We start from the raw sequence: 115,343 nt of genomic DNA, 5'->3' as shown, positions 1-115,343 counted from the left end.
CATTGTTGGTACCATAATGCATTTTTTGATTGTTGTTTACAGTTATGTCAACTGATTTTTGGTTGTCATTTGAGAAAGTTAAGTTTGGCAGAGTTAAATAAACTTGACTATTTGCTGGAACTTCTAAAGTGTAAGTTACACTAGCAAAGGAATCATGATTTTCTTTATCTACTTCTGCAGCAATTCTATTACCGACTTGCTTGATATTATGATGACTTGTGGGGGATAATCTATGATAGTATTTTAAATTTAATCCAGAAAGTTGATTGAGAAAACGAGTTTGATTATCTAATGTTAAATGATTAAACTTTACATCTCTGTAAATTGAATTTGTCAGAAATGCTAGTGAATTAGTATTTCCATTTTCATAAAGTGTTAAATTATCTTTCGTTTTAACGGAGGAAAAACCATATTTCTGAGGATTGTTTGTTGAAATATTATATTTCACTCCCAATAAGCTATCCATAATGATACTATTATTTTGATAACGTAAGTTTAAATTAGTTCCAGATGATTTAAAACCTAGTTTATCAAGAGTAGAACTGGCTGCGGTATTGCGAACAGAAGAAAATTGAGAGATACCATTATAATTGTATTTCATACTGTCATTTCCGGTTTGAATAGCCAGTTTTTCAGTTCTAAAGAAATTTGAATTTTTCTTCTTACTGTATTTGACAAGCGAATCAATAGCTGTTAAATCTTGTTCATAGGCATTTCTACTTGCAAAGACCCATTCTTTTGCAATTCCTTCTATTTGATAAAAACTATTCAAACTTAGTTCAAAACAAACAAATAATAAAGTAGAAAAAGTAAATATTTTAAAAGGAAGATATTTTTTTGTATAAGCCCAAAAAATTAAAAGATAAGCGATTAAAAACTCTAATGTTAAGATAAAATTAACAGAACCTAAAAATTTATAATGTTTTTTAAAAATAAAAGTAGAAATAAAACCCAATCCTAAGATAGAAAAACTAACTAGAGTATTTGTTAGTTTAATTTCCTTTAGACGTTCTAAACTTTCAGCTGCTAAAAAGATAATGATAATAGAAAAAGTCCAAGAATAACGGTGCAAAAACATATTTGGCGCATGCATGCCTTGCCAAAACAAATCCAATGGTTGTAAATAAAAACTAACCACTAAAATCGTAATTAAGATAAAATAAGCAAGTTTCACGTGAAACTTAATAGATTGTAATGTAAAAAATAGCACTGCTAACAATAATGGAATGAGACCAGCATATATCATCGGAATAGATCCATATTTAGTTGTGTCAAAAGCTCCAACAAAGTTTTTGGCAAAAATATCTAAATACCAGCTTTTTTCAGTCAACAAGGTTGTCACTTTTGTTAATTTTTCACCATGAGTTTTTAAATCTAGAAAGGTTGGTAGAATCATGATGAGGCTAGTTATCCCAGCTAAAATTGATACAACTGTAAAGTCTAGAAAAGATTTGATCCTAGTTTTAAAATCCCATGAAATTTGAACAAAATACCATAAAATAAGAAAGAACACCATCATGTATCCAAAATAATAATTTTGAATAAAAAGAATTGACAGAGATGTAAAGTAAAGAACACGACCTTTTTGAAGTATCAAATAGTGTAAACCAAGTAAAATAAGTGGAATAATAATGAAAACATCTAGCCAAGTTTTTATTTCAAGTTGACTAACTGCAAAACTCATTAAAGCATAGGAAGTTGACAGTATCAAAATAAAATAAGGAGAAATTTTTTTAAAAATACCTTTAATACTTATAAAACATGTTAATCCCATTAGACCAAACTTTATCAGAGTAAATAAATATACCTCATCTGGCATATTTTTTAGATTGAAGAAGTAAACTAAAGGTGATAAAAAACTTCCTAGATAATAGCTAGATAAGGCATAAAAATTCAACCCGAGTCCACTTGTAAACGTATAAAAGATGCTGTCTGTACCATGCAAGATATTTCTTAAAGTGACATCAAAAATGACATATTGATGAAAGCCGTCTCCTAATAGCGGAGAAGTATCACTTTTCCAATAGATTCCATTTATAAGGTAAGTTATAAACATAATTAAAAATGGAAGGAGAAAGGCTATCAAATAATAATTTTTGAAGAGTTCTTTGATTTTTTTCATAAGCTATTGTAAAATATTAAAATTTAAGGAACTGAATCTTTCATCAGCTCCTAATTTTTAAAAAGTTTAATCTTTCCAAAGACTATTGACTTTTTCTTGTACTTCTTGATTTTCTAAAAATTCATCATAAGTTTCGTCAATACGATCAATGACACCATTTTTAGAAAGAACAATAATATGATTAGCAAGTGTCTGGATAAATTCATGATCATGGCTGGCAAAAATAATAGATTCTTTAAAGTTTTTCAGACCGTCATTTAGGCTGGAAATAGATTCTAAGTCTAAGTGGTTGGTTGGATCATCTAGTACCAAAACATTTGATTTGAGAAGCATAAGTTTTGAAAGCATAACACGAACCTTTTCACCACCTGACAAGACGTTGACAGACTTGTTAACCTCATCACCAGAGAAAAGCATGCGTCCTAGGAAACCTCGAAGGAAGGTATTGTCATCTTCTTCTTTACTTGCAAATTGACGGAGCCAGTCAAGAATAGATTCACCGCTGGTGAAATCTTTGTTGTTGTCTTTTGGTAGATAAGATTGACTAGTTGTAACACCCCACTTTACAGTTCCTTCATAGCCAATATCTCCCATAATAGCTCGAATCAAAGCAGTTGTTTGAATGTCATTTTGCCCAATCAAGGCTGTCTTGTCACCTGGACGCAAGATAAAGCTAATGTTGTCAAGGATGACTTCGCCGTCAATCTTGACAGAAAGGTTTTCGACTGTCAAGAGGTCATTTCCGATTTCGCGTTCGGCTTTGAAGTTAATAAATGGATATTTACGGCTTGATGGGACAATTTCTTCCAGTTCAATTTTGTCAAGCATTTTTTTACGAGAAGTTGCTTGCTTAGATTTTGAAGCATTAGCAGAGAAGCGAGCAACAAATTCTTGCAGTTGCTTGATTTTTTCTTCAGCTTTAGCATTACGATCTGCTAAGAGTTTAGCAGCTAGTTCGCTAGATTCTTTCCAAAAATCATAGTTACCAACATAGAGTTTGATTTTACCGAAGTCCAAATCAGCCATGTGTGTACACACTTTATTGAGGAAATGACGGTCGTGAGATACAACGATAACGGTGTTTTCAAAATCAATCAAAAAATCTTCTAGCCAAGAGATGGATTGAATATCAAGACCATTTGTTGGTTCGTCTAGTAACAGAACATCTGGTTTACCAAACAGAGCTTTTGCAAGGAGAACTTTCACTTTATCTCCGTTTGACAATTCGCTCATATTTTGGTAGTGGAGGTCTTCAGGGATATGAAGATTTTGTAGCAATTGAGAGGCTTCACTTTCGGCTTCCCAGCCACCTAACTCAGCAAATTCACCCTCTAACTCAGCTGCTCGGACACCGTCTTCATCAGAAAAATCAGGTTTCATATAAATGGTATCTTTTTCTTTCATAATGTTATAAAGATGCTCATTTCCCATGATAACCACATCAATCACGCGATCTTCTTCGTAGTCAAAGTGATTTTGTCGAAGGACTGAGAGACGTTCGTCTGGTCCGAGTGAAATATTTCCAGTAGTTGGTTCGATATCACCAGCTAGGATTTTTAAAAAAGTTGATTTTCCTGCACCATTAGCACCGATTAAACCATAGGTATTTCCTTTTGTAAATTTGATATTCACATCATCAAATAATTTTCGATCACTAAATCGTAGTGAGACATCTGATACTGTAAGCAATGTTTTTCTCCTAATTCTGTAATTAGTTTCATTTTACTAGAAAATTTGACTTTTTTCAAATGATTCAGGGATAAAATATTACATTTTAGAATATAGAGAAGTAAGAAAAAATAAATAGATTTATAATAAATTTATAATTTTTTAGGAGGAGAAAATGAAAATTTTATTGGTAAATGGTTATCAAAAACATGATTTTTGTAAAGGAGAATTAAATTTTAGTTTGTATAATCTTATGTTGGAAAATTTACGACATAAACACGATATCCAATTATCGTCAGTTGAGGACTATAATGTAATAGACGAGAGAAATAAGTTTTTGTGGGCAGATTTGATTATTTTTCAATTTCCTATTTATTGGTTTAATGTACCTGGGAAGTTGAAATTATATATGGATGAAGTCTTTGAATATGGTCAATTTTATTCGTTTGCAGATATTTATGGACAAGGTGGTTTAATGAAAAATAAAGAATACATTTTATCCACAACTTGGAATGCACCAGAAGAAGCGTTTAATAATCCAACTACATTTTTTGATGGGAAAGATGTCGATGATATTTTGATTTCATTTCATAAGACCATGGAATTTTGTGGCTTAAAGAAAAGAAAAATATTATCTTTTCATAATGTTGTAAAAAATCCTCAATTTGAATCTTACAAACAGACAGTAGAAGATTATTTTTCAAAAGAACTGTAAATATAGTGTAAAGGAATGATAAAGTGTTAGTCGTTTTTAATTTTAAAAATCAGATGTCAATCAAGCAACAATTAGAATTGTTAGAGAAGTTCAATCAACCAATAAGCAAGCAGCATCAATTGATTATAGCTCCTATCATACCAAAATATAATGAATATCATTTTGATATTGCAGTTCAAAATTTGTCAATTAAAGGAAGAAATGTAGGTGATTTATCGCCTCAACATTTAAAACATTACAATATAAATTATGCTTTTGTAGGTCACTTAGAAAGACAAAAGTATTTAAATGAAACAACAAGAATGATTCGCTCAAAGATTGACAATGCTTTACAGAAAGATATTATTCCTATTATTTGTGTAGGAAATCATGAAAATCCTATTTTTGAATGCGCAACATATTTAGTTAATTTAGATCTTCAGGATAAACATATCATCATAGCTTATGAAATATTAAGTGCAACATTAAAAGGAAAAAAAGATTATTCATTTACAAAAGTTGAAGAAAGTTTTCAAGATTTAAAAGATTATTTAGATAATTTAAGTGTAAAGTTTGGGTTTACATATCAGTTGATTTTTGGTGGTGGTGTAGACTGTAAAGATATTGAACAGATTTTAACCATTGGATTTGATGGTATTCTTATCGGAGATAGGATTGAAAGTTTGGTTGAAACATATCAATACTTACTAAAAGACACTCTTGTATTGATGTAAAAAGACAAAAAGGAGAAAAAATGAAATCAATTTTAGTAACAGGAGGAGCTGGATATATTGGTTCTCATACTGTAAAGGCACTTTTAGATGCTGGTTATGATGTGCATGTTTTGGATAATCTAGCATCAGGTGTTAGGGATGCAGTGGATGTAAGAGCACACTTTAAAGAACTGGATGTTTATGATGAGGTGGCATTAAAAGCCTATTTACAATCTCATAAAATTGATGCCGTGCTACATTGTGCGGGTGAAATAGTCGTTAGTGAAAGTATCGAGGATCCAAGTAAATATTTTTCAGCAAATGTAGCAGGTATGAATCAGGTATTAAAAGTATTATCAGAAGTAGGAATTGATAAAATTATATTTTCTTCCACAGCCTCAGTTTATGGAAATAATTGTATGGATAAACCTGCAAATGAAGACACGCTATTAGATCCAGTAAATCCTTATGCAGAGACAAAACTGATGGGAGAACGTATGATTTATTGGATGGCCAATCGCTATAATTGGAAATATGTCATTTTTCGTTATTTTAATGTTGCTGGCGCTGCTATGGATGCTTCAAATGGTTTGAGAGTTAAAAATCCGACACATATCATCCCTAATATTAATAAAACGGCTCTTGGACAAAATGATGCTTTAAAAATTTATGGCGATGATTATGAAACGCGAGATGGCTCGTGCATTCGTGATTATATTCATGTTTTAGATTTAGCGCAGGCACATGTAAAGGGATTTGACTATTTATTTACAGATTCGTCAACTTCGCAGATTTTCAATTTAGGGACAGAAAAAGGTTATACTGTTAAGGAAATTTACAATACTGCAGAGCAAATTTTACAGAAAAAAATTCCTCATGAAATTGTCATGCGTCGTGCAGGTGACCCAGCAAGTGTATTGGCAAATGCTGCTAAAGTAAAAGAATTTTTGAATTGGCAAGCAACTTATTCATTGAAAGATATTATATTATCTGATTATAATTGGCGTGTAAAAGCCGGTAATTCAATTGTTGAATAATTTTAAGAAGAGGCTGGGACGAAAGTCTTCAGCTTCAAAGGATATAGAGTAATAAACCAACGCCACAGTAGCTGATTGTTCAAAACATAATCCACCACTTCAAAGTCTCCCAGACTATTGAGAAACCTTGTGGGGTGAGACTACAAACTAAAAATTTTCAAGATGAGTTCTGTCCCACTCCCTTTTTTTCTTGAAAATGGTATAATATTATCAAGAAAATTCAAGGAGAATATGATGTCAAAACCTATTATTTTAACAGGAGATCGTCCAACAGGGAAATTGCATATTGGTCATTATGTAGGAAGTTTGCGAAATCGTGTTTTATTACAAGATGAAGGAAAATATGAATTATTTGTATTTTTAGCTGATCAGCAAGCTTTGACAGATCATGCTAAGGATCCTAAGACAATTGTAGAGTCAATTGGAAATGTAGCATTAGACTATTTAGCCGCTGGATTAGATCCTGAAAAAACAACCATTTTTATTCAAAGTCAAATTCCTGAGTTGTCAGAGTTGTCAATGTATTATATGAACTTGGTGTCACTAGCCCGTTTGGAACGTAACCCAACTGTCAAGTCAGAAATTGCTCAAAAAGGATTTGGTGAAAGTATTCCAACTGGTTTTTTAGTTTATCCAATTGCGCAAGCAGCAGATATTACTGCCTTTAAAGCGAATTATGTTCCAGTAGGAAATGATCAAAAACCAATGATTGAACAAACTCGTGAAATTGTACGTTCTTTTAATCATGCATATAATTGTGATGTCTTGGTAGAGCCCGAAGGCATTTATCCTCAAAACGAAGCTGCAGGGCGTTTACCAGGGCTTGACGGGAATGCAAAAATGTCTAAATCTTTAAATAATGGTATTTATTTATCTGATGATATGGATACTTTACAAAAGAAAGTGATGAGCATGTATACCGATCCTGACCATATCAAGATTGAAGATCCTGGTAAAATTGAAGGCAACATGGTTTTTCATTATTTAGATGTGTTTGGTCGTCCAGAAGATGCGCGAGAAATTACAGCCATGAAGGAACACTATCAACGAGGTGGGCTGGGAGATGTGAAAACAAAACGCTATTTATTAGAAATTTTAGAGCGCGAATTAGGTCCTATTCGTGAACGTCGTGTTGAATTTTCAAAAGATATGGGAGAAGTCTACGCTATGCTACAAAAAGGTAGTGAAAAGGCATGTCAAGTAGCGAGTCAGACCCTTTCTGAGGTAAAATCTGCTATGGGGATTAACTATTTTAAATAAAAATGAGCAAAACTATCACCAAAAGTGATGGTTTTTTAGATAATAGTGATTGACAAATACAGATAGAATGGTATCATATTAACAATAAATACGAGCTGTGCTCAATAAATAAAGAAAAGAGGAATTTGTGGATGTCTAACTGGGACACTAAATTTTTGAAAAAAGGTTTTACTTTTGATGATGTATTACTCATTCCTGCAGAGAGTCATGTTTTGCCAAATGATGCGAATTTACAAACAAAATTGGCTGAAAATTTGACACTCAATATTCCAATTATTACCGCAGCAATGGATACTGTTACAGAAAGTAAAATGGCCATTGCTATTGCTCGTGCTGGAGGTCTTGGTGTTATTCACAAAAATATGTCTATTGAGCAACAAGCAGATGAAGTTCGGAAAGTGAAACGATCAGAAAATGGAGTTATCATCGATCCATTTTTCTTGACTCCGACTCATACGGTATCAGATGCAGAAGAGTTGATGGAACGTTATCGCATCAGTGGTGTTCCTGTTGTTGAAACGCTTGAAAACCGCAAATTAGTTGGGATTATTACGAATCGCGATATGCGATTTATTACGGATTATAATCAACCTATCTCAGCGCATATGACGAGTAAAAATCTTGTGACAGCTCCTGTTGGAACAGATCTTGAAACGGCAGAGCGGATACTTCACGAACATCGCATTGAAAAATTGCCATTGGTTGATGACTACGGTCGTTTGTCTGGTTTGATTACAATTAAAGATATTGAAAAAGTAATTGAATTTCCAAATGCAGCTAAAGATGGATATGGTCGTCTTTTGGTTGCTGGTGCAGTAGGAGTTACTTCTGATACATTTGAGCGTGCAGAAGCTTTATTTGAAGCAGGTGCAGATGCCATTGTCATTGATACAGCACATGGACATTCAGCGGGAGTACTTCGGAAGATTGCTGAGATTCGTGAACATTTTCCAGAACGAACGTTGATTGCAGGAAATATTGCTACTGCAGAAGGTGCGCGTGCGTTATACGATGCTGGAGTTGATGTTGTGAAAGTCGGAATTGGTCCAGGGTCAATTTGTACCACTCGTGTCATTGCTGGAGTTGGTGTACCTCAAGTGACAGCGATTTATGATGCTGCACAAGTTGCGCGTGAATACGGTAAGACGATCATTGCGGATGGCGGGATCAAGTATTCTGGTGATATTGTTAAGGCTTTGGCAGCTGGAGGCAATGCAGTTATGCTGGGTTCAATGTTTGCTGGTACAGATGAAGCGCCAGGTGAAACGGAAATTTTCCAAGGTCGTAAGTTTAAAACATATCGTGGGATGGGTTCCATTGCTGCTATGAAGAAAGGGTCAAGTGATCGTTATTTCCAAGGTTCTGTCAATGAAGCTAACAAGTTGGTTCCAGAAGGAATTGAAGGTCGTGTAGCTTATAAAGGCGCAGCAGCAGATATCGTTTTCCAAATGTTGGGCGGTATCCGCTCAGGTATGGGTTATGTCGGTGCAGCAAATCTGAAGGAACTTCATGACAATGCTCAGTTTATCGAAATGAGTGGAGCTGGCTTGAAAGAAAGTCATCCTCATGATGTTCAAATAACGAATGAAGCTCCAAATTATTCTGTACAATAAAATTATAAAAGCTCTGCACTATATAATGCAGAGCTTTTATAATTAACAAAATTGACATTGTTGTAAATTTTCGTTACACATGCTTTACACGTTTTTTTCGGTTAAAGTTCCTTTATGGATTGAGAAAATTTTAATGTCAGAAGGCATGTTTTGTAAATGTTCTAAAGTTGTTGTTGTTATAAATGTTTGAATATTTTGAGAAATAGTTTCAAGTAAATTAAGTTGACGGTTGTTGTCAAGTTCACTCATAACATCGTCAAGTAGAAGAATTGGTTTTTCTTTGGTAACAGTTTCCATAAGCTCAATTTCTGCCAGTTTGAGAGACAAAACCACGCTTCGATGCTGTCCTTGACTACCAAAATTAGCATTCATATCATTGATATAAAAAGCAATATCATCTCGATGCGGACCTATTCCAGTATTTTTTTTAAATAAATCTCTGCTACGGCTTTGCTTTAAGGCAATTCGAAAAGCTTCTTCTAGTTTATTGGAATTTGAAAGTGGAACAGAAGAACAGTACTTGATGGTTAAGTTTTCTAAATTACTTGAGAGTTCCAAATGTTTTTGTTGACCAAAGTGCTCTAATTTTTTGAGAAATTCTATCCGATGCTGCATAATGCGGCAACCAAACTCTACTAACTGATCATCCAAGACAGTTAAAAAAGTCTCATCTATTGTTTTTGCTGTCTTTAAATAAGTATTTCTCTGTTTTAGAACGTGATGATAATGTGATAAATCAGATAAATAAATTGGTTTAATTTGGCCTAACTCTATGTCAATGAATTTCCGTCTAAGAGCTGGCGCTCCTTTAATCAATTGTAAATCTTCTGGAGCAAACAAAACAATATTCATATTTCCAATGTAATCAGATAGTTTGCTTTGTTTTAGATGGTTAACTTTTGTAATTCTTCCTTTAGGTGTCAAGTCAATCTCTAAAGAAATCTTTCCAGTTTGCTTGACAAGTTGTCCAGATACTTTTAGGGTATCTTTAGAAAAATAAATTAAATCTTTATCTGAACGAGTTCGATGACTCCGTGTCAATGCAAGAAAATAGATAGCTTCTAAAATATTTGTTTTTCCTTGAGCATTTTTACCTAAAAAAATGTTGAGACCAGGATGAAACTCTATTTCGGTTAGTTCGTAATTACGAAAATGTTGAATTTGTAAGTTTTTTAACCACATATTTACATACCTGGAAAGCAGATAGGAGCTTTTTTATTAGATTTATTGGTTTTTTGATTTACTGCTGTTGATTGACTTTTTTTGATACTTTTGTTCATTTCTTTTACAAGGGCAGCAACTCGTCTTTTTTCTAAAAGCTCTTTTTCGTGCTCATCTCTTTCCTTTTCATTTGGTGCAGTCAGCAGTATTTCTAATTTTTGATTTGGAAGAGTAATGGTATCGCCAATGCGAATTTTCTTTCCGCGGCGAGTTTCGATCTCTCCATTAAAATAAACTTGATTTTCTTGAAGAAAACTTTTAATAGCACCACCACTTTGGATGATTCCAACTTCTTTTAATAATGCTTGTAGAGTAATATATTCATCAAATAATTTGTATTTCATAATTCACCTCAATCTTTGTCATTATATCATAATTGGGAGAAAAGGTGATATTAAAATTATCTAAACCAATCATGAAGAAAACGTTTTAAGGCGAAAGAATAATGCTTGAATGAGAAATTAGGCACTGTTTCGTGATATAATAGAGGTCAGTATAAAAAGAAGACGAGGGACAATATGGAGTTAGTTTCTGGAGTAGATCTCCATTTTATAACATCCAAAAAATTTAAAACCAATCGCATAAAAATGAGATTTTCAGCTCCAATGTCTATGGATACGATAGCGGGACGCGTACTGGCTGCAAATATGCTTGAAACAGCTAACGAAGTTTATCCAACTGCGCAGATTTTTCGAGAACGATTAGCAAATCTTTATGGTGCGAACTTTTCAACAAGACTATCACGAAGAGGACTCATTCATTATGTAGATTTAGATATCTCTTTTGTTAGCGACGCATTTTTAAGTCGTAAAAATACATTAACAGGAGAGATACTTGATTTTTTAAAAGATAGCTTGTTAAAACCTTTAGCAAATGGAAGAGCTTTTAATCGGACTGTTTTTGAAGTTGAAAAGAAGAATGTACTTAACGATTTAAAAGCTGAAATTGAGGATCATTTTTATCATGCTCATCAAGAACTGAATAAATTATTTTATGCAAAACAAGAAATGCAGATTTCTCGTATTGCTACATTAGATTTAGTTGAAAAAGAAACACCAGAAAGTAGCTTTGCAATTTTTCAAGAAATGCTTCAAAATGATAAGATTGACATATTTTTTATGGGTGATTTTAATGAGATTGAAGTCTGCGAACATTTAAAAACATTTGGTTTACAACCTCGTCAACTTGATTTACACTTGCATTATCATCAAGAATTTTCGAATGTTTTAAAAGAGGGGTTGAAACAAAATGATGCTCATCAATCCATTATTGAATTAGGGTATCATTTTTCAATTCAATATGGAGATAGGAATCATATCCCTCTTGTTGTATTGAATGGACTTTTAGGTGGTTTTGCTCATTCAAAATTATTTGTTACTGTTCGTGAGAAAGAAAGTTTAGCATATACGATTTCAAGTAGTATTGATATTTTTTCAGGTATGATGCGTATCTACGCTGGAATTGACAGGAAAAATAGAACTAAAACAGTTAGTTTAATTTATCGACAAATTGCAGATCTGAAAAATGGGCGCTTTACAGATGAGGATTTAAATCAGACTAAGAAAATGCTACGAAATACCATGCTTCTCTCCTTAGATCGGCAAAATACATTGATAGAACGAGCTTATATGGCATCTATTTTCCAGAAAAAATTTATGTCAATTGATGTTTGGTTAAGTGCTTTAGAAAGAGTCAGTCGAGAAGACATTATCATCACTGCAAGACAACTAAGGCTACAAGCAGTTTATTTTATGGAAGGAAAATAATGCAAACTTTAAAAATGGAGAGAAAGGATTATCCAGCAGTTGGAGAAGTAATCTATCAAACTACTTTACAAAATGGTTTAAGAGTATTTCTTTTACCCAAACGAGATTTCAATGAAACTTATGGAATTATGACAGCAAATTTTGGGTCAACTGATACTCGTTTTATTCCACGCGGTTCTAATCAAGTTGTTCAATATCCTGCAGGAGTTGCTCATTTTTTAGAACATAAATTATTTGAAGATGAAAATGGTCAGGATATTTTACAACAATTTGTTGAATTAGGTGCTGAGAGCAATGCTTTTACAAGTTTTACTAAGACCAGTTATCTTTTTTCAGCAACGGACAATGTTTTAGAGAATGTGAGATTGTTGCAAAGTTTACTAGAAAATGCTTATTTCACAGAAGAATCGGTCCAACGCGAGCAGGGAATTATCCAGCAAGAAATTGATATGTATAAAGACAATCCAGATTATTGCCTGTTTTTTCACACTTTAGCAAACCTTTATCCAGGCACTCCATTGGCAGAAGATATTGCAGGAAGCATTGAATCAGTTACAGAAATAACAGTTGAGGATTTGGATGAAAATTTTGAAACCTTTTATCATCCGTCCAATATGAGCCTATTGTTGATTGGCAATTTTGACTTAGAAAAGACCATTGCTGTTATTCAGGAACAACAAGAAGATCTGAATCCTTTTACTAAACAAAAGCTCATTCAACTCTTTCCTCTTGCGTTAAATCCTGTTGTTTCTACTGGAAGTGTACGAATGGAAGTGGCAAGTTCTAAGCTGGCAATCGGATTACGTGGGAATCAATCGTTAGCGGGAATTGATTTATTTCGTTATAAGATTGGTTTAAAGCTACTATTTGCAATGATGTTTGGCTGGACATCTAAAAGATTTCAAGCGCTTTATGAAGTTGGAAAAATAGACAACTCACTATCGTTAGAAGTTGAAGTAGAAAAAGATTTTCACTTTGTGGTGTTGACAATGGATACTAGTGAACCAGTTGCTCTATCTCACCAATTTCGTTCGGCAATTCGGGGTTTTGAAAAAGATCCTGATGTGACAGAAGAACATCTTGATACTATAAAAAGTGAAATGTTTGGTGATTTTTTGCATGGGCTTAACTCACTAGAATATATTGCAACTCAATATGAAACCTTTTCAGAAGGTGATAATCTATTTGATTTACCCAAAATATTGCAGACAATTAGTTTAGTTGATGTGATTGAGATAGGACATCATTTTATTGATTCTTGTGACATGATTGATTTTACTATTTTTCCAAAATGATTTCATGTTTTAGTGAAATTTGGTAAAATAGTGTTTAATAGAAAGAAGGCTGGGCGTATGAGAAAAAAAACAATTGGTGAAGTCCTGAGATTGGCTCGTATCAATCAAGGGATGAGCTTAGAAGATTTACAAAAGAAAACCGATATTCAATTAGAGTTACTAGAAGCTCTGGAAGCTGATGATTTTGATCGTCTTCCTAGTCCTTTCTATGCTCGTTCTTTTCTAAGAAAATATGCTTGGGCTGTTGATTTAGATGAGCGGATTATTCTTGATGCTTATGAAGACGGAAGCATGATTACTTATGATGAAGTGGATATTGATGAGGAAGAGAGTTTTAGAAGTCGAAGAACAAAAAGGCAGCGAACTTCTTTTTTACCATTATTTTATCTGACAATTCTTGCATTAGCTATTTTATCTTTTGTTAGTTATTATGTTTGGACATACGTTCGTCATAATTCATTAACCACAAATCCTTCATCAAGTTATAGTGTTGTGAATAAACAAACAACTACTTCATCTAGCTCAAATGATGAAACTACTTCTAGTGAATCTTCTAACAGTTCAAAAACAAATTTGACTGTATCAGGAAATGGCAGCAACTTAACAGCAACGTTGACAGGTGCAACTAGTCCTGTCAATTTAAAATTATCTGTTAGTGATACGACTAGTTGGGTAAGTGTTACAGGTACAGACTTAGAAGGTGGTGCAATATTAAGCCCTGAAAATCAAAGTGTGTCAACCACTATTTCACCAGACACTACATCAACAATTACTCTTGGTGTGGTTCAAGGTGTGACAATTACAATAGATGATCAGCAGATTGATACATCAGGCTTGACAAGTTTGACAGGTACAATTACACTTATAATAAATAATTAAGGAAATAAAAATGAAAAAAGAAAATATTCCCAATGCTTTAACTTTGTTACGGATTGCTTTAATTCCAATTTTTATTCTAGTTCTATCCTTAGGTCATTCTATTGGAATGCATGTCTTTGCAGCGATTATTTTTGCAGTAGCTAGTATTACAGATTATTTGGACGGCTATTTAGCTCGTAAATGGAAAGTTGTAACCAACTTTGGGAAATTTGCCGATCCGATGGCAGATAAGTTATTAGTCATGTCAGCTTTTATTATGTTGATTGAAATGAATATGGCACCTGCTTGGGTTGTTGCAGTTATCATCTGCCGTGAGTTAGCTGTGACAGGTTTGCGGTTATTACTGGTTGAAACTGGAGGGACAGTCTTAGCTGCTGCTATGCCAGGAAAAATAAAAACATTTACGCAGATGTTTTCTATTATTTTTCTACTATTGCACTGGACATTGCTAGGACAAATTTTGCTATATATTGCATTGATTTTTACGATTTATTCGGGTTATGACTACTTCAAAGGAAGTGCCTATCTCTTTAAAGATACATTTAGATAATATGAAAAATATCATTGAAGTTCAGCATTTAAAGTATAAATACGATAATCATGTAGATGATTATATTCTCAAGGATGTAACGTTTCACGTGAAACAAGGAGAGTGGCTGTCTATTGTAGGTCACAATGGCAGTGGCAAGTCTACGACGATTCGTTTAATAGCCGGCTTGTTGGAAGCAGAAAGTGGCGAGATTATCATTGATGGAGATAAATTAACTCTTGAAAATGTATGGGAAAAGCGCCGGCATATTGGGATGGTTTTTCAAAATCCAGATAATCAATTTGTAGGAGCAACTGTTGAGGATGATGTTGCTTTTGGTTTGGAAAATCAAGGGATGGACTACCAAACGATGTTTGACAGAGTTCAAGAAGCATTAGACATTGTTGGAATGCAAGATTTTAAAGAACGTGAACCTGCAAGACTTTCTGGTGGGCAAAAGCAGCGCGTGGCTATTGCTGGTGTGGTTGCTTTGCGTCCTGACATCATTATTTTAGATGAAGCAACTAGTATGTTGGATCCAGAAGGGCGTTTAGAGTTGATTCAGACAGTTAAAAAGATTAAAGATCGACATGGTATGACAGTTATTTCTATCACGCATGATTTGGATGAAGTAGCTCTTAGTGACCGAGTTTTGGTGATGAAAGAAGGACAAGTAGAGTCAACTAGTACACCAAGTGAGCTTTTCTCACGAGTGGATTTAGAAGATTTAGGTTTAGATGAACCTTTTACAAATCAAGTAAAAGCAACTTTGTTGAACTCGGGCTTTCAATTGCCAGAGCGCTATTTAACAGAAAAAGAATTGCAGGATTATTTATGGGAATCACTTTAGAAAATGTAAGTTATACTTATCAAGCAGGCACTCCCTTTGAGGGTCCTGCCCTTTTTGAAGTCAATTTAGAAATAAAAGATGGCTCATATACTGCTTTGGTTGGTCATACAGGTAGTGGAAAATCAACTATTTTACAATTGTTGAATGGACTTTTAGTCCCGACTGAAGGAAGTGTCGTGATTGATGATGTCAAAATTACTTCCACATCTGTAAATAAAGATATTAAACAAGTACGTAAAAAGGTAGGATTGGTTTTTCAATTTGCTGAAAGTCAGATTTTTGATGAGACCGTTTTAAAAGATGTTGCTTTCGGTCCACAAAATTTTGGAGTGTCAAAGGAAGACGCTGAACGTGTAGCACGTGAAAAATTAACTCTTGTTGGAATTTCAGAAGAATTATTTGAACGTAGCCCATTTGAACTGTCTGGGGGACAAATGCGTCGAGTAGCCATAGCTGGTATTCTAGCCATGGAACCAGAGATTCTTGTATTGGATGAGCCAACAGCAGGTTTAGATCCTGCTGGACGAAAAGAGTTGATGAGTTTATTTAAACGATTACATGAAGCAGGAATGACCATTGTTTTGGTAACGCATTTGATGGATGATGTCGCTAATTTTGCAGATACTGTCTATGTGATGGAAAAAGGAAGATTAGTCAAAAGCGGAGAACCTCGGCAAGTATTTCAAGATATATCATTTATGGAAAGTATTCAACTAGGAGTTCCTAAAATTACAAAATTTGCACAAGAATTAAAAAATAGAGGGCTAACTCTTCCATATTTACCTATCACCATAGAAGAATTTAAGGAGTTACTACATGGATAGTATGATCTTGGGGCGCTATGTTTCTGGAAATTCAATCATTCATCGACTAGATCCTCGTAGCAAACTTTTGTCAATGTTTTTCTTTATTTTAATTATCTTTTTGGCAAATAATATTGCAACCAATGGACTATTATTCGTCTTTACAATGTTATTAGTTGGACTTTCCAAAATTCCTTTAGGCTTTTTCCTTAAAGGATTAAGATCTATGGTCTTTTTGATTGCTTTTACTACTTTGTTTCAATTATTTTTTACATCTGGTGGCGCGACTTTATTTCAATTTGGCTTTATTAGAATTACCGAAGTAGGTCTGGCTCAGGCGGGTATCATTTTTAGTCGTTTTCTTTTGATTATTATTTTTTCTACCCTATTAACTTTAACAACCATGCCACTTAGTTTGGCAGACGCAGTTGAATCATTATTGCGACCTTTAGCAGTATTAAAGGTACCCGTTCATGAAATAGGTTTGATGCTATCAATGAGCTTACGTTTCGTTCCTACTTTGATGGATGATACAACACGGATTATGAATGCTCAAAGGGCGCGTGGGGTTGATTTTGGTGAAGGAAGTATTGTGCAAAAGGTAAAATCAATTATTCCTATTTTAATTCCGTTATTTGCTTCTAGCTTTAAGCGTGCAGACGCTTTGGCGACTGCTATGGAAGCGAGAGGTTATCAAGGTGGTGTAGGAAGGAGTCGTTACCGTCAGTTGAGGTGGAAAAAAGAAGACACACTTTCTATTTTTACTATGTTTGTCTTAGGTTTGATATTATTTTTCTTAAAAAGTTAAAAAACTTATATTATTGTTAGCTAAAAAACGTCTTGAAAGGCGTTTTTTGCGTATAAAATCAATATTTCTGTAATCTTTGTAATACAATCATAAGATTAGAGTAATATTTTATGTGTAATATAGTATTATACGAAAAAAGGAGAAATTGATATATACATGAAATCAATGAAATTAACGTTATCAGGACTTTTTACTGCAGTTGCTTTTTTTGCAACAGGAGCTATTGTAAGTGCTGAATCTTATACTGTTAAATCAGGTGATACTTTATCAGAAATTGCTAAAGAAAAAAATACATCAGTTGAAAAACTAGTTAAGCTCAATAAAATTGAAAATCCAGACTTGATTAAAGCTGGACAAATTTTAGAGCTTGATGAAGAGGATCTTTCAGCAGGTTCAACAGAGACTGCGACAGAAGAAGCTGTAACTTACGAAGATGTGACATATAATGCACCTGCTGCTTCTACTACTTATTCGCAACCAGCTACAGCAAACTATTCTTCAAATGTTGTCCTTCCTAACGGAAATACTGCTGGTGCTACAGGCTCTTATGCAGCTGCTCGTATGGCAGAATTGACAGGTGTTCCAGCATCAACTTGGGAACATATTATTGCTCGTGAATCAAACGGACAAGTAAATGCTTATAACCCATCAGGAGCTAGTGGTCTTTTCCAAACAATGCCAGGTTGGGGTTCAACAGCTACAGTAGATGACCAAGTTCAAGCTGCTTATCGTGCGTATAGTGCACAAGGACTATCAGCTTGGAATTATTAAGTCAAATAATAAGAATGAGTTAATTAAAAAAGGCTGGGCAAAAAAGTGTCCCAGCTTTTTATCAGATTTAGTAATAAACGAATAACGCAGCTTCAACAATCTAGTGAATTGTTGAAGGTTGGAAATCAGACTTGCGAAGCAAACCACCGTTATTGGACTCTTCATTCGCTTTTCAAGCTCGGAAGAACTCCTTTGACAAAAACTTCGTTTTCTTCATCTGCAACCTTAAACAGCTTGATAGCTGTTTAAGCACCCTTGCGGGAGTGGGACTACGAACTAAAAATCGAAAATTTTTAATTCGTAGTCCCACTTCCTTTTTTGTATATCGTAAATATAGTTTACAACTTGTGTAAAGTATTGTTTATCAATGCTGTTAAAAGATTTTGCGGCGAATCTGAGATAAAATCTGCTCCATTGTTAGTTAATTCATCTTGATTGCCAAATCCCCACAAAACTCCTAGAGTGTTCATTCCAACGGACTTTCCACCTATCATATCGAACTTGGTATCACCAATAATGACAGATTGTTCCAGATTAGCATGAGAGTCCCTTAAAGCACGAGTTAAAACGTCAGCTTTATGGTAAGAATTTGGAAGCGAGCCAAAAATACCATTGAAATGCTGATCAATTTTTAGATATTGTGCCATTTTTATAGCCATTAGTTCATTTTTACTAGTGGTGATATAGATATGGTAATCTGAATTTGCTAATTCTAATAAAAGTTCCTTTACACCGTAGTAAAGCTGAGTTTCAAAGACACCTTTATTTTTATAGTATTCTCTAAAGAAAGCAATAGCACGATTGATATCAGTTTCTGGGACAGCAGAAGCAAAGCTTACTTCTAAAGGCGGTCCAATAAAGGTATCTAGCTTTTTGTTATCGGGGGTTTTGATATTTAGTGAGGTAAATGCATAATGGAAAGCATTTTTGATTCCTGCTGAACTATCAACAAGTGTTCCATCTAAATCGAAAAAAATATATTTAAAATTTTGCATAGTCTATATTTAAGGGGGTGAGACAGTTTGGGAAACTGTTGAGATAGTGCATAAATAAAATAGGACTCTTCTGAGCTTGGAAAGTGAACAGTGTCGAGACTTGTTTCGCAAGTGCTACCAGTCTCAAAGCGGTGCTGTGAGCAATCAGCTACTTCGTCGTTAGTTTCTTATACAGTATATTTTGAAGTTGGAGGTTATTATCCCAGCTTTTTTGTATAAAAAGAGATTATTCGCCAAAAATTTCTTTGGATAATTTACGACCAGTAGGTGTAGCTGCCAATCCACCTTCAGCAGTCTCACGAAAGGCAGTCGGCATGCTTGCTCCAACTTGATACATAGCGTCAATCACTTCGTCAACAGGAATTTTAGAGTCAATACCTGCTAAAGCCATATCAGCGGCAATGAAAGCGTAGCTAGCTCCCATAGCATTTCGCTTGACACAAGGAACTTCTACCAAACCTGCAACGGGGTCACAGATTAATCCAAGCATATTTTTAATAACAAAGCAAATTGCTTGGCTGGCTTGAAATGGTGTGCCGCCTGCTGCTAAAACAAGCGCTGCAGCACTCATGGCTGATGCTGATCCGACTTCAGCTTGACAGCCTCCTTCTGCTCCTGAAATGGAGGCATTATTAGCAATAACTAGACCAAAAGCCCCAGCAGTTAATAGAAAGTCCAGTTGTTGTTTTTCAGTAAGTTCTAATTTTTCAATAGCTGATGTAAGAACAGCAGGTAAACAACCAGCACTTCCTGCTGTCGGTGTTGCACAGACCAGTCCCATTTTAGCATTGTATTCATTGACAGCAATAGCATTTTTTGCTGCTGTTAAGACAGTATAGTCCGAAAGAGCTTTTCCTGATTGAATATATTTGTGGAGTTTGGCTGCATCGCCACCTGTTAAACCACTCCGAGATTTACTTTCGTCTAATCCCATAACGACAGAAGCTTTCATAACTTCTAGGTTTCTGGTCATCAACCGTAAAACTTCATCTCGTTCACGTCCTGTCAGTTCGTATTCAGTAGCAATCATCAGTTCGGCAACACTGCCTTGAAAGTCTAAATCAGCTTGTTCTACTAATTCTTTGATTGAATAAAACATAAGTTCTCCTATTTGAAGAAATTGACATTGTGGAGGTGAGGAATTTTGCGAATTTCTTCTATTACTTCCTCGCAACTACGGCTATCAACTTCTATAATCATAATTGCTTTTTCACCAGCTTTTTCTCTTGTAACATTCATTTGTGCAATATTGATGTTGTAACGAGAGAGTGCTTCAGTAACATGAGCAATCATTCCAGGCACATCCTGATGAACAATAATAATTGTCGGAGTGTTCATACTGAGCGAAGCAGAGAAACCATTTAATTCAGTCACTTGAATATTTCCACCGCCAATGGAAATACCAGTAACACTAATTGCCTTATGCTCATTTTTAACGGTTATTTTAGCTGTATTTGGATGTGGAGCGTTGCTATCTTTTTGAATCGTCCAGACAATTTTAATCCCTCTTTTATGAGCAATCTCAAGGCTGTTTGGAATTTCAGGATCATCTGTATCCATTCCAAGAATCCCAGCTACCAGAGCCAGGTCTGTACCATGTCCCCGATAAGTTTTTGCAAAAGAATTAAACAGTTGAAATTCAACTTCTGTCGGCTCGTCATCAAAAATTGATGAAACAATTTTTCCAATACGAACAGCACCTGCTGTATGACTACTAGACGGACCAATCATAACAGGCCCAATAATATCAAAAACAGATTGAAATTTTAGTGAGTTCATCGTAACTCCTTATAAGTTCATTATCTTCATTATATCAAAGTTCAGTATATTTTTCTGCCTTTTTAGCTGATAAAATGAATGTGACGTAAGTTCTAGACTTCCTTTAAGGTCACTTTTCTTATAGTAACCTTAAAGCAAATAAATATAGGGTGGATTTTAGTCTCTCTTCAATTTGTTTGTAATATTTTTAATGAAAGGAAAAAACAATAGTAATAATTAAGGTATATGATAGTTCTATCACAGAAAAGGAGAATTTAAATGATATTGAATTTAAATAGCACAAATAAAAAAACAAAAGTAGGTTTAATGAGCTTAGTAGCCACAGCGCTGTTCTTTCTTCCTACACTTGCAAATGCAGATAGCTATACAGTAAAATCTGGAGATACTCTTTCAGCTATCGCTGCATCACATAATACAACAGTTGATAAAATTGCTCAGAAAAATAAGATTAGCAATATTCATCTGATTAGTGTTGGGCAAGTATTAGAGTTGGATGATACAGCTACCACTACTACCACTACGGCATCAAACAATTCTACCACTACCACATCTGGTCTGAGCGCTGAAGATGCGGCTGCAAAAGAATGGATTGCACAAAAAGAGTCAAGTGGTAGTTATACAGCACAAAATGGACAATATTATGGTCGTTACCAATTGAGTTTATCTTACTTAAATGGTGACTTGTCAGCAGAAAATCAAGAAAAAGTAGCTGATGCTTATGTAGCAGGTCGTTATGGTTCTTGGTCAGCTGCTAAGACTTTCTGGCTAGCAAATGGCTGGTATTGATGAATAGGAAAAATAATTGAGGTTGGGATTAATGTTCCAGCCTATTTTTTGTGATAGAAGCTGCAAAGTTACTCACTAGATTCCAAAAAGTTCTTTTGATGGAATATTCATTATCTCAATAGTCATCCACCGTATTTTGGTTTACAGTAGTGTAAAGTCATTGTTCTTTGATTATTGAAATTTGTTCTTAAGGTGATTTCGTGTTATAATAAATCTTGCTCTAAGCGACCTTCAATCGTTGAAAGCAAAACACGACCTTCAATCGTGAAATAACGAAAAGATGGGAGAACACTATGAGTGATCATTCTAAAACACGTGTCGTTGTCGGAATGAGTGGCGGTGTTGATTCGTCTGTAACAGCTTTGCTTCTAAAGGAGCAAGGATATGATGTAATTGGCATTTTCATGAAAAATTGGGACGACACAGACGAAAATGGTGTCTGTACAGCTACAGAGGACTATAAAGACGTAGCAGCTGTGGCTGATCAGATTGGAATTCCTTACTACTCTGTCAACTTTGAAAAAGAGTATTGGGATCGCGTTTTTGAATATTTCTTAGCTGAATATCGAGCTGGTAGGACTCCGAATCCAGATGTCATGTGCAACAAAGAAATTAAGTTCAAAGCTTTTTTAGACTATGCTATGACATTGGGAGCGGACTATGTGGCAACAGGTCATTATGCGCGTGTGAAGCGTGATGAAGACGGAGTTGTTCATATGCTGCGAGGAGTGGATAATGGCAAAGATCAGACTTATTTCCTTAGTCAGTTATCACAAGAGCAACTGCAAAAAACGATGTTTCCGTTGGGACATTTAGAAAAGTCTGAAGTTCGAGCTATTGCAGAGAAAGCAGGATTAGCTACTGCTAAGAAAAAAGATTCAACTGGCATCTGCTTTATTGGTGAGAAAAACTTTAAAGAATTTCTGGGAAACTATTTACCGGCTCAATCTGGTCGCATGATGACAGTTGATGGTCGAGATATGGGTGAGCATGCTGGTTTGATGTATTATACAATTGGTCAGCGTGGTGGTCTTGGCATTGGTGGTCAGCATGGCGGGGATAATGAACCTTGGTTTGTAGTGGGTAAGGATCTCAGTCAGAATATTCTATACGTTGGTCAAGGTTTTTACCATGACAAGTTGATGTCAACTAGTCTTGATGCTAGTCAGGTACATTTTACAAGAGAAATGCCGACTGAGTTTAGTATGGAATGTACAACTAAATTCCGTTATCGCCAACCAGATTCGAAAGTTACAGTATCTGTAAAGGGTGACAAGGCAACTGTCAACTTTGCAGAACCTCAACGCGCTATTACACCTGGACAAGCTGTTGTTTTTTATGATGGAGAAGAATGTTTGGGTGGTGGTTTGATTGACAACGCCTATAAAGATGGTAAGCTTCAACAGTATATTTAGATTGACATTTTTTAGCAATCTGCTAAAATAGATGTAGCAATAACTATGATGGTCAAAGCTCATGGATGTTGCAGGCTTTTTGTCCTGCACTTCTAGAGGTTTGACTTTTTTGGTGAAAAAATAAGGAAAGAAAAGATGACATACAATTTTACTGAAAGTTATGATATTGTCGTAATTGGTGCAGGGCATGCAGGTGTTGAGGCTGCGTTAGCAGCAAGCCGGATGGGCTGTAAAGTTTTGCTTGCGACAATCAATATTGAAATGCTAGCTTTTATGCCTTGTAATCCGTCTATTGGAGGGTCTGCTAAGGGGATCGTTGTACGTGAAGTGGATGCTCTAGGTGGAGAGATGGCTAAGAATATAGATAAAACTTATATTCAAATGAAGATGCTCAATACTGGGAAAGGTCCAGCGGTTCGAGCTCTTCGTGCCCAAGCAGATAAGGAACTTTATTCTAAAGAAATGCGCAAGACGGTTCAACATCAAGAGAATCTCACTTTGCGTCAAACGATTATAGATGAGATTCTAGTTGAGAACGGGAAAGTCATTGGTGTGAAAACAGCCACGCACCAAGAGTTTGCGGCAAAAGCAGTTGTCGTAACAACTGGTACAGCTTTGCGTGGAGAAATTATTATTGGAGATTTGAAGTATTCTTCTGGTCCTAATCATAGTTTAGCTGCAATTAACTTAGCAGACAATTTACGTGATTTAGGGTTTGAAATTGGGCGTTTTAAAACAGGGACTCCACCACGTGTGAAAGCCTCCTCTATCAATTATGAAGAGACGGATATTCAGCCTGGAGACGAAAAGGCAAATCACTTTTCTTATACCTCTCATGATGAGGATTACCTCAAAGATCAGATTCCTTGTTGGCTAACTTACACCAATGAGATGAGTCATGAAATTATTCAAAACAACCTTTACCGTGCACCAATGTTTTCAGGAATGGTGAAAGGTGTAGGACCACGTTACTGCCCGTCAATTGAAGACAAAATTGTTCGTTTTGCAGATAAAGAGCGCCACCAACTTTTCTTGGAGCCAGAAGGTCGAGATACGGAAGAAGTTTATATTCAGGGGTTGTCAACGAGTTTGCCAGAGGATGTTCAAAAAGATTTAGTGCATTCTATTAAGGGACTTGAAAATGCTGAATTGATGCGCACTGGCTATGCGATTGAATACGATATGATTATGCCACATCAGCTTCGTGCTACTCTAGAAACTAAGAAAATCTCCGGTTTGTTTACAGCTGGGCAAACGAATGGGACGTCTGGTTATGAAGAAGCGGCGGGACAAGGCATTATCGCAGGAATCAATGCAGCTCTGAAAGTTCAAGGGAAGCCGGAACTGATTTTGAAACGCAGTGATGGTTATATTGGGGTCATGATTGATGATTTGGTCACCAAGGGAACGGTGGAGCCGTATCGTCTTTTGACTAGTCGAGCTGAATACCGTCTCATTTTGCGTCATGACAATGCGGATATGCGATTGACGGAAATTGGACGCAGGGTAGGATTGGTCGATGATGAGCGATGGCTTCATTTTGAAATTAAGAAAAATCAATATGAAACTGAAATGAAGCGCTTGAGCACCATTAAATTAAAGCCAATTAAAGAAACGAATGAAATGGTTGAAAAATTAGGCTTTAAACCATTGACAGACGCAGTTACAGCGAAAGAATTTTTGCGTCGTCCAGAAGTTTCATATCAAGATGTTGTCAATTTTATCGGTCCAGCTGCTGAAGTTTTAGATGAAAAGATTATTGAATTGATTGAGACCGAAGTCAAATATGAAGGTTATATCTCTAAAGCGCTGGATCAGGTTGAGAAGATGAAGCGCATGGAGGAAAAGCGTATTCCAGCAACTATAGATTGGGATGATATTGATTCCATTGCTACAGAAGCTCGTCAAAAGTTTAAGAAAATCAATCCAGAAACAATTGGTCAAGCTAGTCGGATTTCTGGTGTCAATCCTGCGGATATTTCGATTTTGATGGTTTATTTGGAAGGTAAATCACGAAGTATCTCAAAAAATCAAGAAAAAGCAAAAAAATAAATGATGAAGATGCTTGTTTACACTGCTGAGCAAGTATCTTTTTCGTCAACTATGATTGACAAGGCTGTAAACTATTGAGTTGGTGAAGTTGATAAAGCATTGAAAGAACTGGTTTTGCTTTGTAAAGTAGAGCAAATAGTAATAGAAAGATGTTGTATTTTTTCTGATGTCTAACGATATATTGAGCTTGTTTTATATAAGGAAAGCTCGCTTTTTTAGAGCTTTTATGGTAAAATGGCGGTTAAGAGGTTTATGATGAAAAAATTTCGTTTTACTCCAATCCATTTTGTAATCATGGGCGTTATTTCCTTTGGAATTTTAGCTATTTTATTAAGAGTTCTTGGTAGCAGCATTTTGATGTTATTTGTGCTTTTTTTGGTGCTGGCTATTTTGATTTTTCTATTGATTTTCCAACAAAAGAGTTATGAAATTAACGAAGTGGAACAAATCCAATATGTAAACGATCAAGCAGAAAACAGTTTGGCATCATTGCTTGAAAGGATGCCAGTTGGTGTGGTAAAAGTAGACCAAATATCTGGAAATGTTGAATGGTTTAATCCCTATGCAGAGTTGATTCTCACCAATGAAGACGGTGAATTTGATGTGGATTTGCTGCAAAAGATCACCAAAACACCATTTGAAGGTGCAGGAGCGTATGCTACGATAGGAGATACTAAATATTCAGTCTATTTAGATCATGCTTCAAGTGTGTTTTACTTTTTTGATGCCTCTAGTGAATATGAAGCGACTACAGAACTAGTGACGACAAGACCAGTCATCGGTATTGTTTCAGTTGATAATTATGATGATCTGGAGGATGTCGTCTCAGATTCAGATATAAGTCACATTAACAGTTTTATTGCAAATTTTGTCTCTGAATTTGCTGAAAAATATGCTATGTTTTCTCGTCGTGTAGGAATGGATCGTTTCTATATTTTCACGGATTACACGGTGTTAGATCGGTTAATACAAGATAAGTTTGCAGTTATTGATCAGTTTAGAGAAGAGGCAAAAAAACGAGAAATCCCTCTTACATTGAGCATGGGCTTTTCGTATGGAGATAGCAATCATGAACAGATTGGTAAGGTGGCTCTGTTAAACTTGAACCTTGCTGAGGTTCGCGGTGGCGATCAGGCAGTTGTCAAAGAAAATGATGAATCGAAGAATCCTGTTTATTTTGGTGGTGGCTCAGCTGCATCTGTGAAACGGACACGTACGCGCACGCGCGCTATGATGACTGCTATTTCGGATAAGATTAAAAGTGTGGATCAAGTTTTCGTTGTTGGGCACAAAAACTTGGATATGGATGCACTCGGTTCTGCTGTGGGAATGCAAGTATTTGCCAGCAATATTATTGATCAGACCTATGCTGTCTATGATCCTCATCAAATGGCTGCGGATATTGAGCGAGCAGTTAGCAGATTGCAGGATGAAGGAGAGACCAAACTTCTCTCGGTCGCTGATGCAATGACAATGGTGACCAATCGCTCCTTACTAATCATGGTGGATCATTCAAAAACAGCTTTGACCCTATCAAAGGAATTTTACGATTTATTTAATCAAATTATCGTCATTGACCACCATAGAAGGGATCAGGATTTTCCAGAAAATGCCATTATTACCTACATTGAAAGTGGTGCAAGTAGTGCCTGTGAATTAGTGACAGAACTGATTCAATTCCAAAATTCTAAGCATCGACGCTTGAGTAAAATGCAGGCTAGTGTATTGATGGCTGGAATTATGCTGGATACGAAGAAGTTTTCTTCTCGTGTAACGAGTCGGACGTTTGATGTAGCAAGTTATTTGCGCACGCGCGGAAGTGACAGCGTAGCCATTCAAGATATTTCTGCCACAGACTTTGATGAGTACCGTGAAGTGAATGAGCTAATTTTAAATGGTAAGAAAATCTTGCCAAATGTACTCGTCGCTACTGGAGCAGAAGAAAAATGCTATGATACAGTTGTTATCAGTAAAGCAGCAGATGCTATGTTAGCTATGTCAGGGATTGAAGCTAGTTTTGTTGTGAGCAAAAACAAACAAAATAGTATATCGATATCTGCTCGTAGCCGTAGTAAAATCAATGTACAGCGGATTATGGAAGAGCTTGGTGGGGGCGGTCATTTTAATTTGGCAGCAGCGCAAATTCCTGATCAGACAATCCCACAAGTCGTACAGCAGTTGAACGAAATTATTGTTCATGAAGTATTAAAAGATAAGGAGTTAAAGAAATGAAAGTAATTTTTTTAGCAGATGTTAAAGGCAAAGGAAAAAAAGGCGAGATTAAAGAGGTGCCAACTGGTTATGCACAGAATTTTTTGATTAAGAAAAATCTTGCCAAAGAGGCGACTGCAGCAGCGATTGGCGAGCTTCGTGGTAAACAAAAATCAGAAGAAAAAGCACATGCAGAAATGTTAGCTGAAGCACAAGCCATTAAGGAAAAGCTGGAAGCAGAAAGCACAATTGTTGAATTTACTGAAAAAGTGGGACCAGACGGCCGTACTTTTGGTTCTATTACCAGCAAAAAAATTGCTGAAGAATTGCAAAAACAATTTGGAATTAAGATTGATAAACGATTGATTCAAGTCAAGAGTCCTATTCGTTCTGTTGGTTTGATTGATGTGCCAGTGAAAATTTATCAAGATGTGGCCAGCGTTATCAATCTACGTGTAAAAGAAGGTTAATAAAGAAGATTATTTGTTGAGAGAGGAGGTCTTATGGCAGATATTGATGAATTACGAGCGCAGCCGCAAGATATTTTGGCAGAGCAATCTGTTTTAGGTGCGATTTTTATTGATGAAAGTAAGCTAGTTTTTGTTCGTGAATATATCGAGCCAAGTGACTTCTTTAAATATGCTAATCGATTGATTTTTAAAGCGATGATTGATTTGGCAGATCGAGGCGATGCCATTGATGCGACAACTGTTCGTAATATTTTGGACAGTCAGGGGGATTTGCAAAATATCGGTGGCTTGTCTTACTTGGTTGAAGTGGTAAATTCAGTTCCAACTTCTGCCAATGCTGAATATTATGCTAAAATTGTCGCAGAAAAAGCCGTTCTGCGACGGCTGATTTCTCGTCTGACAGACTCTATCAATCTAGCTTATGATGGCTCTAGTCCTGCGGATGAAATCATTGCTGGTGCGGAAAAAGCACTGATTAATGTTAGTGAGAATGCTAGTCGAAGTGGCTTTAAAAATATTAAAGAGATTTTGAATCTTAATTTTGGTAGTTTGGAAACGCGGTCTCAGCAAACTTCTGATATTACAGGGATTGCGACAGGTTATCAAGATTTAGATCACATGACCACAGGACTGCATGAAGAAGAGTTAATCATCGTGGCAGCTCGTCCAGCGGTTGGTAAGACTGCTTTTGCCCTCAATATTGCTCAAAATATTGGAACAAAACTAGATAAAACAGTCGCTATTTTTTCTCTGGAAATGGGTGCTGAGAGTCTAGTGGATCGGATGCTGGCGGCTGAAGGTTTGATTGAATCGCATTCTATTCGTACGGGACAATTGACAGATGAGGAATGGGGCAAGTATGCAATTGCACAAGGAAATCTAGCAGAAGCTAGTATTTACATTGACGATACGCCAGGAATTCGGATTACAGAGATTCGTTCACGTGCTCGAAAATTAGCGCAAGAAACAGGAAATCTTGGATTGATACTGATTGATTATTTGCAGTTGATTACAGGGACTGGTCGAGAAAATCGTCAGCAGGAAGTTTCTGAAATCTCTCGTCAATTAAAGATTTTAGCAAAAGAGTTGAAAGTACCAGTTATTGCGCTGAGCCAATTGTCACGGAGTGTGGAACAGCGTCAGGACAAACGACCTGTTTTGTCAGATATTCGTGAGTCTGGTTCAATTGAGCAGGATGCAGATATTGTTGCATTTTTATATCGAGATGACTATTATGAACGCGGCGGTGAAGAATCTGAAGGGCTTCCAAACAACAAAGTTGAAGTGATTATCGAAAAGAATCGTAGCGGTGCGCGTGGTACGGTGGAATTGATTTTCCAAAAAGAGTACAATAAGTTTTCAAGTATTTCCAAGAGAGAGGAATAAATAATGAGTGATGCATTTACAGATGTTGCAAAAATGAGAAAAATTAAAGAAGAAATCAAAGCCCATGAAGGGAAAATGGTAGAAATGACTCTTGAAAATGGTCGTAAACGTCAAAAAAATAAGCAAGGTCGTTTAATTGAGGTTTACCCTTCTTTGTTTATCGTTGAGTATACAAACAGCGGCAGCAATCCGGGTAAGATTGAAAATACTTATGTCGAATCTTACACTTATTCAGATATTTTAACGGAGAAAAATCTCATTCATTATTTGGATTAAGAATAAACTTGTTTTAAGTAAAAGATTGCTTTGATATGATGTGGCTGGAGTGAAAAATGATTAAAAATCTAGTTTTTGATTTTGGCAATGTTTTAATTGAATGGAATCCTGCTAAGATTTTAGCTACTTTTGTAGAAGATGAAGAAGACCGAAAGCGCATCAAGGCTGCCATTTTTGATTCGGGGCTTTGGGCTCAGACGGATACTGGAGAATTAACTTTGGAAGAAGCCATTCAGGCGGCTCAAACATTGCTAGATAGTTCTTACTCTGCCACTGTTGAGACTATTTTTACTCATTGGTTTGAAGCAGTAGATGTTTATCATCAGCTACAAGAGAAAATTTTTGAATGGGCTCAGCTGGGGTATGGCATTTATATTTTATCCACGACAAGTGAGATATTTTATGCGGTTGAAAATGCGGGTTTATTACCGATGACGAAAGTTTTGACTGGGAAAATCCTCTCTTACGAGGTAGGGTGTGCAAAGCCAGATAAAAGCATCTATCAAAAGTTACTAGCTCAATATGCATTACAAGCTAATCAATGTGTATTTATAGATGATTTACAGGTAAATTTAGATGCCGCTAAAAGTCTAGGATTTGAAACTATTTTAGCAACATCTGAACAGCAAAATATAATTGCGATAGAGGAATTGTTGAAGAAAAAAGGTTATTTTCATAGAAAGAAATAATTTGATAAAATCCGTCTTTACAGATAGGATTTTTTTTGATATAATGGTTTTTGTGTGAAATAGCAGCAGGAGGGCATGAAGCTCGTCAACAGAACATTAGCTATAAAAGTAGCCTTGGCTGTTTAGGCGAAAATGTTCTGCACGAATCAGGGCTTTCTAAGTGACTATTTCCTCAAATTATTATTTTTACAGGAGGACATTTTTATGTCACGTTATACAGGACCATCTTGGAAACAAGCTCGTCGTTTGGGTCTTTCACTTACAGGTACAGGTAAAGAATTGGCACGTCGTAACTACGTACCAGGTCAACATGGACCAAACAACCGCAGCAAATTGTCAGAATACGGTTTGCAATTGGCTGAAAAGCAAAAACTTCGTTTCACTTACGGTGTAGGTGAAAAACAATTCCGTAACTTGTTCGTACAAGCAACTAAAATCAAAGGTGGAATCCTTGGTTTTAACTTCATGCTTCTTTTGGAACGTCGTTTGGATAACGTTGTTTATCGTCTTGGCCTTGCTACTACTCGTCGTCAAGCTCGTCAATTCGTAAACCACGGTCATATCCTTGTTGACGGAAAACGTGTAGATATTCCTAGCTACCGCGTATCTGTTGGTCAAGTGATTTCAGTTCGTGAAAAATCACTTAAAGTACCTGCAATTCTTGAAGCAGTTGAAGCAACTCTTGGACGTCCAGCATTTGTATCATTTGACGCTGAAAAGCTTGAAGGTTCATTGACTCGCTTACCAGAACGCGATGAAATCAACCCAGAAATCAACGAAGCGCTTGTCGTTGAATACTACAACAAACAACTTTAATCGATGGATTATCAGAAGTTGGGAATCTTCTCAGCTTCTTTTTTTGTTTGATAAATTGCAAAATCAAAAAGAGGCTGAGGCGAAAATCCCCAGCTTCAAAGCCTATTGTGTAATAAACAAATGACGCAGTGGCTGATTGTTCGAAGCACTGTGCAGATAGGACTTGCATCGCAAGTCTCAACGTTATTCACTTGTTAAGTTTAAAAAAGAATTTTGAAAATTTTGTTGCCTTCAGTTGTCACATCAGCAGTTTACTAAACTGGTGAGCAACTTCGCAGGTGAAACAGAACTAAAAATTTTCAAAATACATATCTTCCCAGATTTTATTTCTAATCAAGCATTTTTAAAAGAAAGTCTGCCATTTGTTCGGGGCTTTCTTTTTTTCCTCTAGAAATCCACATTTGACAAACACCGAAAAAGGCGTTTGTAAGGTAAACATAGCTATATTCTTTTTCTACTTGGCTGAGTAATTTGCTACTAAAGCGATCTTGTAGGTCTTCAGCCAGCATAATTTGAAATTTATGACGTAAAAAAGTTTGGATTTCTTTTGTTCCATTTTCTGTTAATAGAGCAGAAAGGAGAGATTCGCGCGTGAGAAAGTCAAAAACTTCTATAATGGCACTGCGCTTGTCTTGGGCATACTTATCAAAAATGTATTCTAACTTATGAAAAAGTTTCTGCTGATAATGCTCAATCATGTCATATTTATCTTTGTAATGTGTGTAAAAACTGCTGCGACTAATACCGGCAGTTCTGGTCAACTTGACAGTGCTAATCTGGTCGAACGATTCGTGTTCAAGCAGCTCAACCATTGCACGTTCAATAATCATTTTTGTTTTTTGGCGCTTGTTACTTTCTACCATATTGTCTTTCCTCTTTTGAACAAAATTATACAATGTGTCTAAAATTCAATTTTTTCTCTTGTGAAAAATTTCAGAAACTGTATAATCTATTATATCAAATATTTAGACACTCTGTATAAAAATATTTCGAAAATTAAAATTTTTATACAGAGTGTCTAAGATAGAGGAGAAAAAATGTTCAAAGAATGGAAAGCAATTTTTAAAAAACCAATCTTCATTATTGTCATGGTTGGAGTTTCCTTGATTCCTGCTCTTTATAATGTTATCTTTTTGAGCTCCATGTGGAATCCTTATGATAAAGTATCGGAATTACCGGTGGCAGTTGTGAATAAAGACCAGCATGCGACATTTAACAGCAACACATTGTCTGTTGGTGATGATATGGTGAAAAGTCTTAAAAAGAATGATGCGTTAGATTTTCATTTTGTATCTGAAGCAAAGGCAAAAAAGGGCTTGGAGAAAGGTGATTATTATATGATTATCACACTCCCAAGTGATTTGTCTCAAAAGGCTGCTAGTATTTTGGATAACAAACCACAAAAGATGCAAATTGACTATCAAACGTCTAGCGGGCACAGCTTTATTGCTAGCAAGATGAGTGATTCGGCTATGACGCGGCTTCAACAAACTGTCGCTAACAATGTGACCAACACATACACGACATCGCTCTTCAAGAGTATGAATAGCTTGAGGAAAGGCATGACAACCGCTGCTTCTGGTAGTGGTCAACTCGCTTCTGGTGGTCAACAATTAAAAAACGGCAGTCAAACCTTGACAGATAATTTACAGACCTTGTCTAGCTCAAGCATGACATTTGCAGACGGTGCTAATACATTGACGACAGGTTTGGGAACATATACACTGGGTGTGCGCCAGTTGTCAGACGGAGTTGGTACATTGTCAACACGCCTTTCAGCTTATACGTCAGGTGTCGGTCAATTAGCTTCTGGGTCAGATACGTTATCGAAAGGGTTGACGGACTATACAGATGCTGTTGGTCAATTGGCAGACGGTTCAGGGCAATTATCAGACGGCTTAAGAACGTATGCCAATGGTGTGGCAGATCTTGCAGGCGGTGCAAATCAATTAAATGACCAATCGCAAAACTTATTGGCTGGGGTCAATCAATTGAGCGCTTCTAATGGGGAAATTCAAAAGTTATCAGACGGTGCGCATCAATTGGCTACAGGGCTGAACACGTTAATGACGACTGTTCAACAATCTGGTATGACTGCTGAACAAATCCAACAATTACAGGATTTGCAAACAGGTTTAACTGCTGTGCAAACCGCTCTTTCAACTGGATCAGACTTGTCAGCTGCCAAAGCAAGCATGACGACTGCTTTAAGCGATATGGAAACGGCTGCGAACACGCTTGCCAATAGTGCGACGACAGACAAGGCTACGATTGCGACTAATGTGGCTACTACAGCTGCTTATCAAAAGTTAAGTGCTAGTGAGCAAGCAGAAATCAATGCTGCGATTTCACAAGCTCCAAGTCAAACTGCTACAACTGTGGCAAACATGTTGACCAATATTCAAGCGCTCAAGGCACAAGTGGCGAACTTGCCAGAGCCATCTTCTAATCAACAAAGCGCCGCTGTCATCGAACAAGCAAAAGGTGCGCTTTCAAATCTCCAAACAAGCGCACAACAGTCCCAAGCAAAAATACTTGCAGCTTTGCAACAATCAACTGCGGGTGCTAGTCAAGTGGCAGCAGGGGTTGACCAATTGCAAACGAGCTTAGCAACGGGTGCTGGTCGATTGGCGAAAGGTGTGACCGACTACACCAATGGGGTTGCTCAAATTACGGCAGGAGTTACTACCTTATCTGGCAATAGCGACCAATTGACATCTGGTATGGCGAAAATCAGTTCAGGTTCTAAGACTTTGGCTGGTAAGAATAGTCAATTGACATCTGGCATGGCAAAAATCAATTCTGGAGCTAATCAATTGGCGGCTAATAATGGTCAAATTGACGCTGGTTTGGCAAAATTGGCAGACGGAGCTGGTCAATTAGTGAACAACTCTGCGGCTCTTGTTTCTGGAGCAGACAAGCTGTCTGACGGTGCTGCTAAAATAGCAGATGGTTCTACGAAGCTGGCAGACGGCAGCTCAACGATCACGTCTAATCTGGGAACACTTGTGTCGGGTGCGGACAGCTTGACAGCCGGTTTGACAGATGCCAAAGATCAATTATCCACGGTGACAACCAATAAAGCCAACGCCAAGGCGCTTGCAAATCCATTGACAACGAAGAAAACGGATAAAGACCACGTTGGTAAAAATGGTATCGGGATGGCACCATACATGATTTCTGTGGCACTCTTTGTAGCCGCAATTTCAACCAATGTCATCTTTAGCACGCTGCCTTCTGGTAAGAAGCCAAAGACACGTATGGAATGGCTGAAAGCACGTATTCAAGTCAACGGCATAATTTCTCTCTTAGCAGGTTTGTTGGTGTACGGTGCGGTACACATGATTGGCTTAACCGCCAACCACGAATGGGCAACGCTTGGTATCATTCTTTTGGCCAGCATGTGCTTCATGGCTGTGGTGACGGCTTTGGTAACGTGGGACACCAAGATTGGTGCTTTCATTTCCTTGATCTTGTTGTTGCTGCAACTCGCCTCTAGTGCTGGTACTTACCCACTGCCATTGACGGATAAGATTTTCCAAGATGTCAATCCTTGGTTGCCAATGAGCTATTCTGTTTCGGCTTTACGTCAAACGATTTCAATGACGGGGCAAGTCGGCGGACAAGTTGCCTTCATGACAATCGTTCTGCTACTCTTTGTCGGTCTTGGTTTCTTGGTTTACAATCCAAATAAAAAAGAATTAGTTTAATCAAAAAGAGGCTGGAACACTAGCATAATCACCCATAGAAAAATGAAATGTGAGAAGATGACGTATAAAAAGTGTTCCAGACTCGTTTATTTCTAGAATAAAATTCAACCTTACAGGGTGGATGACAACATCGATTTCTCACGAAATGCTGATGTTTGTCCCACCCTTTTTTAAATCAAACCGAAATGGGCGAGGGCATGTGGAATGCCCTTGTCATCATTGGAGCGCGTGATGAAAGTGGCTGCTTCCTTGACGGCTGTTTGGCTATTGCCCATTGCAATAGGATAATCTACTGCTTCAAACATGGTCAGGTCATTGAGCCCGTCTCCGAATGCATAAGTCGGTGCTTCGTCTGCTAGCAAGGTTAGCAGGTGCTGAATCCCAGAGCCTTTGTTACAGCCGTGCGGCGTGATGTCTATCGAGTAGGGGCTGTTACGGAAAAAGTGCAGTTCAGGGATTTCTGTCTGATACTGGGTGTCTTTTTCAGGCTCCTCACTAAAAATGAGCAACATCTGACAAGGCTGGTTTTGATAAATGGTTGGCCCGACTTGGGGCAGATCTTGATGAAAATAGCGGAAATTCTGCTGAACGGTCGGGCTGAGCGCCGTCACACGCATTTCTCCTTGCGAATAAAAACCGAGGTCGTGCTCATTTTCCTTTGCCAGTTGCAGGAGTTTGAGAATGCTGTTTTGTGCAATTCGTCCTTCAAACAGGAATTGCTTTTCATGGAGGATTTCCATGCCATTTAGCAAGATAGCGGAACGAATCCCAGCGTCTTCCAGAACCGTCCCCATTTCTCCGCGACCGCGCCCCGTACAGATAATAGGCAGAAAGCCGTTGGATCGTAGTTGAGCAATGGCTGTTTTGTTGTTTGCTGGGACTTGTCCTTGGCTATCAACCAAGGTGCCGTCAATATCAAAAAATACAAATCCGTTGTAAGTCACTTGTGTCTCCGTCTCTTTTAAGGTGCTGAAGTTCCACGTGAAACATGAGAGAAATGGGAAGTACGATGCTGTTTGACCTCTTCTTTCAAGTTTTCGAGCAAGGTCGTTTCTTCTGTCAGCTCAATCAACTGGAGCCCTTTCTGGATAAGGTCGTCATCTCCTTGGCAAATACCCAGGCGAACCTGGGCAAAGCCGAGCTTGTCGTATCGTTTGGTTTGCTTGGCGAGCGGTAAGATCATCTCGGTGATACGCTGGCAATCATCAAGGCGGTTGTTGTAAAGGTAGATTGTCGAAAGGTTGGCTAAAATGGAGAATTGTGTACTGTGAATTTCTTTGTAATGCTTATACTTGTTGAGACTGGCTAAGATTTTTTCCGTTATATTTTGAATGGTTTCTAGTGGGAAGAAGTAAAGAATAACACTTAGTAAATTTAAGTCACTTTCATAAAAAGTATCTCGTTTTTCTAAATCTGTCCATAACTGTTGTGCTAAAACTTGTGCTTGACTACTGATTTTATTTTTTCTAATTTCAATTAGTATATTTGCCATACGCAAAATATTGCTAACGGGAATATCATGATGAGCTTTCAAGTAGTCCTCACACTGTTTGGTTAAATCCAATAATTGTTCTGTTTCAACGACAGACAAATAATTTTTAAATTGTAAAATGATCTTCATTCTGTGATTTGAATGATAATAATCACAAATATATTCAAATTCCCCAAAGCTCATGTCAATCTGGTGGAGCAGAAATTCCATGGTTTCATAGCTGGGAACGGATTGGTTGCTTTCAAACTTGGAAAGATTGGAGCGAGAAATCCAATCTCCGCAAATCTCTTGCTGGGTGATTCCCTTTGCTTTTCGAATCGTCTTGTAAACTGTGCCAATATCCCAATGCATAGGCGACTCCTTGTGTAAAATATGAAATGTGAAAATAGTGGGCATTTTGTGAATGCCTTTTCATCATATTATATCATATAGATGAAAGGAGAAAAAGTGATGAAGAAAAAATACCTTTTCTGCTTCCGCGTTCCGTTAATGGCTGTGTGTTCAATCTGTTTTGAAAGTGACCAACCCTCTTTTTCAGAAAATTTCCTATAATTTCCCATTCATGTTATACTAAATGAGATGATTTTTCATTCGTCCGAGGGTCGGACGACTTGCCTTAAAACAGGTTTGCTTTGTCCGAGGGTCGGACGGCTTGCCTTGAAACAGGTTTGCTTCGTCCGAGGGTCAGACGGCTTGCCTTGAAACAGGTTTGCTTTGTCCGAGGGTCGGACGACTTGCCTTGAAACAAGTTTGCTTCGTCCGAGCCTCGGACAGGATAAAGAAAAGTCATTCATCTTATCTGAGAGTCAGATAAGAAAAAAATATTTTTTAATAAGGAAAGGATTTTATGCCAAAAGGAAAGTTAGTTAATGTTCAGGTGAGCAGTCTCCGCCATGCGGAATTCACGCAGTTTATCACTCGTTTTTTAGATGATGTGGAGAAAGAAGCGCTCGACTTTAAAAATGAGGACGTCATTACCGCTCTCGTCAAGAAGATAAAAGCAGCCTTGCCTGCTTATCAAGCCTCTCTCGGTCAGATTCGGGCGAGTGAAAAGTCAGCTTCGATTAGTGCGGCGGACGAATTGCGCGACGCTGATTTGCAAGCTCTTCGCGATGCGCTGAAACCTTATCGGGCAGCCAAGCGGGAAGAGGAAAAGGCAGCTTATGCCAGTTTGAAACGCTTGTTTGACCAATACAAAGACACTCATCAGAAGCATTACGAGGAAGAAACAGCCCTCATTGTCAACTTGCTGGACAAGCTAAAAACAGCCCCATATAAGGAACAGGTGGGGACTTTAGCGCTTGGGAAATTCGTTGAAAATCTGACCGAAAGCCACTCGGCTTTTGAACAACTCTTTGCCTCTCGCTCCCAAGAGAAGTTGCAAAAAGTGAGCTATGATGTCAAGCGATTGCGCAAAGAAGTGGCGACGCCTTATCAACAGTTGGCGGACTATGTGGTGATTTTGCACCAAGTCAAAGACGATGGCTTTTATGCGACCTTCCTTTCCGTGCTCAATAACAGCCGCAAGCACTATGCGGATGTCCTTGCCCGTCGCAAGGGCAAAGAGCCTAAAGCAGAAGCAGGAAAAGTAGCAGAAATTAACTAACATTTCTCCTTCATCTTACTTGAAATTTGTTTGTCAGAGTGGTAGGATAAAAGCGAAGAGGAACGAGCAGAAAATTAGAAAGTGTGATGGGATGATACGATTTCATTTTAATAACGAATTTTGGTTTCGGTGGCGGTTTTATCTGTTGAGCATGATGATATTCTTTTCCTTGGTTGTTGAACCTTATCCGAAATTGAACGTGTTCAATGTGATTTATTTTGCTGTGTTGGGAACATTTTTGCTTTTGCAGATCTTTGTGCCAGAGTGTTCGCATAAGCGGTCCTATCCAGTAGGCAGCTATCACTTTAACTGGGACTTTTATAATGACATTTCCTTGTATCTGATGATTTATTTTTCGCGTTCCCTCTACTCTGGTCCGAGAAGCAGCCATGATGTGTTGTACTGGATTTTTCTGGTAGCAGCTATTCTGATTATTTTCAGTTTTCTTATCAAAAAAGAAAAAGAAGAGAAGAGTGAAGAATAAGATTGCGGTAGCTTCTGTTTTCTATTTCATTCTACAGACATCTATTAAACACCTCCAGAAAATGGGGGTGTTTTGTTTTCTTTAAGTTTTCTTTAGCTTTCTTTTAAGGATCTGCCCGCAAACTACGTAGATAAAGAACGACAAAGGAGAGCAATCTCATGGCTAAAAAAACATTTAAAGATAAATTTCAACGGATAGAAACCAAGTACGTCATCTCAAAGGAAACGTTGGCAGATTTGCTACAGGAGTTTGAAGCGTATATGGCAGAAGACGAGCATGCTTATTCAACGATTGGCAACCTCTACTATGATACGCCGACCTATCAGATGATTCGGGAGTCTTTGGAGAAGCCTTATTTCAAGGAAAAATTGCGCGTGCGCACCTATGATGCTAGCCCTCAGGCTGATAGCCAAGTCTTTTTGGAAATCAAGAAAAAAGTGCGCAAGGTCGTGTACAAGCGCCGGATTGCGACTGATTTACTGGCGGCAGAGCAGTATCTCGCAGGGGAATGCCAGCTTGAGGATTCGCAGATTAAACAGGAAATCGAATGGCTTTGTGAGCGTTACGGTGGCGTGCAGCCTATGATGTATATCTACTACAACCGCTACTCTCTAAAAGGCTTAGAAGACCCCAATGTGCGGATTACCATTGACTATGATGTGGCTTATCGGACGAAAAATTTGAGCTTACTGGCAGGAAAAGACGGCAAGAATCTTCTTCCTGACAATCATGTCATCATGGAAATCAAGGTGCCGGGGGCGTATCCGCTCTGGCTGGCAGAGATTCTGGATCGTCACCACGTTTTTCCAAAGTCTTTCTCAAAATACGGGGTTGCCTACAAGAAAACAACAGACTACAAAGGAGTAATCAATCATGTTCGATCAGCTATTTAGTGATGTCTTTACAGGAACAACGGTCAATCCAGCCAGTATGTTTGGTGCGATTGGTGTTGCCTTAGTGCTGGGGCTGATATTAGCCAAGGTCTATCAGTACAAAACCATTTACAGCAAGTCATTTATGATGACCTTGGTTATGCTGCCGACTTTGATTGCCATTGTCATTTTCTTAGTCAATGGTAGTCTGGGAGCAGGGGTTGCGGTCATGGGGGCTTTCAGTTTGATTCGCTTCCGTTCGGCACCGGGCGGCGCGAAGGAATTGCTGGCGATTTTCCTTGCGATGACGATTGGGATTGCTGTCGGTATGGGCTATCTTGTCTTTGCCAGCGTCTTTACGATCATCATGTCAGTTGTCATGTTGTTGCTGGAAACGATGAATTTCGGGCAGATGAAACATTCCATGCGCCAAGTGACTGTCGTCATTCCAGAAAGTTTGGACTATGAGACGGTCTTTGATGACATCTTCCAAAAGGCGACCAACTATGTTGAACTAGCAAATGTCAAAACGTCTGATATGGGAAGTTTGTTCAAAATTAAGTATATTGTCCAATTAAATGGTACAATGACAGAGAAAGAGTTAATGGACGCTCTGCGGACGCGAAATGGGAATTTAGAGATTGCCATTAGCCGCTACGTCACCAAAGAAAATGAACTATAAGGAGGATCGCCATGAAAAAAACAGCCTCAAAACGAAAAAAATGGAAACGACTGGTTCCACTCGTCCTATTGACAGTTGCTTTAGGGGCGTGCAGTGCGACAAACACCAGCTCAACCAGCACTGGCTCTTCTAGCACAAGTAAGACAACAACCACCAAGACGTCTGATTACTTTACAAAGCGTGACCAAGATGCTTCTTATGATGAATCAAAAGCAACTAAGATTAGCTTGAGTGGCTCATCTGCCAAGACTTCTGGTTCTGGTGCGGAAGTGTCTGGCTCTACGGTGACGATTACCAAGGCTGGGACTGATGTCTTGTCTGGTTCAAGTGAAAATGTCCAAATTGTCGTGAAAGTTGGCGACCAAGACAAGGTTCAGCTCGTGCTGAATGGGGTCACGATGACTGGAACAGATGCTGCTATTGTCGTAGAAAATGCAGATAAAACTTTTATCACGCTTGCAGAAGGCAGCAAGAACACGATTTCGGATTCTGCTAATCACAAGAATACAGACTATGACGCCGCGATTTACAGCAAGGACGACCTTACTTTCAACGGTTCTGGTAGTCTGACGGTCGAAGGCAATTATGGCAATGCTATTGAGTCCAATGATGATTTGCGCATTACGGGCGGAACCTACACGATTAAAGGCTATAAAAACGCCCTTTCAGCGAATGACGCAATCAATATCAAAGATGCAACTATGAATTTGACCGCAACGGAAGATGCCATTCACGCGGATAATGATGAAGATACATCGCTAGGCAATTTCTATATCTAGTCTGGGAAGATTACCATTAACGCTGGAGATGACGGTATTCACGCTTCTAATACGGCTCTTATTGACGGCGGTACGATTAAGGTTGAAAAGAGCGAAGAAGCGCTAGAAGGCAAGACCGTCACCATTAACGGTGGCGATTTAGACCTGACAGCCAATGACGATGGAATCAATGCATCAGGTAGTGCAAGTGATAAAAAAGCTCCAGGACAGGCGACTGCTGGTGTTAGCCTGACCATCACAGGTGGCAAGGTCAAGATTAATGCTCAAGGGGACGGCTTGGATTCTAACGGGGATTTGACCATTTCAGGTGGTGAAGTCTATGTGGACGGACCGACAGATGGCGGCAATGGCGCTCTTGACTATGACGGCAATGGAACGATTACTGGCGGGACCGTTGTAATGGTTGGCAGCAATGGTATGGCAATGGGCTTTGGCTCAAATTCCAAACAAGCTTCCATCCTTGCGAATGTGTCTGGTAGTGCTGGAGACAAAGTGACGATTACCGATTCGTCAGGCAAAGAAATCCTCAGCTATACCGCTGCTAAAAATTTCCAATCCGTTCTTGTCAGCTCAGCTACTATTAAAGACGGCGAAAGCTACACCATTACAGTCAATGGACAAAGCACGACCGCAACAGCTAGCCTGACCACACAAAATGGAAACGGCATGGGCGGAGGCCCCGGCGGACGGTGATGATAGACAAAAGAGGCTGGAGAACCCAACCTCTTTCGTTTGACCTTCGCTTAGTCGTCAAGGTGTGATAGTGTTCTAATCGCTAACCATTGTGATAGGATTAAAACTAAGAAAAATATGTGAAATAATAAATCACGTATAATTGGCATATTTCTACAAATAAATAAAGAAATGAAAGGGGAACAAACAAACCAAATAGCTTGAAAAATAACAATCTTTTTTTTCATGTTTAATAACCTCACTTTTCCTTTTTCAACCTAAATGTATCACAAAACCAAGAAAAAACAAGTCTATTTTTGAAGGAAAATTTATGATATAATAAAGTTGATAACGTTAAAAAACTAGAGCAAAACAACTCTAGTTTTTTTGCATGCTCAGCCTAAAATCTCTAGAATCTCTGTCAAATTATCAACAGTCCAGTCTGGTGTTTCTGCTGGATTCATTACATGGGTCAAGCGGCTAAATCCCTGGCGGATCCAAATGGTTTGCATTCCAAGCTGTTTAGCCGGAAGAATATCATTGTCCAAGCGGTCGCCAATCATCACAGCGTGCTCAGCTAAGCAGTTCGCTTGTTGGAGAGCCAGCTCAAAAATAGCGAGATTGGGTTTTGCCAAGCCAACATCGGTAGAAGAAATGATAATATCAATCCAAGAATCAATACCAAATCCTCTCAATCTTGCCTGCAAATTCGGTAACTGATTGGCAATAATCCCAATCTTGTAGTGCTGGTGGAGAATTTTCAGCACTTGCTTGCAGTCAGGATACAGCACCTCTAAATCAGACCTCCAAGACGGACGCTTCAGACCATAATAGTTCATAGCTTCCGCATCGCCCTTTTTATTTTCCTTAAAATAGTGAATCATAGTTTGATAAAATGCTGCATAAGAGATGTTAGTATCTGCAATAGCCTGCTCAATCCAATCTTGGTAGGCTTTTTCTTCGTTTACCAAAGTTGAGCCAACATCAAAGAATAACCAATGAATCTGTTTCATGCTAAACCTCTAATAAAGATTGATATCTCCACTGACAGCTTGGATAGCAAGAGAATCTGTAGAAGTCGTTGCTTGGTGGTGGATTGTATTACCAACGATTTGGTGGCTTGGCTGGAGCTGATGAGAGATAGAAATGTCTCCGTGCACCGTTTCAAGATCATAGCTGAAATCATGGTGGAGCAGATGAAGCGAAATATCTCCGCTTGTTGTTTGAATAGAGGTTTTACCAGCAATTTCTAAAGAATGCGTATCGAAATCCCCTGACACGAGAGACAGCTTACAATCTGTCAATTTGACATGTGCTAGATGAATATCACCACTGATGAGAGTAATGTTGGTGTGTTGCAAATGGCAATGCCGCATGGTTAAATCTCCACTTGAAAGCTCAAACGTTCCTTTTTGTGTTTGAAGATGAGAGATATTGACATCACCCGAAGTTGCTTGAAGTGAGAATGACTGAAGAAGAGCTCCACTTGGGATTTGAATGCAAATAGGATGATTATCAAAACCGTTTTTCATGACGTTAATAATCCAGTCCAAACCGCTATAATGTGTGCTGCCTTTTTCTGTAATATACCACTTCTTATCACGAACCGCAGAGTTTAGTTGGTGGCTATTTCTTCCATTGTAGTATTTGATATGAAAGAAATCATCAGGTGAAGGCTCGATTAAAACATCTCGTGTGGTGACATCAATATGCAATTCGGAGATTGTTGCATAGTCTTCAAAGATATAAGCATCATCAGCATACTGAGAAGCCGATTGTTTTGCTGGACTATCAGATCTTGTCTCTTCTGTCGAATGTACTGAAAGTGAGCGAATAATCTCTTCTGCTGCGTCTTTGGGGTCTCCTAATTCCTCAATGACTTGTGCTTCATTTTCCGACCCGGCTTCTTCAAAATATTCCGTAAAATAATCCATTGCTTCTTTATAATCTGCTTCTGGCAATGTTTTTAAGTATTTTTCTAATGCGGCTAAATAGTCAGTTTTTGTCATGGCGAATGCTCCCTTCTATGATACCGTTGACTGTCGCTGTATATAACTCCCACTCCTTTTTAAGAGTGCTTAGTTGCTTTCGTCCCTCTGGAGTAAGGGAGTAATACTTCCGTTTTCGACCTTGATATTCTTGTGAATAAGTCGTTAAATAATGATTCTTTTCTAACTTTTTCAAAATAGGATATAAGGTTGATTCCTTGATATTGGCAATCAATTTAATCGTTTGGCTAATCTCATAGCCATAGGAATCTTCGCTTTCCAAAATCGCTAGAATGAGAAATTCAATCAAGGTAGAAGATGTTGGAAAATACATGAGCCACCTCCTATGTATAATATTTTTATATATAATTTTTCTATACATAGTATAGTTCTTTTTCTTTTCAAAGTCAAGAAAATATATAAAATTTTTATATATTTTAAAAATTTAAGATTGAAACCATTTTCTTTTCTAGTCTCTTGAAACAGTGTATCTGTAATTCGTCTAGGTTTGTTGTAAATAAACCTTAATTCCTCAATTAAAGAATGTTTTGTATTGAAAAATTGCGCTAGAAAATGGTAAAATATACTAAGTCTTATCTGGAAGTAAGACAAAAGTGATGAATATGATGAAAAAACATAAAACAATTTTTAAATTTCTTGGACAAACGCTACTTTATTTTGTTATATTTTTAGCGTTACTTTATTTCTTTAATTATCTTGGCCAAGGTCAAGGTGGTTTTATCTATAATGAATTTTAGGAGCAGATTGTGATCAATTCAGTAATTAACGACATGATTGAAACGATTGAGCGCTTTGCTCAGTCTCAACCAGATTTTCCAGTTTACAATGTTCTCGGAGAAGTTCATACTTATCATGATTTGAAAGTGGACTCGGATTCACTTGCTGCAAAGATTGATAGCCTTGCGCTTCCTGAAAAGTCACCAGTGGTGGTGTTTGGTGGGCAAGAATATGACATGCTGGCAACCTTTGTAGCTTTGACGAAGTCAGGACATGCTTATATTCCGATTGATAGTCATTCAGCTCTGGAGCGCGTGACAGCGATTGTGGAAGTGGCACAGCCTAGTCTCATCATTGCAATCAATGAGTTTCCGCTGAAAGATGTGGCAACTCCAGTCCTTGATTTAGCAACAGTTCAAGCAGCTTTTGCAGCCAAACATCCTTATGAAATTACACACTCTGTTAAAGGCGATGATAATTACTATATCATTTTCACTTCAGGAACGACTGGAAAGCCAAAGGGTGTGCAAATCTCGCACGATAATTTGCTTAGCTTTACTAACTGGATGATTACAGATAAGGAATTTGCGACTCCAGCTCTTCCGCAAATGCTGGCGCAACCACCGTATTCTTTTGATTTATCGGTTATGTATTGGGCGCCAACTTTGGCGCTTGGAGGAACACTTTTTGCGGTTCCGTCTGCCATTACGCAAGATTTCAAGCAGCTGTTTGAGACAATTTTGAATTTGCCGATTGCCATTTGGACATCCACACCGTCTTTTGCAGATATGGCGATGCTGTCTGAGGATTTTAATGCTGAAAAAATGCCAGGCATTACACATTTCTACTTTGACGGAGAAGAATTGACGGTTAAAACAGCTCAAAAATTGTGTGACCGTTTTCCAAATGCACGTATTATCAATGCTTACGGTCCGACAGAAGCAACGGTGGCTCTATCTGCCGTTGCTATAACGGATGACATGTTGGCAAATATGAAACGTTTGCCGATTGGCTATACCAAAGCGGATTCTCCGACTTTTGTTATTGATGAAGATGGAAACAAATTGCCAAACGGTGAGCAAGGAGAAATCATTATCTCTGGACCAGCTGTATCAAAAGGTTATATGAACAATCCAGAGAAAACAGCTGAAGCATTTTTTGAGTTTGAAGGGTTACCAGCCTATCATACAGGCGATGTTGGTACTATGACGGATGAAGGTTTGCTGCTTTATGGCGGTCGCATGGACTTCCAAATCAAGTTCAACGGTTTTCGGATTGAATTAGAAGATGTTTCCCAAAACTTGAACAAGTCTCAATATGTGGACTCAGCTGTGGCTGTGCCGCGTTACAATAAAGATCATAAGGTTCAGAATCTGTTAGCCTATGTTATCTTGAAGGACGGAGTTAAGGAACAATTTGAACGTGAGATTGACATTACCAAAGCTATCAAAGAAGATTTGCAAGATATTATGATGTCTTATATGATGCCTTCAAAATTCCTTTATCGAGATTCCCTGCCATTGACACCAAATGGTAAAATTGATATTAAAGGCTTGATTAGTGAGGTCAACAACCGATGATGGATTTCATAAGACAGCTTCCTCACTTGGAACCGTACGGGGATCCGCAATATTTTGTTTATATCATTTTAGCCGTTTTGCCTATCTTTGTTGGCTTGTTTTTCAAAAAAAGATTTCCCATTTATGAAGCTTTGGTCAGCTTTGCTTTTATCATTTTTATGCTGACTGGACCGAAGTTAACGCAAATTTATGCGCTACTGTTTTATGTTGTTTGGCAGATGATTTGGGTTTGGTCTTACAAAATTTATCGAAAAGCAAGAGACAGCAAGTGGATATTCTACTTGCACATTGCTCTCTCTATCTTGCCACTTTTCCTTGTAAAAGTAACACCAGCGATTTATGGACATCAATCACTCTTAGGCTTTTTGGGAATTTCTTATCTGACTTTTCGTTCAGTAGGAATGATTATTGAGCTGAGGGATGGCGTGCTAAAAGACTTTAGTTTATGGGAATTTCTACGTTTCATGCTCTTTATGCCAACTTTTTCAAGTGGGCCGATTGATCGTTTTAAGCGTTTCAATCAAGACTATGAAAACATCCCTGAGCGTGATGAATTGATGGATATGCTTGAGAAATCAGTGCATTATATTATGCTAGGCTTCCTATATAAGTTTATTTTGGCGCATATTTTTGGCTCTATGCTGTTGCCGCCACTCAAGCATTATGCCTTGCAAGTAGGCGGTGTCTTCAATCTGCCAACTTTAGGAGTGATGTATCTCTTTGGATTGGATTTGTTTTTTGACTTCGCGGGCTATTCAATGTTTGCCCTCGCCATTTCCAATCTAATGGGAATTAAAAGTCCGATTAACTTTAATAAACCTTTTGTTTCGCACGATTTGAAAGAGTTTTGGAATCGTTGGCACATGAGTCTGTCATTCTGGTTCCGTGACTTTGTATTTATGCGGCTGGTCACAGTACTTATCCGAAATAAAGTTTTTAAAAATCGGAATACTACTTCAAGCGTAGCTTACATCATCAACATGTTGGTAATGGGCTTTTGGCACGGTGTGACTTGGTATTATATTGCTTATGGACTTTTTCATGGTTTAGGGCTTGTTATCAATGATGCTTGGGTGCGAAAGAAGAAGACTGTCAATAAAGAGCGGAAAAAGAAGAATCTACCTCCCTTGCCAGACAACAAATGGACGCAAGCGGTGGGAATATTTGTCACCTTTAATGTTGTAATGTTTTCATTCTTAATCTTTTCAGGATTTTTGAATGATTTATGGTTTAAAAAATAAAAGGAGTTCTCTAATGGATATAAAAGCAGAAGTATTGGAAATTATCGATGATTTGTTTATGGAAGATGTATCAGACATGATGGATGAAGATTTGTTTGATGCAGGTGTTCTGGACAGTATGGGAACGGTTGAATTGATTGTTGAGTTGGAAAACCACTTTGACATTCATGTTCCAGTATCAGAATTTGGCCGTGACGATTGGAATACGGCTAATAAAATTATTGAAGGTGTAACGGAGCTTCGCAATGCTTAAACGTTTGTGGCTCATTTTAGGCCCAGTTATCTGCGCCTTTTTGATGGTCGTAGCCTTACTATTTTTCTATCCAACGAAGCAACAGCATGATTATAAGTCAGAAAAACGTTCAGCCGTTACACTGACAGCAGGAAGTTTCAAAGGAAGAACACAAAAAGTACGTGCTTTAACAGATAAAAAGCACCGTTTTGTACCTTATTTTGGTTCTAGTGAATGGTTGCGTTTTGATAGTATGCACCCTGCGGTTTTGTCTGAAAAATACAAGCGAAATTACCGCCCATATTTTTTAGGACAACGTGCCGCAGCATCTCTCACACAATATTTTGGCATGCAACAAATGCTTCCGCAGTTAAAAAACAAACCAGCTGTCTATGTGGTATCTCCTCAATGGTTTACTAAAAAAGGCTATAGTCCTGCCGCTTTTCAGCAATATTTCAATAGCGATCAATTAACTAGTTTCTTGCGTCAGCAAGAGGGAGATATTGCCGCTCAGTATGCGGCGAAGCGCCTCTTGCAACTGTATCCGACAGTGGCTATGAAAGACAATGTAAAAAAAGTCGCAGCTAATCAGAAACTCTCAAATTTCGACAAACAGTACATTCGTCTTATCAGCCGTTTAAATAAACGTGAGGACGCCCTTTTCAGCTCTCTTTTTGCTGAACGCAATGAGAATTATGAAAAATTGGTACAGCCTCAGGTCAAACGACTGCCAGATAAATTTTCTTATCAAGATTTGGAAGAATTTGCGACAAAAGATGCTCAGAGAAATACCACTAACAATAACTTAGGAATTGACAATAAGTTTTATAAACAGCGCTTGCGGAAGCGTATAAAAAAACTTAAAGGAAAGCAGGCAAAGTTTTCCTATACGAAATCTCCTGAGTATAATGACTTACAACTGGTTTTGAACCAGTTTGCAAGATCCAAAACCAATCCAATTTTTGTTATCCCTCCTGTAAATGCGAAGTGGATGGCTTATACAGGCTTGAGCCAAGAAAAATACCAACAAGCTGTTAAAAAAATTCGTTATCAATTGGAAAGTCAAGGTTTTACCAATATCGCGGATTTTTCAAATGATGGTGGGAAGCCGTACTTTATGCAGGATACAATTCACATGGGATGGCTTGGTTGGCTGGCATTTGATAAGGTTGTGAATCCTTTTATTTCAAATCCAAAACCGGCTCCTGCTTATCAGATAAACGACCGATTCTTCAGTAAAGAATGGGCGAATTATGATGGTAATGTGGAAGATTTTAAATAATAAAATTTAGATATGAATAACAAAACACGAACAAAGATAAACTAGTTGATAACTAGCTTGATTGTCCGTGTTTTTTCTATAGAGTCATGTGGCTCTCTGATATGTTGTGATTCAGAGGTTGCTAGTCAAGAATATACTGCCTTATTGCTTGAGCGACACCTCCCTCGTTGTTTGTCTGAGTGACTACGGCAGCCTGCTCTTTGACTGCTTTAGGTGCGTTTCCCATAGCTACTCCCAAGCCGGCTAATTTTAGCATGGGAAGATCATTGAAGTTATCACCAATTGCCATGATTTGCTGGAGCGGAACGTGATAAAAATGAGCGATTTCAAGGAGTGCATTTTCCTTAGAAACGTTCTTAGCTGTAACTTCCAAGTAATTCTCTTTTGAAAGGTAAAAGGCTGTTTGAGGGAAGGCTATGTTTTGCAGATAGTCTTGAAGTTTCTGAATGTCAGCGGGTTCACCAATCAAAAGAAGCTTGTGAACAGAAACCTGCTTTTGTAGGACAAATGCCAGATCTTGAATGGTCGGTATTTCACCTGTAATAGCTGCTTCCTTCTGAACCCATTTGTCAAAATGCTCAGTAAACCAATCCTTTCCAGAATAAAGGTTAATAGATATTGTTGGGAAGTGCTGTGAGACCAGCTCTAGTAGTTGCTGAATTTCTTTTTTGTCCAGAGAATGCTCAATCAAAATATCGTAGTTTGGGGAACTTCCTTTAATTACAAGAGCGCCATTGTAGCAAGCTAAAGGAGTGTTGAGAAGCCCGAACTCTTGCATGATTGGTTCCATGCCAAGTGGTGAGCGAGCAGAAGCTAGAACAAGAGGAATCCCCTTTTCATGTAAATGAGGGATTTGTGCTTGTAATTCTTGATCAACTTGATGTTGGTCGTTTAAAATAGTTCCGTCAATGTCGCTTATGATAAGACGAATAGAGTGTTTGCCCATGACCTTTCTCCACGATAAACATATATTTCTTCGTTGATTTTATTTTACCATAAAAATAATTTTTTAAAGCGTTTTAGTGTTCTTCTTAAGCTCAGTTTAAGTGAAGCTAGGTATATTATAAACAATCCTAAAAAACTTTTTTCATAATATCTCCTAAAGAAAAGAGAGTGAGACAGCTATCAAGCTGTTTAAGGTTGCAGATGAAGAAAACGCAGTTTTCGTCAAAGGTGCTCTTCCGAGCTTGAAAAGCGAATGAAGAGCCCAATAACGGTGGCTTGCTTCGCAAGTCTGATTTCCAAGTTTTAACAATTCACTAGATTATTGAAGCTGCGTTATTCGTTTATTACGAACTCTGATAGAAGCTGGGACACTTTTTTCCAGCCTCTTTTTGTGTGAAATTCATGTTATAATAAGATTATGTTATCAAAAGAATTTCAAAAATTAATGCAGGTAGATACTATTGCAACAGCAAAAGCCTTGCTTGGAATGCAGCTTTGTTTGGATGGGCAGCCCATAGGAAGAATTGTTGAAACGGAAGCTTATCTGGGAGCTAAAGATAGTGCTTGCCATAGTGCGCGTGGGAGACGTTCGCCTAAAAACGAATCTATGTACTTATCCGCGGGGCATTGGTATGTCTATCAGATTTACGGACATCAGATGCTGAATCTAGTGACGAGGACTGAAAATGTAGCGGAAGCTGTTTTGATTCGGGCTTTGGAATTACCAGACGGAACGTTACTGGCTAATGGTCCAGGCAAATTAACCAAATTTGCAGGGATTAGTAAAGCCTTTGATGGACAGAATTTACAAGAATCACGCTTGCAGTTGGCAGACGATGTGCTTCCTTTGCAAATCAACTCGCGTCCGCGAATTGGTGTCACCTGTACAGATCATTGGCGGACAGAAGCCCTTTGTTTTTATGTGGCTGGTAATCGTCATGTGTCTAAAATTGCAAAAACAGGGCTGCTAAAAGATGAAGAAACATGGAGGAGGAAAACATTTGATGACGAAAATTGAAATTTTTGAGCAGGTTGTGGCGATGATGAGGGAAGATTCGTCAACAAAAAAGGATTTAAAAGGAGCAGACCCAGATATTTATCGCAGACAAATCACAAACGAGATGATGGATGAGGATTTTCTTTATCAAATGCGGTGTTATCTGGCAAGCTTTGGGATCATTAGCCATGTTAGTTTTCGTCCCAAACATCGGCAGGAAGTTGGGGTTCGGCTGAGAAAATTTGAGGATCGACTATACGTGCTGAATGCAAATCCTGATACGGACTTACGTGTTGCAGACCAGATATTTTTGATAAACAATCAAACAATTCCAGAATTTTATCAAGTGCATCGTGATTATTTTGTCAGTGAAACAGAAGAGCGCCAATACATGGAGTGGGCCTACTTTGTGGCTAAATCTGATACGGTGACCTTGCTGAGAAATGGGCAGGAGCAGACAATTTCAGTACATGAAACAAAATTGACTACACACACTCCTGCTTTTGAATATAAGCAATTATCAGAAGAAACTTTGTATTTGAAAATGGAAAATTTCTTTGATGAAACCACCATTGCAAACTTATACCAAGATATCAGCTCGGCTATTAGTACAACAAAGAATGTTATTGTTGATGTGCGTGTTAATCATGGTGGTTCGGATTCGCTGTATTTTCCTTTATTGCGATATGCGCTTTCTGATGGTAAAGGTTTTAAGGATGTGATTTTTTCTGATGATGGTATGGAATTTCTATATACCAAGCGTAATGTAGAACTGCGTTTACACGATTTTCGAGCAATGCTAAAGCAAAAGGATATTTCGCCTGAAACTCGAAAGATGCTGGAGCAGTTTATGACTGAATTAACTGTCAATAAAGACAAGGGCTATTTACTTTATGATGAATCAGATGAAGCGATTTTACCAGATGTGATGGGACAAGCAAAACCAGAAAAGTTATTTATTTTGTCGGATGTTTATTGTGGTTCATCAGGGGATAATTTCGTTTTAATGATGAAAGCATTTGACAAAGTTACCGTGATAGGTAGACCAACTCTGGGGATTTTAGATTATTCTAATTGCTGCACAGTGGACTTTGGCGATTATGAATTTGTATTTCCGACTTCACGGAGTCTTGCCATTGATAAAGGACAAGGAATGAAGGACAAAGGAGTGATACCAGATGTTTTCATCCCTTGGACACCGGAGCAGTTAGAGCGGGATATTGATTTGGAAGAATGTCTCAAGCTTTGTTAAAGAAAAAAGAGAGTGAAAACGAACGCATGATTTCATGGAAATCTTGTTTCGAATTTCATTCTCATTTTTTTATAAAATTTTATCAGATTTTTCTACATAAAAGAGTGCAATAATCATGATGACTGTAAGAACGAGCAAAATGACAATAGCTGGTATCCAAGAGCAGAAAAAATCAGCACTGTAACCAAAGAGAGCTGGACCAAAAGCAGCCAGTAGATACCCACCTGTTTGTGCCAAACCAGATAGCTGGGCAGTTTGCTCAGGGCTACTGGTTTTCATTGAAAAAGTAACCATTAGGTAAGGGAAGAGCGCACTTACGGCTGTACCAATTAAAATGTTGATAATGAGCCAGTACATAAAATTATTTGTCTGTATCAGCAACATGCTAATACCGATAAGCCCTGACGCAGATATTAGACCAAGCATGATGAGGCGATGACGAGGAGAGAGCCGAGTTGTCAAGCTAGGAATGGTCATTGAAAACGGCAGACTAATCAGATTAAAAATAGAAGCTAAAAATCCAGCAGAAGCATTTGAAATACCAGTTTGTATGGCCATTGTTGGCAGCCAGGTTAGGCTGGTATAAAATAATAATGATTGCAGACCACCGAAAATGATAATAGCCCAGACTTTTTTATTTTTCCAAATGGCGCTGCCCTGGCTTGATTTATCTTTGTTGACCAAGTAGTGGTTGTAGGAAGTATTTGGCAGCCAAATTAAAAATGCTAGAAGACAGATGACTGTCAGCCAAAGGATCAACCCTTTCCACGAGCTAGCTTCTGTTATGGGCACAGCAATAGAAGAAGCAACAGCCGTTGACAGTCCCATGGAGGTAATATACATTGTTGTTAAAAGCCCAATCCGATGCGGTTGGTTGGCTTGAATGACGCTTGGCAGTAATACATTAAGCACCGCAATGGAAGCTCCAATGAGAATGGTTCCTATATAAAGAAATGGTAGATTAAAAATCCGAATCAGAGAGCCAATGGTAAGAAGGGCGAGGACGAGAGCGAACAGTCTTTCTAGCCCGATTTTGCTCGCTAAACGCGCCGAAAATGAAGAGCAGAGAGCAAACATAATCAAGGGCAAACTGGTCAAAAGCCCAAGTGAGCTCACTGAAACATGAAGCCCACTAGCAATGTCCGTCAAGACAGTTGGAAGCGTTGTAAAAGGCGTCCGCAAAGCGACACCCACCATGATAATTCCTGGTAATAAAAAGATAGAATGTTGTTTTTTCATAAATGCTCCTAAGAGTTTCTTAGAAAATTATATCATAGAAATAGCCGAAATTATAGCCCTATATTAGTGCATTAGCTCTAGATAATAGGCTGTAATAGTAGCTTCGTCGATTTTATTTCGTTGTCCTAGCCACCAAGTTACCGTTTCGATAAAGGTCGTTGTAACATAGTTTTTTAAAAATGGTTCTGGTAAATCAGACTTTTGTATCAATAGTTTTTCACGAATGAGAGGAAAAAGATAGTGCTCTAGCTCTAATTTTAGACGATTGATAAAATAGATATTTTTCGATAATAATAAAGTGGCTATTTTATCTTGATTTTTCCTGAAATGGTAAAAAATGTGAGCTGTTGCGTCAAAAAGTTCGCTTGCTTGGTAGCGTTCAACAAATGTATGTTGGAACAAATCTTGGCACATTTCTTCAAGTAGTGCTTCTTTTGTCTCAAAATGAGCATAGAAAGTCGACCGACCGACATCTGCGAGGTCAATGATTTCCTGAACTGTGAGGGACTCATAGCTTTTTTGATTCAAAAGAGTGAGAAAAGCCTGATAAATGGCTGCGCGTGATTTTTTAACTCGTCTATCCATCGTTTCCGAACAAAACTCCCTAAATGTACGCTATTGAACGAAGCATTAGATTTGTTTCTTGTTTCCTCCGTTAAAATAGTAGATAATATAATTGAACAAAGTGTTTTGTTTTGAATACATTATACAATAAATAAAACTAAATCTCAATGTGCGATTAGGAGGAGATTATAATGAAATCAAGCAAAAATGTCTGGATTGCATTTCTATTAAACTTTTCTTTTGCAGTTATTGAATTTATCTTTGGAGTTCTTTTTAATTCTAGTGCTGTGCTAGCAGATGCGGTGCATGATACGGGTGATGCCCTAGCGATTGGTTTATCAGCATTTTTTGAAAAAATTTCCAATAGACGAGGTGATAGAAACTATACATTAGGCTATAAACGGTATAGTTTGCTGGGAGCTATGTTGACTTCTACCATTTTAATAGTGGGTTCTATTCTCATTCTGGTTGAAAATGTACCCAAATTGTTTGCGCCTGAACGGGTAAATTACGACGGTATGCTTGTTCTGGGAATTTTTGCAATTGTAATCAACTTTGCAGCCAGCAGGGTGGTTAGTCATGGACATACGCACAACGAATCCATTCTGAGTTTGCATTTCCTAGAAGATATTTTAGGCTGGTTGGCTGTAATCTTCGTATCCTTTATTCTTCGCTTTACAAATTGGTATTTCCTTGACCCATTGCTTTCGCTCATCATTTCGACCTTTATCTTGAGTAAAGCATTGCCAAAGTTTTGGGAAAATGTTCAAATCTTTCTTGATCACGTACCGAGTGATGTGAACTTGAATGATCTTTATGCAGAGATTCAAACAATCGAGAATATCCAAACAATCACTCAGTTAAATGTTTGGACAACCGACGGACTAGAAAAATTTGCGATGATTCATATTTGCATGAAACATCCCGAACAACAAGCAGAAACTCAGCAGCTCATTCGCCAACATCTCAAAATGTATGGAATTACAAAAGTCACCATTCAAGCAGATGAAAGTTTAGATGAGCACGAAGAGTGCTGTATTGGTGAGCAACAGTGAGGGGCAAAGAGTTTAAGACAGATGTTTTAAACTCTTTATTTCTATGTTTTCTTTTTTATGATTGTTGAAAATTCTACTTTCATAAAATGGTTGATTATTTTAAGTAATCATTGTATTATTCAATTAGATATAGTACACTTCATTTTAAAAACAGGAGGTATCTGTTCATGAAAAAATCAATTAAACAAAACAAAGAAGTTATTGGAGAATAGCATGGGAACAAAAGCATGGCTATTATAGTAGATGAGCAGAAAATACTTTTGTAAGTCCTTTGTATGCATACTATAGCACTTGTAATACAAGCAAAGAATATAGACATACTTAGTTTATTGAGTAATGAATTATATTGTGGTGTACTTAAAAGTCGATTTATATCAACTTTTCGTTTTTATATGATAATTTGGAGGTAAATTATAGTGTTTGATAGGAACAAAACAAATCACCTGACGGGTCTGCTTCTGATATTTCTGTGTTCTATCCTTATCTTATTACCTCAATTTTTTTCAGGTAACTTAATTTTAGGTTCGGATTCTATCTTTCACTTTAACCGATTTTATGATACAGCTGAACAAATTAAGAATGTCAATTTTAACTATCATATCTCTCTATATGGTTTTCAGCAGTCTGGACGGATAGTTAATGCCCTTTATGGTCCTTTTATAGCTTATTTTCATGGCTTCTTGGTTCTAATCAGTAAGAATTGGTTTATCTATCAGGTCTTATCCAATATTGTATTATTCAATCTAGCTGGCTTGTCTATGTATGTGTTTCTTATTAAAAGTAAAATGGAGCAGAAGTACGCTGTCCTTGGCGCTTTGCTCTATATCTCTAGCTACTCTATTCAATATTGGACAATTCGACAAGGATTTACCAGTTGGGGTGCAGCTTTAATGCCCTTAGCTTTGAGTATCTTATTTGAACTAAAGGATACTAAACAGGTACCAAAATATACCTTAGGCATTTATACAGCTTTGATGGTTCAGACACATATGCTATCTTCCGTATTATTAGTGCTGATTTACTTACCATTCTTTGCTTTAGCATTTTTTCAACATCCTAAAAAGTTGGTTTTCATAAAAAGATTACTTGTTGAAATAGGGATTTTCTTTTTCGTTTAGAGAGTTACCTATAATAGTTTACAAGAAGACTATCATTACATTTAATGGGAAGCAATTGAATAATGACCTCTTAAATTTAAGTGCTATCGGAACTCCCACTTTCCAGCAACTTCCAAATGCTAAAAATAGTGTCACCATTTCCTATAAAATGGAAGTGACAGAGAAGGTTATGATAATTTTCTCAGAACTAGCTTGGCTCATTATTTTTATAGTTGTTTTATTTAAGTCTATTTTTATCAATAAGGGTAAGAAATATAGCCACAAAGAATAAATCAAAAACAGTAAATTTGTTTTAAGAGTTGCAAGATATAGACGCTTACATTGTATGCAAGCTGTGGAAATATAATTGAATTGGTTACACTAAAACAATCCACTTAGTAAGGACAAAAAAGCCTAGAAACGTTGGTTTCATAGGCTTTTCTGATCTCAATTATTTCACCTCGGTGAAGACCACGTGCTTACGCAGTTTTGGTGAGTATTTCTTCAATTGAAGACGGTCTGGAGTGTTGCGTTTGTTTTTAGAAGTAAGGTACAAGCGTTCACCAGATGCTTTGTGTTCAAGTGTGATATTTACGCGCATGATAGCTCCCTTCTATTATTCTGCTGCTGCAGCTTTGGCGATTTTACGTCCTTTGTAGTATCCTTTGAGGGATACACGGTGAGAACGTGAGTAATCTCCAGTAGTTTCGTCAAAATGTACAGATGGAGCTGTAATTTTGTAGTGAGTGCGGCGTTTGTTTTTCTTCGCTTTTGAAGTGCGACGTGCAGGTACTGCCATTTTCTTTATTCTCCTTTTAATATAAGTTCGATTCAATCTCTTTGATTTTCATCAACTGTAATAGTATATCAAAAAATTTTTGTAAAGTAAAGTTACTTGACAGATTTTCTTTTACTTTTTGGAAAATAGCAGAGCGTGCTAGCTTTTTAGAGAAAATATACTGAAACTGTCCTCAAAATCTGCTACTTGTGGTAAAATAATTATATTATATGAATGAAGAGGAAAGCTATGAAATTACAAAAACCGAAAGGGACTCAGGATATTCTCCCTCAAGAGTCTGTCAAATGGCAATATGTAGAAGAATTTGCTCGCAAAACATTAAAAAAATATCATTACGCAGAAATTCGTACCCCACTATTTGAGCATTATGAAGTGATTAGTCGTTCTGTTGGCGACACGACTGATATTGTGACCAAAGAAATGTATGATTTTTATGACAAAGGCGACCGTCACATTACTTTGCGTCCAGAAGGAACAGCACCAGTTGTACGTTCTTATGTGGAAAATAAGCTCTTTGCCCCAGAAGTCCAAAAGCCGGTGAAACTTTATTATATGGGCTCTATGTTTCGCTATGAACGCCCTCAGGCAGGACGTTTGCGTGAGTTTCATCAGATTGGTGTAGAGTGTTTTGGCTCCAACAATCCTGCGACAGATGTGGAGACAATCGCTATGGCAGCTCAATTTTTCAATGAAATTGGTATTCACGGTGTAACGTTGCAGTTGAATAGTTTGGGAAATGCGGAGAGTCGTGTCGCTTACCGTCAAGCCTTGATTGATTATTTGACGCCGTTGAAAGACAGTCTTTCTAAAGATAGCCAGCGTCGTCTAGAAGAAAATCCTCTCCGTGTGCTAGACAGTAAGGAAAAGGAAGACAAACTCGCTGTTGAAAATGCACCCTCTATCCTGGATTATCTAGATGAGGAAAGCCAAACGCATTTTCAAGCTGTGCGTTCGATGTTGGAAGCACTAAAAATTCCTTATGTTATCAATACCAACATGGTTCGCGGATTGGATTATTACAATCATACGATTTTTGAGTTTATTGCAGATGTGGCAGGTAATGAATTGACAATCTGTGCAGGCGGTCGCTATGATAGCCTCGTTGCTTATTTTGGTGGACCAGAGACGGCTGGTTTTGGCTTTGGAATGGGCGTGGAGCGCCTGCTTCTCGTTCTTGAAAAGCAGGGTGTGGCATTACCGCTGGAGGATAGCTTAGACGTTTATGTTGCAGTTTTGGGAGACGGTGCCAATAGTAAAGCTTTGGAAATTGTACAAGCACTTCGCAAGCAAGGATTTACAGCTGAGCGTGATTATTTAAACCGTAAGTTGAAAGCGCAATTCAAGTCAGCAGACGCTTTTTCTGCTAAAGTGTTGATAACTCTTGGCGAAAGTGAAATTGAAAGCAACCAAGTTACCGTCAAAAATAATCACACTCGTGAAGAATTAACGGTTGATTTAAATCAGATTCAAGAAGATTTTCAAACAATTTTTGAACAAGTAGGTTTTTAGTGGAGAAGAATGCAAAAGCCAGTCAATGGCTTTTTGCTATCATTATGTAGGTAGTGTAAAGTAGAGGTTGAATGAATGATGAAAAAGATTATCATCCCATCCATGATTCAGTTTATTATAGTCTTTCTAGTCATAGGTGGCATTGCTTATTTTGTGAGAGGGGACTTCTTCTTTCGATTTTTAGCACCGATTTTTGGCTTAGCAGCGGGGCTGTTGCGCTTAGCATCAAGTTATGTTGTCAAGGCTTTGCGCCCTGAATTATATGAAAAAGAGATTAAGAAATGAGCCTTAATCTCCTTTTTATGAGGAGATTAGGTTAAGATAAGAAGTTTTTGAAAAGCAGCCTTCTTTTTCATCGCTTTTGTGGTAAAATAGTAAAAGAATTAAAAGTTTGGAGAATAAAAATGAAACGTTCAATGTATGCTGGGCGTGTTCGTAGTGAACATGTCGGTCAAGAAATCACTTTGAAAGGCTGGGTGTCTCGTCGTCGTGACTTGGGAGGACTGATTTTCATTGATTTACGTGACCGTGAAGGCATTATGCAGCTGGTTATCAATCCTGAAAATGTGGCTAAAGAAGTCATGGAAACAGCCGAAAGTTTGCGAAGCGAATATGTGATTGAAGTGACTGGAAAAGTAGAAGCTCGTACGCAGGCGAATGATAAATTGGCAACGGGTGCTGTTGAACTGCATGTGGAGAATTTGACAGTTCTCAATACGGCCAAAACGACTCCATTTGAAATCAAAGACGGTATTGAAGCGAATGATGATACACGTCTTCGCTATCGTTATTTAGACCTTCGTCGTCCTGAAATGTTAGCAAATTTGAAATTGCGGGCTAAGGTAACACATTCTATTCGCAATTACTTGGATGAGTTAGAATTTATTGATGTGGAAACGCCGTTTCTTACTAAGTCAACTCCAGAAGGGGCGCGTGATTATTTGGTACCAAGTCGAGTCAACCAAGGCCATTTCTATGCATTGCCACAAAGTCCTCAAATTACAAAGCAATTGTTGATGAATGCGGGGTTTGATCGCTATTATCAAATTGTTAAATGCTTCCGTGATGAGGATTTGCGTGGAGACCGTCAACCAGAGTTTACACAGGTTGACTTAGAAACTTCTTTCCTATCTGATCAAGAAATTCAAGATATCACAGAAGGCTTGATTGCTCGAGTGATGAAAGAAACAAAGGGAATTGAGGTTTCTCTGCCCTTCCCACGCATGAACTATGATGATGCAATGGCTTTATATGGAAGTGATAAGCCAGATACACGTTTTGAGATGCTGTTACAAGACTTGACAGGACTTGTCAAGGAAGTTGACTTCAAAGTTTTCTCCGAAGCACCAGCAGTTAAAGCAATTGTTGTGAAAAATGCTGCTGATAAATATTCTCGCAAAGATATTGATAAGTTGACAGAGCAAGCAAAACAGTATGGAGCAAAAGGACTTGCTTGGGTGAAAGTGGCATCAGGTGAATTAAACGGCCCAGTTGCTAAGTTTCTGAAAGACTTGACAATTAAGTTGACAGATGCTTTACAACTTGAAGACAATGATTTGGTTCTTTTTGTAGCGGATACACTTGAAGTAGCAAATGCAGCACTGGGTGCCTTACGTACACGTTTGGCAAAAGAGCTGGGCTTGATTGATGAATCGAAATTTAATTACCTTTGGATTGTGGATTGGCCAATGTTCGAATGGTCGGAAGAAGAAGGTCGCTATATGAGTGCACACCATCCCTTTACCCTTCCACAAGAAGATACAGCTCATGAATTAGAAGGTGATTTGAGCAAGGTTCGTGCTATTGCTTATGATATTGTCTTGAATGGTTATGAATTGGGCGGTGGAAGTCTTCGTATTAACCACAAAGATTTGCAAGAACGAATGTTTAAAGCCCTTGGTTTTTCTAAAGAAGAAGCTGCTGATCAATTTGGTTTCTTGCTAGAAGCAATGGATTATGGTTTCCCACCGCATGGTGGACTAGCAATTGGACTCGATCGCTTTGTCATGTTGCTGGCTGGTGAGGAAAATATCCGTGAAGTAATTGCTTTTCCTAAAAATAATAAAGCAAGCGATCCCATGACACAGGCGCCAAGCCTAGTGGACACTAAACAACTTGAAGAATTAAGTTTACAAGTAGAAAGTCATGAATAAAACTAAGATTTATAAACGATTTCGTTATCATTTGCGCCGTTTGGCCTATAATTTTAAGTTGATACGAGTACTGAAGAGTATCTCCCGTGAGAAGTACGATGAAAAGATTTCTGCTTCACTCATCTATGGTTTTCTATCTGCAGTTGCAGTTAATCTCTTCTTTCAACCGGGGCATGTTTATTCAAGTGGTGCGACTGGATTGGCGCAGATTTTGGCTGCTTTAAGTACGCGTTTTCTAGGATTTACTATTCCGGTTTCTGTAACTTTTTATCTCATCAATATCCCACTGATGATTTTGGCTTGGTATCAAATTGGGCACAAGTTTACGGTATTTACTTTCATTACCGTTTCTATGAGCTCGCTGTTTATCCAGTTTGTTCCTGAAGTGACTTTAACAAATGATCCGATTATCAACGCATTGTTCGGTGGGGTCATCATGGGAATGGGGATTGGTTTTGCTTTGCGTTCCAATATTTCTAGTGGTGGGACGGACATTGTCAGCTTGACGGTTCGGAAGAAAACGGGCAGAAATGTCGGAAATATTTCTTTTATTGTCAACGGGACGATTATGATTATTGCGGGTGTGACCTTCGGCTGGAAATACGCGCTTTATTCGATGATTACGATTTTTGTCTCAAGCCGTGTGACAGATGCAGTCTTTACCAAGCAAAAGAAGATGCAGGCTATGATTATCACCAGTCATCCTGAAGCGGTCATTGAAAAAATTCACAATAAGTTGCATCGCGGCGCAACAATCATCAATGGCGCAGAAGGCACTTACAATCATGAGAAAAAAGCGGTCTTGATTACAGTTATTACACGTGCAGAATTTAATGAATTCAAGCACATTATGCGTAAAATCGATCCACATGCCTTTGTATCAGTAGCAGATAATGTCCACATTCTTGGGCGTTTCGTAGAAGAATAAAACAATCAGATTGGTTTGTTTAGCCAATCTGATGTTTTTTGTTATGTGACTTTAAATCCCTCTCGTAGCTTTTGGGTTGCAATTCACTAACGGGTGGTTACGATTATTTAAGTACGAGAACTTGTTTTGCAGGGACAGTATAGGAATCTTTGTTAGTATTGAGAGGAACGTCAAGACTGATCTCTGGATAGTTGATAAAAATAGCTTGCTTATCCTGATTTGGATAGCTAAATGCTTCGTTTCCAAAGTTAATGAGGATCGTGATTTGATCTTCTTTTTCTTTAATTTTGTATTCGACCACAGAATCACTTAGCCATTCGACAGAACAGTAATCTTTAATTTCTGTTCTTGTTTCCAAACTGAGAAGCGGGTTGGTTTTCCTAAATTGAATGAGATGCCGAATGAATTGTACATCTTTCTCATATTCAATGGAGCGTAGCCAATCTAGACGATTGATAGTGTCTGGGGTATTATACGTATTCTCAATGAGATTTTTGCTACGGAAAAATTCTTGCCCGCTGTGGATGAAAGGCACTCCTTGTGCCAGTAAGGAGAGATGCAGAGCGAGACGGGCATTATCAAGCCGCTCCTTCAAATCAATCTTTGGATTTTGTATCGCAAAATAGTCAAAAGCAGTTGCATCATCATGGCATTCTACATAGTTGATTGCTTGTTGCGGTGCGATAAAGTGCTCAGTACCTGTGAAGCCAATATTAGTAGTTAGGACATTCTCTATAGAATTTAGTGAATGAGCCTCTGATAATCGTTGCCCTTCTGCAATGGTTGCTTTTATTGTATTGCGAAAATGATCGTTAAAAAATCCATAGCTTGGTAATTTGTCAGCATTGAATTGATGAGCGAGTCTATTGCTATCTAGTCCCGTATTCATACGCCAGCCTTCTCCGTAAAGATAGACATTTGGATAGAGAGGCTTTAATTCTTCTGCAATCTGCTTCATGGTTTCTATATCTAAAATACCCATGAGGTCAAAGCGGAATCCGTCAAATCCGTAGATTGTCAACCACTGTTTGAGGGAATGCTTAATATAGCTACGAACCATTGCTCGTTCACTGGCTACATCATTTCCGCAAAACGTACCATTTGTTAAATTGCCGTTGTGATCATAGCGGAAGAAATAGCCTGGAACGATTTTTTCAAAGGCATAGGCTTTAGGATCATAGACATGATTGTAAACCACGTCCATGATCACACTGATGTCGGCTTGATGATAAGCAGCGATTGCTTCTTGCAATTCAACGATTCTTGTATAAGGATCATGTGGATTTGTTGCAAAGCTGCCATCAGGAAGATTGTATTGCATAGGGTCATAGCCCCAGTTGTACACGAGTTCTGGATGATTTTCATCAACGCTGCCAAAATCATACAAAGGCATGAGCTGAATGTGAGATACTCCAAGCTGTTTGATGTAATCCATTCCTAAAGTGTGCTCTTGCAACTGCGGAGACTCTGTTAGGGATTTGAATTTACCAGGGTAAGAAAACTCAGCTTCTTTTTGCATGGAAAAATCTCGCACACTCATCTCGTAGATAATGGCTTTTGTCATTGAAATTTGTGTTGCTGCTCGTTGGATAGGACGAGAAATTTTCTCTAGGTTAATCACGTAACTAGCCCCAGAATTGCTTTCAGAAGATAGGGCATAAGGGTCGTGAACTTCCACCCAGTGGCCATTCACTTTGTGTAGATAGTAATAAGCCGTCCCGTCAAAGTCTCCAGAGACTTCTGTTTGCCAAACTCCTTTTTCTCCGAGCGTCATTGGGTAGATGTCATTTTGTAAATGAAGCAATACTTGTTCAGAAATTGGTGCCCAGAGCTTAAAAGTCGTTGCTTGTGGAGTATAATGAGCTCCTAAATCACTTCCGTTGTAGGCAAAGGTTTGGTCAAAAATCGGTTTTCTCACAATATGGCGAAATTGTAAGAAAGTTTTATTGCGATCTTGGTCGTAAATCCAATAATGGCTGGCTAAATCCAGCGGTTCAAGAGGAGCAAGACTGTATTGCACGAAGTTGTCATGTTCTCCTACAGCTCTTATCCGTAAAGTTTCTGCACGATTAACCGTTTCAATTGTAAATTGTAATGATTCGGCATAAAATTGTTTTTCTAACTCAATAGTGATGAGACTTTGATCATCTAAATAGGCTTGGAATGTTCGGAAAGCCATAAACTTCCTTTCTTTATCGTTCGATAATGCGATGTGGAATCAACTGGCGATAGCAAATTTGTCGATTTTCTTTGGTATCATTGATAATTTGTAGAATAGTCTTGAACGAAACCCGCCCTAGCTCTAATGTGTTAATGTCTACATAAGCTGTTAAATCAAGTTTGGGTTTAATAGAATCAAAGGCTAGAGTGGGAACAGACAATTGATTTTCATTTAAATAATTACAAACTCCTTCTGCCAGCATACTGTCTGTTGTGATAATAGCATCAATTTTTGTATCATGACTGAGAAGACGTTTGGTAAATTGATATCCTTTGTCTTCCAAAAATTCATTTGCAAAGGCTGTATTTTGAGGGTCAAGCTCTAAATGGTAATCTTCTAGCGCTTTTTGGTATCCTTTATAACGATCTTGCGTTACAAATAGTCTTTTGCTACCACCGATAAAAGCAATATTTCGGCAGCCTTTTTTGATAAAATATTCTGTTGCATCATATCCCGCTTGGATATTGTCATTATCCACCAAAGGAATAAAGGGAGAAAGAGATTTTCCTAGAATTAAGAAAGGAAATTGTTCTTCACTGACCATTTTCACTAGTGGATCATTTTCTTGAGAGTAGAGAAAGATGAGTCCGTCTACTCGTTTGCCAAGAACCATTTGGGAAATAGCTTCCATGCGTTCCTTTTCATTTTTTCCGGTTGCAATTTGGATAGCATAGTGAAATTCAGAAGCCACCTGAGCAATTCCGCGAAAAACAGAAGGAAAGAACGGATTTTGATAAAAAGTGTCTGAATCATCAGGTAAAACAATCCCAATGACTTGTGTGTAACTGCTAACAAGACTACGTGCATTGAGATTAGGGTGATAATTCAATTCTTTCATAGCCTTGCGGACTCTTTTTTTCGTTTCATCGCTAATGCTGGATTTGTTTTGAATCACACGGGTAACAGTGGACGGAGAAACTCCTGCTAACTTAGCAACTTCTTTGATAGTAACTCGCATAAAAGAACCCCCTACTTTTTCATTTTTTCATCACGGAAATGAGTCCGATAGAAAATGATGACGAGATAAAGAACAAAAAGAATGTTTTGAATGGTAATCATAGTGGTCATGGCTTGACCGAACAATAGTCCTGCCGCGACAGCGATCAATGTTGGCAAACCTAAACAGTTCAAAGCGAAGTGATAGCATTCTTTGACTGTTTTAAAAGAAAAGAGACGAGATTTTTTCGTTAAGTAAAGGAAGAATGTGGCTCCTAAAAGGACAATAAAGAAGTTTAATGCCAGCAGAAATCCTGAAATCAAAATCAAGAATAGACTGACAGTGATACGATTTTGTTGGAACCAGTCTTGTGAAATAGCTGCACTCAGAGTGGCTTTGTCTTTCAAAGCGACTTGATTGATGTGCTGATATTGAATGTTTGCTAGTTTTCTTCCTTTTTTACTGATAATCAATTGCTTTGGCTCAAAAGCAAGCGTTAGCTTTTCTCCTAAGGCTGTTTGTTCTTGCCCCAGAAGGACAGTTCCCGCTTTGCTATTGTGAGCTGGTTGCTGACCTGAATAGCTGAATAGCTGATTTTCTATTTTAGCATTCTTTGTGATATCGTCCATTGTCTCTTTTGTGAGAGGGTTAAAAACACCGTCTACAAAAGTAGTGAGGGGATAAGTCTTGAGAGATGCATTTTGGATAGCAACTGGTATCATGGACAGCGAAATTAAAAAGATACTTGTAAAAATCAGCTGAAACCAGGTCAGTAATTTCCGATTGGTAAAAGGTTTTTTAAAACCATAAATACTAGAAAAATAATTAAATGGGTAAGGTAACATAAGACATTCTTTCTAAAATTTATAATCAGGTGACGACCAATAAACTATGTTTATTGGCTATCATACAACTATAAATAAAAGAGGGTGGGACAAGATTATCCCTTGTCGCTACCACTTGTTGAACCAGATACAAAGTTCTTTTGTAGGAAGAAGAATAAGATACAGATTGGCAAAGCAATCAAGATAGCGCCTGCTGAGAAGTAGGCAATCTTCAAATTCTTCACATCACTAACAAAGGTTTGTAAACCAACAGCAACTGTATAGAATTCTTTTTCACGAAGTAAGAAACTAGATAAGATATAGTCTCCGAATGGTCCCATGAAAGCCCAGAGAGCTTGTACAGCAATCATTGGACGAACGAGTGGCAAGACAATTTGCCAGAAACGTCTGAAGTGACCAGCCCCGTCCAATTTAGCAGACTCATCAAGTGAGATCGGCACTGTATCAAAGTACCCTTTCATGAGCCAAGCATTCATTGGAATACCACCACCAACGTAAAGGAAGATGAGGAACCAACTTTGGTTGAGTGCGTTCAACATCAAAGCCATAACGAAGAAGGCAGTAAGTGCTGCCATTGTTGGCACCATTTGAATGATTAAGAAGAAGACCAAACTTTGTTTTCTAGCTAGGAAATTATAACGGCTATAAGCGTAACCAGCTAGTACTACTATACTTGTTTGGATAATCATTGTCAAGATAGCAATGATTAAAGTGTTGAAGTACCAAGTACCGTAAAGAGTTTCGGTAAAGAGCTTGCTAAAGTTTTCAAGGCTAAAATTGATATCTGTATCCAGTTTGAATGCAAGGACATTTCCTGTCTTGAAGGCGGACATAATCGTAATCAAGAGAGGATAGATAATGATAACAGATAAAGCCACTAAATAGAAATAAGTTAAAAAGTGGTTTAAACGACGTTTAAATTTAATAGAATTATTCATCTTACACATCCTCCATATCAAATGCATGTAATTTCTTGAACGCAATCATGGAGATTGAAATCACGATAAGAGAAATGATAAGTGTTACCGCAGCCGCCATTGAATATTGAGGAGCTGCACCTGTCGTCAAACGATAAATCCATGAGATGAGGATGTCGGTCGAACCTGCACCTCCACCAACTGTACCAGGACCACCACTATTAAAGAGGTACATGATAGAGAAATTGTTGAAGTTGAAGGTATATTGACTGATAAGTGTTGGAGCAGCAACTGCTAAAATCATTGGGAAAGTGATATTGCGGAATTTTTGTCAGGCATTTGCACCGTCAATATAAGCCGCTTCATAAAGATCGTTTGGAATAGATTGCAAGATACCAAGTGTTAATACATAGATGTAAGGGAATCCAAGCCAGCCTTGCATCATAATCAAAGCAACTTTTGTCCAAGTTGGGTCTGTTTTCCAAGGAATCAAATGCCCATTTAAGAATGGCAATACTTTACCAAGCAATGGAATGACTTGCGTATTGATAGCACCGATACTATCGTTGAACATGTTACTGAATGTCAAAATAGTGATGAATGCTGGAACAGCCCAAGGCAATAGGAAGATAACCCCAAAGATCCGTTTCCCTTTAATAAATGGCTGATTTGCAATAATAGCAGTAAAAATACCGATAACGATTTGAACGGTTGAAGCAGTCAGTGCCCAAATGATTGTCCAAGATAGAACGGAGCCAAAGGCAGAGCGGAATGTGCTAAGCCGCCAAATATTAGTAAAGTTTGTCACCCCTACCCAGTCTAAAAGCTTGGTTGGTGGCAAGTGTTGGAAATCATAATTTGTAAAGGCAATCAATAGTGTAACCAATACAGGGAAAATGATAGCAAAAGTCATTGCGATATAAGAAGGAATAATCAATAGGTAAGGAAAACCATTAGCATAAATTCCTTTGACCATATCTTTGAAAGTTGTAGGAACTGGATAACCATTATTCCAACGTTTCGCAATTGTATGAGCATCTTTTAAGTTTAAAGCATAAAAGATAAAATAAACGATGACAAGAATAAGATGAAATGCACCACGAATCAGCATGAAAAGAGAGTTGTTACGCCCAGGCATTTCACCAAGAGTGATTAAATTTCCTAGCTCAGGAGCAGCTATGGCGAAGAAATAAATCAAAAACGCAACGGTAACTCCTAGGAAGATAGCCCCTTTTGCTTTTTGTTTATTATAGATTTGCCCAAGTCCTGGAATGAGGGAGAGCAGCAATGCTTTACTAGGCTGTTGTTGTGTAGTCATTAGAGCCTCCTTTGTCTAAAATATAGAACTCGACTGGTGCTGCCAATCGAGTTCTGTCTACCACAAACTGTTTTATTTTTTACCAAATTTTTGATCAATAGTGTCTTTAATCAATTTAACGGCATCATTTGCAGCAGTTTTAGCGTCTTTTTTACCACTTACAGCATCAAAGAGCATGCTTCCTGCTGGATCCCATACAGTGCTCATTTCAGAGATATTTGGCATAGGTTGAGCAGATTGGAACTGTTTAACAACAGCTGAAGTCAATTCATCGTTCTTTCCTTCAGCATATTTACGAGCTTCTGTGTTAGCAGGAACTTCATTTGTAGCATCGTAGAAAGCTTTTTGTTGATCAGTTGATGTCAAGAAGTTGACAAATTTTTGAGCAGCTTCAGGGTTTTTAGATCCTGCAGGGATGACCCAAGCTTTACCACCACCAAAGGCTTCATAGTTTTTACCATTTGGAAGTGTAGGAATAGTAGCAACACCGTAGTTTACTTTAGCTTCTTTGAATGATGAAGCTTTCCAAGGACCTTCAATGATTGCAGCTGTTTTACCTGATTGGAATTGTGTTTGAATCAAGTTAGCAGAACCTGAAGAATCTTGCATTCCTTTTGGCCATTTTTCGTACCAAGATTTAGCGTATTCAATACCTTTAATAGAACCGTCATTTGCAAGACCGATGTCTTTAGGATCTGTACCATTTTTACCAAAGACGTAACCACCATTACCAGCTAACAGACCATAAGTGTAGTAGAAGTTTGTCCAGTCAGCAAGGAAAGCAGTTGTTTTACCAGATTCGTTTTCAAAATTGTACTTGCTGTCTTTTGCAAGCTCTTCTAATTCAGCGAAAGTAGTAGGTGCTTTAGAAACAAGATCTTTATTGTAGTACATAACCAATGTTTCGATAACAGCAGGAGCACCATAAGTTTTACCTTTAGTTGTTACAAGTGCTTTAGTTGTGTCATCAGTCATTGAACCTTTGTCAAGTTTCACTTCTGAAAGTTGACCGTCAGTACCGAGGCTACCTACGCGGTCGTATGGTGACATCATAACGTCTGGAGCTTTGCCAGATTGGTTGTCAAGTGAAAGATTTTCAAGACCTTTAAGTTGGTCACCAGTCTTAATAGTAACTTTTGTGCCGCTTTCTTTTTCAAAAGCATCCGCAGCTTTTTGCATGTAGTTCTTATACTGTTCTTCTACATAAACTGTAACACTCTTGCCGTCACTAGAAGAAGACTTGCTAGTCTTATTTCCGCAAGCTACTAAAAGCAAGCTAGCCAACCCTACAGTTCCAAGAACTGCAGCACTTTTCAACATTTTACGTTTCATGATTTATTCCTCCTAAAGAATAAAATAATAAGATAACAATTTAATTAGTTTACGCAAACGTTTTCTTGAACTATGACTGGTATACCACAAATAGAAAACGGTTGCAATACTTTTTTGAAAAAATCTTAAAAATTTTTTATTTCTTTCTCAAAAATATTGGTAAATATAGAAGAAAAGGATTCAAATGTTTAAAATATTTTAAAAATTTACAAAAAAAGTAGAAAAATGGTTGCGTCCATTCTAGAATTAAGTTATAATCAAATTAACGCAAACGTTTTCGTTAAATGAATGCAAAATTTAACAGAAAAATTTATTGAGGTGAAAAAGATGAAAGAGCGTCAAAGTGGTGTTCTCATGCATATTTCTTCTCTACCAGGAAAATACGGAATCGGCTCATTTGGGAAAAGTGCTTACGATTTTGTAGATTTCTTGGTGAGAACCAAGCAACGTTACTGGCAAATTTTGCCTTTAGGAACGACAAGCTATGGAGATTCTCCGTACCAGTCCTTCTCTGCATTTGCGGGAAATACACATTTTATTGATTTTGATCGATTGGTTGAAGAAGGACTGCTTGTAAAAAGTGATCTTGAAGGATTAGACTTTGGTCAAGATCCAAGAAAAGTAGATTATGCGAAAGTGTTTAACAATCGCAGACCTGTTTTGGAAAAAGCTGTGAAACGCTTCTTAGAACGTGGAGATTTAGCAGCCTATGAAAAATTTGTAGCTGACAATGCGTCATGGCTTGAAGTGTTTGCTGAATACATGGCGATAAAAGAGCATTTTGACTTGAAAGCTTGGACGGAATGGCCAGATGCAGCTATTCGTCACCGTGAAGCAGCAAGTTTAGCTAGCTATCGCGAAAAGTTAGCAGACAGATTAACTTATCATCGTGTAACGCAATACCTTTTCTTTAAACAATGGTTAGAATTAAAGGCGTATGCTAATGAACATTACATTGAAATTGTTGGAGACATGCCAATCTATGTGGCAGCTGATAGCTGTGATGTTTGGGCGCAACCGCATTTCTTTAAAACAGATGAACTAGGTCAGCCTACAAGCGTAGCTGGATGTCCGCCAGATGAATTTTCTGCAACCGGTCAACTTTGGGGGAATCCAATTTATGACTGGAAAGCAATGGATGAAGACGGTTATAGTTGGTGGATCGAACGCTTACGCGAAAGCTTCAAAATCTACGATGTAGTGCGTATTGATCACTTCCGTGGATTTGAATCTTACTGGGAAATTCCTGCTGGTTCCGATACAGCAGCTCCTGGTAAATGGGTTGAGGGTCCTGACTATGCTTTGTTTAAGGCAGTGAAAGAAGAGTTGGGTGATTTGAATATTATTGCTGAGGATTTGGGCTTTATGACCGACGAAGTGATTGCTTTGCGTGAAAAGACGGGCTTCCCTGGTATGAAAGTCACTCAATTCGCCTTTAATCCAGAGTCTGAAAGTATTGATAGTCCACATCTTGCACCTAACAATTCTGTAATGTACACAGGTACGCATGATAATAACACGGTACTTGGTTGGTATCGCGATGAAATTGATGATGCCACACGTGAATATATGGCTCAATACATCAATCGCAAAGAATATGAAACAGTACCTCATGCTATGCTACGGACTATCTTTGCTTCTGTCAGCTTTATGGCTATTGCGACCATGCAAGATTTGCTTGAACTAGACGGATCAGCTCGCATGAACTATCCATCAAGCATTGGTGGCAATTGGTCATGGCGTATGACAGCAGATGAATTGGACCCTGTGATTGAAGCAGAGTTATATAGCTTGACGAAAACGTATCGTCGTTTAAATAAAAATTTATTAAAGAAAGAGAATGAATTGTAACGTTCTTTTCTAGGTAGGAGAAAAAATGTCAAATTTACAAGAATTTATCCAACAAACTTATCAAAAAGAAATTGCCGAATGTAGCAATGAAGAATTGTATATTGCCCTTTTAAACTATACAAAATTAGCTAGTGCACAAAAACCAGTCAATACTGGCAAAAAGAAATTGTACTACATTTCTGCAGAGTTTTTAATTGGGAAACTTTTGTCAAATAACCTGATTAACCTTGGTCTTTATGATGATGTCAAAAAAGAATTGGCAGATGCTGGTAAAGACTTGATTGAAGTGGAAGAAGTAGAATTAGAACCTTCACTTGGGAATGGTGGTTTGGGACGTTTGGCTGCTTGTTTCCTTGACTCGATTGCAACTCTTGGTTTGAATGGAGATGGTGTTGGATTAAATTATCACTTTGGTCTGTTCCAACAAGTCTTGAAAAATAATGAGCAAACCACAGTGCCAAACTTCTGGCTAACAGAGCAAAATTGGTTGGTAAAATCAAGCCGCAGCTATCAAGTGCCATTTGCTGATTTCACCTTAACATCAACTCTTTATGATATTGATGTGCCTGGTTACAAAACAGCTGCTAAAAACCGTCTTCGCTTGTTTGATCTTGACTCAGTTGATGCAAGTATCATTGAAGATGGGATTGACTTTGATAAGACAGATATCGCTCGTAATTTGACTCTATTCCTTTATCCAGATGATAGCAATAAGCAAGGTGAATTGCTCCGTATCTTCCAACAATACTTCATGGTATCAAATGGTGCTCAATTGATTCTTGATGAAGCGATTGAAAAAGGTAGCAATCTTCATGACTTGGCTGACTATGCTGTTATCCAAATCAATGATACTCACCCTTCAATGGTCATCCCAGAAATGATTCGTCTCCTAACAGAACGTGGTATTTCTCTTGATGAAGCAATCAGCATCGTTAAGAATATGACGGCTTATACAAACCATACAATTCTTGCTGAGGCGCTTGAAAAATGGCCACTTGAATTCTTGGAAGAAGTTGTTCCACACTTGGTTCCAATCATCAAAGAATTGGATAAGCGTGTGAAAGCAGAATATGCAGATCCAGCTGTTCAAATTATTGACGAGCATCATCGTGTGCACATGGCTCACATGGATATTCACTATGGATATAGCGTAAATGGTGTTGCTGCCCTTCATACAGAAATTTTGAAGAATTCAGAGCTAAAAGCTTTCTACGACATTTATCCAGAAAAATTCAACAATAAAACAAACGGAATCACCTTCCGTCGCTGGCTCATGCACGCAAACCCACGCTTGTCAAATTACATTGATAGCTTAATTGGTCGCGATTGGCACCATGATGCTTCAAAATTAGAAGATTTACTTGATTTTTCTGGCAAAGCTGATGTAAAAGCTGAACTTGAAAAAATCAAAGCGCATAACAAACGGAAACTGGCTCGCCACTTGAAAGAGCAGCAAGGTGTTGAAATCAATCCTGAATCAATCTTTGATATCCAAATCAAACGCCTTCACGAGTACAAACGCCAACAAATGAATGCTCTTTATGTCATTCACAAATACTTGGACATCAAGGCTGGAAACATTCCTGCGCGTCCAATTACAGTCTTCTTTGGTGGGAAAGCTGCTCCGGCATACACAATTGCTCAAGACATTATTCATTTGATTCTTTGCTTGTCAGAAGTAATTGCTAACGATCCAGAAGTTTCTCCATACTTGCAAGTCGTCATGGTTGAAAACTACAACGTAACGGCAGCTAGCTTCTTAATTGCAGCTGGTGACATTTCTGAACAAATTTCTCTTGCTTCTAAAGAAGCTTCAGGTACTGGTAACATGAAATTCATGTTGAATGGTGCTTTGACACTTGGTACGTCAGATGGTGCCAATGTTGAGATTCATGAATTAGTCGGCGATGACAACATTTATATCTTCGGTGAAGATTCTGAAACAGTTATTGATTTGTATGCCAAAGAAGCTTACAAATCAAGTGAATTCTATGCTCGTGAAGCAATCAAACCGTTGGTTGATTTCATTGTTAGTGATGCAGTTCTTGCAGTTGGTAAGAAAGAGCGCTTGGAACGTCTTTATAATGAATTGATTAACAAAGACTGGTTCATGACGCTTCTTGACTTGGAAGACTATATCGAAACAAAAGAGCGTATGTTTGCGGATTATGAAGACCGTGATGTCTGGCTCGAAAAAGTTCTTGTCAACATTGCAAAAGCAGGCTTCTTCTCAGCAGACCGCACTATTGCTCAATACAACGATGAAATTTGGCATTTGAACGCTTAGTTTAAAAGACTGGGACAGACATCGGTCGTTTCATAGAAACTTGATTTCAGTGTCCACCTCCGTACGGCTCGAAAGGTTTGGGGAATTTCGAGGTTGGAAATAAAGTCAAGTGACGCTTGGTGTCAAAAGGGCTGTAAAAGTTGATTGATCAACGTCTTAGAGCCCATTCAGTAGTGATTGGCACTAAAGTGTCTAATCAATTGTGCATGGGGAACTCTACATGACTAAAGGCACTAGAGCTTCTCCAAACCACTGCATCTTATCATTCTGACTATATAAACAAAGGAAGCTGGGCAAAAGTGCTCCGGCTCCTTTTATTAGGTGGCTTTCATATCTTCTTGTGCTGGGGAATGAAGCGGAACTGCAAAGCAGCGCTTTGAGCAGTCACTTGCTGTCTACTCGTATATCAACAAGAGCAGGTTGAGTCTTAGACATTATTGTCCCAGACTCCATGATTTTTGATAGTGTAAGCAGAGGACATTTTTGCAATTTTGTTTATTTTTGTTGCCATTTTTGACTGCTTACGTTATAATAAATAAAACTGGAAACTCTTTCAATCAGGAGGCTTATTGTGAAAAAACGACCAATTTATTTATACGTATTGCTGACATTGTCGGCTATTTTATCATCTTTTACATTTGTAGGAACTTTTTTTGGCAGTGAAAAAATAACCAATACAAGTTCGTACAAAGGTTTGTCTGAAGCGGTAGTCAAACAAATTGTGGAAGTAACTGAAAGAAGTCTTGTCTTTCTTCATAATATTCCGCATAAAATATTAGTTGTCCTTTCAATTTTATTGTTGATTGCTGCCATTGTTTTCATCATCAAGAAAAATATTTTGTATGCTAATTTTGCCTATATTGCCTATGTATTATTAGGGATTATTGGGGCAATTTACAATTATATCGGTGGTATGCCGCTCAACAATCTTTATAAGGATCAAACGATGCGTGACGCGGCAATTTCATCAACAAGAGTTTTGACTATTATTTATTTTGCTTTTAATATTCTGTTCCTTGTTATTGTCTTTTTCAAGATGAGACGGCAACAACAAGACTTGGCAAAAGAAGAATTGCAATAGTTGACAAAACATATCTATCAGCTTAAAATTTTAAGAGAATGATAGATATGTTTTATTTTTAGAAAGAGAGAAAAGATGAAGATTTCCTTAGTTTATATTAGCTTAAGTGGTAATACAGCCAGTTTTATAAAACGCTTATCTGCATTTTTGCAAGAGCGACATGAAGATGTGGAAATTGAGCAAGTGGATATAAAAGATATGGTGAAAGAGAAGCGACCATTTTATGCCATGCCTCAGCCTTTTGTAGCCTTTTTGCCAACTTACTTAGAAGGTGGAAATGGTTTGGACAATGGAGATGTCGAAATCCTCACTAATGATTTGGGAGATTTTATTGCTTTTGAAGAAAATTACAAACGTTGTTTTGGCATTGTTGGCAGTGGCAATCGTAATTTTAACAACCAATATTGTCTAACAGCGAAGCAATATTCAGAGCGATTCGGTTTTCCAGTCTTGGATACATTTGAACTTCGTGGCTTGAATGAAGATGTCAAACGAATTGGTCTGAAAATCGAAGCATTATATGGAATGTAATACAAAAACCTATCGGAACTTACCGATAGGCTTTTTAATGCAGTTAGAAATATTACATTTTTTCTGGGGCGTCAACGCCGAGAAGACGAAGAGCTTCTTTTAGAACGATAGCTGTTGCATAGCTGAGAGCTAAACGGCTGTCACGTTCAGGACTTTCGTCCAAGATACGAGTATGTGCGTAGAATTTGTTAAATGCTTGTGCAAGACTGATTGCATATTTTGCAATGAGTGACGGGTCATAATTGTCAGCTGCGCGTTTGACAACACGAGCAAAATCTTGCAACAGTTTAATGATTTCCCAACTTTCAGCATCATCTAAGCTGTATGTTGCTTCAACGTTTGGCTTGAAGTCAGCTTTACGAAGGATTGATTGGATACGTGCATAAGCGTATTGGATATATGGTCCTGTTTCTCCTTCAAAGGATACCATTGCTTCCAAATCAAAGTCGTAACCGTTGCGACGGTCTGTTTTCAAATCGTAGAATTTAACAGCTCCCACTCCGACGGCATGAGCCACAGCTTCTTTGTTTTCAAGGTCAGGATTTTTGGCTTCAATTTGTGATTTAGCACGACTGATAGCCTCTTGAAGAGTTGGTTCAAGAAGGATGATATTTCCTTTACGTGTAGACAATTTTTGACGATTCTTTGTCACCAAACCAAAGTCTACGTGAATCATATCGTCGCTCCAGTCAAATCCCATTTTCTTCAAAACAGCTTTCAGTTGTCTGAAGTGGTTAGCTTGTTCTTGACCTACAGCATAAACATTTTTAACGAAGTTATAAGTACGAGCGCGGTACATGGCCGTAGCAATATCACGGGTGATATACAGAGTGGCACCGTCAGATTTTTTAATCATAGCTGGTGGTAGATTAACATCATCAAGGTTGACAATGCTAGCTCCTTTAGACTCTTCTAGCAGCCCTTTTTCTTCCAGGATTTTGATTCCTTCGTCCATCTTGTCGTTATAGAAGGCTTCACCAGCTAGACTATCGAATTCAACACCAAGCAATTTATAGATACGGTTAAATTCTTTCAGACTTTCGTCGCGGAACCATTGCCATAATTCAGTAGCTTCAGGGTCACCGTCTTCTAATTTTTTGAACCAAAGACGCCCTTCATCATCAAGTTCAGGATCTGTTTCAATTTCTGCGTTGATACGAACGTAAAGTTTTAAGAGCTCATCAATAGGATTTGCTTCAACGGCTTCTTTGTTGCCCCATTTTTTATAAGCAACCATCAAAAGTCCAAATTGTTTTCCCCAGTCCCCCAAGTGGTTGACTTTAATGGTGTTGTAGCCTAATTTACGGAAGATGTTAGAGAGAGCATCTCCGATAACGGTTGAGCGCAAATGACCAACTGAGAAAGGCTTTGCAATGTTTGGACTTGAAAGGTCAATGGTAACATTTTCTCCATGCCCTTCGTTTTGTTGCCCATAGTCATTTCCTTCTTTTACAATTTCTTTGATAACTTGAGCTGAAATTTTTGATTTATCAAGAAAGAAGTTTACATAAGGACCTGTTGCCACAACTTTTTCAAAGTTTGTCGTATCAATCTTTTCTGCAATATCTGCAGCAATAACTTGAGGAGCCTTGCGTTCTACTTTTGCTAAAGAAAAGGCAGGAAAGGCAATGTCACCTAACTCTGAGCTTTTTGGTTGTTCTAGTAAATTTAAAATAGCGTCTTGGTCTAGGCTGTCAATTACCTTAGCCAATTCACTTGCAATCAATTGTTTATTATCCATGGTTTCTCCTTTGGTCTTTTACTAGTATTTTAACATATTTTTTGACGAATCTTCAATCTTTTTGATATAATTTAGGGTATAAATATACATTGTTGAGGATAAAATGAAAAAAACTGAGCGTCATAAACTGATCAAGAAAATGATTAAGGAAGAGAAACTAAGCACACAGAAAGATATTCAGGATCGTTTGAAAGCACAAGGAATTGTTGTTACGCAGACAACTCTCTCTCGGGATTTACGAGAAATTGGTTTAACCAAAGCCAAGAAAAACAATGAAGTTTATTATGTTTTAGCGGATGAAACAAACAAGATTGATCTGGTTGAATTTTTATCTTATCATTTGCAAGGCGTTTCTCGGGCTGAATTTTCCTTGGTTCTTCATACGCGCTTAGGGGATGCCTCTATTTTAGCTAATTTTGTGGATGCCAATAAAGGAGAGCTGATTTTGGGAACGGTAGCAGGAGCAAATACGCTCTTAGTTATCTGTCGTGATACAGCAGCTGCAAAACAAATGGAAGAGCAGCTTCTTGAGAAAATGGATTAAGAGAATGATGAAGCTGGGACAGAAGTGCTCAGCTTGGTTTGTTTATATCGTTATAATGATAAGGCGCAGTGCTTTGGAGAAGCTCTGTTGATTTTAGTCAGTTTAGAGTTTCTCAGGCACAATGGGAGTGAAACAGAACTCAAGTTTCTACGAAACAATTGATTTCTACGTCCTCTTGGCGTTATTTAATAATCAGAAAGGATGAGAATGACAAAAGAAAAACTATCTCCAGGAATGCAACAGTATTTAGATATAAAAAAGGATTATCCAGATGCTTTTTTGCTGTTTCGTATGGGGGATTTTTATGAATTATTCTATGAGGATGCGACCAATGCGGCACAGATTTTAGAAATTGCTTTGACTAGCCGCAATAAAAATTCGGAAAATCCAATTCCGATGGCGGGGGTTCCTTACCATTCGGTACAGCAGTATATTGATGTTTTAATTGAGTCGGGTTATAAAGTTGCGATTGCAGAGCAGGTTGAAGATCCGAAAAAAGCGGTTGGAGTAGTCAAACGTGAAGTGGTGCAGGTCATCACACCAGGGACGGTTGTTGATTCTTCAAAGCCAGATAGTCAGAACAATTTCTTAGTAGCTTTAGATAAATTAGAAGATTTATATGGACTGGCTTACATGGACTTGGTGACCGGTGAATTTCAGGTTACAACTCTCAGTGATTTTAATATGGTCTGTGGAGAAATTCGGAATCTGCGAGCACGTGAAGTAGTTTTAGGGTATGAATTGCCCGAATCAGAGCGCCAAGTATTCGCAAATCAAATGAATTTGTTGTTATCACAAGTTGAAACTACTTTTGAAGATGTTCAGCTACTGAGAGATGAATTGTCTTTTCTAGAACATCAAGTCGCTGGCAAGCTGTTAGAATACGTTCATAAGACGCAGTTGCGTGAGTTGAGTCACTTAAAGCGAGTTCATCATTATGAAATCAAAGATTTCTTACAGATGGATTATGCAACGATGGCAAGTCTGGATTTAACAGAGAATGCACGGACGGGCAAGAAGCATGGTAGTCTATATTGGCTGATGGACGAGACCAAGACAGCTATGGGGACGCGACTTTTAAGAAGATGGATTCAGCACCCGTTGATTGATAAGGAGCGGATTCTCAAGCGGCAAGATGTCGTGCAGGTATTTCTCGATCATTTTTTTGAGCGCAGTGATTTGGCAGATAGTCTAAAAGGTGTATATGACATCGAGCGTTTAGCCAGTCGGGTTTCGTTTGGTAAGACCAATCCGAAAGATTTATTGCAGTTGGCGGCAACGTTGAGCAATGTCCCTCAGATTAAGGGAATTTTACAAGGAATTGATAGTCCTGTTTTGGAACCATTGATTAAGAACTTGGATGACATTCCAGAACTAGCAAACTTGATTCAATCAGCCATTTCACCAGATGCTCCAAATGTCATTACTGAAGGGAATATCATTAAAACAGATTTTGATGAAACCTTGGATAAATATCGAGTGATCATGCGAGATGGAACGAGCTGGATTGCGGATATTGAGACGAAAGAAAAGGCAGCTAGCGGAATTAACAACCTGAAGATTGATTACAACAAAAAAGATGGTTATTATTTTCATGTCACAAATTCCCAGCTTGAACACGTTCCCAGTCATTTTTTCCGCAAGGCAACTCTGAAAAATTCGGAGCGCTTTGGTACGGAAGAATTGGCTCGTATTGAAGGCGAAATGTTAGAAGCGCGTGAAAAATCTGCCAATTTAGAGTATGAGATTTTTATGCGCATTCGTGAGGAAGCTGGTAAATATATCAAACGATTGCAATCCTTGGCTCAAACTCTGGCAACGGTTGATGTGCTGCAAAGTTTTGCAGCGGTTGCTGAAAAGCAGCACTTTGTGCGACCAGAATTTATTGAGCAACCTTCTATCAAAATTGATAAAGGGCGGCATGCGGTCGTAGAAAAGGTTATGGGTGCACAAACTTATATTCCTAATAGCATTTCAATGGACGAGAATGTCAATGTTCAGCTAATTACCGGTCCAAATATGAGTGGAAAGTCAACGTATATGCGACAATTGGCGATTATTGTCATTATGGCTCAAATGGGTTCTTATGTTTCAGCAGAAAGTGCTCAATTGCCAATCTTTGATGCCATCTTTACTCGAATTGGTGCAGCGGATGACTTGGTATCTGGACAATCAACCTTTATGGTTGAAATGATGGAAGCCAACCATGCTATTTCTCAAGCAACAGAAAATTCACTCATCCTTTTTGATGAGTTAGGAAGAGGAACAGCGACCTATGATGGCATGGCTCTTGCACAGGCGATTATTGAGTACATTCACAATCGGACAAGAGCTAAAACACTTTTTGCAACTCACTATCACGAGTTGACAGACTTGTCAACTAGCTTGACACGGCTAGAAAATGTCCATGTAGCGACCCTAGAAAAAGATGGTCAAGTGACATTTCTTCACAAGATTGAAGCTGGTCCTGCGGATAAATCTTATGGGATTCATGTAGCAAAAATTGCAGGTTTGCCAAATGATTTGCTGATGAGAGCAGACCAGATACTAACACGATTAGAAGATCAAGCAAATGATAAATCGTCTCTCCAACATTCTAATAAGGAAGCTAGTGATGGCAAGGAAAATCAAGTAGCTGAGCAGATGTCTTTATTCACAGAAACAATCGAATCACCTGTTCTAGACGAGTTGCGCCAGTTGGACATTTATAATATGACCCCAATGGAAGTGATGTTGGCTGTGGCAGAGATGAAGAAACATCTCTAATAGTTGCAGATATGGGAATGACTAGAATAAAGTTAGTCTTGTAAGAGACTGACATTGTCATAACTGAAATGCTTATTTTTCTGCCAATTTATCATTAAAACAGCTATGGTCTTCATAGCCGAGTGAACTAAAACAACCGCCATAGAAACCTATGGCGGTTGTTTCTTTACTATTGATTTTGTCTCTTTAATCCATTATTGATTTGTTCGATTTTCTTTTTGGTTAGATAAGACATGATTGCCCAAAGGATGAGATAAACAACAGTAAATTCTAAAATCAGCTGTAAGATGAAGATGGGTTTGCTTGGGAACCAACCAGCTAAAAGAGCTAAGGGAATGAATCCCAGAATCATAAGCCCATAGTGGCAGATAGTTGCTTTGAGAATGCTCCAATCTTTTTTGAAAAGCTCTTTTCCTAAGCTAAAGAGCAAGCCGATTAGACCCCATATCACTGCGCAATAGAGAACGACTAAAGCGTCGTGAACATGATGCTGTTCCATCCAAAGACCAACTGCCGAATAAGGATTGAGCGGTTGATAGACAGGTGCAAAAAGGTAAGAAAAGATGACGGATAGGAGAAGTCCGATTACAATACCTCCTAAAGTATCTCTGAATAATGTTTTTTTCATAGCTGTAATTTCTCCTTTATAGCTTTGAGATAACGGCGAGATGAATACGTTATCTGACCGTTTTTCATTGCAATCTGAATCAGACCGCTGCCGGTCAATTTCAGATGATCAATCTGTTTGATATTGATGATTTCAGATTGGGAAATCTGTAGAAAATCAGCGGGAAGCAATTCCAAAACTTGATAAAGTGGAAGCCCTAAGAGATAATTGCCTGTCGCTGTTTCGGCCCAAATATGGCGGTTTTCAGTATAAATTCGCTGAATTTCAGCAGTATCTAATAGGTAAATCTCTTCCTCTTTTTTGGCTCGAATGGTTTTAGTTTTACCGATATGTTGAGCGAATGTCAACAGTTGCTGAACGGAATCTGACAAAGCAGGTGCTTCAATGATAACCTGTTCTTCTAAAAATTTTTCATCAATATGTAATTGAACTTTCATAAACACCCCTTCTTTCCCAATGATGTTGTATCTTGCTTACTGCTGACTTTCATTGCAAGAGAGATTCATTATTTCCTTCCCTTTCTAAGTCTATTAAACATTATTTTGACGAGGAAAACAAGGGCTTTTGCTTAAGTGGTTGTTTTGCCCGCCTATTTGGTTTCTTTTAAAAGGAGAAGTTGGTCCAGATCCTCTCACACTAGACCTCTGATAGAAAAAAGGCTTTGTGATATAATAGTAGCTAGAATAATTACGGAGAAAACTATGTCAAAAATTATTGAACTAGGAAATAGATAGTTTTACAACTCATTGACAGCTCTTAATCGTTGGTATTACTGGCTTTTATCAATATTATGTAATATTAGAAGTTGTTAGAAAATCCTTAAAAGTCCACAAAAAGGTGAACAAAAAAGACCTTTACAGGTCATTTACAATATGAGTTCAGCAGGCAAGAACTGGCGTAGTGAATAGCTACGCTTTTTTAGTTGCTTGTAGCCTTGCTGATAAGATTATTATACCATGTTATCACGCGCATTTCTATCGCTGCGCATGTTGACTGTGTCTAGGCTTGTAATTTTGTTTCTAGGGCTTGAGTTAGCACTTCAGAATAATTTACTTTTTCACGATCCGCTAATCTTACTAACCATTCAGGGATAGTCACATTCTTTCTAATGGCTTTATTGTTGCGAATAAAAGGGGTAGGGTCTGCTTGTATCATACTAACAAAGCCGTCGTTAACAGTTAAAGTCATGATGTCGCTAGGTTTTGGCATATCTAATCCTTCGTCTATGTAAGCAGCTAAAACACTCTCAAGCATTTCACGGGCATTTTTCAAGGCTTCTTCAACGTTTGCCCCTTGTGTACCTCCTCCAAACTCTGGAAATTCTACCCAATAAGAACCGTCTTCCTCTTTATGAAAAATTGCTGGATATGATTTCAACATAGTCTGTTACCTCCAAAAAATGAAAGATAAGGGGGATTATTTCAGCCCCAAATCTTTCAGGATTTTGCTTTCTAGCCCTCTTCCTAAATCCTTATTTCCATGGATTGGGATAGTCACTATATAATCAAAATCTTCATGTTTGAAATGGTGATGACTGCCGTTCTGTCGGATTTCTACCCAACCATTTTTCTCGGCTAGCTTTGCCATTTCTTTTCCTGTAAGTGGCATAGTGCACGTTACCTCCTTACATTTTCTATTATACACATTATGCGCATGAAAAACAAGCGAAAAGAAAAAGTTTTTTAACTGATAGCATATATAAAATACTACAGTTTAGCATTTGGCTATAGATTGATAATAAGGTTCTAAAAACGGAACGATTTTGCGCCAAGTCTCCCTCGCAACTGTTCCCAAATAGTTTGGCGGGTCGTTGGGTAAATGCCCTTTGTTCTGCCGATAGTAAGGATTTTTAACCAAGCAACTTCACCTCCTAATTTGCTCCCCATGACACCCCTTAAAAATCTGAAAAATTGGCGCGTGATGTAAGACGACATCTTGTCGCGGCTCTCTTGCTCTCGAAAGAGTGCGGGGGGTGTTTTAAAATTGATTTTTTCTTTTCCTATTGCATTCAAAAATTTCAAAAAGGGAATTTTTTGTAGAGAAGAGGGCAGCGTCCTTTTATTCCAAATAAACCCTACCCCGTTCAAAAAAATAGGGAGCAAATAGCCTCTGTATCTTGGTTTGTATAAATACTGTTTCAACCCGTTACTTAAGGTTTAAATACAAGCAATTCACCGGCTTTATACCATTCCGCAAACTCTAATAATGCCTTGCTTTGTTCTCTGTAAAATTCCGATTCAGACAAATCTAAGTCCATGTATATACAGATATTGCTACACTGTCTTGCTTTGCAAAATCTTCTAATCAATATTTCTTTGTACATATCACTAGAGAGCAAACTAATAGCCTTGTCTATCTCTGCTTTCTCTCTTTCTGCGTCTAGCCTTTTTACTACAAAGGTTTCAAGTCCTTTGCTTGGCTGATTGTTCTTGCTACGCGGTTGGTCTGAAAAAGCACTAGCGCTCCGCACAGTGTATTCACTTCCAGCAATTCGACACAAACGACGATAAATCTGTAAAATCTTTTTAGCCTTTACTTGAGTTGCTTTTTCGTCAATCTCTCTAAACAATTCCAGCATGTTTAATATCTCCTGTGGTATAATAGTACTATCAAATATTTACCAAAAGGAACTAGCACAAGCTGGTTTTTTTGCTATTTTCTGCGCGTGTTCTTTGGATTATCCATGACTCAAATAGTTATTTTCTCTTTGTTCGTTCTTTGTTCAATCACGCGCTATATTGTTAGATCCTATATTCAATACCTTACCAAAAGCCCGCTTGCTTTTCAAGTCTAGCTAAACAATAAAAGAGGCACGCGCCTCTTTGTTATTTCTTAACTTGTTTAGTCTTTAATTGTCGAATTGAATACCGCTTATCTTTGATACTGTAAATCCTGAACGAATTCCCCTCTAAGCCTTTAAGAATGCGGCTATAGTTACGTTCGTTATACATTGTTTTTAATTCATCACCGCTTAGATTGGTATTGATAATTGTATTCTCACGATTGTTAAGTATATCAAATAATAAATCCTGCTCCCAATCGTTCTTAGGTTTAATAACTGCATTCTTCGCTCCTAGGTCATCAATGATAAGATAGCCAGGCTTTTTCAAGAGTTCCACGGCATCAGATTTAGTAAAAGCTGCATTCTTGCCATAAGTCCAACCGTCTTGAATTTTATTAACAATATCTGTAAAGGTTACAAACAACACGCTTTTAGGCTCATTTTTAGCCTTGCAGCCCTCGTTGATAGCTTTAGCCATAGCGACACTTAGATGACTTTTGCCAACGCCTGTAGAGCCTGTAATCAGCGTATTTCCATTCATACCCTCTAGGTACTTCTTTACCTGATTTTGAGCAAAGGCTAATAGTTGTTTCTCCTCTTGTGTCTCGACTATGAAATTGTCAAATGTTGCTGTTTTTAGCTCATTAGGGATTACACTATCACGCATTAGGACATGATAGGTTTTTTGATAGACTTGTTGGTTTGTGGCTTCATTAGCTAACTCTTGTTCTTCGCGCTGTATATTCTCTCTGACACATTCAGGGCAAAACTCTTGCAGCTTACGTTTATCACTTCCCCTAATGGGTATTGAGATTTGCCAATAGTTCACGTTATGAATTGAGCAGACCTTATCAAGTATTTTTCTATTTTGATACTTTTTGAACTGTTCCTCCATGTTTTCACCTCCTAAAACGGGACATCAGGGAAGTTGTCTTGTGTTGGTTGTGCTAATGGCTGTTTCTTAGCCTCGTAAGCTGCTTGATTTTGTTTGACTTGCTCGATAGTCTTTAATCCTTGACCTTGCCAGCGTTCAAGGATTGAGCGCGTGTATCTAATAGACCTACCGTTGTTCAATATGGTTTGTTCAAGAGCATAAAGTAACAAAGTCCGGCCGTGAGTAGCTAGCAAGTCTTCAACCTCTGTCACCATTGTGCCACTAACAGACATTTCACCAAAAGCCTCTTTTAGTTTTTCAAAGATAATATTTTTACCAGCTTCACCAGCTTTTTCTTGCTCTAGCTGTTGCTCTATCTCTTTCTCTATATCTATCTCTGTCTTACACGTAGTTAACGTTGTAAGATTATCAGATAACATTGTAAGATTTTTATTTTTTTCTCGTTGTTCTCTGCGGTATTCCCGCATATAGGCGGCTTGGTTCGTTTCCTGTTGTACCATGGCTTTAGCTTGTGGCAGCTTTGCATTTTTATCCTCATCAATTTGAATTAAACCGCATTTTGTAAAATATGCCATAGTCATTTCAATATCATCTTCTGAAACATCTAGCTTTAAGGCTAATTCTGATTTTAAACTATCAAAGTATCCCTCGTAGTAAAGAATGCAGTCACTATCAAGACTTTCAAGCATAAGTCTGATATATATAACTGTCATAGTGTAACCACCCGGTAAAGTTTTAAGTCTCTTGATAAAGATATTATCAAAAAACTTTTTATCAATTTTTAACCAAAAATAAACTTTTGTTTTTGCCATTGTTCCCCCTAATCTACTCCCAAAAATACCAGAATATCACTGACCTTATAAAAGACTTTCCTAGTGTCTTCTAGTGGTGGCTGGTATCGCTTTAAACCCGCTTTTTCCCAACGTGTCAAGGTTTTGGATTTTATCCCTAGTTCCTCCTTAACCTGTTGGGCTGTCATTAGTCCAAGCTGTCTTGGCTTTGGCTGTGTATAAGACTGCAAAAAGTTAGAAAGCAAGGTTAGGGCTTCTGCCTTTAATTGTGTTTCTGTATCTAAGCTAAATAATGTCATATTAACCGCCTTTCAAATATTTGTCTTGTTCGTTCAAGTTCGCATACATGAGGGCACTGATCCGCTTTTGCTCATCTTGTCGCTGCCTATCTAGTGCTCTGATACCTGCCAGACGTTCGCTGTCATTTGCTGGGATATAGTAACCGCCCGCTAGGTCACGGCTTCCACAAATAGCGATATGATACTTAATTACTAAACCACGGATAATGCCCCGAACAGTTCGGATATCTAACCCTGTGAGTTTAACAATCTCTTTGCCTGCGCGTGGTCTTTCTGCTCCCTGCGGGATAAGAGCAAGCACACGCTTATAATTCTCTGGTAAAGTTGTAAGCTTCATTCAATCGCCTCTCTTTCTTTGCTTGATACTATAATCTGCCCTCTTTCCCACATATCGCAAAAATCCATTAAAGTTTCTAAAACTCGTTCTAGTTGGTTTCGTTCCTCGATACTATAATAGTCAAATTTATCTTCTAGGGAAAAATCTAGCATAGTCTGATAGGCTTCTTCTAGCTCAATACCAAAGTTTTTAGCTCTTTCATTTGCAAGGTCAAACTCTTTTTTATCTGCCATGTTCTGCCTCCATAACCTCTAGCCATTTTTCAATTTTTCTTAGCTGCTTTTTAGTGATATAGCCCCTCCGCTTGTAAGCAATCGCCCAAGCATTAAACAGTTGAGTACAAATACCAGCAAGAAAGAAAAGTAGTAGCGTTAAAATTGCGCCTAGTAGTTCGCTCATTTGTTTAATGCCTCCAGTTCCTTGGGTTGTCATTGTTCAATAGCAGAAAGGCAATTTTGTCTAGTCTTTGGCAAAGTTTTTCGTTTTGTGCATAAGCAGTCTCAATATATTTCTTAGCTATCCAGTTAAAGGTCGTTGTATCTACTTTTTGTGTTATCTCTAAGGCTTCTAGAGTTAAATTATTCATTTCTAAGCTGTTCATGATGTCAGTTAGTTCGCTACCTAAGTCGATTAGTTTCTCAGTGCTCAATAATACAGTTGTTGTTTTCGTCATGGTGTCTTACCTCGTTTAAATTTTCTTGTATTTATGCCCTTTTTAAGGGATAGCGCCCTCCGTATGGTCAAAATGTCCTAGATATGGTATAATCTAGCTATAAATCTTTACTAAAACCCTTACGGCTTGCCTGCTGTATTGTTTTAGTATTTGTGTGAAAGGCTTCCTACTTGGTCGGTCGGTTGGTTAAGCCTTTTTGTTTTATTCTGTTTTTAAGAACTCTAATAAGCGTTTTGAGCAGTTGAAACGGTTAGGGGTATAATTATACCCTTGAGACATTTAAAGTTGATTTTGGCTATATCTTATTGGCGAAAATCAGCTTAAAATCGATTCTAGCGCTTGCTGCTTATTCAGCTTTCGAGTTATCGTTATCTTTCAAAATATTTTCAAGCCCTGTTTTTATAAAATAAAGGCTAGTTAGTGCTTGTTTTTTATCGCCTTGTAAAATAGCGTTGTCTGCAAGGTCAATCATAGCGTATAGATGAGCTTTTTCTTGTTCGTTTGATAGATACATTTTTTATCCTCCTTGTTGTGGTCTAAAGACCATGGCTTTTATTTCCTGATAGGTCATGCCTAGCTTAATCATAGCAATAGCCATATCCTCTAGGGCTTGATATCTGACTAACTCGATACTGGTTAGGTTGTCAATGCCATTATAGCCACCACGCGCCGCCATCAGTTGGCGCTTATTCATACCACTAGCACCTTTCAGTAAAAGATTGTTAACCGTTGAATGCGCGTGTTTAGGTGCTTGTTCCCCAATGTTCAATAGCCTCATGTAGGCTTTTTCTTTTGGGCTGTTCTAAAGCACGCTGCAGCTTAAACTCTGCCACCTCATCCCGCATTTCAAAGAATGCTTTAACTAGGTTTGTTTTAAATTCTTTAACTGGCTCGGTGTTACGTAAGTAAGTGATTAACAACGTAGCTTGTTGCTCATTCAGAATATAGTCACGTACATTTTGCCCAGCCTCTGAAGGTGAAATTTTAAATGTCACCTTTCCAAACTTCTCAAAGTCTGCTCGGTGCTTATTCAGTAAGATTTTCAAATGCCTATGTTTTACCTCTGCACATTCTGCAATAATGCTTGAAAGTGTATACGGCTCTCTCTTGCCGTCCATGTAAACTAATTCCATGCCTGCCTCCTTTCTATTCTTCTGGCGTGAGCAGTTCGTCTATGGTAACGCCTAGATAGTCGGCTACTCGTTGGAGAGTGTCAATAGTCGGACTTTTCGCCCGTTCATAGTACAAAGCTGTTAACGTGCTTTTTGATAGACCTGTCATTTTTGCAACATCAGAAACTTTTTTACGTTGCTTGGATAATAATACTCGCATATTGTTTTTCATGCTTTCGCTCCTTTCTAGTTTTGTAAAACCTAAAAACCAACTGAATAGATTAAAAAGAGTCAATCGGTTTTATATAGCGCAAAATAATTGCGGTATATTTTGAGTTATAATGCTTAATTTTTGCGTTGTCAAGTGTTTTTTTTGGAAGTACGCTCTTTTTTTGCGTATTCTATAAAATCGTGTTATAATCAGGGGCGAAAGGTGTCAAAATTTATGAACAGATTGAAAATTTTACGAAAAGAAAAAAGCTTGTCACAAGTAGCCTTTTCTAAAACTATCGGTATTCCTTTGCGTACTTTACAAAGTTGGGAAAACGGTGAAAGCAATATCAAACCAGAAAAAGCCCAACAATTAGCCGACTATTTCGGGGTGTCTGTTGGGTATCTGTTGGGGTATAGTGATTCTGACTTTAAGAATATGACCAGTGATTCATACGATGACAATGAAAAAAAACGAGCTTTGCAAGGTTTAGATAAACTCTTGCTTATGTCTGGTTATTTATCTAAGAATCAAATGATTTCAGCTATTGAACAAACAATAAATAAAGAGGTTCTTACAAAAGAGTTCACTTCATCGGAAATAATTGAACTCCCAGGGGAGAAACAAAAGGAGATAATCTTAGATAAAGCTAACAAGCAGACAGAAAAAATCCTCAGCAAAATATCTTTTTTAAGCATAGCCCTGTCTTACTTAGACAATTCCGAAAGTGAACTTTTGACAATTTTTTACTTCTTACCAGATGAAGAAAAAGAAAAACTCTTAGAAATTGCTAAGGTATTCCACAAAAAACAAAATACTCCCGACGACTAACCTCATTGGGCAAGTGGTCACGATGTATAGTGAGAGATAAGCACGTACCCTATACAGACGCCCAACCTTAGCAAATGTTAGAACTCTATAGAGCTCAACAGTATTTCATAACAATCAGGGAACACGACCCCCTTACGGCATGAAATTAGAATTAAGCAGGCGCATGATTGCTTTTTTGAAAATTTAAACAAAATAATTAATCTTCTGGACAAGGTTTTAAAATAACCTATCGTATGTTGTGCGTCTGTTTAGCTGTGATTTTACTATTCCAATTTAAATACAAAAAGAAAATGTGAAAATATGGATGAATTAATGCAACAAATGGCTGACAAGTTTGGTGATATGGTCCAAGCTGTAATCATTGAAAAGACAAAGGTCATTGATATTGATCAAACACTCCCCCTAGAACTAAACCAAAAACAATTAGCTACTTTACTTGGTTGTTCTACAAGTCGCTTATATGAGTTTATTTATAGAAAAGATTTTCCTAAAATTGATAGAGGCAGAGGAAGGAGATTAGCATTTCCAAGAGATGCTGTGCGTGAATGGTATAACAACAACTGGCATAAGTTATAATTAAAATGTGAAACAAAGCAACTCAAAAAGTTTTAAAATTTCCTGCGCGTGTGCGAATGTGTGTGCGAATAACCTGTTATTAATAAAACCTTTAATAACGCCTTTTTCTAATAGGAGATAAACTTATTTTTCCGCGCGTGTGCGAATGTGTGTGCGAATTGATTGGAGTAAAAATGATAGAATACGATATACAAAAATTGTTATTATTCAGGGGAAAACCAAAGCGTTGAATTTAAAGAAGCTAAAAATTCTTTCCCTAAAGACGGCATGAAAACAATTTGTTCATTTGCTAATACAAATAATGGTCTGCTAATTTTAGGTGTCTCAGAAAACACCAAGAATAAAGATTTTTATATTTCTGGTGTTAATAATTCCGATAAGGTATTGGATGAATTATATAGTTTACTTAATAACCCTAAAAAAATTAATAGAAATGTGGTTAATGAGGAAAGCGTCCAAATCACAAATATAAAAGGAAAAGATATCATCATTATCCCTGTTAATAAAGTAAACTACAAGGAGAAACCAATATATCTCAACGAAAATATAGCATCTACCTATTTTCGTCAAGGAACTGGTGATTTTAGGTGTTCACAAGAACAAATCAATGCGATGTTAAGAGATTCTGCAAAAGAAAGTTTTGATAGTACACTTGTTCAGGATTTCTCTATTTTAGATTTAGATAAAGAAACAATAAATCGATATAGAGAAAAGTTCGACAATATTAATGCTGAGCATCCTTTTTCAAAATTAGATAACGAGCAATTTCTTTTAAAAATAAATGCTTTACGAAGAGATCGTTCAGACAACAAAGTAAAACCTACAGTAGCTGGATTATTGATTTTTGGAACGCATACTGCGATAAAAGAGTTTATTCCTCACTATAATGTAGAATATGTTTTAAAAGAGTTTACCGAAAATAATCGTTTTAAAGACCGAGTAATTTATGACGGTACTTGGGGAGAAGATAATCTTTTTAATTTTTTCTACCTTGTTATTGAAAAATTATATCTAACTTTAAATGATAACTCGAACATTCAAGAAAATTCCATAAATCGAATTGGAATTTCAAAATTACGAATTGCTATTCGTGAAGCATTTGTTAATAGCCTTATTCATAGTGATTATAAGAGTGAAAAAGGGATAATGGTAATTAGATATTCCGACAGATATATATTCACAAATGGTGGAACACTTAGAATTGACCTAAGGGACTTTTTTAGTGGAGCACATTCTGATCCAAGGAACTATCTAATTCAAGAAATCTTTAGGTTTTTAAATTTATGTGAAAAGGCTGGAACTGGCATACCTAAAATAATGGAAGCAGTTAAGGAAAGTCATTTAAAATATCCCAAATTACAGACTAAATTAGACTCTGTTGAATTTACATTATGGGATACTTCTCTTATAGATAACCTAGATATTGATAATGAATATGAAAAAAAAATATTAGAGTTAATAATTGAAAATCGTTTCGTAACAAGAGAGATCTTGGAAGAAAAATTAAAAATCCATAAAAATACAATTTTAAAATATTTGAAAAAGTTAGTGGAAAAACAAGCCATTGATAAATTCAGATCTGGTAGACAATATGTATATTTTATTGCACAAAACCAGGATCCTGAATTTCAAAAATATAATCATATTGATGCCATGTATTCTCTACTGGAAGAAATGAAACGAAAATAGGAGCGTTCTCGTAGCTCCTCGCATGATATAAACCTAATCTAAAACTTTTACGGCTTGCCTGCTGATGGAAAGGTATATCATGAGAATAACAGAAGTTAAAAAGAAAAACGGTACAACTGTATACCGTGCTAGTGTTTATCTCGGTGTTGACCAGATAACAGGTAAGAAAGTAAAAACCAGCGTGACAGGAGGGACAAGAAGAGAGGTTAAAGCAAAAGCTCAACAAGCCCAGATAGATTTTAAACTGAACGGCTCAACCATTCAAAAGACAGTTACGGTCAAGAATTTTCAAGAGCTGGCTGATATATGGCTAGAAAGCTATAAGCTGACCGTTAAGCCTCAAACCTATGAGGCGACATTGAGCAATCTAAGACCCCATATTTACCCAGTTTTTGGGAACAGACAACTTGACAAGATAACGGCTAGTGACATACAAGTTTTTATCAATCAGTTATCAAGATATTTTGAAAACTTTGTGACAATACGGTCAATCATCAGGAGGATTTTTCAGCAAGGAATATTGCTGCAGCTTGTCACTAATAACCCAGCTAGAGATATTATACTTCCTAGAAGACAAAAGAAGGCTGATAACAAGGTAAAGTTTATTGCTCCAGATGATTTGAAGGCTTTTCTCCATAATCTAGAAAAGAAGCAGTACAAGCGTTATGGCTTGTATTATGAGTATGTCCTCTATCATTTGCTCTTGTCTACGGGGTTACGGATTGGTGAAGCCTGCGCCTTAGAATGGACTGACATAGACCTTGATAAGAGTACAATCACCGTAAATAAAACGTATAACAAAGGCTTAAAGGCGGTTAGTACAGCTAAGACCAAGTCGGCCAATCGAACTATTAGCATAGACAAGAAAACGGTCAATATGCTGCGTCTATACAAGAATAGGCAACGCAGGCTATTTTTCGAGACTGGAGCGCGTGCTCCGTCTGTTGTCTTTGCCACCCCTACAAGAGAATATTTTGATTTGGCAATTAGGCAAAGCGCTTTAGATACCCGTTGCAAAGAAGCAGGTATCCCTCGCTTTACCTTTCACGCTTTCCGCCATACTCACGCTAGTTTATTGCTGAATGCTGGTATCTCATACAAAGAATTACAATATCGCTTAGGTCATGCCAATATTACAATGACCTTAGACATCTACAGCCACCTATCAAGAGACAAAGAAAAAGAAGCCGTGGCTTACTTTGAGAAAGCCATTAGCTCCCTTTAGTCCACAAAAAGGTGAACAAATTGTGTTTTTGATAGCTGTAAACATCATCAGAACCTTATTAAATCAACGTTTAGAAAGGGTAAAACCAAAAACTATGTCAAAAATTATTGAACTACCAGAAAATCTTGCTAATCAGATTGCGGCAGGTGAGGTTATTGAGCGTCCTAGCAGTGTGGTTAAAGAGTTGATAGAAAACTCTATTGATGCTGGTGCTACTCAGATTATAGTGGAGATTGAAGAGGCAGGGCTCAAGAGTATTCAAGTCATTGATAATGGTGAAGGAATTGAGTCTGAGGAGGTTTCCTTAGCCTTGCGGCGGCATGCAACGAGTAAAATTAAGAAGCAAGCGGACCTTTTTCGGATTCGGACATTGGGTTTTCGCGGTGAGGCGCTTCCGTCTATTGCTTCTGTTTCACGTTTGACGATTGAAACTGCAACGAATGGTGGGACACATGGGACACGTTTAATTGCTCAGGGTGGAGAAATTGAAACTGTAGAACCAAGTAGCTGTCCTAGAGGTACCAAAATCAAAGTGGAAGACCTTTTTTTCAATACGCCTGCTCGCTTGAAATATATGAAAAGTCAACAAGCGGAACTATCTCACATTGTAGATGTGATTAACCGTTTGAGCTTGGCTCATCCAGAGGTCGCTTTTACCTTGCTCAATGATGGCAAAGAGTTGACTCGAACGGCAGGAACAGGAAATCTGCGTCAAGCGATTGCTGGTATTTATGGACTGACAACAGCCAAAAAAATGATTGAAATTTCAGCTTCTGATTTGGATTTTGAAGTATCAGGCTATATTAGTTTGCCAGAATTAACGCGTGCCAATCGTAACTACATCACCATCCTCATCAATGGTCGCTACATCAAGAATTTCCTGCTCAATCGAGCTATTTTAGATGGATATGGTAGCAAGCTCATGGTGGGACGTTTTCCGATTGCTGTGATTGATATTCGGATTGACCCATATCTTGCCGATGTCAATGTTCACCCGACCAAGCAAGAAGTGCGGATTTCAAAAGAGAGAGAACTGATGGCCTTGATTTCACAAGCCATTGCTGCGAGTTTAAAAGAGCAGGATTTGATTCCGGACGCTTTGGAGAATTTAGCAAAATCAACCATTAACCGAGCAAATAAGCCTGAGCAGACGAGTCTCCCACTCAAAGAAAACCGACTCTATTATGACAAAGAGAGAAATGACTTTTTTGTTAGGTCTCAGGTATCAGAAAGCCATCCTCCTTTTGATGAAAATGCTACATCTAATCAGCAGCCTATCGATACAGGTATGCTTGATTCCAGAACAGCTTCTGTCAAATTTGCAGAAAGACAAACTCTTTCTTATAATCAACTAGATCATCCAGAACTGGATCAAGCAAGCTTAGAAAGAGCATTAGATAAACTAGACAGAGAAGAAACTTCAACCTTTCCAGAACTGGAGTATTTTGGGCAAATGCATGGAACGTACCTCTTTGCGCAAGGAAATGGCGGCCTCTATATCATTGACCAGCATGCGGCGCAGGAGCGAGTTAAGTATGAATATTATCGGGAAAAAATTGGGGACGTAGATGCTAGCCAACAGCAACTCTTGGTGCCTTATATCTTTGAATTTCCAGCTGATGATATGCTACGCCTGCAGCAGCGAATGTCTCTTTTAGAAGAAGTGGGGATTTTCCTGGAAGAATATGGAGCTAATCAATTCATTCTTCGTGAGCATCCTATTTGGCTCAAAGAAGAGGAAATCGAGTCGGGTATCTATGAGATGTGTGACATGTTGCTTCTGACGAAGGAAGTATCTATTAAAAAATACCGAGCCGAACTAGCGATTATGATGAGCTGCAAACGCTCTATTAAGGCCAACCACAGCTTAGATGACTATTCGGCGCGTGATTTGATCTTCCAGCTATCGCAATGTGACAATCCCTACAATTGCCCTCATGGTCGTCCCGTTTTGGTCAACTTTACCAAATCTGATATGGAAAAAATGTTCCGTCGGATTCAGGAAAATCATACCAGCCTGAGGGAATTGGGCAAGTACTGAAACTATTTATAGAAGCTCTAAAACAGAGAGTGGAACAGAAATCAGTAGTTTCGTAGAAACTTGATTTCATCGTCCCACCTCCGCACAGCTCGAAAGGTTACCCAAACCTTTCGAGGTTGGAAATAAAGTCAAATGACGCTTGGCGTCAAAAGGGCTGTAAAAGTTGATTGATCAACGTATTAGAGCCCACTCAGCAGTGATTGATTGGCGCTAAAGAGCCCAATCAATTGTGCATGGGGAACTCTACATTGACTAAAGTCACTAGAGCTTCTCCAACACTGCGTCTTATCATTCTGACTATATAAACAAAGGAAGCTGAGTACTTTTGTCTCAGCTTCTGTTTTTAAGATTTTATCTGTAATTGAGTTTCAGCAGTGATTTAAGGCGTTTGGCTATAGGAATGGGGTTCTTGATGTTCAGCACCTTCTGTTCTAAAGTTAGTTATCTGGTCCAAGTAGGTTTTTTTGATGGTCAGATACCTCTTGCAGGCTAAGGCTGCACCGGCAGATAGAAAGAAGAGGAAAAAGATGAGGGATGGATCCCAAGGGAGATAAAGACCTCCAACGATAAAGAAGACTACAATGGCTAGAAAGAGGATATAGAGGATATTGGCTATACTGAAGTTTTTAACCTCTTTATTATAGTTTGCTCTCTCCTCATTTGTCCAGCTGGGCTGGGCGTCTTTACTGTTCGCTTCATCCAGTAGCAGATAATCCGTCGTCACCTGAAAGATTCTGCTCAGCTCCACGACTTTTTCAATTTCTGGCAGAGCCTGAGCAGACTCCCACTTGGAGATGCTCTGCCGAGAGACATTGACCTTCTCAGCTAACTGATCCTGTGACCAGCCCCTTTCCTTTCGCAGTTCAAAAATCCGTTTATCGATTTGCATTTTTCAATCTCCTTTCGCCTTTCTTTACCTGTATTGTATCATGATTGAGACAGCTTGAACAGACAGCTGACTTTCCTTTTTGTCAACTGCTGGTTGCACTTTGTTTTGCACTTTCTGACCCCAAAATATGATATACTAGAAGGGTTGAAAAGGAGAAAAGATGTACGAATATTTTAAAGGAATCATCAGTAAAATTACTGCAAAATACATTGTTCTAGAGGTAGGTGCGGTCGGCTACATCTTGCACGTGGCCAATCCCTATGCTTACTCTGGTCAGGTCAATCAAGAGGTGCAGGTCTATGTTCATCAGGTGGTGCGCGAGGATGCGCAGCTCCTCTACGGTTTTCGCACAGAGGATGAAAAGCAGCTTTTTCTCAATTTGATTTCGGTTTCTGGTATTGGACCCGTTTCTGCTCTTGCAATAATCGCAGCCGATGACAATGCCGGCTTGGTACAGGCTATTGAGCAGAAAAACATCACTTACCTGACAAAATTTCCTAAGATTGGTAAAAAAACAGCCCAACAAATGGTGCTGGACTTAGAAGGCAAGGTTGTGGCAACAGGTGCCAAGATACCTAAGCAAGTTACTGTTGCGGCTGTTAGCGACAATCAAGAATTGGAAGAAGCTATGGAAGCTATGTTGGCTCTGGGCTATAAGGCAGCCGAGCTCAAGAAAATTAAGAAATTCTTTGAAGGTACGACCGACACAGCGGAAAATTATATCAAGTCAGCTCTTAAAATGTTGGTGAAATAAGGAGATAATATGACTAAACGGTGCAGTTGGGTAAAAGAAAATAATCCTTTATATGTTGCTTACCACGATGAAGAATGGGGGCGTCCCCTGCATGACGACCAAAGATTATTTGAACTGCTTTGCCTAGAAACCTATCAAGCAGGCCTGTCTTGGGAAACCATTCTCAATAAGCGTCAGGCTTTTCGGCAGGATTTCCATGGCTATGATGCCGAGAAAATCGCCGCCATGACGGATAGCGATCTGGATACCCTTTTGGATAATCCTGCCGTCGTCCGAAATCGTCGGAAAATCTATGCGACTCGTGCCAACGCCCAAGCTTTTCTGAAAATACAGGCAGAATTTGGTAGTTTTGACTATTATCTCTGGTCTTTTGTAGAGTTTACACCGATTGACAATGCTGTCAAGGATTACAGACTTGCTCTGTCTAAAACGCCCCTGTCCGAAGAAGTGGCTAAAGATATGAAAAAACGAGGCTTCAAATTTGTTGGTCCTGTCTGTGCCTATTCTTTTATGCAAGCCGCAGGATTGGTCAATGATCATGAAATAAGCTGCGAATGGAACCTTAAAAATAAGGCATAAAAGCATTTGATAATGTTTCTAAATTTGTACATGTTCTTACTAATGGATTTAATAACATGAAGAAGAAAGATGATAGTAAGACAAAGTATAAAACGGTTTTGAGAAGCAAATCACTTTTTAATATGTCAAACACTATAAAACCATAATCAAGGTTCCGATAGTAATCAAAATGCTACCAATTAGAGATTTCATAGTAAAGTCCTCGTGGAGAAAGATAAAAGCAAGAATGAGCGTGAGGACAACACTAAGCTTATCAATAGGAACGACCTTGGAGGCTTCTCCTTCCTGCAATGCTCGATAGTAACAGAGCCAGGAAGCTCCTGTTGCTAATCCAGATAAAATCAAGAAAATCCAACTTTTCTTGCTGATGTTAGCGAGGCCTGGTTGTCCTTTGGTCAAAAAGACCATACCCCAAGCCATCAAAACAACGACCACTGTCCGAATAGCTGTCGCTAGATTAGAATTGACCCCAGAAATCCCAATTTTAGCTAAGATAGATGTCAGTGCTGCAAACAAAGCAGAAAGAAATGCAAAAACTGCCCACATAATTGAATCTCCTTAATAGTTTTATTCTTTTATTTTATCACAATTGCTCCTATCTAACATAGCAAATCAAAGAAACTCAGGTAGCAAGAACTGTCTGGGTTTTCTTTGTACAAAGTCTAATTTCGCTAAAGCCAATCCTTATTTTTGCAACGCATGACCCTCATGTGTACAATCGAGTAAATCATATTATTGATGTGACGCAATTATAGTTATAATTTAGAAGAAGGCTGGCGACCCCAGACTTTTTCTTTTTGAAAAATTGTCAGTCTTATCAATTTGCTGACAGATTATTTTTCTTAAAATGAAGTTTTTCAGATTTTTTGTGATAAAATAAAACCAAATTGCGAATAGTAAGGTAGGAGGTTCTATGAAAGCAGAAATTATTGCTGTGGGTACTGAAATTTTGACGGGTCAAATTGTTAATACGAACGCTCAATTTTTATCTGAAAAATTAGCGAGTCTGGGAGTAGATGTGTATTTCCAAACAGCAGTTGGAGATAATGAAGCTCGTCTGTTATCCATTTTAGAAATAGCTCGGAATCGCAGCCATTTAGTTATCCTTACTGGAGGTTTAGGCCCGACAGAAGATGACTTGACAAAGCAGACTTTGGCAAAATTCTTAAATCGCAGACTGGTCTTTGACCAAACAGCTATGGAAAAATTAGATCGTTTCTTTGCAAGTCGACCAGACTATGCGCGAACGCCCAATAATGAGCGACAAGCTCAGATAGTGGAAGGCTCGACTCCTCTACAAAATGAAACCGGACTTGCAGTGGGGGGCGTGATTGAAGTAAGTGGCGTGACTTATGTTGTTCTACCTGGTCCGCCTAGTGAGTTAAAACCGATGGTGAACAATAAACTGGTTCCGCTTTTAGCGACTGGTCAAAAATTGTATTCAAGAGTCTTGCGCTTCTTTGGTATTGGTGAAAGTCAATTAGTAACCCTTTTAGGAGATTTAATTGATACTCAGACGGATCCGACCATTGCTCCTTATGCTAAGACGGGAGAGGTGACATTGCGATTGTCCACCAAGGCTGCTAGTCAAAAGGAAGCGGATGTTAAGTTTGCTCATTTGGAAAAGAAAATTTTGGCAGTACAGACTTTTGAGAAACAACATTTAGCTGATCTTTTCTACACTTATGGAGATGATAGTTCTTTGGGACAAACGGTTTTTGAATTGTTGAAGAGAGCAGGCAAGACCGTCACAGCAGCTGAAAGTTTGACCGCAGGACTCTTTCAAGCGACTTTGGCAAACTTTTCTGGAGCCTCCAATGTCTTTAGTGGTGGCTTTGTTACTTACAGTATGGAGGAAAAGAGCCGAATGCTGGGTATTCCCTTGGCAGACTTGGAAAAACATGGAGTGGTTTCAGCTTATACAGCAGAGAAAATGGCTGAGCAGGCTAGAAAATTGACCGCTAGTGACTATGCAGTAAGTTTGACAGGTGTGGCGGGTCCAGACAGCTTAGAAGGACATCCAGCAGGGACGGTTTATATTGGCTTAGCAACCACAGAGAATATTCAGTCTATTAAGGTTAATATTGCCGGTCGTAGTCGGACAGATGTGCGCAAAATAGCCGTTCTGCATGCTTTCAATCTGCTGCGAAAAACTTTATTAAAAAGCGAAAATATGCTATAATAATTAGATAGTCAAGAAAATTAATTTATCACTATACAGGAGAAATAAATGGCGAAAAAACAAAAAAAATTAGAAGAAATTTCAAAGAAATTTGGCGAGGAACGCCAAAAAGCGCTAGACAATGCACTTAAAAATATTGAAAAAGATTTTGGTAAAGGGGCGATTATGCGCTTGGGTGAGCGCGCTGAACAAAAAGTTCAAGTCATGAGTTCAGGTAGTTTGGCACTAGATATCGCACTTGGTGCAGGAGGATATCCAAAGGGGCGGATTATTGAAATCTATGGACCAGAATCTTCTGGTAAGACAACGGTCGCTCTTCATGCGGTGGCGCAGGCTCAAAAAGAGGGCGGCATTGCAGCTTTTATTGATGCAGAACACGCTCTTGATCCGGCTTATGCACAAGCTCTTGGGGTGAACATTGACGAATTACTGCTTTCTCAACCAGACTCAGGCGAGCAAGGTCTTGAAATTGCTGGAAAATTGATTGATTCTGGTGCAGTAGATTTGGTGGTAATTGACTCCGTAGCGGCTCTTGTACCGCGTGCTGAGATTGACGGAGATATCGGAGACAGCCACGTTGGCTTGCAAGCGCGTATGATGAGTCAAGCTATGCGTAAATTGTCTGCTTCTATCAATAAAACGAAGACAATTGCGATCTTCATCAACCAACTGCGTGAAAAAGTTGGTATTATGTTTGGAAATCCAGAAACAACACCTGGTGGTCGTGCCTTGAAATTCTATGCGTCTGTTCGTTTAGATGTCCGTGGAAATACCCAAATCAAGGGAACTGGTGATGAGAAAGATACCAACGTTGGTAAGGAAACCAAGATTAAGGTCGTTAAAAATAAAGTTGCTCCGCCATTCAAGGAAGCCTTTGTAGAAATCATGTACGGCGAAGGAATTTCCAAAACGGGCGAACTTATTAAGATTGCGACAGACCTAGACATCATCAAAAAAGCAGGGGCATGGTATTCTTACAATGATGAAAAGATTGGTCAAGGGTCTGAAAATGCTAAGAAATACTTAGCGGATCATCCAGAAATTTTTGATGAAATTGATCACAAGGTTCGAGTTCACTATGGTTTGATTGAAGATGATGCTGAAGATGAAAAAAATGCAGAAGCAACCAAATCAGCGAACAAGGTGGAGGAAGTAACATTAGACTTGGACGATACGATTGAGATTGAGGAATAATTTTTTAAAAATAGGTCGCAAGACGGAGGGATTTTATGGTATAATATAGTATGATAATAGTACCGTGTGGCGAAAGGAGTACTTACATGATTACAATTTATACTGTCTCAAGTTGCACTAGTTGTAAAAAAGCAAAAACATGGCTCAATGCTCACCAGTTAACTTATAAAGAACAAAATCTTGGTAAAGAAGGAATTACAAAAGAAGAGTTATTAAATATTCTAACAAAAACTGAAAATGGGGTTGCAAGCATTGTTTCTTCAAAAAATCGTTATGCAAAAGGCTTAGGTGTAGATATTGAAGAATTAAGTGTGAGTGAAGTGATTGATTTGATTATGGAAACTCCACGTATCTTAAAAAGCCCTATTTTAGTAGATGACAAGCGCCTGCAAGTAGGCTACAAAGAAGATGATATTCGTGCATTCCTGCCTCGCTCGGTTCGTAATGTTGAAAATACAGAAGCGCGTTTACGCGCGGCCTTGTAAAGAGTGGAATTTCCACTCTTTTTTATTTCAATGTTTATTGATATTAAAAATATGATAAAATAAAGAATGAGGAGGAGTTAATCCATGAAAAGAAGCCTGATTCTATTAACCATTATTCTTACAGTCTTAGCAGGCTGTGGTCAAAAGAAAGAAACAAAATCAAAAGAAAGCAAGCAATCTATTGATAGTACGTTGCCAGTTATTGCAAATGCTGAAAAAGAAACAGTTGTGACGAAAACGTTATCGTTTCCTAAAACAGCTGAGGGAGTGCAGCAAACGCAAACAATTACTTACAAAGGGAACCAATTTTTAAGTTTAACGATTGAACAAATTTTGCCGATGAAAGAAGAACTGAAAAAAGTGGTTGCTGAGGTTGGAGTTGCTGAGGCGCAAAAATTATTAGAGAAATCTTTGGCTGAAGATGAAAAATTTACACAAGCAAAAAGTTTGGAAGGTTTTTCAACCTCTTTGGAAATTATAAATGAGCAAGAATTGAAGCGCGTTCATACTTTTGATTTTCAAGTTTTGGATGTTAATAAAGCGGCAAATACTGAATATTTAAAGAATATGAAATTAAAAGAATTTTTAAAAATGAAACCAAAAGAATACATTGAAGATCAAATTGCAAGTGGTGCAACGGAAGTCAATCAATAACCGTAAAATGTCAATTGATTTTTTTAGACGACTCTCTTTGATAACGCTTACAAAAGATGATATACTTTTCTTGTAATGCTCTAAAATATAAGGAGGATATTTTTATGAGAAAATCGGTTGTTTTGTTAGGAGCAAGTCTGCTCTTGCTCACAGCTTGTAGTCAAAAGTCCGCTCAAAACCAGTCGGGCGCTAATAAGACTGGTTCAAGTGTTGTTAAAAAAGATTCTGTTGTGACCAAGTCTTTTCAACAAAAACAGACTGTCCAAGGGATTGAACAAACACTTACGCAGACTATTTCTTATGAGGGAAAAACATTTAAGAAGTTTGTGATAAATCTTGAGCAAATACTTCCAGAAGAAATGAAGAACGTCTTAGCGGGTCAAGATTTAGAAAGCAATAAAGCACAGTTGATTTCTTCTTTTGAAACGGCTGCAGGGTTGGATAAATTTAAGTCTTTGGACGGTGTTGATGTTAAAACAGATATTACGAAAGACTATGTTATTAAAGTTGCAATCAATATGGATATGAGCAAAATCAATCTTGATGAAGCATCAAAACTAGATAATTATGGTGCTATGTTTTCAACTATTAAAAATTTAACACCAAAACAATACATTGAATCTGTCAAAGCAGCTGGTGCTAAAGAGGTTGCAAATCCATGATTTTATAGATGCATATGAAACAAAAAAGCTGAAATTTATTCAGCTTTTTTCAACCACTTTCATTTGTGAAAAGTATTGAAATGTGCTATAATATGGGTATTCTAGTGAAAGAAGGTGTAATTGTGGGATTTACAGATGAGACAGTACGTTTTAATCTTGATGATTCAAACAAAAAAGAGATTAGTGAAACATTGAAAGATGTCTATGTGTCGCTGAATGAAAAGGGGTATAACCCAATCAACCAAATCGTAGGATACGTGCTTAGTGGTGATCCTGCGTATGTACCTCGCTATAATAATGCACGAAATCAAATTCGTAAATATGAACGTGATGAGATTGTAGAAGAATTAGTTCGTTATTATTTGAAAGGGCAAGGCATTGATCTCTAATGAGAATTATGGGGTTAGATGTTGGTTCAAAGACAGTCGGTGTCGCGGTTAGTGATCCACTTGGCTTTACAGCTCAAGGACTTGAAATTATTCCTATTGATGAAGAAAAAGGGGAATTTGGTTTTGACCGTTTGAGTGAGCTTGCAAAAGAATATAAGGTTGAGAAGTTTGTTGTAGGACTCCCTAAAAATATGAACAATACAAGCGGACCACGTGTAGAAGCAAGTCAAGTTTATGGTGCTAAGATTGAGCAATTATTTCATTTGCCAGTTGAATACCAAGATGAGCGTCTAACAACGGTAGCTGCGGAGAGAATGCTGATTGAGCAAGCGGATGTGAGCAGAAAGAAGCGAAAAAAAGTGATTGATAAGCTTGCAGCACAGCTCATATTGCAGAATTATTTAGATCGAAATTTTTAATAAATAAAGGAGAAAGCATGGCACACGATCATAACCATGACCATGAACACGAAGAACGTGAGTTGATTACGCTAGTAGACGAGCAAGGAAATGAAACTTTGTTTGAAATTCTCTTGACCATTGACGGAAAAGAAGAATTTGGGAAAAACTACGTTCTATTGATTCCAGCTAGCGCAGAAGAAGATGAAAATGGTGAGGTAGAAATTCAAGCCTATTCGTTTACTGAAAATGAAGACGGAACAGAAGGCGATCTGCAACCAATTCCAGAAGATTCAGATGCTGAATGGGACATGATTGAAGAAGTTTTCAATAGCTTTATGGAAGAATAAAAATTGTGTACACTAGCTTTTCATATTACAGACGATGAAGAGATTGAAAGGCTGTGTGAATCGTTATTTTATGGTATACGAATGAGTGGTTGGTTTAATTCCTATGTGGAGCAAGAGTACCAACCATTCAAGTGAGTTGTGGGGGTGACAGGAATCAAAATCTGGTTCTGCTTCACTCCCTTTTTGCTGGGAGAAGAATATGAATGAAATTGAAACGTGGCTAGAAAGTCGCATTGGTTTAAATTTTCGCTCTGGTTTAGAGCGAATGAGACAGGCGATAAGTTTTTTAGATCATCCAGAAGAAAATTATCCCATTATTCATGTGACAGGAACGAACGGAAAAGGCTCAACGATTGCGTTTATGAGTCAGCTATTCGTGCAGCATGAAAAGAAAGTGGGAACTTTTACGTCACCTCACATGGCAAGCATTCACGATCGGATTTGTATCAACCATGAACCCATTTCTGACAATGATTTCATTAGAATTGGGCATCGCATTCAAGCAATGGAAAAACAGCTTTTGCAGCCTTTATCCTATTTTGAAATTTTAATGCTCATGGCTTTATTGTATTTCAACGAAGAGCAGGTAGATGTGGCTTTAATTGAAGTAGGAATCGGTGGGCTTTTAGACACGACAAATGTGTTGACAGGAGATATTGCAGTTGTGACGTCTGTGGGTTTGGATCATCAGGAAACATTAGGAGACTCCATAGTAGCAATTGCGGAGCAGAAAGCAGGGATTTTCAAGGAGAAAAAAATAGCTGTCATCGGACCACTGGCTGAAGAAGCGAGAAGAGTCTGTGAACTGCGCGCGAATGAGCTGGGGACTGTTTTATATGAATATGGCAGAGATTTTTCATTTTCAAAGGGACAATTTTCTAATCAAGATGAAATGATAGCTGATTTACAAATAAACCTGAAAGGTACTTATCAGGAAGAAAATGCAGCTGTTGCTTTGCAAAGTTTTCTTTTATTCATGAAACAGCAAAATTGGCAACCACAAGTGAAATGGATACGAAAAGCTCTGCAAGAGACCCATTGGGCAGGGAGACTGGAATATTTTGAGCGAGGAATTTATCTGGACGGGGCTCACAATTTACCAGCTTTGTCACGTTTGGTGGAGTTTATTCGCCAGCAAGAACGAAAAGAAATCTTTCTCTTATTCGGTGCTTTGAAACGTAAAAATTATCAGGGAATGCTGTCTTATCTGAAACAAGAATTACCAGATGTGCGGTTGACTATAACGACGTTTGAGGATGACGGTGCAATAGATAAGCAGAATCTTACAACCGAAACCTATGTTTCCTCTTATCGAGAGTTTATCGAACAATTTATTAAAAATTCTACTGATCATCAGCTTCTTTTTGTAACGGGTTCTCTTTATTTCATTGCGGAAGTTCGTGCTTTTCTTTTGGAGAAAGAAATTGACTGATTAGAATGGTGGATGGTATAATAGAAATGTAAGTAAAGGAGGATAAAAATGGCACAATTAAAGAAATTCAGCTACGTCGCATTTTTTCTGATAGGACTTATCATTTTGACATCGTGCGCCAAGTCTAACCAAACTTCACCGTCATCTCAATCTGTCTCAAGCAGTCAATCAACTACAGTCTCAAGTGAGAGTGCCACTTCGTCAACTATTGCGGAAAATTCGTCAGAAAAATTAGACGGTACTTATAAAGGTATGGACGAAGAAGATGAGATCACTTTGGTCATCAAGGGAAACAGTGGTACATGGACAGAAAAAGAACCAAATGGTAAGGAAGAAGTAAAACAGGTGAGCATTGATCCAACAAATCAGAGAATGACGATTGGTGATGACATTGAGCGTTATATGATTGATGGCAAACAGTTAACGATTGAGGATATTGAGCAAGAAAATGGAGAAAATGATACGGTCGTTTTAACGAAGCAATAACCTGTCTGGGACTGGAGCAAATTTTAGCCACTCTCCAGATCGTTGAAGCATACGGGAGTGAAAAGAGAACAGACAATATGTCAGTTAGCACTTAGAATAAGGGAGTGAGGAAAAGTTGATTTCTATGAAATTACAACTTTTCTCCTCCTCTTTTTTTGTTAGGATACTAAAAATGATTTGAAAATCAAACAATAGTTGACTTTGGCTTGATTTATTAGGGAATCCCCGTTATACTAGTACTAAATAAAAACAGGGAGAGAACATGAATTTTAGGAAATTTCAGCTATTGATGTCAAAATATGGTTTTAGCATCATTATTATGGTGTTAGAACTGGTGCTTGTTTTTTGGTTTTTCTTTTGGCTTGGTCGCTGGACACCTACTTTATGGATTGCCTTTGTGATTTTATTTAGTGTGGCAACGATTTTGGCGATTGTCAATCGCTCAATGACACCAGAAAGTAAAGTAACCTGGCTTTTGGTGGCTTTTATTCCGGTTATTGGCCCCTTGCTTTACCTGATGTTTGGCGAGCGTCGTTTGTCCAGAAGTGAACTGAAACAGTTGAAAAATATGGATCAGATGAAATTTCGTGAGGACAATAGTTATGAGTTGCGGTTGGATTTGAAAAATACGGATAAATCAGCTTACGGAATTATCAAGTCACTTCTCAGCATGGATCATAATGCGGATGTCTATGACGGCACGGAATCACAGTTTTTCCCTTTGGGAGAAGAAATGTTCCAGAAAATGCTGGAAGATTTGCGCAAGGCAGAAAAATTTATCTTTTTGGAATATTACATTGTGGAAGAAGGTCTCATGTGGAATAGCATTTTAGATATTTTGCGTGAGAAAGTAGCCCAAGGTGTTGAAGTGAAGATGCTCTATGATGATATTGGCTGTATGGCGACTCTTCCGGGGAATTACACCAAACAACTGCAGGCTATGGGGATTGATGCTCATAAGTTTAACAAAGTGATTCCGCGAATGACGGTGGCTTATAATAATCGAGACCACCGGAAAATCCTCGTCATTGACGGTCAGATTGGCTATACTGGGGGAATCAATCTGGCAGATGAGTACATCAATCATATTGAGCGATTTGGTCACTGGAAAGACGGTGGGATTCGTCTGAATGGGCGCGCGGTAAAGGCTTTGACACGTCTTTTTCTCATGAACTGGTATATCAACCGCGGAAAAATTAGTGATTTTGATCAATATCATTTGGATAATAAAGCAGTAGATGCACCAGGGCTTTATATTCCGTATGGGAGCGGACCCAAGCCTATGTACAAAGCTCAAGTTGGTAAAAATGTTTATCAAAATATTATCAGTCAGGCGACGGATTATGTGTATATCGCTACACCGTATTTAATTATTGATTATGATTTGACGGAAGACATCAAAAATGCTGCTATGCGGGGAGTGGACGTACGGATTGTAACTCCTTATATTCCAGATAAAAAAATTATTCAGCTTATCACGCGAGGAGCCTATCCAGACTTAATGGCAGCTGGAGTTCGGATTTACGAATATACACCAGGCTTTATTCACAGTAAGCATGTAGTAGCAGATGATGATTTTGGTGTGGTTGGAACGATCAATTTTGATTACCGCAGCTTAGTTCACCACTATGAAAATGCTGTTCTGATGTATAAAACGCCGTCCATGTTTGATTTGAAACGAGACTTTGAAGAACTCTTTGCGAATTCTCAAGAAATTCACGAAGATACTATTAAAAACACTTGGTATCAACGTTTAATTAAAGAAATTGTAGAATTATTTGCACCGATGCTATAAAATTTCTCTTGTATGAGAGGAATTTTTTCTTTTTTACGAATAATTTAGTAAAAGGGAGCGAAATAATGATACAGTTAACACGAAAAGAAAAAGAATTTCTACAAAAATATACAAACAGAAATTATCATCGCTTTCGAGATTTGGAATATTATGCTTTGCTTTTGCAAAAGATGAAGAATGTGTCGGAATCAAGCTGACAGATAGAGGAGATTTTGATATACTAGATAAGACTGATATCAAGGAGAATCTTTATGTACGACACAATGACTGAACAAGAGCCAGTAGTAGAGAGAGTTCACGAAGAGAGTGAGCAGAAAAAAGTTTTTATAGAACCTACGTCAACGCCCTTTGTCGTTTTATTTTTGTGGAGCTTATTATTGAGCGTTTTAAGTGTTGCCAATCCATTTTTGACCAACCTTGCTACTAATTTGCAATCTCAAAATTTATATGCAGGATGGGCAATGGCGCAAGGGCAGGTTATTTATGGAAATATTTATGGAACGAGTGGCTTGCTTTATTATTTAGCTAATTGGGCGGGTAGCCTCTTCATGGGTAATATTTTATTTGCAGTCGTGCAGTGCTTTGCCTTGCTCGTTGCGGGAATTTTTCTTTTTAAAATTGTTTACCAATTAACAGCTGTAAGAAATACTTCTGTAAAGATTCTTTCTTTATTCTATGGTTTGTCGTTAGCTTTAGGCTGGGGTGGCTTGTATTCTAGTATTTTTGCTTTTCCTTTTGTATTTGGTGCGCTGTACTTTCTGATGCGCTATGTTGCAGGAGAAGCTAGTGACAGAGGCTTTATTGGTTTTGGTGCTCTTGGTGCGCTGATGTTTATGACGGACCCAATGACAAGTCTCGTGTTTTATCTGGTGGCTTTCCTTGCTTTATTAGTCTATAATATTGGGGCAAAGAAAAAAGCACGTGGGCTTTATCAATTTTTAGCTACACTTGTAGGCTTTTCGCTTGTATTTTATCCTTTAGGATATTATACAGTTTTAAATGGTAGTTTTGGTCTCGCCATTAGTCAGATTCTTTATCCGTTGGAAAGTCTGCATTTTTCAGGGCAGCACTTGTTGTATAATGGTTTACTTTATAGTGGGCTCATTATTGGGCTTGGCGTAGTTGTGACTTGGGTGAGAAGTTTTTCATTGCCAACAAATTCTTTGGAGCGCTTCCTGCAGCTGTTTAGTTTTTTTGCTTCTTTAATGCTGGTTTTATTTACTTTCTTTTTGCCAGACCAAGGCGCTTATCAATTGTTGCCTACTTTGCCATTCTTCATGATTCTGCTCAGTATGTGGCTTGGAAGAAGTGCACTTAAAAGAAATGGACGTCATAGTCGAGTACAAAAATCTTCGTCTATTTTAGGTGCTTATGTCACCAAAAATGCGTTTTTGCCGATTTTAGCAGTTGTTTATTTAATTGGTTTTCCGCTTGTCAATCAATACGTTTTATCTGCAAGTGAAGCCAATGAACGTGTGTCTGCTGCAAATTATATCAAAGATAACGCAAAGAAGACTGATAAGATCTATGCGTGGGATAAAACAGCAGCCCTTTACCAAGCGAGTGGTCATTTATCTGCTGTACCGATTTTAACGCCTAGCTTATATCAAGGAACAGATGAAAATCAAATGTCTTTGGAAAGAAGTTTGAAAGAGACTGCACCAACTTATATTTTAGTGAATAATCAAGTGCCTGTTCTTCAAGATGTCCAAAAACAATTAAAGGAAAATTATCAGCAGACAGACTTGAAACTCACTCATTTCAAGCTGTATCAGTTGAAATAGCAAATCAATATCTTGTGTTTGAAATAAAAATTAAAGTTTTTTACCACAAGATATTGATTTTTTTTGTTGGAGTGATATAATATGTCTTATACGAATGGAGGAGCTCATGATTGCATTAAAAGAAGACACAGTACAAGGATTTGCTGATATTTATGTAGAAAAACGTGACGGTCGTCGTGTGGCTTTTGACGCAGACAAGATTTACAAAGCGCTTGTTAAAGCCAGTCAAGAAGTAACGACGATGACTCCGTTGTTAGAAGCAAAACTTGAAGGCATTACCAACAAAATCGTAGCAGAAGTAATTGCACGTTTTCCTGCTGGCGTTAAAATTTATGAAATTCAGAACATTGTTGAGCATGAATTACTGAATGCCAATGAATATGCCATTGCAGAAAGCTATATTACTTACCGCACTCAACGTGATTTTGCGCGCTCAAAAGCAACAGATATCAACTTCACAATCGGCAAATTGCTCAACAAAGATCAAGCAGTTGTCAATGAAAATGCAAACAAAGATAGCGACGTTTTCAACACTCAACGAGATTTGACAGCAGGGATTGTTGGGAAATCAATCGGTTTGCAAATGCTGCCGCCACATGTGGCAAATGCACACCAAAAAGGAGACATTCACTATCACGATTTGGACTACAGTCCATATACGCCAATGACAAACTGCTGCTTGATTGATTTTAAGGGGATGTTGGGAAATGGTTTCAAGATTGGAAATGCAGAGGTGGAAAGTCCGAAGTCAATTCAAACTGCGACTGCGCAAATTTCTCAAATCATTGCAAACGTAGCTTCTAGCCAATATGGTGGTTGCTCTGCTGACCGAATTGATGAAGTTTTGGCGCCTTATGCTGAAAAAAATTATGAAAAACATTTGAAAGATGCGCGTGAATGGGTGCTTCCTGAAAAGCAGGAAGAGTACGCATGGGCAAAGACTAAAAAAGACATTTACGATGCCATGCAATCTTTGGAATATGAAATCAATACCTTGTTTACCTCAAATGGACAAACGCCGTTTACTTCACTTGGTTTTGGACTTGGGACCAATCGTTTTGAGCGTGAAATTCAAAAAGCGATTCTCCAAATTCGGATTAAAGGTCTTGGGTCTGAGCACCGTACAGCGATTTTCCCTAAGTTGATTTTCACATTGAAGCGTGGATTGAACTTAGAATCGGATAGTCCAAACTACGACATTAAACAGCTGGCTTTGGAATGCGCTACGAAACGGATGTACCCAGATGTCTTATCTTACGACAAAATCGTGGAATTAACTGGTTCTTTCAAAGTTCCAATGGGCTGCCGTTCTTTCTTACAAGGTTGGAAAGATGAAAATGGTCAAGAAGTCAATTCTGGTCGTATGAATCTTGGTGTTGTTACTGTCAACCTTCCAAGAATTGCCCTTGAATCTGAAGGCAACATGGAGAAATTCTGGGAGATCTTTAACGAGCGGATGAACATCGCTGAAGATGCGCTTGTCTATCGTGTGGAACGTACAAAAGAAGCAACGCCAGCCAATGCTCCTATCCTTTATCAATATGGCGCTTTTGGAAAACGTCTTGGCAAATATGATAAGGTGGATCAACTCTTTAAACATCGTAGAGCGACGGTTTCTCTCGGCTATATCGGTCTGTATGAAGTAGCGACTGTTTTTTATGGTGGTGAATGGGAACATAATCCAGAAGCCAAGAAATTTACAGTAGACATTGTTCGTGAAATGAAACGCCGTGTAGAAGAGTGGTCTGACCAATATGATTATCACTTCTCTGTTTATTCCACACCATCTGAAAGTCTGACCGACCGTTTCTGTCGCCTGGATACAGAAAAGTTTGGTCTTGTGAAAGATATTACAGATAAGGAATACTACACCAATAGTTTCCACTATGACGTCCGTAAAAATCCAACACCGTTTGAAAAGTTAGACTTTGAAAAGGATTATCCAGCAGCCGGAGCTTCAGGTGGCTTTATCCACTATTGTGAATACCCTGTTTTACAGCAAAATCCGAAAGCACTTGAATCGGTTTGGGACTACGCTTATGACCGTGTGGGCTATCTGGGAACCAATACTCCGATTGACCATTGCTACAAGTGCGATTTTGAAGGGGATTTCACACCAACAGAACGCGGATTTACTTGTCCAAACTGTGGCAATAGCGATCCTAAGACAGTTGATGTAGTGAAGCGGACTTGTGGTTATCTTGGCAACCCTCAGGCTCGTCCAATGGTAAATGGTCGACACAAAGAAATTTCGGCTCGTGTCAAACATATGAATGGTTCAACGATTAAGTTTGAAGGTCATCATGCAGAAAAGTAGGAATTTTCATGGGAAAATATCAATTAGACGATAAGGGCAAAGCGCAAGTCGCACGCTATCATGAAAAGCATTCCAAAGGTGGAATCAGCAAAAAAGACCGTGTTGCGAGCTTGCGAGAGCAATTCTTACAAAAAACAAAGAAAAAATAGGAGAAAGAGTGAGGTTTGCATGAAGCTAGTCTCACTCTCTTTCTATCAGGGTGAAGAAAATGGAATTAAGACGACCAAGTTTAGAAGATAAGGATGCAGTAATGTCTCTTATAATGGAATTTGAAAGTTCGAATACTGCACACGATGGTGGTTTTTGGGACAAGGAAAATTTCGTTTATGAAGATTGGATTGCTGGAAATCAAGATGCAGAAATAGGTCTCAATATTCCTGATACATGGGTGCCAGCTATACAACTTGTAGGTTTTGATAAAGGACAAGCGGTTGGCTTTCTAAATTTACGCTTGCGTCTGAATGAACATTTACGCGAACATGGCGGTCATATTGGTTATAGCGTTCGTCCGTCTATGCAGGGGAAGGGCTATGCTACAGCCATGCTGAAAGAAGGACTTCTTGTTGCTGCTTCAAAGAATATCCATCGAGTGCTAGTTACTTGTTCAGTGGAGAATCCTGCTAGTCGAGCAGTAATTTTAAAAAACGGGGGCATATTAGAAGACATCCGACAGGACACCGAGCGTTATTGGATAGATTTGAATTAGGAGCAATTTATGGAACTACGAAGACCAGAATTGGCAGATAAGGAAGCGATACTTGAAATGATCACAGAATACAAAGAGCAGGGGCTTCTCATGAATGGCGGTGTAGAAAGTACTTGGGCATGTGCAGAAAATTACGAAGATTGGTTGCAAATCAATCGTGATCAAGAGGTAGGATTGAATTTGAAAGAAGGGCGTGTTCCAGCTATTTTGTTTGCTTCCTTTGATTCAGATGGTCGTGCATTAGGTTTTTTAGGGCTTCGTATGGCACTAAATGATTTTTACTTAGAGTTGGGCGGGGATATTGGCTATGGCATTCGACCTAGTGAGCAGGGAAAGGGATATGGTCAACAACAATTAGCTTTGGCTTTACTTGAAGCCAAAAAACTAGCGCTTTCTCCTGTTCTGATTACTTGTGATATGGACAATCCTGCCAGTCGAGCAGTAATTTTAGCTAATGGAGGTGTCTTAGAGGATATTAGAGAAGGACGCGAGCGTTATTGGATAGATTTGGAGTAGAAAGATGACGTGGAATACACCAAAACCAGGTGAGTGGAAAAGTGAAGAGTTGAGCAAGGGTCGCATTATTGACTACAAAGCCTTTAACTTTGTGGATGGGGAAGGGGTGCGTAATTCTCTCTATGTCAGCGGCTGCATGTTTCATTGCGAAGGCTGTTACAATGTAGCGACTTGGTCTTTCAATGCAGGGATTCCTTACACGCAGGAGCTGGAAGAGCAAATCATGAAAGATCTGGCAGAGCCCTATGTTCAAGGTTTGACCTTGCTTGGCGGAGAGCCTTTTCTCAATACAGGTATTCTCATTCCGTTGGTCAAGCGGATTCGAAAAGAGTTGCCAGACAAAGATATTTGGTCTTGGACGGGCTATACATGGGAAGAAATGATGTTGGAAACACCAGATAAGCTAGAGCTGCTGAGTCTTATTGACATCCTGGTCGATGGACGGTTTGACAAAGCTAAGAAAAATCTCATGCTGCAATTTCGTGGTTCTTCTAACCAACGAATCATTGACGTGCAAAAATCTCTCAAAGCTGGGAAAGTGATCATTTGGGATAGACTGAATGACGGCACAGAAAATTTTGAACAAGTTAATCGAGATAAAACAGAATAAATTTGAACCAAGGCAGGACGGATTGTTCCTGCTTTTTGTTGTTGAGAATGTAACAGCGAAAAACTGCATTGAAAACGTATTTATCATTTAAAGCTTTTGTAATTCTTAAAGAATGTTTAACTTTCAGTTATTTTATGTTATAATGGGGTAATAAAATGGATATTTCTGCGTAGGAGTTTAAAATGACCCAAAAAAGATTGCGCTCTTCTAAGAAGAGAGGTTATCGAATCTTAAATATTGCTTTGCTAATCATTTTTGCATTATTAGCAGCCTTGTTGATTTTTTCAATGTTCCGCTATAATATTTTGGCATTTCGCTACATGAATGTTTTGCTGTCAATCTTGCTAGCAACCGTAGCACTGGTGACCGGCTTTTTCATTTTCAAAAATAAAGCGCGTGTAACAACAACGATTGTTCTCATTTTGGCTATTTTAGTTAGTTCAGGTGCAATGTATGCCATTAAAGAAGTGCTGGATTTGTCTAACGGGCTAAATGCAACATCCAACTATTCTGAATATGAAATGAGTGTGGTAGTACCAGCAAATAGTGATATTAAAGATATTAGTCAGGTCAAAAATATCCTCGCTCCGACAGCGAATGACGGAAAAAATATTGAAGCATTGACAGATAACTTAGCGCAAACCAAGAAAGTCAATCTAACGGTTGATCAGTCTTCGTCTTATCTAGCTGCTTATAAGTCTTTGATGAATGGCGAAGCGAAGGCAATGGTGTTAAATAGTGTCTTTGAAAGTGTGATCGAAAATGAATATCCAGATTACGCTTCAAAAATTAAGAAAATCTATACCTACAAGATTAGTAAAAAAATAGATAATGCTCAATCACCAGCGACAAATAACGATGTATTCAATATTTATGTTAGTGGCATTGACACCTATGGTCCTGTTTCGTCTGTATCTCGCTCGGATGTGAATATCATCATGACGGTGAATCGCAAGACGAAAAAAGTGTTGTTAACGACAACACCGCGTGATGCTTACGTACCGATTGCTGATGGGGGTAACAATCAAAATGATAAATTGACGCATGCTGGCATTTATGGTGTGGAAGCGTCTATTCACACATTGGAAAACCTCTACGGCATTAAAACCAACTATTACATCCGACTTAATTTCACCTCCTTCCTCAAATTGGTGGACTTGCTAGGTGGAATTGATGTTTACAATGACCAAGAATTTACAAGTTTGCACGGGAATTATCATTTTGGTGTAGGAGATGTTCATCTAAATTCTGAGCAAGCTCTAGGCTTTGTGCGAGAACGGTATTCATTGAGCGGTGGAGACAACGACCGTGGTAAAAATCAAGAAAAGGTCATTGCGGCTATTATTAAAAAATTAACTTCGACAAGTGCTTTGAAAAATTACAATGCTATCATTTCAGGACTGCAAGATTCAGTTCAAACCAATATGAGTATTGAAACGATGATGAATCTAATCAATACACAGCTAGAATCTGGTGGCAGCTATACCGTTAGTTCTCAAGCAGTTACAGGTGAAGGTCGCACAGACCTACCCTCTTATGCCATGCCAGATGCAAATCTTTACATGATGGAATTGAACCAAGATAGCTTGAATGCAGCCAAAGCGGCAATTCAGAAAGTGATGGAAGGTAAATAAGATTGATTGATATTCATTCGCATATTGTGTTTGATGTAGATGATGGTCCTAAGACACGTCAAGATACGCGAGAGCTTTTGACGGAAAGTTATCGCCAAGGAGTTCGAACGATTATTTCAACGTCTCATCGTAGAAAGGGAATGTTTGAAACTCCTGAAGAAAAAATCGTGGCAAACTTTCATGAGGTTCAGCAAATTGCTAAAGAAGTGGCAGACGATCTCACCATTCTTTATGGTGCCGAAATTTACTATACCAGCGATATTTTAGAAAAATTAGATAAAAAAATTATTCCAACTTTGGGTGGAACGAGTTATGCTCTGATTGAGTTTAGTATGACAACTCCGTACAGAGAAATCCATAGTGCTTTAAACAATGTTTTGCGTTTGGGAATTACACCAGTTGTAGCCCATATTGAGCGCTATCATTGCTTGGAGAATGAGACGAAAAAAGTGCAGGATTTGATCAACATGGGTTGTTACATGCAAATCAATAGTTCTAGCGTACTAAAACCCAAGCTTTTTGGCGAAAAATATAAATTCATGAAGAAACGAGCACAATTCTTTATGGAACAAGATTTAGTACATTTTGTAGCGAGCGATATGCATAATTTAGGCCCACGCCCTCCTTATATGCAGGAAGCCTACCAAATCATTTCTAAAAAATATGGTAAAGCGTACGCTGACACGCTATTTCGTGAAAATCAAGAAATATTATTAAAAGATGAATTAATTTAGGAGAAGAAATGAAAAATCAAGATAATCAGACGGTGGAAATTGATGTTCTATCATTAGTTAAAACCTTATGGAGACGAAAATTTCTCATCGTTGTGACAGCTTTTGTAATGGCTATTATCGCTTTAGGATATAGCACCTTTGTTATAAAACCTACCTACACTAGTTCTACAAGGATTTATGTAGTAAATCGGCAACTCGGTGATAATTCCACATTGACGAACCAAGATTTGCAAGCTGGGTCATACTTAGTAAAAGACTATAAGGAAATTATTTTATCGCAAGATGTATTAGCCAAAGTAATCTCTGACTTGAAATTAAATATGCAGCCCAGTGCACTTGCTAAGAAGATCACAGTTACTGTTCCAACGGATACACGTATTGTCTCAATAGCTGTTTCAGATGGCGATGCAAAGGAAGCAGCTCGTATCGCTAATAGTTTGCGTCAAGTTGCGGCTGAAAAAATTATAGCTGTTACAAAAGTAGCAGATGTAACGACGTTAGAAGAAGCAGAAATTCCAAATGCTCCGTCTTCACCAAACATTAGACGCAATACTTTGATTGGTTTTCTTGCTGGTGGAGTTTTCATCTCAGTTGTGATTCTCGTTGTTGAAGTGTTAGATGATCGGGTGAAAAAACCAGAAGATGTAGAAGAAGCGCTGGGAATTACTCTTCTCGGGGTTGTACCAAATATGGATAAGCTAAAATAGGAGAAAAGAATGCCAAGTTTAGAATTAGCTAAAAATAAAGAGCGAGCTCTCAAAAAGTCAGAAGAATATTACAACGCCTTAAGAACCAATATTCAGCTTAGCGGAGAAAATATTAAGGTCATCGATGTTTCTTCTGTACAGTCTGGTGAAGGGAAGTCAACAACTTCTACGAATCTAGCTATTGCTTTTGCGCGTTCAGGTTATAATACTTTGCTGATTGATGCGGATATCCGTAATTCAGTCATGTCTGGTGTGTTTAAAACACGTGACAAAATTACAGGCTTAACAGATTATCTAGCTGGTGCAGCTGACTTGTCAAACGGCTTATGTGAGACAAATATTGAAAATTTGTTTGTGATTGAAGCGGGGCAGATTTCTCCAAATCCGACGGCGCTTCTTCAAAGCAAGAATTTTGGAATGATGGTTGATATTTTACGAAATCATTATGATTATATTATCATCGATACTCCTCCGATTGGGCTGGTCATTGATGCGGCTATTATTGCTCAAAAATGTGACGCTAGTGTGCTAGTAGTAGAATCTGGAAATGTAAAACGAAAAGCTGTACAAAAAGCAAAAGAACAGTTAGAACAAACTGGTACCCCATTCTTAGGAGTTATTCTAAATAAATATGACATACAATTAGAAAAATATGGCTCCTATGGAAATTATGGAGATTATGGGAACTACGGTAAGAAATAAAGTTTAGTAGATTTAGGAGTAGGAATGTTTGAAAATGATAAATTGCAAGAATAAGTGCAACATTTACTCTAACTCATCCACTAGAGCTTCATAAGCAGTTCTGTAAGCTAAACATTTTCGTGG

114 protein-coding genes and 5 pseudogenes (1 of these 119 running past the window's edge) are annotated in these 115,343 nt (G+C 38.1%); 76 read left to right on the top strand and 43 right to left on the bottom strand.

Annotated elements, in window-relative coordinates; translation table 11 throughout:
• Together FQ204_RS05275 and FQ204_RS05270 are read right to left on the bottom strand one after the other, a co-directional pair.
• Positions 1–2,122, bottom strand: partial view of a YfhO family protein gene (locus FQ204_RS05275; protein WP_144209506.1) — the 5' portion only. It extends 455 nt beyond the left edge of the window; the window shows 2,122 of its 2,577 coding nt (coding positions 1–2,122); it begins with the start codon at positions 2,120–2,122; its stop codon lies off the left edge, out of view.
• A 66-nt stretch (positions 2,123–2,188) separates the two neighbouring features.
• Positions 2,189–3,811, bottom strand: coding sequence for an ATP-binding cassette domain-containing protein (locus FQ204_RS05270; protein WP_144209503.1), 1,623 nt, complete (start codon positions 3,809–3,811; stop codon positions 2,189–2,191).
• 154 nt (positions 3,812–3,965) lie between these two features.
• Here FQ204_RS05270 and FQ204_RS05265 point away from each other — a divergent pair, with 154 nt between their 5' ends.
• The 5 genes from FQ204_RS05265 (at position 3,966) to guaB (ending at position 9,107) form a co-directional block, all read left to right on the top strand.
• Positions 3,966–4,505, top strand: a complete 540-nt coding sequence (locus FQ204_RS05265; RefSeq protein ID WP_144209500.1) for an NAD(P)H-dependent oxidoreductase — start codon at positions 3,966–3,968, stop codon at positions 4,503–4,505.
• Positions 4,506–4,528: 23 nt separating this feature from the next.
• Entirely contained in the window at positions 4,529–5,218 is a 690-nt protein-coding gene (locus tag FQ204_RS05260; RefSeq protein WP_144209497.1) for a triose-phosphate isomerase, read from the top strand.
• Between the two features lie 20 nt (positions 5,219–5,238).
• A complete protein-coding gene (gene galE / locus FQ204_RS05255; RefSeq protein WP_144209494.1) occupies positions 5,239–6,234 on the top strand; it encodes a UDP-glucose 4-epimerase GalE in 996 nt (331 codons plus the stop codon).
• Between the two features lie 234 nt (positions 6,235–6,468).
• Positions 6,469–7,494 carry a tryptophan--tRNA ligase gene (trpS, locus tag FQ204_RS05250; RefSeq protein ID WP_144209491.1) on the top strand — a complete coding sequence of 342 codons (1,026 nt, stop codon included), beginning with the start codon at positions 6,469–6,471 and terminating at the stop codon, positions 7,492–7,494.
• A 131-nt stretch (positions 7,495–7,625) separates the two neighbouring features.
• Positions 7,626–9,107 carry an IMP dehydrogenase gene (gene guaB / locus FQ204_RS05245; RefSeq protein WP_144209488.1) on the top strand — a complete coding sequence of 494 codons (1,482 nt, stop codon included), beginning with the start codon at positions 7,626–7,628 and terminating at the stop codon, positions 9,105–9,107.
• Between the two features lie 84 nt (positions 9,108–9,191).
• Here guaB and recF read toward each other — a convergent pair whose 3' ends face one another.
• On the bottom strand, positions 9,192–10,289 hold the full coding sequence (gene recF, locus FQ204_RS05240) for a DNA replication/repair protein RecF (protein ID WP_144209485.1): 1,098 nt from the start codon (positions 10,287–10,289) through the stop codon (positions 9,192–9,194).
• 2 nt (positions 10,290–10,291) lie between these two features.
• On the bottom strand, positions 10,292–10,672 hold the full coding sequence (gene yaaA / locus FQ204_RS05235; RefSeq protein ID WP_144209483.1) for a S4 domain-containing protein YaaA: 381 nt from the start codon (positions 10,670–10,672) through the stop codon (positions 10,292–10,294).
• 174 nt (positions 10,673–10,846) lie between these two features.
• Here yaaA and yfmF point away from each other — a divergent pair, with 174 nt between their 5' ends.
• From yfmF to FQ204_RS05195, 8 genes are all read left to right on the top strand, one after another.
• Positions 10,847–12,094, top strand: a complete 1,248-nt coding sequence (gene yfmF / locus FQ204_RS05230) for an EF-P 5-aminopentanol modification-associated protein YfmF (RefSeq protein ID WP_144209480.1) — start codon at positions 10,847–10,849, stop codon at positions 12,092–12,094.
• Positions 12,094–13,389, top strand: a complete 1,296-nt coding sequence (yfmH, locus tag FQ204_RS05225; RefSeq protein WP_144209477.1) for an EF-P 5-aminopentanol modification-associated protein YfmH — start codon at positions 12,094–12,096, stop codon at positions 13,387–13,389. The genes yfmF and yfmH overlap by 1 nt, the downstream gene beginning before the upstream one ends.
• A 57-nt stretch (positions 13,390–13,446) precedes the next feature.
• Complete coding sequence (gene rodZ / locus FQ204_RS05220) at positions 13,447–14,268, top strand: cytoskeleton protein RodZ (protein ID WP_144209474.1); 822 nt, start codon at positions 13,447–13,449, stop codon at positions 14,266–14,268.
• Between the two features lie 10 nt (positions 14,269–14,278).
• Positions 14,279–14,818, top strand: coding sequence for a CDP-diacylglycerol--glycerol-3-phosphate 3-phosphatidyltransferase (gene pgsA / locus FQ204_RS05215; protein ID WP_144209471.1), 540 nt, complete (start codon positions 14,279–14,281; stop codon positions 14,816–14,818).
• A 1-nt stretch (position 14,819) separates the two neighbouring features.
• Positions 14,820–15,647: an energy-coupling factor ABC transporter ATP-binding protein gene (locus FQ204_RS05210; protein ID WP_186286748.1), complete on the top strand. Its 828-nt coding sequence runs from the start codon at positions 14,820–14,822 to the stop codon at positions 15,645–15,647.
• On the top strand, positions 15,632–16,471 hold the full coding sequence (locus FQ204_RS05205) for an energy-coupling factor ABC transporter ATP-binding protein (RefSeq protein ID WP_144209465.1): 840 nt from the start codon (positions 15,632–15,634) through the stop codon (positions 16,469–16,471). Before FQ204_RS05210 ends, FQ204_RS05205 begins: the two co-directional genes overlap by 16 nt.
• Positions 16,464–17,258: an energy-coupling factor transporter transmembrane component T family protein gene (locus tag FQ204_RS05200; RefSeq protein ID WP_144209462.1), complete on the top strand. Its 795-nt coding sequence runs from the start codon at positions 16,464–16,466 to the stop codon at positions 17,256–17,258. The genes FQ204_RS05205 and FQ204_RS05200 overlap by 8 nt, the downstream gene beginning before the upstream one ends.
• Positions 17,259–17,414: 156 nt before the next feature.
• Positions 17,415–18,029, top strand: coding sequence for a LysM peptidoglycan-binding domain-containing protein (locus FQ204_RS05195; protein WP_144209460.1), 615 nt, complete (start codon positions 17,415–17,417; stop codon positions 18,027–18,029).
• 338 nt (positions 18,030–18,367) lie between these two features.
• Here the strand turns inward: FQ204_RS05195 and FQ204_RS05190 are convergent, their stop codons facing one another.
• The 3 genes from FQ204_RS05190 to sdaAB all read right to left on the bottom strand — a co-directional run bounded on the left by FQ204_RS05190 (position 18,368) and on the right by sdaAB (position 20,803).
• The gene (locus tag FQ204_RS05190) at positions 18,368–19,024 is read right to left on the bottom strand and encodes an HAD hydrolase-like protein (protein ID WP_144209457.1); all 657 of its coding nucleotides are present in this window, start codon (positions 19,022–19,024) and stop codon (positions 18,368–18,370) included.
• A gap of 226 nt (positions 19,025–19,250) precedes the next feature.
• Positions 19,251–20,123, bottom strand: a complete 873-nt coding sequence (sdaAA, locus tag FQ204_RS05180) for an L-serine ammonia-lyase, iron-sulfur-dependent, subunit alpha (protein ID WP_144209455.1) — start codon at positions 20,121–20,123, stop codon at positions 19,251–19,253.
• Positions 20,124–20,131: 8 nt separating this feature from the next.
• Entirely contained in the window at positions 20,132–20,803 is a 672-nt protein-coding gene (gene sdaAB / locus FQ204_RS05175) for an L-serine ammonia-lyase, iron-sulfur-dependent subunit beta (protein WP_144209452.1), read from the bottom strand.
• A 258-nt stretch (positions 20,804–21,061) separates the two neighbouring features.
• Between sdaAB and FQ204_RS05170 the strand changes: the two genes are divergently transcribed.
• The 9 genes from FQ204_RS05170 to rpsD all read left to right on the top strand — a co-directional run bounded on the left by FQ204_RS05170 (position 21,062) and on the right by rpsD (position 30,904).
• Positions 21,062–21,589 (top strand): LysM peptidoglycan-binding domain-containing protein, encoded by a 528-nt coding sequence (locus FQ204_RS05170; protein WP_144209449.1) that lies wholly within the window; start codon positions 21,062–21,064, stop codon positions 21,587–21,589.
• A 269-nt stretch (positions 21,590–21,858) separates the two neighbouring features.
• Positions 21,859–23,004 (top strand): tRNA 2-thiouridine(34) synthase MnmA, encoded by a 1,146-nt coding sequence (gene mnmA / locus FQ204_RS05165; protein WP_260843557.1) that lies wholly within the window; start codon positions 21,859–21,861, stop codon positions 23,002–23,004.
• Positions 23,005–23,139: 135 nt separating this feature from the next.
• On the top strand, positions 23,140–25,056 hold the full coding sequence (mnmG, locus tag FQ204_RS05160; RefSeq protein WP_144209442.1) for a tRNA uridine-5-carboxymethylaminomethyl(34) synthesis enzyme MnmG: 1,917 nt from the start codon (positions 23,140–23,142) through the stop codon (positions 25,054–25,056).
• A 255-nt stretch (positions 25,057–25,311) separates the two neighbouring features.
• Positions 25,312–27,288 carry a DHH family phosphoesterase gene (locus tag FQ204_RS05155; RefSeq protein ID WP_144209439.1) on the top strand — a complete coding sequence of 659 codons (1,977 nt, stop codon included), beginning with the start codon at positions 25,312–25,314 and terminating at the stop codon, positions 27,286–27,288.
• Positions 27,285–27,737, top strand: coding sequence for a 50S ribosomal protein L9 (gene rplI / locus FQ204_RS05150; RefSeq protein ID WP_144209437.1), 453 nt, complete (start codon positions 27,285–27,287; stop codon positions 27,735–27,737). The genes FQ204_RS05155 and rplI overlap by 4 nt, the downstream gene beginning before the upstream one ends.
• Before the next feature lie 33 nt (positions 27,738–27,770).
• Entirely contained in the window at positions 27,771–29,123 is a 1,353-nt protein-coding gene (dnaB, locus tag FQ204_RS05145) for a replicative DNA helicase (RefSeq protein WP_144209433.1), read from the top strand.
• 3 nt (positions 29,124–29,126) lie between these two features.
• Positions 29,127–29,399 (top strand): Veg family protein, encoded by a 273-nt coding sequence (locus FQ204_RS05140; protein WP_144209430.1) that lies wholly within the window; start codon positions 29,127–29,129, stop codon positions 29,397–29,399.
• A 56-nt stretch (positions 29,400–29,455) separates the two neighbouring features.
• A complete protein-coding gene (locus tag FQ204_RS05135) occupies positions 29,456–30,088 on the top strand; it encodes an HAD family hydrolase (RefSeq protein ID WP_144209427.1) in 633 nt (210 codons plus the stop codon).
• 204 nt (positions 30,089–30,292) lie between these two features.
• Entirely contained in the window at positions 30,293–30,904 is a 612-nt protein-coding gene (gene rpsD / locus FQ204_RS05130) for a 30S ribosomal protein S4 (RefSeq protein ID WP_003026749.1), read from the top strand.
• 329 nt (positions 30,905–31,233) lie between these two features.
• Here the strand turns inward: rpsD and FQ204_RS05125 are convergent, their stop codons facing one another.
• Positions 31,234–31,767, bottom strand: coding sequence for a TetR/AcrR family transcriptional regulator (locus tag FQ204_RS05125; protein WP_144209425.1), 534 nt, complete (start codon positions 31,765–31,767; stop codon positions 31,234–31,236).
• A gap of 174 nt (positions 31,768–31,941) precedes the next feature.
• On the opposite strand from FQ204_RS05125, the gene FQ204_RS05120 reads away from it, so the two are divergent.
• Positions 31,942–34,614 (top strand): YhgE/Pip domain-containing protein, encoded by a 2,673-nt coding sequence (locus tag FQ204_RS05120; RefSeq protein ID WP_144209423.1) that lies wholly within the window; start codon positions 31,942–31,944, stop codon positions 34,612–34,614.
• Between the two features lie 170 nt (positions 34,615–34,784).
• Here FQ204_RS05120 and FQ204_RS05115 read toward each other — a convergent pair whose 3' ends face one another.
• Positions 34,785–35,558 (bottom strand): Cof-type HAD-IIB family hydrolase, encoded by a 774-nt coding sequence (locus FQ204_RS05115; protein WP_144209421.1) that lies wholly within the window; start codon positions 35,556–35,558, stop codon positions 34,785–34,787.
• A gap of 17 nt (positions 35,559–35,575) precedes the next feature.
• Positions 35,576–36,457: a helix-turn-helix domain-containing protein gene (locus tag FQ204_RS05110; RefSeq protein WP_144209419.1), complete on the bottom strand. Its 882-nt coding sequence runs from the start codon at positions 36,455–36,457 to the stop codon at positions 35,576–35,578.
• A gap of 496 nt (positions 36,458–36,953) precedes the next feature.
• Here FQ204_RS05110 and FQ204_RS05105 point away from each other — a divergent pair, with 496 nt between their 5' ends.
• The 5 genes and pseudogenes from FQ204_RS05105 (at position 36,954) to FQ204_RS05085 (ending at position 41,222) form a co-directional block, all read left to right on the top strand.
• Positions 36,954–37,712, top strand: a complete 759-nt coding sequence (locus tag FQ204_RS05105) for a DUF6261 family protein (RefSeq protein WP_144209417.1) — start codon at positions 36,954–36,956, stop codon at positions 37,710–37,712.
• Positions 37,713–37,803: 91 nt separating this feature from the next.
• Positions 37,804–38,196: a hypothetical protein gene (locus FQ204_RS05100; protein ID WP_186286746.1), complete on the top strand. Its 393-nt coding sequence runs from the start codon at positions 37,804–37,806 to the stop codon at positions 38,194–38,196.
• 158 nt (positions 38,197–38,354) lie between these two features.
• Positions 38,355–39,089 (top strand): polyphosphate polymerase domain-containing protein, encoded by a 735-nt coding sequence (locus FQ204_RS05095; protein WP_144209415.1) that lies wholly within the window; start codon positions 38,355–38,357, stop codon positions 39,087–39,089.
• Positions 39,070–39,750 (top strand): DUF4956 domain-containing protein, encoded by a 681-nt coding sequence (locus FQ204_RS05090; protein ID WP_144209412.1) that lies wholly within the window; start codon positions 39,070–39,072, stop codon positions 39,748–39,750. Before FQ204_RS05095 ends, FQ204_RS05090 begins: the two co-directional genes overlap by 20 nt.
• Before the next feature lie 11 nt (positions 39,751–39,761).
• Positions 39,762–41,222 (top strand): annotated as a pseudogene (locus tag FQ204_RS05085) (carbohydrate-binding domain-containing protein).
• A gap of 374 nt (positions 41,223–41,596) precedes the next feature.
• Here FQ204_RS05085 and FQ204_RS05080 read toward each other — a convergent pair.
• From FQ204_RS05080 to FQ204_RS05070, 3 genes are read right to left on the bottom strand one after another with little or no spacing between them, the layout of a single operon-like run.
• A complete protein-coding gene (locus tag FQ204_RS05080; protein WP_144209409.1) occupies positions 41,597–42,214 on the bottom strand; it encodes an HAD family hydrolase in 618 nt (205 codons plus the stop codon).
• 9 nt (positions 42,215–42,223) lie between these two features.
• The gene (locus tag FQ204_RS05075) at positions 42,224–43,210 is read right to left on the bottom strand and encodes a DUF4097 family beta strand repeat-containing protein (RefSeq protein ID WP_144209407.1); all 987 of its coding nucleotides are present in this window, start codon (positions 43,208–43,210) and stop codon (positions 42,224–42,226) included.
• Positions 43,197–43,523 (bottom strand): PadR family transcriptional regulator, encoded by a 327-nt coding sequence (locus tag FQ204_RS05070; protein ID WP_144209404.1) that lies wholly within the window; start codon positions 43,521–43,523, stop codon positions 43,197–43,199. Before FQ204_RS05070 ends, FQ204_RS05075 begins: the two co-directional genes overlap by 14 nt.
• A 292-nt stretch (positions 43,524–43,815) precedes the next feature.
• On the opposite strand from FQ204_RS05070, the gene FQ204_RS05065 reads away from it, so the two are divergent.
• The 5 genes from FQ204_RS05065 to dltD are packed head-to-tail and all read left to right on the top strand — an operon-like array spanning position 43,816 to position 48,262.
• Positions 43,816–43,947, top strand: coding sequence for a teichoic acid D-Ala incorporation-associated protein DltX (locus tag FQ204_RS05065; protein ID WP_144209519.1), 132 nt, complete (start codon positions 43,816–43,818; stop codon positions 43,945–43,947).
• A 33-nt stretch (positions 43,948–43,980) separates the two neighbouring features.
• Positions 43,981–45,507 (top strand): D-alanine--poly(phosphoribitol) ligase subunit DltA, encoded by a 1,527-nt coding sequence (gene dltA / locus FQ204_RS05060; RefSeq protein WP_411572730.1) that lies wholly within the window; start codon positions 43,981–43,983, stop codon positions 45,505–45,507.
• Positions 45,504–46,748, top strand: coding sequence for a D-alanyl-lipoteichoic acid biosynthesis protein DltB (gene dltB, locus FQ204_RS05055; RefSeq protein WP_144209398.1), 1,245 nt, complete (start codon positions 45,504–45,506; stop codon positions 46,746–46,748). The genes dltA and dltB overlap by 4 nt, the downstream gene beginning before the upstream one ends.
• 13 nt (positions 46,749–46,761) lie before the next feature.
• Positions 46,762–47,001, top strand: a complete 240-nt coding sequence (gene dltC, locus FQ204_RS05050) for a D-alanine--poly(phosphoribitol) ligase subunit DltC (protein WP_144209395.1) — start codon at positions 46,762–46,764, stop codon at positions 46,999–47,001.
• The gene (dltD, locus tag FQ204_RS05045; RefSeq protein WP_144209392.1) at positions 46,994–48,262 is read left to right on the top strand and encodes a D-alanyl-lipoteichoic acid biosynthesis protein DltD; all 1,269 of its coding nucleotides are present in this window, start codon (positions 46,994–46,996) and stop codon (positions 48,260–48,262) included. Before dltC ends, dltD begins: the two co-directional genes overlap by 8 nt.
• 121 nt (positions 48,263–48,383) lie before the next feature.
• On the opposite strand, the gene FQ204_RS05040 is transcribed toward dltD, so the two are convergent.
• On the bottom strand, positions 48,384–49,208 hold the full coding sequence (locus FQ204_RS05040) for a Cof-type HAD-IIB family hydrolase (protein WP_144209389.1): 825 nt from the start codon (positions 49,206–49,208) through the stop codon (positions 48,384–48,386).
• Between the two features lie 417 nt (positions 49,209–49,625).
• On the opposite strand from FQ204_RS05040, the gene FQ204_RS05035 reads away from it, so the two are divergent.
• Together FQ204_RS05035 and FQ204_RS05030 are read left to right on the top strand one after the other, a co-directional pair.
• The gene (locus tag FQ204_RS05035; RefSeq protein ID WP_144209386.1) at positions 49,626–50,225 is read left to right on the top strand and encodes a DNA-3-methyladenine glycosylase; all 600 of its coding nucleotides are present in this window, start codon (positions 49,626–49,628) and stop codon (positions 50,223–50,225) included.
• Positions 50,212–51,456 (top strand): S41 family peptidase, encoded by a 1,245-nt coding sequence (locus FQ204_RS05030; protein WP_144209383.1) that lies wholly within the window; start codon positions 50,212–50,214, stop codon positions 51,454–51,456. Before FQ204_RS05035 ends, FQ204_RS05030 begins: the two co-directional genes overlap by 14 nt.
• A gap of 69 nt (positions 51,457–51,525) precedes the next feature.
• On the opposite strand, the gene FQ204_RS05025 is transcribed toward FQ204_RS05030, so the two are convergent.
• Together FQ204_RS05025 and FQ204_RS05020 are read right to left on the bottom strand one after the other, a co-directional pair.
• Positions 51,526–52,695, bottom strand: a complete 1,170-nt coding sequence (locus FQ204_RS05025; protein WP_144209380.1) for a CynX/NimT family MFS transporter — start codon at positions 52,693–52,695, stop codon at positions 51,526–51,528.
• A gap of 63 nt (positions 52,696–52,758) precedes the next feature.
• On the bottom strand, positions 52,759–53,280 hold the full coding sequence (locus FQ204_RS05020) for a TetR/AcrR family transcriptional regulator (protein WP_003027840.1): 522 nt from the start codon (positions 53,278–53,280) through the stop codon (positions 52,759–52,761).
• A 170-nt stretch (positions 53,281–53,450) separates the two neighbouring features.
• Between FQ204_RS05020 and FQ204_RS05015 the strand changes: the two genes are divergently transcribed.
• Both FQ204_RS05015 and FQ204_RS10490 read left to right on the top strand, forming a co-directional pair.
• Positions 53,451–54,314 carry a cation diffusion facilitator family transporter gene (locus tag FQ204_RS05015; protein ID WP_144209378.1) on the top strand — a complete coding sequence of 288 codons (864 nt, stop codon included), beginning with the start codon at positions 53,451–53,453 and terminating at the stop codon, positions 54,312–54,314.
• 416 nt (positions 54,315–54,730) lie between these two features.
• Positions 54,731–55,432: a hypothetical protein gene (locus tag FQ204_RS10490; protein WP_186286744.1), complete on the top strand. Its 702-nt coding sequence runs from the start codon at positions 54,731–54,733 to the stop codon at positions 55,430–55,432.
• A 430-nt stretch (positions 55,433–55,862) separates the two neighbouring features.
• On the opposite strand, the gene rpmG is transcribed toward FQ204_RS10490, so the two are convergent.
• Both rpmG and rpmF read right to left on the bottom strand, forming a co-directional pair.
• Positions 55,863–56,012: a 50S ribosomal protein L33 gene (gene rpmG / locus FQ204_RS05005; protein ID WP_003026692.1), complete on the bottom strand. Its 150-nt coding sequence runs from the start codon at positions 56,010–56,012 to the stop codon at positions 55,863–55,865.
• A gap of 15 nt (positions 56,013–56,027) precedes the next feature.
• Entirely contained in the window at positions 56,028–56,210 is a 183-nt protein-coding gene (rpmF, locus tag FQ204_RS05000) for a 50S ribosomal protein L32 (protein ID WP_003026691.1), read from the bottom strand.
• Positions 56,211–56,438: 228 nt separating this feature from the next.
• On the opposite strand from rpmF, the gene hisS reads away from it, so the two are divergent.
• The 4 genes from hisS (at position 56,439) to FQ204_RS04980 (ending at position 60,800) form a co-directional block, all read left to right on the top strand.
• Entirely contained in the window at positions 56,439–57,719 is a 1,281-nt protein-coding gene (gene hisS, locus FQ204_RS04995; protein WP_144209374.1) for a histidine--tRNA ligase, read from the top strand.
• Positions 57,720–57,797: 78 nt separating this feature from the next.
• Positions 57,798–58,004 (top strand): hypothetical protein, encoded by a 207-nt coding sequence (locus FQ204_RS04990; RefSeq protein WP_144209516.1) that lies wholly within the window; start codon positions 57,798–57,800, stop codon positions 58,002–58,004.
• Between the two features lie 119 nt (positions 58,005–58,123).
• A complete protein-coding gene (gene aspS / locus FQ204_RS04985; protein ID WP_144209371.1) occupies positions 58,124–59,872 on the top strand; it encodes an aspartate--tRNA ligase in 1,749 nt (582 codons plus the stop codon).
• A complete protein-coding gene (locus tag FQ204_RS04980; protein WP_144209368.1) occupies positions 59,865–60,800 on the top strand; it encodes a YitT family protein in 936 nt (311 codons plus the stop codon). The genes aspS and FQ204_RS04980 overlap by 8 nt, the downstream gene beginning before the upstream one ends.
• Positions 60,801–60,903: 103 nt before the next feature.
• Here the strand turns inward: FQ204_RS04980 and pulA are convergent, their stop codons facing one another.
• From pulA to FQ204_RS04950, 6 genes and pseudogenes are all read right to left on the bottom strand, one after another.
• A complete protein-coding gene (pulA, locus tag FQ204_RS04975) occupies positions 60,904–62,979 on the bottom strand; it encodes a type I pullulanase (RefSeq protein ID WP_144209365.1) in 2,076 nt (691 codons plus the stop codon).
• Between the two features lie 13 nt (positions 62,980–62,992).
• Entirely contained in the window at positions 62,993–63,979 is a 987-nt protein-coding gene (locus tag FQ204_RS04970) for a LacI family DNA-binding transcriptional regulator (RefSeq protein WP_144209362.1), read from the bottom strand.
• 11 nt (positions 63,980–63,990) lie between these two features.
• Positions 63,991–64,803, bottom strand: a complete 813-nt coding sequence (locus FQ204_RS04965; protein ID WP_144209359.1) for a DUF1189 domain-containing protein — start codon at positions 64,801–64,803, stop codon at positions 63,991–63,993.
• A gap of 95 nt (positions 64,804–64,898) precedes the next feature.
• Positions 64,899–65,741 carry a sugar ABC transporter permease gene (locus FQ204_RS04960; RefSeq protein ID WP_144209356.1) on the bottom strand — a complete coding sequence of 281 codons (843 nt, stop codon included), beginning with the start codon at positions 65,739–65,741 and terminating at the stop codon, positions 64,899–64,901.
• A 1-nt stretch (position 65,742) separates the two neighbouring features.
• A pseudogene (locus tag FQ204_RS04955) lies at positions 65,743–67,038 on the bottom strand (ABC transporter permease subunit).
• 72 nt (positions 67,039–67,110) lie between these two features.
• A complete protein-coding gene (locus FQ204_RS04950) occupies positions 67,111–68,370 on the bottom strand; it encodes an extracellular solute-binding protein (protein ID WP_144209353.1) in 1,260 nt (419 codons plus the stop codon).
• A gap of 327 nt (positions 68,371–68,697) precedes the next feature.
• Here FQ204_RS04950 and malQ point away from each other — a divergent pair, with 327 nt between their 5' ends.
• The 4 genes from malQ (at position 68,698) to nrdI (ending at position 74,120) form a co-directional block, all read left to right on the top strand.
• A complete protein-coding gene (gene malQ, locus FQ204_RS04940) occupies positions 68,698–70,221 on the top strand; it encodes a 4-alpha-glucanotransferase (protein ID WP_144209351.1) in 1,524 nt (507 codons plus the stop codon).
• Positions 70,222–70,246: 25 nt separating this feature from the next.
• Entirely contained in the window at positions 70,247–72,508 is a 2,262-nt protein-coding gene (gene glgP, locus FQ204_RS04935) for a glycogen/starch/alpha-glucan family phosphorylase (protein WP_144209348.1), read from the top strand.
• 571 nt (positions 72,509–73,079) lie between these two features.
• A complete protein-coding gene (locus FQ204_RS04930) occupies positions 73,080–73,589 on the top strand; it encodes a hypothetical protein (protein WP_144209345.1) in 510 nt (169 codons plus the stop codon).
• A gap of 75 nt (positions 73,590–73,664) precedes the next feature.
• Positions 73,665–74,120: a class Ib ribonucleoside-diphosphate reductase assembly flavoprotein NrdI gene (nrdI, locus tag FQ204_RS04925; RefSeq protein WP_144209343.1), complete on the top strand. Its 456-nt coding sequence runs from the start codon at positions 73,665–73,667 to the stop codon at positions 74,118–74,120.
• Positions 74,121–74,172: 52 nt separating this feature from the next.
• On the opposite strand, the gene argS is transcribed toward nrdI, so the two are convergent.
• A complete protein-coding gene (gene argS / locus FQ204_RS04920) occupies positions 74,173–75,861 on the bottom strand; it encodes an arginine--tRNA ligase (protein ID WP_144209340.1) in 1,689 nt (562 codons plus the stop codon).
• 103 nt (positions 75,862–75,964) lie between these two features.
• On the opposite strand from argS, the gene argR reads away from it, so the two are divergent.
• Positions 75,965–76,405, top strand: a complete 441-nt coding sequence (gene argR, locus FQ204_RS04915) for an arginine repressor (protein ID WP_144209337.1) — start codon at positions 75,965–75,967, stop codon at positions 76,403–76,405.
• Between the two features lie 207 nt (positions 76,406–76,612).
• A complete protein-coding gene (mutS, locus tag FQ204_RS04910; protein WP_144209334.1) occupies positions 76,613–79,171 on the top strand; it encodes a DNA mismatch repair protein MutS in 2,559 nt (852 codons plus the stop codon).
• Between the two features lie 169 nt (positions 79,172–79,340).
• Here mutS and FQ204_RS04905 read toward each other — a convergent pair whose 3' ends face one another.
• From FQ204_RS04905 to FQ204_RS04840, 16 genes and pseudogenes are all read right to left on the bottom strand, one after another.
• Entirely contained in the window at positions 79,341–79,799 is a 459-nt protein-coding gene (locus FQ204_RS04905) for a DUF3021 domain-containing protein (protein WP_144209331.1), read from the bottom strand.
• A complete protein-coding gene (locus tag FQ204_RS04900; RefSeq protein ID WP_144209328.1) occupies positions 79,796–80,236 on the bottom strand; it encodes a LytTR family DNA-binding domain-containing protein in 441 nt (146 codons plus the stop codon). Before FQ204_RS04900 ends, FQ204_RS04905 begins: the two co-directional genes overlap by 4 nt.
• A gap of 562 nt (positions 80,237–80,798) precedes the next feature.
• Entirely contained in the window at positions 80,799–81,179 is a 381-nt protein-coding gene (locus FQ204_RS04895; protein WP_144209325.1) for a type II toxin-antitoxin system HicB family antitoxin, read from the bottom strand.
• A gap of 36 nt (positions 81,180–81,215) precedes the next feature.
• Positions 81,216–81,407 carry a type II toxin-antitoxin system HicA family toxin gene (locus FQ204_RS04890; protein WP_003038349.1) on the bottom strand — a complete coding sequence of 64 codons (192 nt, stop codon included), beginning with the start codon at positions 81,405–81,407 and terminating at the stop codon, positions 81,216–81,218.
• Between the two features lie 135 nt (positions 81,408–81,542).
• Positions 81,543–81,656 (bottom strand): annotated as a pseudogene (locus tag FQ204_RS04885) (phage terminase small subunit P27 family); the annotation flags it as partial.
• A 292-nt stretch (positions 81,657–81,948) separates the two neighbouring features.
• On the bottom strand, positions 81,949–82,377 hold the full coding sequence (locus tag FQ204_RS04880; protein ID WP_144209322.1) for an ArpU family phage packaging/lysis transcriptional regulator: 429 nt from the start codon (positions 82,375–82,377) through the stop codon (positions 81,949–81,951).
• A gap of 247 nt (positions 82,378–82,624) precedes the next feature.
• On the bottom strand, positions 82,625–83,476 hold the full coding sequence (locus FQ204_RS04875; RefSeq protein WP_144209319.1) for an ATP-binding protein: 852 nt from the start codon (positions 83,474–83,476) through the stop codon (positions 82,625–82,627).
• Between the two features lie 11 nt (positions 83,477–83,487).
• Entirely contained in the window at positions 83,488–84,288 is an 801-nt protein-coding gene (locus tag FQ204_RS04870) for a phage replisome organizer N-terminal domain-containing protein (RefSeq protein ID WP_144209316.1), read from the bottom strand.
• Positions 84,289–84,296: 8 nt separating this feature from the next.
• Entirely contained in the window at positions 84,297–84,566 is a 270-nt protein-coding gene (locus FQ204_RS04865) for a hypothetical protein (protein WP_144209313.1), read from the bottom strand.
• 1 nt (position 84,567) lies between these two features.
• Positions 84,568–84,903 (bottom strand): DNA-binding protein, encoded by a 336-nt coding sequence (locus FQ204_RS04860; RefSeq protein WP_144209310.1) that lies wholly within the window; start codon positions 84,901–84,903, stop codon positions 84,568–84,570.
• A complete protein-coding gene (locus FQ204_RS04855) occupies positions 84,900–85,136 on the bottom strand; it encodes a hypothetical protein (RefSeq protein ID WP_144209307.1) in 237 nt (78 codons plus the stop codon). The genes FQ204_RS04860 and FQ204_RS04855 overlap by 4 nt, the downstream gene beginning before the upstream one ends.
• Complete coding sequence (locus FQ204_RS10485; protein ID WP_003027795.1) at positions 85,126–85,302, bottom strand: hypothetical protein; 177 nt, start codon at positions 85,300–85,302, stop codon at positions 85,126–85,128. Before FQ204_RS10485 ends, FQ204_RS04855 begins: the two co-directional genes overlap by 11 nt.
• Before the next feature lie 4 nt (positions 85,303–85,306).
• Positions 85,307–85,576 (bottom strand): hypothetical protein, encoded by a 270-nt coding sequence (locus FQ204_RS04850; RefSeq protein ID WP_260843556.1) that lies wholly within the window; start codon positions 85,574–85,576, stop codon positions 85,307–85,309.
• Positions 85,577–85,922: 346 nt separating this feature from the next.
• The gene (locus tag FQ204_RS10480; protein ID WP_003075312.1) at positions 85,923–86,090 is read right to left on the bottom strand and encodes a hypothetical protein; all 168 of its coding nucleotides are present in this window, start codon (positions 86,088–86,090) and stop codon (positions 85,923–85,925) included.
• Positions 86,091–86,093: 3 nt separating this feature from the next.
• Positions 86,094–86,709: pseudogene (locus tag FQ204_RS04845) on the bottom strand (Rha family transcriptional regulator).
• Between the two features lie 13 nt (positions 86,710–86,722).
• On the bottom strand, positions 86,723–86,920 hold the full coding sequence (locus tag FQ204_RS04840; RefSeq protein WP_144209305.1) for a helix-turn-helix domain-containing protein: 198 nt from the start codon (positions 86,918–86,920) through the stop codon (positions 86,723–86,725).
• A 213-nt stretch (positions 86,921–87,133) separates the two neighbouring features.
• Here FQ204_RS04840 and FQ204_RS04835 point away from each other — a divergent pair, with 213 nt between their 5' ends.
• The 5 genes and pseudogenes from FQ204_RS04835 (at position 87,134) to mutL (ending at position 93,261) form a co-directional block, all read left to right on the top strand.
• Positions 87,134–87,730 (top strand): helix-turn-helix domain-containing protein, encoded by a 597-nt coding sequence (locus FQ204_RS04835; RefSeq protein ID WP_144209302.1) that lies wholly within the window; start codon positions 87,134–87,136, stop codon positions 87,728–87,730.
• 300 nt (positions 87,731–88,030) lie between these two features.
• Positions 88,031–88,306: a helix-turn-helix transcriptional regulator gene (locus tag FQ204_RS04830; protein WP_144209300.1), complete on the top strand. Its 276-nt coding sequence runs from the start codon at positions 88,031–88,033 to the stop codon at positions 88,304–88,306.
• Positions 88,307–88,479: 173 nt separating this feature from the next.
• A pseudogene (locus FQ204_RS04825) lies at positions 88,480–89,995 on the top strand (RNA-binding domain-containing protein).
• Between the two features lie 79 nt (positions 89,996–90,074).
• A complete protein-coding gene (locus FQ204_RS04820; RefSeq protein ID WP_144209294.1) occupies positions 90,075–91,220 on the top strand; it encodes a tyrosine-type recombinase/integrase in 1,146 nt (381 codons plus the stop codon).
• Between the two features lie 94 nt (positions 91,221–91,314).
• The gene (gene mutL, locus FQ204_RS04815) at positions 91,315–93,261 is read left to right on the top strand and encodes a DNA mismatch repair endonuclease MutL (protein WP_144209291.1); all 1,947 of its coding nucleotides are present in this window, start codon (positions 91,315–91,317) and stop codon (positions 93,259–93,261) included.
• 379 nt (positions 93,262–93,640) lie between these two features.
• On the opposite strand, the gene FQ204_RS04810 is transcribed toward mutL, so the two are convergent.
• Positions 93,641–94,150 carry a helix-turn-helix domain-containing protein gene (locus FQ204_RS04810; protein WP_144209288.1) on the bottom strand — a complete coding sequence of 170 codons (510 nt, stop codon included), beginning with the start codon at positions 94,148–94,150 and terminating at the stop codon, positions 93,641–93,643.
• Between the two features lie 160 nt (positions 94,151–94,310).
• On the opposite strand from FQ204_RS04810, the gene ruvA reads away from it, so the two are divergent.
• Together ruvA and FQ204_RS04800 are read left to right on the top strand one after the other, a co-directional pair.
• Positions 94,311–94,904: a Holliday junction branch migration protein RuvA gene (gene ruvA, locus FQ204_RS04805; protein WP_144209286.1), complete on the top strand. Its 594-nt coding sequence runs from the start codon at positions 94,311–94,313 to the stop codon at positions 94,902–94,904.
• A 9-nt stretch (positions 94,905–94,913) separates the two neighbouring features.
• On the top strand, positions 94,914–95,483 hold the full coding sequence (locus tag FQ204_RS04800) for a DNA-3-methyladenine glycosylase I (RefSeq protein WP_144209283.1): 570 nt from the start codon (positions 94,914–94,916) through the stop codon (positions 95,481–95,483).
• 132 nt (positions 95,484–95,615) lie between these two features.
• Here FQ204_RS04800 and FQ204_RS04795 read toward each other — a convergent pair whose 3' ends face one another.
• On the bottom strand, positions 95,616–96,029 hold the full coding sequence (locus FQ204_RS04795) for an EamA family transporter (protein WP_144209279.1): 414 nt from the start codon (positions 96,027–96,029) through the stop codon (positions 95,616–95,618).
• 367 nt (positions 96,030–96,396) lie between these two features.
• Here FQ204_RS04795 and FQ204_RS04790 point away from each other — a divergent pair, with 367 nt between their 5' ends.
• The 22 genes from FQ204_RS04790 to FQ204_RS04690 all read left to right on the top strand — a co-directional run bounded on the left by FQ204_RS04790 (position 96,397) and on the right by FQ204_RS04690 (position 115,220).
• Positions 96,397–97,665 (top strand): competence/damage-inducible protein A, encoded by a 1,269-nt coding sequence (locus tag FQ204_RS04790; protein ID WP_144209277.1) that lies wholly within the window; start codon positions 96,397–96,399, stop codon positions 97,663–97,665.
• 48 nt (positions 97,666–97,713) lie between these two features.
• Positions 97,714–98,859 (top strand): recombinase RecA, encoded by a 1,146-nt coding sequence (gene recA, locus FQ204_RS04785; RefSeq protein WP_144209274.1) that lies wholly within the window; start codon positions 97,714–97,716, stop codon positions 98,857–98,859.
• Between the two features lie 86 nt (positions 98,860–98,945).
• Positions 98,946–99,344 carry a transcriptional regulator Spx gene (gene spx, locus FQ204_RS04780; RefSeq protein ID WP_144209271.1) on the top strand — a complete coding sequence of 133 codons (399 nt, stop codon included), beginning with the start codon at positions 98,946–98,948 and terminating at the stop codon, positions 99,342–99,344.
• Positions 99,345–99,428: 84 nt separating this feature from the next.
• A complete protein-coding gene (locus FQ204_RS04775; protein WP_144209268.1) occupies positions 99,429–99,998 on the top strand; it encodes an SP0191 family lipoprotein in 570 nt (189 codons plus the stop codon).
• A 104-nt stretch (positions 99,999–100,102) separates the two neighbouring features.
• A complete protein-coding gene (locus FQ204_RS04770; protein ID WP_144209265.1) occupies positions 100,103–100,660 on the top strand; it encodes an SP0191 family lipoprotein in 558 nt (185 codons plus the stop codon).
• Positions 100,661–100,782: 122 nt separating this feature from the next.
• Positions 100,783–101,049: an IreB family regulatory phosphoprotein gene (locus FQ204_RS04765; protein WP_009569646.1), complete on the top strand. Its 267-nt coding sequence runs from the start codon at positions 100,783–100,785 to the stop codon at positions 101,047–101,049.
• Positions 101,049–101,468 carry a Holliday junction resolvase RuvX gene (gene ruvX / locus FQ204_RS04760; protein ID WP_144209262.1) on the top strand — a complete coding sequence of 140 codons (420 nt, stop codon included), beginning with the start codon at positions 101,049–101,051 and terminating at the stop codon, positions 101,466–101,468. The genes FQ204_RS04765 and ruvX overlap by 1 nt, the downstream gene beginning before the upstream one ends.
• 17 nt (positions 101,469–101,485) lie before the next feature.
• Positions 101,486–101,797 (top strand): DUF1292 domain-containing protein, encoded by a 312-nt coding sequence (locus FQ204_RS04755; protein ID WP_003027765.1) that lies wholly within the window; start codon positions 101,486–101,488, stop codon positions 101,795–101,797.
• A gap of 199 nt (positions 101,798–101,996) precedes the next feature.
• On the top strand, positions 101,997–103,229 hold the full coding sequence (locus tag FQ204_RS04750; protein WP_144209259.1) for a bifunctional folylpolyglutamate synthase/dihydrofolate synthase: 1,233 nt from the start codon (positions 101,997–101,999) through the stop codon (positions 103,227–103,229).
• 48 nt (positions 103,230–103,277) lie between these two features.
• Positions 103,278–103,715: an SP_0198 family lipoprotein gene (locus FQ204_RS04745; protein ID WP_144209256.1), complete on the top strand. Its 438-nt coding sequence runs from the start codon at positions 103,278–103,280 to the stop codon at positions 103,713–103,715.
• A 262-nt stretch (positions 103,716–103,977) separates the two neighbouring features.
• A complete protein-coding gene (gene cls, locus FQ204_RS04740; protein ID WP_144209253.1) occupies positions 103,978–105,510 on the top strand; it encodes a cardiolipin synthase in 1,533 nt (510 codons plus the stop codon).
• A gap of 65 nt (positions 105,511–105,575) precedes the next feature.
• Positions 105,576–105,707 (top strand): hypothetical protein, encoded by a 132-nt coding sequence (locus FQ204_RS10685; protein WP_260843554.1) that lies wholly within the window; start codon positions 105,576–105,578, stop codon positions 105,705–105,707.
• Positions 105,708–105,761: 54 nt separating this feature from the next.
• Positions 105,762–107,294 (top strand): heme transporter CcmD, encoded by a 1,533-nt coding sequence (locus FQ204_RS04735; protein ID WP_144209250.1) that lies wholly within the window; start codon positions 105,762–105,764, stop codon positions 107,292–107,294.
• Between the two features lie 106 nt (positions 107,295–107,400).
• Positions 107,401–109,611: an anaerobic ribonucleoside-triphosphate reductase gene (nrdD, locus tag FQ204_RS04730; RefSeq protein WP_144209247.1), complete on the top strand. Its 2,211-nt coding sequence runs from the start codon at positions 107,401–107,403 to the stop codon at positions 109,609–109,611.
• Positions 109,612–109,619: 8 nt separating this feature from the next.
• A complete protein-coding gene (locus FQ204_RS04725) occupies positions 109,620–109,760 on the top strand; it encodes a hypothetical protein (RefSeq protein WP_144209245.1) in 141 nt (46 codons plus the stop codon).
• Positions 109,761–109,819: 59 nt separating this feature from the next.
• Complete coding sequence (locus tag FQ204_RS04720; protein ID WP_144209242.1) at positions 109,820–110,317, top strand: GNAT family N-acetyltransferase; 498 nt, start codon at positions 109,820–109,822, stop codon at positions 110,315–110,317.
• A gap of 9 nt (positions 110,318–110,326) precedes the next feature.
• Positions 110,327–110,833 (top strand): GNAT family N-acetyltransferase, encoded by a 507-nt coding sequence (locus FQ204_RS04715; RefSeq protein WP_144209240.1) that lies wholly within the window; start codon positions 110,327–110,329, stop codon positions 110,831–110,833.
• Positions 110,834–110,837: 4 nt separating this feature from the next.
• The gene (gene nrdG, locus FQ204_RS04710; protein WP_144209237.1) at positions 110,838–111,443 is read left to right on the top strand and encodes an anaerobic ribonucleoside-triphosphate reductase activating protein; all 606 of its coding nucleotides are present in this window, start codon (positions 110,838–110,840) and stop codon (positions 111,441–111,443) included.
• 182 nt (positions 111,444–111,625) lie between these two features.
• On the top strand, positions 111,626–113,077 hold the full coding sequence (locus FQ204_RS04705) for an LCP family protein (RefSeq protein WP_144209233.1): 1,452 nt from the start codon (positions 111,626–111,628) through the stop codon (positions 113,075–113,077).
• A gap of 2 nt (positions 113,078–113,079) precedes the next feature.
• Positions 113,080–113,811, top strand: a complete 732-nt coding sequence (gene cps4B, locus FQ204_RS04700; RefSeq protein WP_144209230.1) for a capsular polysaccharide biosynthesis protein Cps4B — start codon at positions 113,080–113,082, stop codon at positions 113,809–113,811.
• 8 nt (positions 113,812–113,819) lie between these two features.
• Positions 113,820–114,518 carry a CspC family polysaccharide chain length determinant protein gene (locus FQ204_RS04695; protein WP_144209227.1) on the top strand — a complete coding sequence of 233 codons (699 nt, stop codon included), beginning with the start codon at positions 113,820–113,822 and terminating at the stop codon, positions 114,516–114,518.
• 9 nt (positions 114,519–114,527) lie between these two features.
• Positions 114,528–115,220: a tyrosine-protein kinase gene (locus FQ204_RS04690; RefSeq protein WP_144209224.1), complete on the top strand. Its 693-nt coding sequence runs from the start codon at positions 114,528–114,530 to the stop codon at positions 115,218–115,220.
• Positions 115,221–115,343: the final 123 nt, after the last annotated feature.

It is taken from the genome of Streptococcus constellatus (genome assembly GCF_902167705.1).
GTDB classification, from domain to species: Bacteria; Bacillota; Bacilli; order Lactobacillales; family Streptococcaceae; genus Streptococcus; species Streptococcus constellatus_A.
The sequence above is the reverse complement of the archived record's forward strand: the minus strand, read 5'-3'. Positions and strand labels throughout refer to the sequence as shown.

Bases quoted from the DNA above. Each gene is read 5' to 3' on its own strand.
- FQ204_RS05265 (WP_144209500.1), top strand. From the start codon at position 3,966: ATGAAAATTTTATTGGTAAATGGTTATCAAAAACATGATTTTTGTAAA.
- galE (WP_144209494.1), top strand. From the start codon at position 5,239: ATGAAATCAATTTTAGTAACAGGAGGAGCTGGATATATTGGTTCTCAT.
- trpS (WP_144209491.1), top strand. From the start codon at position 6,469: ATGTCAAAACCTATTATTTTAACAGGAGATCGTCCAACAGGGAAATTG.
- guaB (WP_144209488.1), top strand. From the start codon at position 7,626: ATGTCTAACTGGGACACTAAATTTTTGAAAAAAGGTTTTACTTTTGAT.
- recF (WP_144209485.1), bottom strand. From the start codon at position 10,289: ATGTGGTTAAAAAACTTACAAATTCAACATTTTCGTAATTACGAACTA.
- yaaA (WP_144209483.1), bottom strand. From the start codon at position 10,672: ATGAAATACAAATTATTTGATGAATATATTACTCTACAAGCATTATTA.
- yfmF (WP_144209480.1), top strand. From the start codon at position 10,847: ATGGAGTTAGTTTCTGGAGTAGATCTCCATTTTATAACATCCAAAAAA.
- yfmH (WP_144209477.1), top strand. From the start codon at position 12,094: ATGCAAACTTTAAAAATGGAGAGAAAGGATTATCCAGCAGTTGGAGAA.
- rodZ (WP_144209474.1), top strand. From the start codon at position 13,447: ATGAGAAAAAAAACAATTGGTGAAGTCCTGAGATTGGCTCGTATCAAT.
- pgsA (WP_144209471.1), top strand. From the start codon at position 14,279: ATGAAAAAAGAAAATATTCCCAATGCTTTAACTTTGTTACGGATTGCT.
- FQ204_RS05210 (WP_186286748.1), top strand. From the start codon at position 14,820: ATGAAAAATATCATTGAAGTTCAGCATTTAAAGTATAAATACGATAAT.
- FQ204_RS05205 (WP_144209465.1), top strand. From the start codon at position 15,632: ATGGGAATCACTTTAGAAAATGTAAGTTATACTTATCAAGCAGGCACT.
- FQ204_RS05200 (WP_144209462.1), top strand. From the start codon at position 16,464: ATGGATAGTATGATCTTGGGGCGCTATGTTTCTGGAAATTCAATCATT.
- FQ204_RS05195 (WP_144209460.1), top strand. From the start codon at position 17,415: ATGAAATCAATGAAATTAACGTTATCAGGACTTTTTACTGCAGTTGCT.
- FQ204_RS05190 (WP_144209457.1), bottom strand. From the start codon at position 19,024: ATGCAAAATTTTAAATATATTTTTTTCGATTTAGATGGAACACTTGTT.
- sdaAA (WP_144209455.1), bottom strand. From the start codon at position 20,123: ATGTTTTATTCAATCAAAGAATTAGTAGAACAAGCTGATTTAGACTTT.
- sdaAB (WP_144209452.1), bottom strand. From the start codon at position 20,803: ATGAACTCACTAAAATTTCAATCTGTTTTTGATATTATTGGGCCTGTT.
- FQ204_RS05170 (WP_144209449.1), top strand. From the start codon at position 21,062: ATGATATTGAATTTAAATAGCACAAATAAAAAAACAAAAGTAGGTTTA.
- mnmG (WP_144209442.1), top strand. From the start codon at position 23,140: ATGACATACAATTTTACTGAAAGTTATGATATTGTCGTAATTGGTGCA.
- FQ204_RS05155 (WP_144209439.1), top strand. From the start codon at position 25,312: ATGAAAAAATTTCGTTTTACTCCAATCCATTTTGTAATCATGGGCGTT.
- rplI (WP_144209437.1), top strand. From the start codon at position 27,285: ATGAAAGTAATTTTTTTAGCAGATGTTAAAGGCAAAGGAAAAAAAGGC.
- dnaB (WP_144209433.1), top strand. From the start codon at position 27,771: ATGGCAGATATTGATGAATTACGAGCGCAGCCGCAAGATATTTTGGCA.
- FQ204_RS05140 (WP_144209430.1), top strand. From the start codon at position 29,127: ATGAGTGATGCATTTACAGATGTTGCAAAAATGAGAAAAATTAAAGAA.
- FQ204_RS05135 (WP_144209427.1), top strand. From the start codon at position 29,456: ATGATTAAAAATCTAGTTTTTGATTTTGGCAATGTTTTAATTGAATGG.
- rpsD (WP_003026749.1), top strand. From the start codon at position 30,293: ATGTCACGTTATACAGGACCATCTTGGAAACAAGCTCGTCGTTTGGGT.
- FQ204_RS05125 (WP_144209425.1), bottom strand. From the start codon at position 31,767: ATGGTAGAAAGTAACAAGCGCCAAAAAACAAAAATGATTATTGAACGT.
- FQ204_RS05120 (WP_144209423.1), top strand. From the start codon at position 31,942: ATGTTCAAAGAATGGAAAGCAATTTTTAAAAAACCAATCTTCATTATT.
- FQ204_RS05110 (WP_144209419.1), bottom strand. From the start codon at position 36,457: ATGCATTGGGATATTGGCACAGTTTACAAGACGATTCGAAAAGCAAAG.
- FQ204_RS05105 (WP_144209417.1), top strand. From the start codon at position 36,954: ATGCCAAAAGGAAAGTTAGTTAATGTTCAGGTGAGCAGTCTCCGCCAT.
- FQ204_RS05100 (WP_186286746.1), top strand. From the start codon at position 37,804: ATGATACGATTTCATTTTAATAACGAATTTTGGTTTCGGTGGCGGTTT.
- FQ204_RS05095 (WP_144209415.1), top strand. From the start codon at position 38,355: ATGGCTAAAAAAACATTTAAAGATAAATTTCAACGGATAGAAACCAAG.
- FQ204_RS05090 (WP_144209412.1), top strand. From the start codon at position 39,070: ATGTTCGATCAGCTATTTAGTGATGTCTTTACAGGAACAACGGTCAAT.
- FQ204_RS05080 (WP_144209409.1), bottom strand. From the start codon at position 42,214: ATGAAACAGATTCATTGGTTATTCTTTGATGTTGGCTCAACTTTGGTA.
- FQ204_RS05075 (WP_144209407.1), bottom strand. From the start codon at position 43,210: ATGACAAAAACTGACTATTTAGCCGCATTAGAAAAATACTTAAAAACA.
- FQ204_RS05070 (WP_144209404.1), bottom strand. From the start codon at position 43,523: ATGTATTTTCCAACATCTTCTACCTTGATTGAATTTCTCATTCTAGCG.
- FQ204_RS05065 (WP_144209519.1), top strand. From the start codon at position 43,816: ATGAAAAAACATAAAACAATTTTTAAATTTCTTGGACAAACGCTACTT.
- dltA (WP_411572730.1), top strand. From the start codon at position 43,981: ATGATTGAAACGATTGAGCGCTTTGCTCAGTCTCAACCAGATTTTCCA.
- dltB (WP_144209398.1), top strand. From the start codon at position 45,504: ATGATGGATTTCATAAGACAGCTTCCTCACTTGGAACCGTACGGGGAT.
- dltC (WP_144209395.1), top strand. From the start codon at position 46,762: ATGGATATAAAAGCAGAAGTATTGGAAATTATCGATGATTTGTTTATG.
- dltD (WP_144209392.1), top strand. From the start codon at position 46,994: ATGCTTAAACGTTTGTGGCTCATTTTAGGCCCAGTTATCTGCGCCTTT.
- FQ204_RS05040 (WP_144209389.1), bottom strand. From the start codon at position 49,208: ATGGGCAAACACTCTATTCGTCTTATCATAAGCGACATTGACGGAACT.
- FQ204_RS05035 (WP_144209386.1), top strand. From the start codon at position 49,626: ATGTTATCAAAAGAATTTCAAAAATTAATGCAGGTAGATACTATTGCA.
- FQ204_RS05030 (WP_144209383.1), top strand. From the start codon at position 50,212: ATGACGAAAATTGAAATTTTTGAGCAGGTTGTGGCGATGATGAGGGAA.
- FQ204_RS05025 (WP_144209380.1), bottom strand. From the start codon at position 52,695: ATGAAAAAACAACATTCTATCTTTTTATTACCAGGAATTATCATGGTG.
- FQ204_RS05020 (WP_003027840.1), bottom strand. From the start codon at position 53,280: ATGGATAGACGAGTTAAAAAATCACGCGCAGCCATTTATCAGGCTTTT.
- FQ204_RS05015 (WP_144209378.1), top strand. From the start codon at position 53,451: ATGAAATCAAGCAAAAATGTCTGGATTGCATTTCTATTAAACTTTTCT.
- rpmG (WP_003026692.1), bottom strand. From the start codon at position 56,012: ATGCGCGTAAATATCACACTTGAACACAAAGCATCTGGTGAACGCTTG.
- rpmF (WP_003026691.1), bottom strand. From the start codon at position 56,210: ATGGCAGTACCTGCACGTCGCACTTCAAAAGCGAAGAAAAACAAACGC.
- hisS (WP_144209374.1), top strand. From the start codon at position 56,439: ATGAAATTACAAAAACCGAAAGGGACTCAGGATATTCTCCCTCAAGAG.
- FQ204_RS04990 (WP_144209516.1), top strand. From the start codon at position 57,798: ATGAAAAAGATTATCATCCCATCCATGATTCAGTTTATTATAGTCTTT.
- aspS (WP_144209371.1), top strand. From the start codon at position 58,124: ATGAAACGTTCAATGTATGCTGGGCGTGTTCGTAGTGAACATGTCGGT.
- FQ204_RS04980 (WP_144209368.1), top strand. From the start codon at position 59,865: ATGAATAAAACTAAGATTTATAAACGATTTCGTTATCATTTGCGCCGT.
- pulA (WP_144209365.1), bottom strand. From the start codon at position 62,979: ATGGCTTTCCGAACATTCCAAGCCTATTTAGATGATCAAAGTCTCATC.
- FQ204_RS04970 (WP_144209362.1), bottom strand. From the start codon at position 63,979: ATGCGAGTTACTATCAAAGAAGTTGCTAAGTTAGCAGGAGTTTCTCCG.
- FQ204_RS04965 (WP_144209359.1), bottom strand. From the start codon at position 64,803: ATGTTACCTTACCCATTTAATTATTTTTCTAGTATTTATGGTTTTAAA.
- FQ204_RS04960 (WP_144209356.1), bottom strand. From the start codon at position 65,741: ATGAATAATTCTATTAAATTTAAACGTCGTTTAAACCACTTTTTAACT.
- FQ204_RS04950 (WP_144209353.1), bottom strand. From the start codon at position 68,370: ATGAAACGTAAAATGTTGAAAAGTGCTGCAGTTCTTGGAACTGTAGGG.
- malQ (WP_144209351.1), top strand. From the start codon at position 68,698: ATGAAAGAGCGTCAAAGTGGTGTTCTCATGCATATTTCTTCTCTACCA.
- glgP (WP_144209348.1), top strand. From the start codon at position 70,247: ATGTCAAATTTACAAGAATTTATCCAACAAACTTATCAAAAAGAAATT.
- nrdI (WP_144209343.1), top strand. From the start codon at position 73,665: ATGAAGATTTCCTTAGTTTATATTAGCTTAAGTGGTAATACAGCCAGT.
- argS (WP_144209340.1), bottom strand. From the start codon at position 75,861: ATGGATAATAAACAATTGATTGCAAGTGAATTGGCTAAGGTAATTGAC.
- argR (WP_144209337.1), top strand. From the start codon at position 75,965: ATGAAAAAAACTGAGCGTCATAAACTGATCAAGAAAATGATTAAGGAA.
- mutS (WP_144209334.1), top strand. From the start codon at position 76,613: ATGACAAAAGAAAAACTATCTCCAGGAATGCAACAGTATTTAGATATA.
- FQ204_RS04905 (WP_144209331.1), bottom strand. From the start codon at position 79,799: ATGAAAAAAACATTATTCAGAGATACTTTAGGAGGTATTGTAATCGGA.
- FQ204_RS04900 (WP_144209328.1), bottom strand. From the start codon at position 80,236: ATGAAAGTTCAATTACATATTGATGAAAAATTTTTAGAAGAACAGGTT.
- FQ204_RS04895 (WP_144209325.1), bottom strand. From the start codon at position 81,179: ATGTTGAAATCATATCCAGCAATTTTTCATAAAGAGGAAGACGGTTCT.
- FQ204_RS04890 (WP_003038349.1), bottom strand. From the start codon at position 81,407: ATGCCACTTACAGGAAAAGAAATGGCAAAGCTAGCCGAGAAAAATGGT.
- FQ204_RS04880 (WP_144209322.1), bottom strand. From the start codon at position 82,377: ATGCTGGAATTGTTTAGAGAGATTGACGAAAAAGCAACTCAAGTAAAG.
- FQ204_RS04875 (WP_144209319.1), bottom strand. From the start codon at position 83,476: ATGGAGGAACAGTTCAAAAAGTATCAAAATAGAAAAATACTTGATAAG.
- FQ204_RS04870 (WP_144209316.1), bottom strand. From the start codon at position 84,288: ATGGCAAAAACAAAAGTTTATTTTTGGTTAAAAATTGATAAAAAGTTT.
- FQ204_RS04865 (WP_144209313.1), bottom strand. From the start codon at position 84,566: ATGACATTATTTAGCTTAGATACAGAAACACAATTAAAGGCAGAAGCC.
- FQ204_RS04860 (WP_144209310.1), bottom strand. From the start codon at position 84,903: ATGAAGCTTACAACTTTACCAGAGAATTATAAGCGTGTGCTTGCTCTT.
- FQ204_RS04855 (WP_144209307.1), bottom strand. From the start codon at position 85,136: ATGGCAGATAAAAAAGAGTTTGACCTTGCAAATGAAAGAGCTAAAAAC.
- FQ204_RS10485 (WP_003027795.1), bottom strand. From the start codon at position 85,302: ATGAGCGAACTACTAGGCGCAATTTTAACGCTACTACTTTTCTTTCTT.
- FQ204_RS04850 (WP_260843556.1), bottom strand. From the start codon at position 85,576: ATGACGAAAACAACAACTGTATTATTGAGCACTGAGAAACTAATCGAC.
- FQ204_RS10480 (WP_003075312.1), bottom strand. From the start codon at position 86,090: ATGTATCTATCAAACGAACAAGAAAAAGCTCATCTATACGCTATGATT.
- FQ204_RS04840 (WP_144209305.1), bottom strand. From the start codon at position 86,920: ATGAAAAACAATATGCGAGTATTATTATCCAAGCAACGTAAAAAAGTT.
- FQ204_RS04835 (WP_144209302.1), top strand. From the start codon at position 87,134: ATGAACAGATTGAAAATTTTACGAAAAGAAAAAAGCTTGTCACAAGTA.
- FQ204_RS04830 (WP_144209300.1), top strand. From the start codon at position 88,031: ATGGATGAATTAATGCAACAAATGGCTGACAAGTTTGGTGATATGGTC.
- FQ204_RS04820 (WP_144209294.1), top strand. From the start codon at position 90,075: ATGAGAATAACAGAAGTTAAAAAGAAAAACGGTACAACTGTATACCGT.
- mutL (WP_144209291.1), top strand. From the start codon at position 91,315: ATGTCAAAAATTATTGAACTACCAGAAAATCTTGCTAATCAGATTGCG.
- FQ204_RS04810 (WP_144209288.1), bottom strand. From the start codon at position 94,150: ATGCAAATCGATAAACGGATTTTTGAACTGCGAAAGGAAAGGGGCTGG.
- ruvA (WP_144209286.1), top strand. From the start codon at position 94,311: ATGTACGAATATTTTAAAGGAATCATCAGTAAAATTACTGCAAAATAC.
- FQ204_RS04800 (WP_144209283.1), top strand. From the start codon at position 94,914: ATGACTAAACGGTGCAGTTGGGTAAAAGAAAATAATCCTTTATATGTT.
- FQ204_RS04795 (WP_144209279.1), bottom strand. From the start codon at position 96,029: ATGTGGGCAGTTTTTGCATTTCTTTCTGCTTTGTTTGCAGCACTGACA.
- FQ204_RS04790 (WP_144209277.1), top strand. From the start codon at position 96,397: ATGAAAGCAGAAATTATTGCTGTGGGTACTGAAATTTTGACGGGTCAA.
- recA (WP_144209274.1), top strand. From the start codon at position 97,714: ATGGCGAAAAAACAAAAAAAATTAGAAGAAATTTCAAAGAAATTTGGC.
- spx (WP_144209271.1), top strand. From the start codon at position 98,946: ATGATTACAATTTATACTGTCTCAAGTTGCACTAGTTGTAAAAAAGCA.
- FQ204_RS04775 (WP_144209268.1), top strand. From the start codon at position 99,429: ATGAAAAGAAGCCTGATTCTATTAACCATTATTCTTACAGTCTTAGCA.
- FQ204_RS04770 (WP_144209265.1), top strand. From the start codon at position 100,103: ATGAGAAAATCGGTTGTTTTGTTAGGAGCAAGTCTGCTCTTGCTCACA.
- ruvX (WP_144209262.1), top strand. From the start codon at position 101,049: ATGAGAATTATGGGGTTAGATGTTGGTTCAAAGACAGTCGGTGTCGCG.
- FQ204_RS04755 (WP_003027765.1), top strand. From the start codon at position 101,486: ATGGCACACGATCATAACCATGACCATGAACACGAAGAACGTGAGTTG.
- FQ204_RS04750 (WP_144209259.1), top strand. From the start codon at position 101,997: ATGAATGAAATTGAAACGTGGCTAGAAAGTCGCATTGGTTTAAATTTT.
- FQ204_RS04745 (WP_144209256.1), top strand. From the start codon at position 103,278: ATGGCACAATTAAAGAAATTCAGCTACGTCGCATTTTTTCTGATAGGA.
- cls (WP_144209253.1), top strand. From the start codon at position 103,978: ATGAATTTTAGGAAATTTCAGCTATTGATGTCAAAATATGGTTTTAGC.
- FQ204_RS10685 (WP_260843554.1), top strand. From the start codon at position 105,576: ATGATACAGTTAACACGAAAAGAAAAAGAATTTCTACAAAAATATACA.
- FQ204_RS04735 (WP_144209250.1), top strand. From the start codon at position 105,762: ATGTACGACACAATGACTGAACAAGAGCCAGTAGTAGAGAGAGTTCAC.
- nrdD (WP_144209247.1), top strand. From the start codon at position 107,401: ATGATTGCATTAAAAGAAGACACAGTACAAGGATTTGCTGATATTTAT.
- FQ204_RS04725 (WP_144209245.1), top strand. From the start codon at position 109,620: ATGGGAAAATATCAATTAGACGATAAGGGCAAAGCGCAAGTCGCACGC.
- FQ204_RS04720 (WP_144209242.1), top strand. From the start codon at position 109,820: ATGGAATTAAGACGACCAAGTTTAGAAGATAAGGATGCAGTAATGTCT.
- FQ204_RS04715 (WP_144209240.1), top strand. From the start codon at position 110,327: ATGGAACTACGAAGACCAGAATTGGCAGATAAGGAAGCGATACTTGAA.
- nrdG (WP_144209237.1), top strand. From the start codon at position 110,838: ATGACGTGGAATACACCAAAACCAGGTGAGTGGAAAAGTGAAGAGTTG.
- FQ204_RS04705 (WP_144209233.1), top strand. From the start codon at position 111,626: ATGACCCAAAAAAGATTGCGCTCTTCTAAGAAGAGAGGTTATCGAATC.
- FQ204_RS04695 (WP_144209227.1), top strand. From the start codon at position 113,820: ATGAAAAATCAAGATAATCAGACGGTGGAAATTGATGTTCTATCATTA.
- FQ204_RS04690 (WP_144209224.1), top strand. From the start codon at position 114,528: ATGCCAAGTTTAGAATTAGCTAAAAATAAAGAGCGAGCTCTCAAAAAG.